Annotated in this window: 104 protein-coding genes and 1 pseudogene (1 of these 105 running past the window's edge); 43 read left to right on the plus strand and 62 right to left on the minus strand. The window is 64.8% G+C overall.

The features are described 5' to 3' along the window. Window positions 1-502: transposase (locus tag E4K64_RS27190; protein ID WP_135166229.1), on the minus strand; the 502-nt coding region annotated here is incomplete at its 3' end. A 139-nt stretch (window positions 503-641) separates the two neighbouring features. On the opposite strand from E4K64_RS27190, the gene E4K64_RS27195 reads away from it, so the two are divergent. Then, window positions 642-1847: a DUF418 domain-containing protein gene (locus E4K64_RS27195; protein WP_135166230.1), complete on the plus strand. Its 1206-nt coding sequence runs from the start codon at window positions 642-644 to the stop codon at window positions 1845-1847. Between the two features lie 279 nt (window positions 1848-2126). On the opposite strand, the gene E4K64_RS27200 is transcribed toward E4K64_RS27195, so the two are convergent. From E4K64_RS27200 to E4K64_RS27210, 3 genes are read right to left on the minus strand one after another with little or no spacing between them, the layout of a single operon-like run. Beyond that, window positions 2127-3629 carry an ATP-binding protein gene (locus E4K64_RS27200; RefSeq protein WP_135166231.1) on the minus strand — a complete coding sequence of 501 codons (1503 nt, stop codon included), beginning with the start codon at window positions 3627-3629 and terminating at the stop codon, window positions 2127-2129. Continuing rightward, entirely contained in the window at window positions 3626-4081 is a 456-nt protein-coding gene (locus E4K64_RS27205; RefSeq protein ID WP_135166232.1) for a response regulator, read from the minus strand. Before E4K64_RS27205 ends, E4K64_RS27200 begins: the two co-directional genes overlap by 4 nt. After that, complete coding sequence (locus tag E4K64_RS27210) at window positions 4050-5315, minus strand: PAS domain-containing sensor histidine kinase (protein WP_167772287.1); 1266 nt, start codon at window positions 5313-5315, stop codon at window positions 4050-4052. The genes E4K64_RS27205 and E4K64_RS27210 overlap by 32 nt, the downstream gene beginning before the upstream one ends. A 775-nt stretch (window positions 5316-6090) precedes the next feature. Between E4K64_RS27210 and E4K64_RS27215 the strand changes: the two genes are divergently transcribed. After that, window positions 6091-7095, plus strand: a complete 1005-nt coding sequence (locus E4K64_RS27215; protein ID WP_235884794.1) for a hypothetical protein — start codon at window positions 6091-6093, stop codon at window positions 7093-7095. A 554-nt stretch (window positions 7096-7649) separates the two neighbouring features. On the opposite strand, the gene E4K64_RS27220 is transcribed toward E4K64_RS27215, so the two are convergent. From E4K64_RS27220 to E4K64_RS27240, 5 genes are read right to left on the minus strand one after another with little or no spacing between them, the layout of a single operon-like run. Next, the gene (locus tag E4K64_RS27220) at window positions 7650-8420 is read right to left on the minus strand and encodes a sulfite exporter TauE/SafE family protein (protein ID WP_135166235.1); all 771 of its coding nucleotides are present in this window, start codon (window positions 8418-8420) and stop codon (window positions 7650-7652) included. Continuing rightward, complete coding sequence (locus E4K64_RS27225; protein ID WP_135166236.1) at window positions 8417-9685, minus strand: CCA tRNA nucleotidyltransferase; 1269 nt, start codon at window positions 9683-9685, stop codon at window positions 8417-8419. The genes E4K64_RS27220 and E4K64_RS27225 overlap by 4 nt, the downstream gene beginning before the upstream one ends. Before the next feature lie 10 nt (window positions 9686-9695). Further along, window positions 9696-9959: a DUF6111 family protein gene (locus E4K64_RS27230; RefSeq protein ID WP_135166237.1), complete on the minus strand. Its 264-nt coding sequence runs from the start codon at window positions 9957-9959 to the stop codon at window positions 9696-9698. Further along, complete coding sequence (locus E4K64_RS27235) at window positions 9956-10627, minus strand: CoA pyrophosphatase (RefSeq protein WP_135166238.1); 672 nt, start codon at window positions 10625-10627, stop codon at window positions 9956-9958. Before E4K64_RS27235 ends, E4K64_RS27230 begins: the two co-directional genes overlap by 4 nt. Beyond that, a complete protein-coding gene (locus E4K64_RS27240; protein WP_126260475.1) occupies window positions 10624-11235 on the minus strand; it encodes a DUF1285 domain-containing protein in 612 nt (203 codons plus the stop codon). The genes E4K64_RS27235 and E4K64_RS27240 overlap by 4 nt, the downstream gene beginning before the upstream one ends. A 256-nt stretch (window positions 11236-11491) precedes the next feature. Here E4K64_RS27240 and E4K64_RS27245 point away from each other — a divergent pair, with 256 nt between their 5' ends. The 7 genes from E4K64_RS27245 to E4K64_RS27270 all read left to right on the plus strand — a co-directional run bounded on the left by E4K64_RS27245 (window position 11492) and on the right by E4K64_RS27270 (window position 21561). After that, a complete protein-coding gene (locus tag E4K64_RS27245; protein WP_135166239.1) occupies window positions 11492-12490 on the plus strand; it encodes an AAA family ATPase in 999 nt (332 codons plus the stop codon). Next, window positions 12490-13434 carry a DUF58 domain-containing protein gene (locus tag E4K64_RS27250; protein WP_135166240.1) on the plus strand — a complete coding sequence of 315 codons (945 nt, stop codon included), beginning with the start codon at window positions 12490-12492 and terminating at the stop codon, window positions 13432-13434. The genes E4K64_RS27245 and E4K64_RS27250 overlap by 1 nt, the downstream gene beginning before the upstream one ends. Next, the gene (locus E4K64_RS27255; RefSeq protein WP_135166241.1) at window positions 13431-16235 is read left to right on the plus strand and encodes a DUF4159 domain-containing protein; all 2805 of its coding nucleotides are present in this window, start codon (window positions 13431-13433) and stop codon (window positions 16233-16235) included. The genes E4K64_RS27250 and E4K64_RS27255 overlap by 4 nt, the downstream gene beginning before the upstream one ends. A 41-nt stretch (window positions 16236-16276) precedes the next feature. After that, a complete protein-coding gene (locus E4K64_RS40590) occupies window positions 16277-16414 on the plus strand; it encodes a hypothetical protein (RefSeq protein WP_167772288.1) in 138 nt (45 codons plus the stop codon). Continuing rightward, window positions 16411-18474: a hypothetical protein gene (locus tag E4K64_RS27260; protein WP_135166242.1), complete on the plus strand. Its 2064-nt coding sequence runs from the start codon at window positions 16411-16413 to the stop codon at window positions 18472-18474. Before E4K64_RS40590 ends, E4K64_RS27260 begins: the two co-directional genes overlap by 4 nt. Before the next feature lie 154 nt (window positions 18475-18628). Further along, window positions 18629-19045, plus strand: a complete 417-nt coding sequence (locus E4K64_RS27265; RefSeq protein WP_135166243.1) for a DUF2946 family protein — start codon at window positions 18629-18631, stop codon at window positions 19043-19045. A 146-nt stretch (window positions 19046-19191) separates the two neighbouring features. Then, window positions 19192-21561: a TonB-dependent receptor gene (locus E4K64_RS27270; RefSeq protein WP_135166244.1), complete on the plus strand. Its 2370-nt coding sequence runs from the start codon at window positions 19192-19194 to the stop codon at window positions 21559-21561. A gap of 144 nt (window positions 21562-21705) precedes the next feature. On the opposite strand, the gene E4K64_RS27275 is transcribed toward E4K64_RS27270, so the two are convergent. The 4 genes from E4K64_RS27275 to E4K64_RS27290 form a co-directional block, all read right to left on the minus strand. After that, window positions 21706-22611 carry a LysR family transcriptional regulator gene (locus tag E4K64_RS27275; RefSeq protein WP_135166245.1) on the minus strand — a complete coding sequence of 302 codons (906 nt, stop codon included), beginning with the start codon at window positions 22609-22611 and terminating at the stop codon, window positions 21706-21708. A gap of 69 nt (window positions 22612-22680) precedes the next feature. Further along, complete coding sequence (locus E4K64_RS27280) at window positions 22681-23370, minus strand: alpha/beta fold hydrolase (RefSeq protein WP_135166246.1); 690 nt, start codon at window positions 23368-23370, stop codon at window positions 22681-22683. Between the two features lie 482 nt (window positions 23371-23852). Next, entirely contained in the window at window positions 23853-24368 is a 516-nt protein-coding gene (locus tag E4K64_RS27285; protein WP_135166247.1) for a GNAT family N-acetyltransferase, read from the minus strand. A 150-nt stretch (window positions 24369-24518) separates the two neighbouring features. Continuing rightward, complete coding sequence (locus E4K64_RS27290; protein WP_135166248.1) at window positions 24519-25010, minus strand: NUDIX domain-containing protein; 492 nt, start codon at window positions 25008-25010, stop codon at window positions 24519-24521. A 107-nt stretch (window positions 25011-25117) separates the two neighbouring features. Here E4K64_RS27290 and E4K64_RS27295 point away from each other — a divergent pair, with 107 nt between their 5' ends. Further along, the gene (locus E4K64_RS27295) at window positions 25118-25999 is read left to right on the plus strand and encodes a metallophosphoesterase family protein (protein WP_135166363.1); all 882 of its coding nucleotides are present in this window, start codon (window positions 25118-25120) and stop codon (window positions 25997-25999) included. 119 nt (window positions 26000-26118) lie between these two features. On the opposite strand, the gene E4K64_RS27305 is transcribed toward E4K64_RS27295, so the two are convergent. The 3 genes from E4K64_RS27305 to E4K64_RS27315 form a co-directional block, all read right to left on the minus strand. Further along, on the minus strand, window positions 26119-26673 hold the full coding sequence (locus E4K64_RS27305) for a hypothetical protein (RefSeq protein ID WP_135166249.1): 555 nt from the start codon (window positions 26671-26673) through the stop codon (window positions 26119-26121). Between the two features lie 182 nt (window positions 26674-26855). Beyond that, a complete protein-coding gene (locus E4K64_RS27310; RefSeq protein ID WP_028134831.1) occupies window positions 26856-27065 on the minus strand; it encodes a DUF4170 domain-containing protein in 210 nt (69 codons plus the stop codon). Window positions 27066-27095: 30 nt separating this feature from the next. Continuing rightward, a complete protein-coding gene (locus tag E4K64_RS27315; RefSeq protein WP_135166250.1) occupies window positions 27096-28730 on the minus strand; it encodes an isocitrate lyase in 1635 nt (544 codons plus the stop codon). Window positions 28731-29132: 402 nt separating this feature from the next. On the opposite strand from E4K64_RS27315, the gene E4K64_RS27320 reads away from it, so the two are divergent. Next, window positions 29133-30578 carry a helix-turn-helix domain-containing protein gene (locus E4K64_RS27320; RefSeq protein ID WP_135166251.1) on the plus strand — a complete coding sequence of 482 codons (1446 nt, stop codon included), beginning with the start codon at window positions 29133-29135 and terminating at the stop codon, window positions 30576-30578. Window positions 30579-30741: 163 nt separating this feature from the next. Here E4K64_RS27320 and E4K64_RS40595 read toward each other — a convergent pair whose 3' ends face one another. Beyond that, the gene (locus E4K64_RS40595; RefSeq protein WP_164988405.1) at window positions 30742-31035 is read right to left on the minus strand and encodes an antibiotic biosynthesis monooxygenase; all 294 of its coding nucleotides are present in this window, start codon (window positions 31033-31035) and stop codon (window positions 30742-30744) included. A gap of 409 nt (window positions 31036-31444) precedes the next feature. Here E4K64_RS40595 and E4K64_RS27335 point away from each other — a divergent pair, with 409 nt between their 5' ends. Together E4K64_RS27335 and E4K64_RS27340 are read left to right on the plus strand one after the other, a co-directional pair. Further along, on the plus strand, window positions 31445-32245 hold the full coding sequence (locus E4K64_RS27335) for a hypothetical protein (protein ID WP_126260487.1): 801 nt from the start codon (window positions 31445-31447) through the stop codon (window positions 32243-32245). Between the two features lie 164 nt (window positions 32246-32409). Further along, window positions 32410-32748 (plus strand): hypothetical protein, encoded by a 339-nt coding sequence (locus tag E4K64_RS27340; protein ID WP_135166253.1) that lies wholly within the window; start codon window positions 32410-32412, stop codon window positions 32746-32748. A gap of 235 nt (window positions 32749-32983) precedes the next feature. On the opposite strand, the gene E4K64_RS27345 is transcribed toward E4K64_RS27340, so the two are convergent. The 3 genes from E4K64_RS27345 to htpX all read right to left on the minus strand — a co-directional run bounded on the left by E4K64_RS27345 (window position 32984) and on the right by htpX (window position 35312). After that, window positions 32984-33376 carry a DUF3551 domain-containing protein gene (locus tag E4K64_RS27345; RefSeq protein WP_135166254.1) on the minus strand — a complete coding sequence of 131 codons (393 nt, stop codon included), beginning with the start codon at window positions 33374-33376 and terminating at the stop codon, window positions 32984-32986. Between the two features lie 210 nt (window positions 33377-33586). Next, entirely contained in the window at window positions 33587-34228 is a 642-nt protein-coding gene (locus E4K64_RS27350; RefSeq protein WP_209311993.1) for a tetratricopeptide repeat protein, read from the minus strand. A 136-nt stretch (window positions 34229-34364) separates the two neighbouring features. Beyond that, window positions 34365-35312, minus strand: coding sequence for a zinc metalloprotease HtpX (gene htpX, locus E4K64_RS27355; protein WP_135166256.1), 948 nt, complete (start codon window positions 35310-35312; stop codon window positions 34365-34367). A gap of 286 nt (window positions 35313-35598) precedes the next feature. Between htpX and E4K64_RS27360 the strand changes: the two genes are divergently transcribed. The 5 genes from E4K64_RS27360 to E4K64_RS27380 all read left to right on the plus strand — a co-directional run bounded on the left by E4K64_RS27360 (window position 35599) and on the right by E4K64_RS27380 (window position 42182). Further along, window positions 35599-36942, plus strand: a complete 1344-nt coding sequence (locus tag E4K64_RS27360; protein WP_135166257.1) for an HlyD family secretion protein — start codon at window positions 35599-35601, stop codon at window positions 36940-36942. Further along, a complete protein-coding gene (locus E4K64_RS27365) occupies window positions 36939-38879 on the plus strand; it encodes a glycosyltransferase (RefSeq protein ID WP_135166258.1) in 1941 nt (646 codons plus the stop codon). The genes E4K64_RS27360 and E4K64_RS27365 overlap by 4 nt, the downstream gene beginning before the upstream one ends. Window positions 38880-38999: 120 nt before the next feature. Continuing rightward, window positions 39000-40295 carry a lytic murein transglycosylase gene (locus E4K64_RS27370; RefSeq protein WP_135166259.1) on the plus strand — a complete coding sequence of 432 codons (1296 nt, stop codon included), beginning with the start codon at window positions 39000-39002 and terminating at the stop codon, window positions 40293-40295. Between the two features lie 108 nt (window positions 40296-40403). Then, window positions 40404-40907, plus strand: a complete 504-nt coding sequence (locus E4K64_RS27375) for a DUF1993 domain-containing protein (RefSeq protein WP_135166260.1) — start codon at window positions 40404-40406, stop codon at window positions 40905-40907. Between the two features lie 174 nt (window positions 40908-41081). Beyond that, complete coding sequence (locus E4K64_RS27380; protein ID WP_135166261.1) at window positions 41082-42182, plus strand: alkene reductase; 1101 nt, start codon at window positions 41082-41084, stop codon at window positions 42180-42182. A 229-nt stretch (window positions 42183-42411) separates the two neighbouring features. Here E4K64_RS27380 and E4K64_RS27385 read toward each other — a convergent pair whose 3' ends face one another. The 7 genes from E4K64_RS27385 to glpD all read right to left on the minus strand — a co-directional run bounded on the left by E4K64_RS27385 (window position 42412) and on the right by glpD (window position 50126). Further along, window positions 42412-44154, minus strand: a complete 1743-nt coding sequence (locus tag E4K64_RS27385; protein WP_167772299.1) for an ABC transporter substrate-binding protein — start codon at window positions 44152-44154, stop codon at window positions 42412-42414. Between the two features lie 131 nt (window positions 44155-44285). Continuing rightward, entirely contained in the window at window positions 44286-44615 is a 330-nt protein-coding gene (locus tag E4K64_RS27390) for a DUF2160 domain-containing protein (RefSeq protein ID WP_018323269.1), read from the minus strand. Window positions 44616-44625: 10 nt separating this feature from the next. Further along, window positions 44626-45432 carry a carbohydrate ABC transporter permease gene (locus tag E4K64_RS27395; RefSeq protein WP_135166263.1) on the minus strand — a complete coding sequence of 269 codons (807 nt, stop codon included), beginning with the start codon at window positions 45430-45432 and terminating at the stop codon, window positions 44626-44628. Then, window positions 45432-46406: a carbohydrate ABC transporter permease gene (locus tag E4K64_RS27400; RefSeq protein ID WP_135166264.1), complete on the minus strand. Its 975-nt coding sequence runs from the start codon at window positions 46404-46406 to the stop codon at window positions 45432-45434. Before E4K64_RS27400 ends, E4K64_RS27395 begins: the two co-directional genes overlap by 1 nt. Beyond that, window positions 46406-47491 carry an ABC transporter ATP-binding protein gene (locus E4K64_RS27405; RefSeq protein ID WP_135166265.1) on the minus strand — a complete coding sequence of 362 codons (1086 nt, stop codon included), beginning with the start codon at window positions 47489-47491 and terminating at the stop codon, window positions 46406-46408. Before E4K64_RS27405 ends, E4K64_RS27400 begins: the two co-directional genes overlap by 1 nt. A gap of 11 nt (window positions 47492-47502) precedes the next feature. After that, window positions 47503-48579 carry an ABC transporter ATP-binding protein gene (locus E4K64_RS27410; protein ID WP_135166266.1) on the minus strand — a complete coding sequence of 359 codons (1077 nt, stop codon included), beginning with the start codon at window positions 48577-48579 and terminating at the stop codon, window positions 47503-47505. Next, window positions 48576-50126 (minus strand): glycerol-3-phosphate dehydrogenase, encoded by a 1551-nt coding sequence (gene glpD / locus E4K64_RS27415; protein WP_135166267.1) that lies wholly within the window; start codon window positions 50124-50126, stop codon window positions 48576-48578. The genes E4K64_RS27410 and glpD overlap by 4 nt, the downstream gene beginning before the upstream one ends. Before the next feature lie 232 nt (window positions 50127-50358). On the opposite strand from glpD, the gene E4K64_RS27420 reads away from it, so the two are divergent. Beyond that, window positions 50359-50643, plus strand: a complete 285-nt coding sequence (locus E4K64_RS27420; RefSeq protein WP_135166268.1) for a type II toxin-antitoxin system Phd/YefM family antitoxin — start codon at window positions 50359-50361, stop codon at window positions 50641-50643. Further along, the gene (locus tag E4K64_RS27425) at window positions 50640-51065 is read left to right on the plus strand and encodes a type II toxin-antitoxin system VapC family toxin (RefSeq protein ID WP_135166269.1); all 426 of its coding nucleotides are present in this window, start codon (window positions 50640-50642) and stop codon (window positions 51063-51065) included. The genes E4K64_RS27420 and E4K64_RS27425 overlap by 4 nt, the downstream gene beginning before the upstream one ends. A 3-nt stretch (window positions 51066-51068) precedes the next feature. On the opposite strand, the gene E4K64_RS27430 is transcribed toward E4K64_RS27425, so the two are convergent. Continuing rightward, complete coding sequence (locus E4K64_RS27430) at window positions 51069-51914, minus strand: DeoR/GlpR family DNA-binding transcription regulator (protein WP_126260507.1); 846 nt, start codon at window positions 51912-51914, stop codon at window positions 51069-51071. A gap of 105 nt (window positions 51915-52019) precedes the next feature. After that, on the minus strand, window positions 52020-52694 hold the full coding sequence (locus E4K64_RS27435) for an HAD family hydrolase (RefSeq protein ID WP_135166270.1): 675 nt from the start codon (window positions 52692-52694) through the stop codon (window positions 52020-52022). Between the two features lie 154 nt (window positions 52695-52848). Between E4K64_RS27435 and E4K64_RS27440 the strand changes: the two genes are divergently transcribed. Further along, a complete protein-coding gene (locus tag E4K64_RS27440; RefSeq protein WP_135166271.1) occupies window positions 52849-53298 on the plus strand; it encodes a nuclear transport factor 2 family protein in 450 nt (149 codons plus the stop codon). 122 nt (window positions 53299-53420) lie between these two features. Here E4K64_RS27440 and E4K64_RS27445 read toward each other — a convergent pair whose 3' ends face one another. The 9 genes and pseudogenes from E4K64_RS27445 to E4K64_RS27485 all read right to left on the minus strand — a co-directional run bounded on the left by E4K64_RS27445 (window position 53421) and on the right by E4K64_RS27485 (window position 65382). After that, window positions 53421-53612, minus strand: coding sequence for a hypothetical protein (locus E4K64_RS27445; RefSeq protein ID WP_028134810.1), 192 nt, complete (start codon window positions 53610-53612; stop codon window positions 53421-53423). Between the two features lie 233 nt (window positions 53613-53845). Further along, complete coding sequence (locus E4K64_RS27450; protein WP_135166272.1) at window positions 53846-54256, minus strand: acyl-CoA thioesterase; 411 nt, start codon at window positions 54254-54256, stop codon at window positions 53846-53848. A 7-nt stretch (window positions 54257-54263) separates the two neighbouring features. Then, window positions 54264-56360, minus strand: coding sequence for a 3-hydroxyacyl-CoA dehydrogenase NAD-binding domain-containing protein (locus E4K64_RS27455; RefSeq protein ID WP_167772289.1), 2097 nt, complete (start codon window positions 56358-56360; stop codon window positions 54264-54266). A 2-nt stretch (window positions 56361-56362) separates the two neighbouring features. After that, a complete protein-coding gene (locus E4K64_RS27460; protein ID WP_135166274.1) occupies window positions 56363-57646 on the minus strand; it encodes an acetyl-CoA C-acetyltransferase in 1284 nt (427 codons plus the stop codon). Next, window positions 57646-59269, minus strand: a pseudogene (locus E4K64_RS27465) (acyl-CoA dehydrogenase domain-containing protein). Before E4K64_RS27465 ends, E4K64_RS27460 begins: the two are co-directional and overlap by 1 nt. 293 nt (window positions 59270-59562) lie before the next feature. After that, window positions 59563-60186 (minus strand): flavin reductase family protein, encoded by a 624-nt coding sequence (locus E4K64_RS27470; protein WP_167772290.1) that lies wholly within the window; start codon window positions 60184-60186, stop codon window positions 59563-59565. A 135-nt stretch (window positions 60187-60321) separates the two neighbouring features. Beyond that, complete coding sequence (locus E4K64_RS27475) at window positions 60322-60921, minus strand: TetR/AcrR family transcriptional regulator (RefSeq protein ID WP_135166276.1); 600 nt, start codon at window positions 60919-60921, stop codon at window positions 60322-60324. 34 nt (window positions 60922-60955) lie between these two features. Then, the gene (locus E4K64_RS27480; RefSeq protein WP_135166277.1) at window positions 60956-64093 is read right to left on the minus strand and encodes an efflux RND transporter permease subunit; all 3138 of its coding nucleotides are present in this window, start codon (window positions 64091-64093) and stop codon (window positions 60956-60958) included. A 182-nt stretch (window positions 64094-64275) separates the two neighbouring features. Continuing rightward, window positions 64276-65382 (minus strand): efflux RND transporter periplasmic adaptor subunit, encoded by a 1107-nt coding sequence (locus tag E4K64_RS27485; protein WP_135166278.1) that lies wholly within the window; start codon window positions 65380-65382, stop codon window positions 64276-64278. 220 nt (window positions 65383-65602) lie between these two features. Between E4K64_RS27485 and E4K64_RS27490 the strand changes: the two genes are divergently transcribed. Further along, window positions 65603-65794, plus strand: coding sequence for an antitoxin MazE family protein (locus tag E4K64_RS27490; RefSeq protein ID WP_347338632.1), 192 nt, complete (start codon window positions 65603-65605; stop codon window positions 65792-65794). Continuing rightward, window positions 65791-66144: a type II toxin-antitoxin system PemK/MazF family toxin gene (locus E4K64_RS27495; protein ID WP_135166280.1), complete on the plus strand. Its 354-nt coding sequence runs from the start codon at window positions 65791-65793 to the stop codon at window positions 66142-66144. The genes E4K64_RS27490 and E4K64_RS27495 overlap by 4 nt, the downstream gene beginning before the upstream one ends. A gap of 57 nt (window positions 66145-66201) precedes the next feature. Here the strand turns inward: E4K64_RS27495 and E4K64_RS27500 are convergent, their stop codons facing one another. Continuing rightward, window positions 66202-67542, minus strand: a complete 1341-nt coding sequence (locus E4K64_RS27500; RefSeq protein ID WP_135166281.1) for an MFS transporter — start codon at window positions 67540-67542, stop codon at window positions 66202-66204. A 78-nt stretch (window positions 67543-67620) separates the two neighbouring features. On the opposite strand from E4K64_RS27500, the gene E4K64_RS27505 reads away from it, so the two are divergent. After that, the gene (locus tag E4K64_RS27505; RefSeq protein WP_167772291.1) at window positions 67621-68100 is read left to right on the plus strand and encodes a ribosomal maturation YjgA family protein; all 480 of its coding nucleotides are present in this window, start codon (window positions 67621-67623) and stop codon (window positions 68098-68100) included. A gap of 36 nt (window positions 68101-68136) precedes the next feature. On the opposite strand, the gene E4K64_RS27510 is transcribed toward E4K64_RS27505, so the two are convergent. Both E4K64_RS27510 and E4K64_RS27515 read right to left on the minus strand, forming a co-directional pair. Further along, complete coding sequence (locus E4K64_RS27510) at window positions 68137-69303, minus strand: winged helix-turn-helix domain-containing protein (protein WP_135166283.1); 1167 nt, start codon at window positions 69301-69303, stop codon at window positions 68137-68139. A 102-nt stretch (window positions 69304-69405) separates the two neighbouring features. Then, on the minus strand, window positions 69406-69651 hold the full coding sequence (locus E4K64_RS27515) for a hypothetical protein (RefSeq protein ID WP_135166284.1): 246 nt from the start codon (window positions 69649-69651) through the stop codon (window positions 69406-69408). 350 nt (window positions 69652-70001) lie between these two features. Between E4K64_RS27515 and E4K64_RS27520 the strand changes: the two genes are divergently transcribed. After that, window positions 70002-70643, plus strand: coding sequence for an OmpA family protein (locus tag E4K64_RS27520; RefSeq protein WP_135166285.1), 642 nt, complete (start codon window positions 70002-70004; stop codon window positions 70641-70643). Between the two features lie 54 nt (window positions 70644-70697). Here the strand turns inward: E4K64_RS27520 and E4K64_RS27525 are convergent, their stop codons facing one another. Then, on the minus strand, window positions 70698-72128 hold the full coding sequence (locus tag E4K64_RS27525) for a phospholipid carrier-dependent glycosyltransferase (protein WP_135166286.1): 1431 nt from the start codon (window positions 72126-72128) through the stop codon (window positions 70698-70700). A 51-nt stretch (window positions 72129-72179) separates the two neighbouring features. Between E4K64_RS27525 and E4K64_RS27530 the strand changes: the two genes are divergently transcribed. Beyond that, on the plus strand, window positions 72180-72881 hold the full coding sequence (locus E4K64_RS27530) for a FecR family protein (protein WP_167772292.1): 702 nt from the start codon (window positions 72180-72182) through the stop codon (window positions 72879-72881). Between the two features lie 2 nt (window positions 72882-72883). Next, the gene (locus tag E4K64_RS27535) at window positions 72884-74038 is read left to right on the plus strand and encodes a hypothetical protein (protein ID WP_167772293.1); all 1155 of its coding nucleotides are present in this window, start codon (window positions 72884-72886) and stop codon (window positions 74036-74038) included. 123 nt (window positions 74039-74161) lie between these two features. Here E4K64_RS27535 and E4K64_RS27540 read toward each other — a convergent pair whose 3' ends face one another. From E4K64_RS27540 to E4K64_RS27550, 3 genes are all read right to left on the minus strand, one after another. Then, window positions 74162-74650, minus strand: a complete 489-nt coding sequence (locus tag E4K64_RS27540; protein ID WP_135166289.1) for a VOC family protein — start codon at window positions 74648-74650, stop codon at window positions 74162-74164. Between the two features lie 41 nt (window positions 74651-74691). Then, window positions 74692-75120 (minus strand): VOC family protein, encoded by a 429-nt coding sequence (locus E4K64_RS27545; RefSeq protein WP_167772294.1) that lies wholly within the window; start codon window positions 75118-75120, stop codon window positions 74692-74694. A 128-nt stretch (window positions 75121-75248) separates the two neighbouring features. Then, a complete protein-coding gene (locus E4K64_RS27550; RefSeq protein WP_080137629.1) occupies window positions 75249-75761 on the minus strand; it encodes a cupin domain-containing protein in 513 nt (170 codons plus the stop codon). A gap of 129 nt (window positions 75762-75890) precedes the next feature. Here E4K64_RS27550 and E4K64_RS27555 point away from each other — a divergent pair, with 129 nt between their 5' ends. Further along, on the plus strand, window positions 75891-76109 hold the full coding sequence (locus tag E4K64_RS27555) for a CsbD family protein (RefSeq protein ID WP_135166291.1): 219 nt from the start codon (window positions 75891-75893) through the stop codon (window positions 76107-76109). An 87-nt stretch (window positions 76110-76196) separates the two neighbouring features. Here the strand turns inward: E4K64_RS27555 and E4K64_RS27560 are convergent, their stop codons facing one another. From E4K64_RS27560 to ggt, 5 genes are all read right to left on the minus strand, one after another. After that, window positions 76197-76661, minus strand: a complete 465-nt coding sequence (locus E4K64_RS27560; RefSeq protein ID WP_018323238.1) for an FKBP-type peptidyl-prolyl cis-trans isomerase — start codon at window positions 76659-76661, stop codon at window positions 76197-76199. 60 nt (window positions 76662-76721) lie between these two features. Then, complete coding sequence (locus tag E4K64_RS27565) at window positions 76722-79013, minus strand: xanthine dehydrogenase family protein molybdopterin-binding subunit (protein WP_135166292.1); 2292 nt, start codon at window positions 79011-79013, stop codon at window positions 76722-76724. Between the two features lie 2 nt (window positions 79014-79015). Then, entirely contained in the window at window positions 79016-80032 is a 1017-nt protein-coding gene (locus tag E4K64_RS27570) for an FAD binding domain-containing protein (RefSeq protein ID WP_135166293.1), read from the minus strand. 4 nt (window positions 80033-80036) lie between these two features. Next, complete coding sequence (locus E4K64_RS27575) at window positions 80037-80600, minus strand: (2Fe-2S)-binding protein (protein WP_135166364.1); 564 nt, start codon at window positions 80598-80600, stop codon at window positions 80037-80039. A 217-nt stretch (window positions 80601-80817) separates the two neighbouring features. Next, window positions 80818-82404: a gamma-glutamyltransferase gene (gene ggt / locus E4K64_RS27580; protein ID WP_135166294.1), complete on the minus strand. Its 1587-nt coding sequence runs from the start codon at window positions 82402-82404 to the stop codon at window positions 80818-80820. A 196-nt stretch (window positions 82405-82600) separates the two neighbouring features. On the opposite strand from ggt, the gene trhO reads away from it, so the two are divergent. Both trhO and E4K64_RS27590 read left to right on the plus strand, forming a co-directional pair. Further along, on the plus strand, window positions 82601-83368 hold the full coding sequence (gene trhO, locus E4K64_RS27585; protein ID WP_135166295.1) for an oxygen-dependent tRNA uridine(34) hydroxylase TrhO: 768 nt from the start codon (window positions 82601-82603) through the stop codon (window positions 83366-83368). Next, window positions 83358-83576 carry a SlyX family protein gene (locus tag E4K64_RS27590; protein WP_135166296.1) on the plus strand — a complete coding sequence of 73 codons (219 nt, stop codon included), beginning with the start codon at window positions 83358-83360 and terminating at the stop codon, window positions 83574-83576. Before trhO ends, E4K64_RS27590 begins: the two co-directional genes overlap by 11 nt. Window positions 83577-83581: 5 nt before the next feature. Here E4K64_RS27590 and E4K64_RS27595 read toward each other — a convergent pair whose 3' ends face one another. Further along, on the minus strand, window positions 83582-85486 hold the full coding sequence (locus E4K64_RS27595) for a diguanylate cyclase (RefSeq protein WP_135166297.1): 1905 nt from the start codon (window positions 85484-85486) through the stop codon (window positions 83582-83584). 175 nt (window positions 85487-85661) lie between these two features. Beyond that, on the minus strand, window positions 85662-85877 hold the full coding sequence (locus E4K64_RS27600; protein WP_135166298.1) for a hypothetical protein: 216 nt from the start codon (window positions 85875-85877) through the stop codon (window positions 85662-85664). A gap of 107 nt (window positions 85878-85984) precedes the next feature. Between E4K64_RS27600 and hemE the strand changes: the two genes are divergently transcribed. Further along, window positions 85985-87019 carry a uroporphyrinogen decarboxylase gene (gene hemE / locus E4K64_RS27605; RefSeq protein WP_135166299.1) on the plus strand — a complete coding sequence of 345 codons (1035 nt, stop codon included), beginning with the start codon at window positions 85985-85987 and terminating at the stop codon, window positions 87017-87019. A gap of 256 nt (window positions 87020-87275) precedes the next feature. On the opposite strand, the gene hemC is transcribed toward hemE, so the two are convergent. The 3 genes from hemC to E4K64_RS27620 are packed head-to-tail and all read right to left on the minus strand — an operon-like array spanning window position 87276 to window position 90549. Further along, on the minus strand, window positions 87276-88256 hold the full coding sequence (hemC, locus tag E4K64_RS27610) for a hydroxymethylbilane synthase (protein WP_135166300.1): 981 nt from the start codon (window positions 88254-88256) through the stop codon (window positions 87276-87278). A gap of 24 nt (window positions 88257-88280) precedes the next feature. Then, complete coding sequence (locus E4K64_RS27615) at window positions 88281-89906, minus strand: GMC family oxidoreductase (protein WP_135166301.1); 1626 nt, start codon at window positions 89904-89906, stop codon at window positions 88281-88283. A 52-nt stretch (window positions 89907-89958) separates the two neighbouring features. Further along, complete coding sequence (locus E4K64_RS27620; protein WP_135166302.1) at window positions 89959-90549, minus strand: TetR/AcrR family transcriptional regulator; 591 nt, start codon at window positions 90547-90549, stop codon at window positions 89959-89961. A gap of 99 nt (window positions 90550-90648) precedes the next feature. On the opposite strand from E4K64_RS27620, the gene E4K64_RS27625 reads away from it, so the two are divergent. Beyond that, on the plus strand, window positions 90649-91014 hold the full coding sequence (locus E4K64_RS27625) for a nuclear transport factor 2 family protein (RefSeq protein WP_135166303.1): 366 nt from the start codon (window positions 90649-90651) through the stop codon (window positions 91012-91014). A gap of 19 nt (window positions 91015-91033) precedes the next feature. On the opposite strand, the gene E4K64_RS27630 is transcribed toward E4K64_RS27625, so the two are convergent. Beyond that, on the minus strand, window positions 91034-91933 hold the full coding sequence (locus tag E4K64_RS27630; RefSeq protein WP_135166304.1) for a hypothetical protein: 900 nt from the start codon (window positions 91931-91933) through the stop codon (window positions 91034-91036). 480 nt (window positions 91934-92413) lie between these two features. On the opposite strand from E4K64_RS27630, the gene E4K64_RS27635 reads away from it, so the two are divergent. Further along, a complete protein-coding gene (locus tag E4K64_RS27635; RefSeq protein ID WP_135166305.1) occupies window positions 92414-94375 on the plus strand; it encodes a putative bifunctional diguanylate cyclase/phosphodiesterase in 1962 nt (653 codons plus the stop codon). 202 nt (window positions 94376-94577) lie between these two features. Here E4K64_RS27635 and E4K64_RS27640 read toward each other — a convergent pair whose 3' ends face one another. From E4K64_RS27640 to pgm, 4 genes are all read right to left on the minus strand, one after another. Next, window positions 94578-95558, minus strand: a complete 981-nt coding sequence (locus E4K64_RS27640) for a PDR/VanB family oxidoreductase (protein ID WP_135166306.1) — start codon at window positions 95556-95558, stop codon at window positions 94578-94580. Window positions 95559-95569: 11 nt separating this feature from the next. Beyond that, entirely contained in the window at window positions 95570-96322 is a 753-nt protein-coding gene (locus tag E4K64_RS27645; protein ID WP_126260543.1) for a GntR family transcriptional regulator, read from the minus strand. Window positions 96323-96325: 3 nt separating this feature from the next. Then, entirely contained in the window at window positions 96326-97375 is a 1050-nt protein-coding gene (locus E4K64_RS27650) for an aromatic ring-hydroxylating dioxygenase subunit alpha (RefSeq protein ID WP_135166307.1), read from the minus strand. Window positions 97376-97646: 271 nt separating this feature from the next. Further along, on the minus strand, window positions 97647-99293 hold the full coding sequence (gene pgm, locus E4K64_RS27655) for a phosphoglucomutase (alpha-D-glucose-1,6-bisphosphate-dependent) (protein WP_135166308.1): 1647 nt from the start codon (window positions 99291-99293) through the stop codon (window positions 97647-97649). A gap of 220 nt (window positions 99294-99513) precedes the next feature. On the opposite strand from pgm, the gene E4K64_RS27660 reads away from it, so the two are divergent. Next, a complete protein-coding gene (locus E4K64_RS27660; protein ID WP_135166309.1) occupies window positions 99514-100650 on the plus strand; it encodes an alpha/beta hydrolase family protein in 1137 nt (378 codons plus the stop codon). 49 nt (window positions 100651-100699) lie between these two features. Continuing rightward, window positions 100700-101464: a transglycosylase SLT domain-containing protein gene (locus E4K64_RS27665; protein ID WP_135166310.1), complete on the plus strand. Its 765-nt coding sequence runs from the start codon at window positions 100700-100702 to the stop codon at window positions 101462-101464. Between the two features lie 9 nt (window positions 101465-101473). On the opposite strand, the gene E4K64_RS27670 is transcribed toward E4K64_RS27665, so the two are convergent. Continuing rightward, window positions 101474-102181 carry a winged helix-turn-helix domain-containing protein gene (locus tag E4K64_RS27670; protein ID WP_209311995.1) on the minus strand — a complete coding sequence of 236 codons (708 nt, stop codon included), beginning with the start codon at window positions 102179-102181 and terminating at the stop codon, window positions 101474-101476. A 425-nt stretch (window positions 102182-102606) separates the two neighbouring features. Between E4K64_RS27670 and E4K64_RS27675 the strand changes: the two genes are divergently transcribed. Next, window positions 102607-103767: an acyltransferase family protein gene (locus E4K64_RS27675; protein WP_135166312.1), complete on the plus strand. Its 1161-nt coding sequence runs from the start codon at window positions 102607-102609 to the stop codon at window positions 103765-103767. A 93-nt stretch (window positions 103768-103860) separates the two neighbouring features. Next, window positions 103861-104709 (plus strand): MBL fold metallo-hydrolase, encoded by an 849-nt coding sequence (locus tag E4K64_RS27680; protein WP_135166313.1) that lies wholly within the window; start codon window positions 103861-103863, stop codon window positions 104707-104709. Between the two features lie 49 nt (window positions 104710-104758). Here E4K64_RS27680 and E4K64_RS27685 read toward each other — a convergent pair whose 3' ends face one another. Further along, a complete protein-coding gene (locus E4K64_RS27685; RefSeq protein WP_135166314.1) occupies window positions 104759-105634 on the minus strand; it encodes an aldose 1-epimerase family protein in 876 nt (291 codons plus the stop codon). A 164-nt stretch (window positions 105635-105798) separates the two neighbouring features. On the opposite strand from E4K64_RS27685, the gene E4K64_RS27690 reads away from it, so the two are divergent. The 6 genes from E4K64_RS27690 to E4K64_RS27715 all read left to right on the plus strand — a co-directional run. Next, window positions 105799-106902 (plus strand): glycosyltransferase family 4 protein, encoded by a 1104-nt coding sequence (locus tag E4K64_RS27690; protein ID WP_135166315.1) that lies wholly within the window; start codon window positions 105799-105801, stop codon window positions 106900-106902. A gap of 221 nt (window positions 106903-107123) precedes the next feature. Then, window positions 107124-108302 (plus strand): glycosyltransferase, encoded by a 1179-nt coding sequence (locus E4K64_RS27695; RefSeq protein ID WP_235884795.1) that lies wholly within the window; start codon window positions 107124-107126, stop codon window positions 108300-108302. Beyond that, window positions 108302-109639: a hypothetical protein gene (locus E4K64_RS27700; protein ID WP_135166316.1), complete on the plus strand. Its 1338-nt coding sequence runs from the start codon at window positions 108302-108304 to the stop codon at window positions 109637-109639. Before E4K64_RS27695 ends, E4K64_RS27700 begins: the two co-directional genes overlap by 1 nt. A gap of 29 nt (window positions 109640-109668) precedes the next feature. Beyond that, the gene (locus E4K64_RS27705; RefSeq protein WP_135166317.1) at window positions 109669-110943 is read left to right on the plus strand and encodes a glycosyltransferase family 4 protein; all 1275 of its coding nucleotides are present in this window, start codon (window positions 109669-109671) and stop codon (window positions 110941-110943) included. Further along, window positions 110940-112331, plus strand: a complete 1392-nt coding sequence (locus E4K64_RS27710) for a hypothetical protein (RefSeq protein ID WP_135166318.1) — start codon at window positions 110940-110942, stop codon at window positions 112329-112331. Before E4K64_RS27705 ends, E4K64_RS27710 begins: the two co-directional genes overlap by 4 nt. Before the next feature lie 508 nt (window positions 112332-112839). Beyond that, window positions 112840-115343 carry the 5' portion of an RHS repeat domain-containing protein gene (locus E4K64_RS27715; protein WP_135166319.1) on the plus strand. 1405 nt of this gene lie beyond the right edge of the window, so 2504 of the gene's 3909 nt are visible here — the first part of the coding sequence; the start codon lies at window positions 112840-112842; the stop codon falls past the right edge of the window.

A 115343-nucleotide genomic window follows, 5' to 3' on the forward strand; every position in this document is an offset into this window, starting at 1 on the left:
CCCTGCGCCAGTCCTGACCTGCGATCGAGCGCTGCTTGTTCGCGTCGGCCGCAATCAGGCTCGCATCGACTGCAAATCCTTCGCCACCAACCAGACCGGCGGCAATGCATGTCTCGACAACCCGTTCGAACACCCGGCGGAGAACATCTCCACCGCGGAAGCGCTCGTTGCGGGCCCGCGAGAACGCCGAATGATCCGGGACAGCGTCCTCGATACCGAGCTTGCAGAACCAGCGATAGGCGAGGTTCACCTGCACTTCACGGCAGATCAGCCGTTCCGAGCGGATCGCAAAGACATATCCCACGACCAGCATCCGGATCATCAGTTCCGGATCAATCGACGGGCGCCCCAGCGACGAATAGTGAGATGCTAGTTCACCGCGAAGCCAGGATAGATCGAGAGCAGCATCGATCTTCCGCACCAGATGATCTTCAGGAATAGCGTCGCCAAGACGAAACTCGTAGAACAGTTGACCTTGGTCACTATTCAGACGGCCCATCATGGATCGACCTCGCCGAGATTCGCGTCAACACAACGGAATCACGCTTCGTGACTTGTCTCAACCGACTTTTGCAACAAAATCGGCCACTTGCGGAATTGGGGAGTGACTGAAGCCCTCCCACAATCTATAGTCTTGGTGCATGGCCGCCACAATCGATGAGAGCAGTTATAGTCCCATCAATCCATCCGAAAGAATCGGAAGCATCGATGCGCTTCGTGGCGTGGCGTTGCTCGGCGTCCTAGCAATCAATCTGGTCACCGAATTTCGTATTTCCATTTTCGAGCAGTTCCTGCCCGCTGCAAGGCCCGCAGCTCCGCTGGACCGGGCCGTCGAGACCATCTTGATGCTGGCGGTCGACATGAAGGCGTTTGCGCTCTTCTCGTTGCTGTTCGGAGTCGGCCTTGCAATTCAGTTCGAGCACCTTTCGACGAACCCGCATCGCGCACTTCTTTTGTTTCGCCGTCTGATCGTATTGCTGGCATTCGGATTGATTCACCTTTGCCTCATTTGGAACGGTGACATTCTCACCGAATATGCAATCGCCGGTCTCATCTTTCTACCATTCCTGTTTGGCCCCCGCTGGCTCTTGGCCAGCGGCGCGGCGACGTTCCTAGGATTGTATCTGGCTCTGCAGGTATGGTCACCGCCTGGATTATTTCCGAGCTTTGCTGCAATCCAGCGCGACGTGCAGGAGGCCAATCACGTCTATGCCGACGGCAGCTTATGGGAGGTGCTGGCATTCCGGCTTCGCGAAATCCCCCTGATCGTTCCTCTACACGTCTACGTTTTCCCCCGCACAATAGGGCTATTCTTCCTTGGTGCGTTCACCTGGCGGAGTGAGGTTCTCCGAAAGCCAGATCGGAAGCTCTTGTTCTCAACAACGGCCGCATTCGTTGGTCTGGGCGCCGCGTTGATCTTTCTGAAAGTCAACGGCGCTTCAGCGAGCCTCGGTCTTGACGCAGTGGCCACTCCGGCCGGCACGATCCTGCTCGCTCTCGGCTATGGTGCAGCGTTCGTCGCCGTTGCCGAACTGTCGAGCGGAAGAATGCTGCTGGGTTGGGCTGTGCCATTGGGTCGGATGGCATTCACAAACTATCTTGCCCAGTCGGTGGTCTTTGGTTGGATTTTTTATGGATACGGCCTGGGCCTATTCGGGCACCTCGGCGCGGCCGAGGCGCTGGCCATCGGGCTTGCCGTGTACGTCTGCCAGGTATTCTTCAGCGCTTGGTGGCTAAGGCACTATCGATATGGCCCGGTCGAATGGTTGTGGCGAACGCTCATGTACGGCACGCAGCAGCGGATGTCTTTGAAAGGATTCGCTCGCGCGGAAAACCGCCTCGCCTAGGTCTGCAATGGGTCAATCGTGCCCGTTTCGGCTGAGAGCAGTCAGGTCCGGTCTAGCATCAACTTTGGAATTGGCCAAACGCTCAGACGGTCGCGAAGGGCCAGGAGGAGACATCGCGCAGCCCCCATCATTTGACAGAAAAGCCTGATGACGACGCGGAGGCCCGTACCGCTATATTTGCGCGTCGCGGCCGACGAAATTTGAAAAGATTCCGGGAATAGTTCATTGCCTACCTAGCTGCCACCGCGCAGAGCGCACAAAGGCACGTCGTCAAACGATCTAAGGCAGGGTCGGCGGCAGCACGAACTGAAAAGTCGCGCCCGGTCCTGCGTTGGGGCTCGCCCACAAACGTCCGCCATGCGACGCGATGATTCGCCGACTGATCGACAGTCCCATGCCGGTGCCCTGCGGTTTGGTGGTGAAGAATGCTTCAAAAATGCGATCGGGTCCGTCGACCGGAAGCCCCACGCCGGAATCACTCACTGAAATCAATATATGGCCATCTTCGATTCTCTTCGATGCGACTCTCAGTTCACCGCCCGTCGCTTGCATTGCTTCGATGCCGTTGAGCATGAGGTTCATCATGATTTGCTGCAGCTGTACGCGATCGGCTACGGCCGTCGGTAGGCTGACGTCGAACTCTGTGCGGATTGTAACCGAGTTGCGATGCGCTGCATCGTTCAGCAAAACGATCATCTCTCGAATGATTTCGTTCAGGTCAACCTGCTCATGGTTCGGCGTCCCTCGCGCGTAGAGCGAGTGAACTCGGTCGATGATCTCCGCGGCGCGTGTCACGTCCTCGATCGTTGCCGAGGCGGCCTGACCAGCTTTTACGACGTCGGGCCTGTGGCGACAAAGCCATCGCGCGCAGACGCTGGCGTTCATGGCGGCGGCCGCGATCGGCTGCTTGATTTCGTGAGCCAGCGATGCCGCCAGCTCTCCCATGGTCATTACCCGGCTCATATAGGCCAAGTCCGCTTCCAGTTGCCGCAGCCTCGCGCGCTCTTGTTCTGCCCGCTTGCGATCTTCAATGTCCGTCAAAGTTCCATACCATTTGCGGATCTTGCCCTGCTCATTGCGCAGCGGCACAGCTCGCACCAAGAACCAGCGGTATTCGCCGTTCGCACTGCGATGCCGTGCCTCGTTCTCGAAAGGCTCACCGCTGGCCAGCGACTGCTGCCACTTGGTCACGTGTCGATCGAGGTCATCCGGATGAAGCGTCGCCTGCCAACGGGACCCTGAAGTCTCGTCCAATCCAGAATATTCCGCCCAGCGTCGATTTACCCATGCGCTGCCTCCGTCCGGCAAGGTAGTGAATGCCATGATCGGGATCGCCTCGATCACGTCGAGTAGCTCTTTTTCACTGCGGCGAGCGACCTCCTCAGCCTTCTCGCGTTCGGCTCGTTCTCGGGCTTCGCGCAGCGCGCGACGCACCGACGGCCCCAGCCTCGACAGTCGCGTCTTCAGAACATAGTCGGTGGCTCCGACTTTGAGGGCCTCAATCGCCACGTCTTCACCGAGCGTGCCGGAAACGAAGATGAAAGGCAGATCGGGCCGGGCACTCAACGCAAGCTTCAATGCGGAAAGACCGTCGAACGAAGGAAGGCTGTAGTCCGCGAGGATCAGTTCGATTCCAGAGTCCTCCAGACCGGCCAAGAACTCGGCTCGGGTTTGAACGCGGGTTATTTCACAGAGGAAATGATCGGCTTCGAGGAGTTCGTGAATGAGCTCCGCGTCACGGGCGTCGTCCTCCAGCAACAGAATGCGGAGAGGAGTATTCACGGTAGCTTCTTCATGCTGCCCGGCGGCGGTTCGTTGACGACCGCCCAGAAGATGCCGAGCTCCTTGACCGCATTGACGAACTCGTGGAAATCGACGGGCTTTACGACATACGCGTTCACCCCGAATTTGTAGCTTCTCATCTTGTCTTTCTCCTCGTGGGATGATGTCAGCACCACCACTGGGATCATCCTCAGGCTCTCGTCCGTCTTGATCTGCTGCAAGACTTCCAATCCATCGACCCTCGGGAGTTTTAGATCGAGCAGCATGACCGCTGGGTTCTCGTTCGAGCGAGTGTGGAATTCACCCCGACAATACAGGTAGTCCAGAGCTTGTTGACCGTCGCGGGTAACCACGACCTCATTTGCCAGGTGGTATTCGCCCAGCGCTATGAGCGTGAGCTCCACGTCATTCGGATCATCCTCAACGACCAAAATGCGTCCCAGTGTGGTCATGGCGTATCCTTTCCACCGCGTCCTGTGCGTTTGGGAGCGAGAAATAGAAGGTAGCGCCTTGATCTACCGCTCCCTCGGCCCGGACTTTTCCTCCGTGGCGATGGATGATGCGCTGAACGGTAGCCAGTCCTATTCCATTGCCTTCAAACTGTTCAGCAAGATGCAGGCGTTGAAACACGCCGAACAGTTTATCCACGTACTGCATATCGAAGCCAGCGCCATTATCCCGCACGAACATCTCTGCTTCATGGTTATTTTTTCCGTCCACACAGCCAATCTCGATTTCGGCCCGAGCCCGCATGCGCGTGAATTTGACCGCATTGGAAACAAGATTGGCAAGAACCAGCTTCAGCATGGAACGGTCGCCGTAACAGGCCGGAAGCGCGCCGACCTTCCAGGCAATTTCCCGACCGTTCGTCTCCTCCCTGAGCTCCGCGACCACCTCTTTGACCAGCTGCTCGAGACTCACCAGACTGTTTTGGGTCTCAGCCCGTCCCACCCTGGAAAACGCCAGCAGATCGTCGATCAGGTTACCCATTCTTTTTGCTGACTGTAGAATCGTTTGCATGTACCGACGACTCTTGTCGTCGAGCGAAGAAGACGCTTCCTTTTGTAACAGCTCCGAGTACCCAACCAGATGGCGAAGCGGCGCGCGCAGGTCGTGCGACACCGAGTAGGCGAACGATTCCAAATCCTTGTTAGTCGCCTCGAGGTCCGTAGCCCGCTTCGCAAGCTCTCGGTTGAGGCGCCTGATCTCATCTTCGCGTTGAGCACGATGTTCCACCTCGGTCTGCAGACGGTCGCGGGCTAGACGAAGACCCGCCTCGATTCGGCGTGAAACGGTGCTGAACCAGGCAACAAGGGCCCCCCATGCGAGGAAAGTGATAAAGTAGGGCAGATCCTTCGTGGAAACAGCGAAGGAGTGGATCGGCTCTATAAAAAAGTAATTGAAGGACATCGTGCTAAGCAGGATCGCCAGCACGGAAGGTCCAATTCCCGCGTGCCAGGTCACGATGGCGATAGCCAGGCACAGTACGGGTAGTTCCACATCGCGAAACTGGTAATGTTGCAATGCAAGAGCCAGCCCAAGGGCAAGAGCGACGCAAGCAACGGACAAGCTGTAGCGCAGGATCGGTGAGTGGATCCTTTGCAATTGTTGGTTCCAGCGCGCCAGGGCTCGCTTCATTCCAACACCCGATTCCAACACCCGGGGTGGCTCCTCAAGGTCACTCATGGTGACACTTTTCTTCTCACTGTTCTCGGTGCGAGCAAACCCAACCTGCTTGCCAACGTGATCGGGGCCCCTCTCGCCCCTTGCCGTCACCGAGCCGCTAATCGCGCCGCCGCATGGGTCCCTCGGACCAATCGCCGTCTGCAGCATACCTTCGCCATTGCCACTTGTGTGAAATAACGCACGGCTGCCATCAAACGCTGATCAAGGTCGACGTCCGAAAAGGGTCAATTGCGTCGACTTTGCCGATACGCGATCAGGTCCGCTTGACCCATGGCAGCCGACAGGCGAACGAACCCCGAGTCTTGTCGGCATGGGTCAACAGCTGCCGCGGACAGTCTCGAGCGGAATGTGTTTCGGTTGAGTCGATGCGTACCGAGAACTCGGATCACCTCTCCCGTAGGGCGAGGTCGGATCGCATCGAAGATGCGGCCAGCGACGTGTCACTTCGGTCTCCCTCGATCAGCAGACCATTTCTGAGGCCAACCGAACTTCGCCCTCGGGCCACTTCCAGACATCGCCGACGGTATATAGGATCATCGTCCACCCCGGAGAACAGCAAGTGGGCCGAATAGAAACCTTCGTATGGATCGTAATGACTTTCATAGTCATTATGGCCGCCACTCCACCACGGGCTTTAGCAACACCAGAAGCGTCTGCATGCGGGTACCTCGCGGGTCTAATCGATAAGGCACCGCCTGGGCCGTTGTTCTTGCCCAGCTATCCAACCGTGGAATCGGGGCCTCTCCATAGCGCCGCATACCTTTATGACAATGCGGTGGCCGCCATCGCATTGGTCGGTTGCGGTGAGCGAGACAAAGCACGTCGGATCGGCGCGGCGATTCTCTGGGCCATCGATAACGACCGGACCTGGCACGATGGACGACTCCGGAACGCTTACGCCGCGGGTGTGGTGGCGAGTGGCTCCGCCAAACTTCCGGGTTGGTGGGACAATACTCAAAACAAGTGGTTAGAAGATCGATATCAGGTGGGCAGCGATAGTGGCAACGTTGCATGGGCAATGTTGGCTTTGCTGTCGATTGATGATGTGAGCGCCAGCTCTCGGTTCCGCGATGGTGCGGCACGGCTTGGCACCTGGGTCGCGCAATGGGCCGACACGCGCGGTACTGGCGGTTTCACGGGCGGTACGTTTGGGCACGAACCGACGCCGGAAGTGCGGACGTGGAAATCGACTGAACATAATACTGACCTCGCCGCCGCGTTTGGCCTTCTTGCGATCCGTACAGGGGATTCGCGCTGGCGTGATAAGGCGACGGCCGCTGAGCACTTCGCAAATACGATGTGGAATCCGGCATGCGCCTGTTTCGCTGCAGGGACCGCTGAAGACGGCGTCACCCACAATCCGATTTTGGCTCTCGATGCTCAGGTCTGGCCTTTAATGGCGCTCCACGGAGCGGTCGAGAAATTTGCATCGGCAATTACGACCGCCGAACAGCGAATGAGTGTCGACGAGGGCTTTTCTTACGGTGAAGACCGAGATGGTGTGTGGACCGAAGGGACGGGCCAAATGGCTCTCTTAATGAAATTGCTCGGCAGGACTGGGAGGGCAAACTCGTTGATCGCTGTAATCGAATCCCAGAGGTCGCCGGATGGTGGGTTCTATGCCACAACTGTCCGCGAGTTACCGACCGGATTCGTGTTGGACACCGATCCGACCAAGCCACGACTCTATTTCCGATTGTCACATCTTGGCGCAGCTTCGTGGGCTGCCCTCGCGGAACGTGGGTTCAAACCCTTTACGGTGACAAAAGGACTTCCGTAGTTGAGCCGCGGTGCCTCTCGTCTCGGCCTCCCTTTTGGTCTTTTTTGATTTCGATATGTCCGCAAAGGGTCAATTGCGTCGACTTTGCCGATACGCGATCAGGTCCGCTTGAGCCATGGCAGCCGACAGGCGAACGAACCCCGAGTCTTGTCGGCATGGGTCAACAGCTGCCGCGGACAGTCTCGAGCGGAATGTGTTTCGGTTGAGTCGATGCGTACGGAGAACTCGGATCATCTCCCGTAGGGCGACAGGGTAATCGCATGTGAATGACACGGGGACTGTCTGCAGGCTTGCTCCGCCTCTCCCGCTTGCGGGAGAGGCCGACGCGCTCGCAGAGCGCGGCGGGTGAGGGCTCTCGCCGCGCAGGGACGTCCTCAGTTGTTCTCAAGAATCCCTGCGCGGAGACACCCTCTCCCCAACCCTCTCAGCGCGAGCGAAGCTCGTCGCGCCCCGCAAGCGGGGAAGGGAGCCCACTGCCGATGCATCCTGCACATCATATGCGATTGCTCTGCATAGGGAGAGGTAAGTTGCGAATGGCCAGTTGGCCCGCTCGTCTACGCGACCAGCTGCCTCGCCGCCGCCGAGATCATCACCAGTCCGCCGGTGATGACAGCCACATCGAGAATGGCGGTGTGGATGTGCAGCGGCATCCGCTCGACGAAAGCCTTCGCCAGGAACGCGCCGGGGATCGCGATCGCGCCGATCAGGAGCGCGAAGGCGAGCACCTGCGCGGTGACGGCGCCGGCGAGGCCGAACACGGAGATCTTGATGAGGCCGGTGCCGAGCGAGATCATCGCATCGGTCGCGATCACGGCGGCGCCCTCCAGGCCGGCGGCCATCAGGAGCGACAGCAGGATCACGCCGGAGCCGGAGGTGCCGCCGACCAGGACGCCGTAGCCGACCGAGCCGGCGGCAAGGCCACCATCGCCGATCCGCACGCTTCGGCGGCGGAGCACGCGGCGCAGCGGCACGCTCAGGATCAGCATGGTGCCGATCACGAGCGCCGCGCCCGCATTGGTCAGCCGCGTGTAGCCGTAGGCGCCAAGCGCGGTGGTCAGCGCGGCGCAGGCGAGCACGATCAGCGCGCGGCGGCGGTCGGCATAGCGCAGGTAAGCGACCGCGCGGCTGCAATTGGTGAAGATGGCGGAGATCGCGATGATCGGCACCACGGACTCGGCGCCGACCAGCGGCACCAGCACCAGCGGCATCAGGGCGCCGGTGCCGTAGCCGGCGAGACCGCCGATGATCGAAGCAAACAACGCCATCAACGCGACCAGCAGCAGCTGAACAATCGAGATGTCGGCGAAGGCTGAGACGATGGTCACGTTCTCTCGTCGCGGCTGATGCGGGCCGCAGCTTGATCGGCGATGGCAGCGAGTGCGGCTTCCTCTAGGGGAAAATCCGCCGCAAGCCAAGCGTCCTCGGCGAGCGTCAACACATGTCCGAGCGCCGGTCCTTCAGGCAGTCCGCGGGCGATGAAGTCGGCGGCCTTCAGCGGAAATTTCGGCGCAGTCCAGCGCTGCGGCAGCTCGGCGAGCGCGCGCCAGCGCGGGGAGGCGACATCGCCGCCGCTCCGCGCCCAGCCCAGCAACACGCGATCGTGATAGCGCTCGGCACCGAGCCGGTAGAGCAGCCGCCGCGCATTGGCGTCGTCCTTGGTGGCGAGGCGCCACCAGCGGTGTCCCATCGAATCCAGCGCCTTGGTCTCGGCATTGGACAGCCGCAGGCGCGCGGCGACGCGCTTGGCATCCTCGGTCACGGCGACGGTCAGCGCAGCGAGGCGCCGCGTGCTGCCGGCGGCGAGGCCGAGCTCGCGCTCGATCGCGATCATCGTCGCCAGCGGCCCGGTGTAGACGACGCCGCCGGCCAGCGTCTGCAGGAGGCCGCCCTCGGCCATAGCCAGCGCGGCCGCGGCTGCGCCCGATGCCACCAGGAGCTTCAGCATCTCCATCCGCACCCGCTCGGCCGAGAGGCTGGCAAGGCCGGCGCGGCCGCGGATGCAGGCGAGATAGCCCTCGCGGTCGGGATCGCCCGCGCCGAAAGCGGCGTGGATGCGGAAGAAGCGCAGGATGCGCAAATAGTCCTCGGCGATGCGCTGGTCGGGATCGCCGATGAAGCGCACGCGGCGCGCTTTGGCATCCGCAATGCCGCCGACATAATCGTAGACGACGCCCTTTGCGTCGGCCGACAGGCCGTTCATGGTGAAGTCGCGCCGCTCGGCGTCCTTGACCCAGTCGCGGCCGAACGCGACCTTGGCCTTGCGGCCGAAGGTCTCGGTGTCCTCGCGCAGCGTCGTGACTTCATAGGGATGGCTGTCGATGACCAGCGTGACGGTGCCGTGATCGATGCCGGTCGGCACGCCCTTGATGCCGGCAGCCTTGGCGCGCCGGATCACCTCCTCCGGCCGCGCCGTGGTCGCGATGTCGATGTCGCCGGGCTTGAGGCCGAGCAGCGCGTTGCGCACCGCGCCGCCGACCACCCGCGCCTCCTCACCGTCGGCATTGAGCAATTGCAGGACGCGCGCGGTCCCGCCGGAGATCAGCCAGGGCGCATCGGCAAGGACCGGCGCGAGTAACGGCTCCGCGCTCATCGTGCTGCCCCTATTTTTCCACGCCCGGCACCAGCCGACCGTTCTCGATATGGGCGGGAATGTAGGTCGAATCCGGCGGCGCGCCAGAGAAGTGCGCCAGTCCGATCAGGCCGGCGATGACCAGCACGATCGCCGCCAGCGCAAGCCGCGCGACGATCGCGACCGGCCAGGACGAGCGAGCGAACAGGCCGGAGCGCGTGGCGGCCAGGAACAGCGCATAGACGGCAAAGGGAATGAGGAAGATTCCGATCTCGGTCAGAACCGGCCGGATCATGATGAATAGATCCGCTCATACAGCACACGCAGCATTCCGGCCGTGGCCCCCCAGATGTAGCGCTCCGCGAACGGCATCGCGTAATAGGACCGCTCTATGCCGCGGAATTCCTTGCTGTGCACCTGATGGTTCACCGGGTTCATCAGAAAGGATAGCGGCACCTCGAAGGCGTCATCAACCTCGGAATGGTTGATGGTGAGCGAAAAGCCCGGCCGGACCTTGGCGACCGTCGGCAGGATCCGGAAGCCGAACGCGGTGCCGTAGAGATCGAGATAGCCGAGCGGCTCGACGAAGTCCCTGGACAGCCCGATCTCCTCCTCGGCCTCACGCAGGGCCGCGTCCAGCGGCGAGGCATCGGTCGCGTCGATCTTGCCGCCGGGAAAGGCAACCTGGCCGGCATGGTCGTTGAGATGCGCCGCGCGCTGCGTCAGCAGAATGGTCGGCTCGGGATGATCGACCACGGCGATCAGCACCGCCGCGGGGCGCACCGGCTGCTCGCGCGCGATGATCTCCAGCATCTTGTCGGTGCCGGGATCGCCCGAGGTGGGAATGATGTTGGGATCGTAGAGGCCGGCCGGCACGTCGAAGCCGAGCTTCGCCTTGGAGCGCGCGAAGAAATCCGCCGCACCGAGCGCAACCTGGTCGCTTTTCAGAATGGGCTTGTTCAAAGCGCGGCCCTCACCTGCTCCGCATCGGCCATGGCGAAGAATTCGCCCGCCGATTCGACCCCGAACATCGGCTGGCCATCGACCATCCGCTCCTCGCCCATGTCAACCAGATCGTAATAGAGCGCCCTCGTGACCTTGGCCCAGAGATCGGCACGGACATGCAAGTAAGGCGTCAGCCCGCCGTCCGCCGCCTGCTCGAAGCGCAGCCGGTGCGCGGCATCGCAGCTGACCCAGTCGTCGACATTGGTGCGGAAGCGCAGCACGCGATGGCCGCTCTCGCCGTCCTTCTGCATCTCGACCGCCATGAACGGCGCATCGTCGACGCGGATGCCGACCTTCTCCACCGGCGTGACCAGGAAATGTTTGTCGCCCTCGCGCTTGAGGATGGTCGAGAACAGCCGCACCAGCGCGGGACGCCCGATTGGCGTACCCAAGTAGAACCAAGTACCATCGGAGGCGATTCGGATGTCGAGATCGCCGCAAAACGGCGGATTCCACAGGTGCACCGGCGGCAGGCCCTTCTTGCCGCCTTCGGCATTGGCAGCGTTCTTGGCGGCGGCAGTCAGCCCCTCGAGGCCGCGATCGGCGCTCTGCCCTTGGTTCGCCATGGTTTGCCCTGACTTTGTCCTTGGCACGATTGGTGCAGGTCTACGTTGTACTCGGGTGCACGGTTCCATCCGGAATGTCCCGGTGTGGAGGTCGCCACTTCGTGATGCCGTACATAACCCGAAGCCGATAAGGTGGGGATAGGTTAATTCAACGAATACATGGCCTTCCTGCAAGCCTAGCATGGGCCCATGATTTGACGCGATGCGATGCCATGACGGCCCAGGCGAGCCGCCTGGCGGCTGAAGGAGCGAGCGGATGGCGGAGAGTGTCGAGAAACTCGAGGACGGGATCGTTCGCTCGGCCGAGCAGGTGTCGAGCCAGATTCGCGCCGCGAAGGATGCGATCGCGTCCGTCATCTTCGGCCAGGATCGCGTGATCGAAAACACGCTGGTCACCATCCTCTCCGGCGGCCATGCGCTCTTGATCGGCGTGCCCGGCCTTGCCAAGACCAAGCTGGTCGAGACGCTCGGCATCACGCTCGGCCTCGATGCCAAGCGCATCCAGTTCACGCCCGATCTGATGCCGTCGGACATTCTCGGCGCCGAGGTGCTGGACGAGAGCACCACGGGCAAGCGCGCCTTCCGCTTCATTTCGGGTCCGGTGTTCGCGCAGCTCCTGATGGCCGACGAGATCAACCGCGCCAGCCCGCGCACGCAGTCGGCGCTGCTGCAGGCGATGCAGGAGCAGCACATCACCGTCGCCGGCGCGCGCCACGACCTGCCAAAACCCTTCCACGTGCTGGCGACGCAAAACCCGCTGGAGCAGGAAGGCACCTATCCGCTGCCCGAAGCGCAGCTCGACCGCTTCCTGATGGAGATCGACGTCGACTATCCCGACCGTGACGCCGAACGCCGCATCCTGTTCGAGACCACCGGCGCCGAGGAAACGCTGGCGAGGGGATCGATGACCGCGGACGCGCTGATCACCGCGCAGCGGCTGATCCGGCGCCTGCCGGTCGGCGATTCCGTCGTGGAGGCGATCCTGTCGCTGGTGCGCGCGGCCCGTCCGGGTCCGGACGCCGGCGAAGCCGGCAAGTTCATCGCCTGGGGCCCCGGCCCGCGCGCCAGCCAATCCCTGATGCTGGCGGTGCGCGCGCGTGCGCTGATCGACGGCCGTCTGGCGCCGTCGGTCGACGACGTGCTCGATCTCGCCGAGCCCGTGCTGAAGCACCGCATGGCGCTGACGTTCCAGGCACGCGCCGAAGGTCGCACGATTCCGGACGTGATCCGGCAATTGAAGACACGGATCGGTTGATGGCAGCGGAGAACGGGCACACGGCCAGGGAGGTCCTCGCGATCCGACGTGCCGATGGCGAAAGCCGCACGCTCGCAGCTTCCTTGCCGCGCCTCGTGCTTGAAGCCCGCCGTATCGCCGCCAACGTCATCCACGGCCTGCACGGCAGGCGCCGCGCCGGCTCCGGCGAAAATTTCTGGCAATACCGCCGTTTCGTCTCCGGCGAGCCGTCGCAGAATGTCGACTGGCGGCGCTCGGCGCGCGACGACCATCTCTATGTCCGCGAGCTCGAATGGGAAGCCTCGCACACGGTCTGGATCTGGCCCGACCGCTCGCCCTCGATGGCGTTCGCCTCGAAGACCGCGCGCGAGTCCAAGCTCGAACGGACGCTGATCGTCGCCTTCGCGCTGGCCGAGCTCCTGGTCTCCGGCGGCGAACGCGTCGGGATTCCCGGGCTGATGGCGCCGACGGCGAGCCGCAGCGTCATCGACAAGATGGCGCAGGCGATGCTGCATGACGATGCCGATCGGCTCAGCCTGCCGCCGTCCTTCGTGCCTGCCGCGCTCGCCGAGACGATCGTGCTGTCGGATTTCTGGTCGCCGATCGCCGAGATCAGGACGACACTCGCGGGGCTGTCCGGCTCCGGGGCGCACGGCACGCTGGTGCAGGTCGTCGATCCCGCCGAAGAATCGTTCCCCTATTCCGGCCGGGTCGAGTTCGTCGAGCCCGAAGGGTTCGGCGTGATCACCGCCGGCCGCGCCGAGAGCTGGGCGCAGGATTACACCACGCGGCTCGCGCTGCACCGCGACCAGATCCGCGCCGAGACCAAGAAGCTCGACTGGCTGTTCACGACGCACGCCACCGACCGCTCCGCCGCCGAGCTCTTGCTGTTCCTGCATGCCGGCATGCAGGTGAGCAAGTCGGGCGCCCGCACCACGACCATCAAGGCGGGGCCGGCCGCATGATGGGACTGCCGCTCGCCTTCACCGAACCGCTGCTCCTGATCGGCCTCGTCAGCCTTCCGGTGCTGTGGTGGCTGCTGCGCGTGATGCCGCCGCGGCCGCGCCGCATCGAGTTTCCGCCGACCCGCCTGTTGTTCGACATCGCCCCGCGCGAGGAGACACCCTCGCGGACGCCATGGTGGCTGACCGCGCTGCGGCTGCTTGCGGCAGCGCTGGTGATCTTCGCCGCCGCCGGCCCGATCTGGAATCCGCAAACCGGCCTCGCCGGCAGCAAGGCGCCGCTGATGATCATGTTCGACGACGGCTGGAGCGCCGCATCGCACTGGGATGTCAGGATCAGGGCCGCCGACGAGCTGATCGCCAATGCCGACAACGACCGCCGCGCCATCGCGCTGGTGCCGCTGTCCGAGCCGAACCGCGACATCACCTTGATGCCGGCGGGCGCCGCGCGCGTCGCGCTGCGCCAGCTCGCGCCAAAGCCCTATTCGATCGACCGCGTCGACACGCTCGCCGCGGTCGACCGCTTCCTGAAAGCCACCGGCGATTGCGAGATCGCCTGGCTGTCGGATGGCGTCGACACCGGCCGCGGCGAGGAATTCGTGGCCGACCTCGGCAAGACCATCGGCGAGCGCAGCCTGACCATCTTCGAAGGCGGCACCTCCTCGCCGCTGGCGCTGGTCGCGGCCGAGAACGCCGCCGCGAAGATGACGGTGAAGGTGCTGCGCACCGACAGCGGCATCGCGGTCGGCACCGTGCGCGCGCTCGACCAGAAAGCCTCGCCGATCGGCGAAGCGCGGTTCTCGTTCGGCCCGCAGGACAAGGAGACCGACGCCGCGTTCGATCTGCCGGTCGAGCTGCGCAACGACATCAATCGCCTCGAGATCTCGGGCGAGCGCTCCGCCGGCGCGGTGCAGCTGCTCGACAAGCGCTGGCGCCGCCGCGCCATCGGCATCGTCTCGGGCTCGACCAGCGAGACCGCGCAGCCGCTGCTGGCGCCGACCTTCTACCTCACCCGCGCGCTGGCGCCGTTCGCCGACGTCAGGCTCGCCGACAAGGGCTCGCCGCAGCAGGGCATCACACAATTCTTGGACCAGAAGCTGCCGATGATCATCCTCGCCGATGTCGGCACCATCGCGCCGGAGCTGCGCGAGCGCATCAACGCCTGGATCGACCAGGGCGGCGTCTTGGTGCGGTTCGCAGGTCCAAGGCTGGCGCAGGCCGAGGACGACCTCGTGCCGGTCAAGCTGCGCAAGGGCGGCCGCACGCTCGGCGGCAGCCTGACCTGGGAGAAACCGCAGCATCTTGCGACCTTCGCGGCCGATGGCCCGTTTGCCGGCGTCGCGGTGCCGAAGGACGTCACCGTCAGCCGCCAGGTGCTGGCCGAGCCCGACGCGGTGCTCGCCACCAGGAGCTGGGCCTCGCTCGAAGACGGCACGCCGCTGGTCACCGGCGAGCATCGCGGCAAGGGGCTGGTCAGCCTGTTCCACGTCAGCGCCGACATGCGCTGGTCGGACTTGCCGATGTCGGGCACTTTCGTCGAAATGCTGCGGCGGGTGGTCGACATGTCCGGCTACACGTCCAAGCCCGGCGCCGGAATTGCCGGCGAAGCGACCACCGAGACGGTGGCGCCGCTGCACATCCTCGACGGCTTCGGCGCCTTCGGCCCGCCGCCGGCGACCGCAAAGCCGCTGCCCGCGGATTACCGCGACCGCGCCACATCAGATCATCCGCCGGGCTTCTACGGCCCGGCCGAAGGACCGCTCGCCGTGAACACGCTTGCTAGCGCCGACCGCATCGCGGCCCTCAACACCGCGAGCCTGCGCGCCCGGCACGCCGCCTACACCAATGCCGAGCCGCGCGACCTGCGCGGCTGGCTGCTGTCGACGGCGCTCGCGCTGTTCCTGATCGACGCCCTCATCGTCGCGGTGCTCGGCGGCGGGATCGCCGCGCTGCTGCGCCGCCGCGCCGCGCCCGCCATGATCGTCCTCGGCCTGCTGCTCACTTCGCTCGCGCCGACGCCATCACGCGCCGACGGCGCCACGGACGATTTCGCGATGAAAGCGACGGCGCAAACCCGCCTCGCCTATGTCGTCACAGGCAATGCCGACGTCGATTCCATCGTCAAGGCGGGGATGAACGGGCTGACGCTGTTCCTGGCCCAGCGCACCGCGCTCGAGGCCGGCGATCCCGTCGGCATCGATCCCGCGCGCGACGAGCTCGCTTTCTTCCCGCTGATCTACTGGCCGATCGTGCCGGGCGCGCGCAAGCCGCCGCAGGATGCCATCAATAAGATCGACGCCTATATGAAGCAGGGCGGCACCGTGCTGTTCGACACCCGCGACGCGATCGAAGCGCCGCCCGGCGCGAACGGCGCGGCGCAGACCCCCGCCATGCAGACGCTGCGCGAGATCCTGTCCTCGCTCGACGTGCCCGAGCTCGAGCCGGTGCCGCGCGAGCACGTGCTGACCAAGACCTTCTATCTGCTGCGCGACTTCCCCGGCCGCTTCGTCACCGGCCAGACCTGGGTCGAGACCCTGCCGCGCGACGAGGACGAGGACAGCGCGCAGCGACCGGCGCGCGGCGGCGACGGTGTCTCGCCGATCATCATCACCTCGAACGACCTTGCCGGCGCCTGGGCGGTGCGGCCCGACGGCCAAGCCATGCTGCCGGTGGCGGGCGGCGACACCCGCCAGCGCGAATTCGCCTACCGCGCCGGCGCCAACATCGTGATGTACACCCTGACCGGCAACTACAAGGCCGACCAGGTGCACGCACCGGCCCTGATCGAACGGTTGGGGCAGTGATGCGGTTCTTGAAACCCGACACCTGCCAAAACGAAGCCGTCATGGCCGGGCATAGCCGCCCGAAGGACGGCGTCGCTTCGCTCGCCTACGTCCCGGCCATCCACGCCTCGCCACGAGGCGCGAAGAACGTGGATGCCCGGGTCAAGCCCGGGCATGACGAGGATAGGCTTGCGCCATGAATTACGGCATCGCCTTCACGCCACTTGTTCCCGCGATCGTGCTGTGGCTCGCGCTGGCCGCGATCGTCATCGTCGCACTGGTGCTGCTGGTTGCGCGCGCGCGCGGCGCTGCCGTGCGTGTGGCCGCGCTGGCGCTGTTCCTGCTCGCGCTCGCCAATCCCTCCTTCACCCGCGAGGACCGCGAGCCCCTCACCTCGGTCGCCGCAATCGTCGTCGACAAGAGCCCGAGCCAGAATTTCGGCAACCGCAATCGCGAGGCCGCGCAAGCGCAGGAGGCGCTGGTCGACAGCCTGAAGAAGATCAAGGGGCTGGAGGTGCGCGTCGTCGATGCCGGACAGGCCGACGGCGAGACCGACGGCACCAGGCTGTTCGGCGCCCTCGCCTCGGCCTTGTCGGACGTGCCGGTCGACCGCGTCGCCGGCGCGTTCCTGATCACCGACGGCCGCGTCCACGACATTCCGGCGAACGCCGCCGCGCTCGGCTTCCAGGCGCCGGTGCATGCGCTTGTCACCGGCCAGAAGGACGAGCGCGACCGCCGCATCGCGATCACGGCCGCGCCGCGCTTCGGCATCGTCGGACAGACCCAGACCATCAGCTACCGCCTCGACGACCAGGGCGTCACCGGCGAACGCGCCAGGGTCACGGTCCGCCGCGACGGCGAGGTCATCAACGAGCGCACGCTGGGAAGCGGCCAGGCCGCGAGCGTCGACGTCGACATCAAGCATGCCGGTCCGAACATCGTCGAGATCGAGGCCTCCCCGCTCGAGCGCGAGCTGACGCCGGTCAACAACCGCGCCGTCGTCGCCATCGACGGCGTGCGCGACAAGCTGCGCGTGCTCCTGGTCTCCGGCGAGCCGCATTCCGGCGAGCGCACCTGGCGCAACCTCTTGAAGTCCGACGCCAGCGTCGATCTCGTGCACTTCACCATCCTGCGTCCGCCGGAGAAGCAGGACGGCACGCCGATCAACGAATTGTCGCTGATCGCGTTTCCGACCCGCGAATTGTTCCAGCAGAAGATCAACGAATTCCAGCTGATCATCTTCGACCGCTACGCCCGTCAGGGCGTGCTGCCGATCGCCTATTTCGACAACATCGCGCGCTATGTCCGCGCGGGCGGCGCGGTGCTGGTCTCGGCCGGCCCCGACTACGCCTCCAACACCAGCATCTGGCGTACGCCGCTGGATACGGTGCTGCCGGCCGAGCCGGTCGGCGTGACGGAAAAGCCGTTTTATGCGCATCTGTCCGACCTCGGCAAGCGCCACCCCGTCACGCGCGCCCTGGAGGGCTCGGCCTCCGAGCCGCCGCGCTGGAGCCGTTTCTTCCGCACCGTTGACACCCGCAATTCCGTCAACCCGCCGGTGATGACGGGCGCCGACGGCAAGCCGCTTCTGTTCCTGTCGCGCTTCGGCGAGGGCCGCGTCGCGCTGCTGCTCTCCGACCACATCTGGCTGTGGGCGCGCGGCTATGAGGGCGGCGGCCCGCATCTGGACCTGCTCCGGCGGATGTCGCACTGGCTGATGAAGCAGCCCGACCTCGACGAGGAGGCGCTGCGCCTTCAGGTGCAGGGCAAGAATCTGGTGGTGGTGCGCCAGACCATGGCGGACAGCGTCCAGCCGGTGAGCGTGACCTCGCCGTCGGGCGTGTCGCAGGATTTGACGCTGAGCCTAGGGGAGCCCGGCGAATGGCGCGCCAGCCTGCCGGCGAGCGAGCTCGGCCTGTGGCAGGCCACCGACGGCACGCTGAAGGCGCTGATCAATGTCGGCCCGACCAATCCGAAAGAGTTTTCGGAAGTCACCTCCACGGTCGAGACCTTGAAGCCGCTGACGCAGGCGACCGGCGGCAACGCCGTCCGCTTGGCGAATGGCGCCAGCGTCGAGCTGCCGCGCATCCTGCCCGTGCGTTCGGCCAGCGTCTTTGCCGGCGACGGCTGGATGGGGGTGCGGATGCGCGATGCCAGCGTCGTCAAGGGCGTCGGCGTGCTGCCGATCTTTGCCGGCCTGATCGGCCTGTTGCTGCTGCTCGGCGCGTTTGCGGCGACGTGGGTGCGCGAGGGCCGCTGAACGCTCCGTTGCTCGAACGCCACATCGGCCTGCCACGCGTGCTGGGCGGGTTGGAGTGCCGTTGACATCCGCTGACGATTAGAGCGATGTTATATTGTAACATCGCGACGCCCTAGGGACTTGGCGCCTCGCGGTGTTGGGGGTGGCATTTCCGATGAAGTGGTTCCGGTCGAATATCAGGCACGGTGCCCGGCTCGCGTTGCTCGCGATGCTGGTGCAGTTCGCGCTGACGTTTGGCCACAGTCATTGGTTTGCCCAGGCCGCACCGTTGGCCCAGGCCACGCTCCACCAGACCGACGGCCCCAAAGACAGTGCCAAGGACCAAGCTGCGGGCGACCGCGCGGCGGTTCACAAGCAATCGCCCTCAAGCCCCGATCGCGAGCAGCCGGGCGAGGACAATTGCGCGATCTGCGCCGTGGTCGCGATGGCAGGCACGATCCTGTTCGCGACGCCGCCTCTGTTGCAGCTGCCGCAGGCGATCGACCTGCTCTACCGCACCACCGATGCCGAATTCCTCCATCTGAAATCGGCCGCCACGGCGTTCCAGCCGCGCGCCCCTCCCGCGTCCTGACTCCCGACACCACTTGATCACGCCGCCCCTCGCCGCTTTCAGGCGATCGGCCGGAAAAAGTTGAAGTCGAATTCCGTCGCACCGCGACGGCAGGCCGCCTCCGATAGCAAACCATCATGCGGACGGGCCTGACTGGAATCAGGACAATGTCATTCAAATCGCGACACGCGCAGCGTCTTGGCGGAGCAAGCCTGCTCCTGCTCGGTGCCGCCGCCACCCCCGCTTTCGCCCAAACGCCTGCACAGGACAAATCGTCGACCGAGATTCCCGCCGTCACCGTGACGGCACCAAGCCCGATCGTGCGCAGAGCGGTGGTGCCGTCTCGCAACGCAGGCCGCGGTACACGGACCGCACGGGTGCGCAGCCGCGAGCAAGCGGCGGAAGCAACGCCGGCAGCCACCGCGCCCGCCGCGCCGCAGCAGGGTGTGCTGCCTATTGTGACCAACCAGTTCGCCACCGTCACGGTGGTGCCGAACGAGGAGATCCGCCGCGAGGGCGGCGGCCAGCTTGGCGACCTGCTGTTCTCCAAACCCGGAATCACCGGATCGAGCTTCGCGCCCGGCGCCTCCAGCCGGCCGATCATCAGGGGTCTGGACGTCAACCGCGTCGGCATCGTCGAGAACGGCACCAATGGCGGCGGCGCCTCCGATCTCGGCGAAGATCATTTCGTCCCGATCGATCCGCTCGCGACCAACCAGGTCGAAGTCGTGCGCGGGCCGGCCGCGCTGCGCTACGGCTCGACCTCGATTGGCGGTGTCGTGAGCGCCACCAACAACCGGATTCCGGATGCGCTGCCTGCTTGCGCGCCGTCGTTCCAGGCTTACGGCCTGCCGACCAAGGCGCCGCTCGCAAGCGCCGCGACCTCGCCTTGCGTCACAGCCGAGACACGCACCGCCTTCAGCTCGGTCGATCGCGGTGTCGAGAGCGGCGTGCTGCTCGACACCGGCGGCGGCAATTTTGCATTCCATGCCGACGCCTATGGCCGCACGACCTCGGATTATTACATCCCGAGCTATCCCTATCTCAACGATCAATCGCGCCCGGTGAACGGGCGTCAGCCCAACTCGGCAACGCGCTCGGACGGCGCCTCGATCGGCGGCTCCTACTTCTTCCAGGGCGGCTATATCGGCGCGTCGATCACGCAGAACGACTCGCTCTACCACATCCCCGGCATCGACGGCGCCGACCACAACACGCGGATCGACGGCCACCAGACCAAGATCAACGTCAAGGGCGAGTACCATCCCGACGCGGCAGCGATCGACACGGTCCGCTTCTGGGCCGCCGCGACCGACTACCGGCATAACGAGATCGGCCTTGCCGATCCGGCCGACCTCGCCAGCGACGGCATCAGGCAGACCTTCACCAACAAGGAGCAGGAGATCCGCACCGAGGTGCAGCTGATGCCATTCAACGCGCGCTTCGCCGAGGTGACGACCGCGCTGGGCTTCCAGGTCGGGCATCAGGAATTGAGCGCGCCGAGCCCGGACAATCCCGGCACGCTGTTCAATGGCCTGTGGGATCCGAACAACAGCAACCGCGTTGCCGGTTACACCTTCAACGAGTTCAAGTTCACGGAGGCGACGCGAGCGCAGATCGCCGGCCGCATCGAGCATGTCGAGCTGCACGGCACGACGCCGGACTTCCCGGCCGATTATCTGCCCGACGGCACGCCGCAGGCGGCGATCTCGCGCAATCCGTCCTTCACGCCGAAGAGCGGCAGCATCGGCCTGTTGCAGGACCTGCCCGGCGGCATGGTCGGCAGCATCACCGCGCAATATGTCGAGCGCGCGCCGAAGGCGGCCGAATTGTTCTCGCGCGGCGGCCACGACGCGACCGCGACATTCGACATCGGCAATCCGAACCTCACCATCGAGACCGCGAAATCGGTCGAGCTCGGCGTGCGCAGGGCGACGGGACCGTTTCGCTTCGAGGCGACGGTCTACTACACGCATTTCGACAATTTCATCTATCGCCGCCTCACCGGCGTATCCTGCGACGACGACTTTGCATCCTGCGGCACGCCGGGCGCCGAGCTGAACCAGGCGGTTTACTCACAGCGCAACGCGAATTTCCGCGGCGGCGAATTCCAGTCGCAGCTCGACGTCGGCGCCTTCCAGGGCGGCATCTGGGGTATCGAGAACCAGCTCGACTTCGTCCGCGCCACCTTCAGCGACGGCACCAACGTGCCGCGCATTCCGCCCTTGCGGATAGGCGGCGGCGTGTTCTGGCGCGACGACAACTGGCTGATGCGCGTCAACCTGTTGCACGCCTTCGCGCAGAACAACGTCGCCGCGATCGCGGAGACGCCGACGGCGGGCTACAACCTGTTGAAGGCCGAGGTCAGCTACAAGACCAAGCTCGACCGCAACTGGTTCGGCGCACGCGAGATGATGGCCGGCATCGTCGGCAACAATCTCCTCAACGAGAACATCCGCAACCATGTGTCCTACACCAAGGACGAGGTGTTGATGCCGGGCATTGGCGTCCGGGCGTTCGCGAACTTCAAGTTCTAGGCTTGCTCCAGTCGGGGCCCAAAAGGCCCCGGCTGGCTTCGCCAGCAGCGGGCTGTAGCCCGGATGGAGCGCAGCGCAATCCGCGATAGCGAAGCTGCGGCGGCGGTTTCCCGGATTGCGCTACGCTCCATCCGGACTACGAGACTATCGGCCCTGCGCATTTGCCGCCGAGCCGGCATCCAGGGCGCCCGCGCGCATCGCGGTCAGAAAGCGTCCGATCAGCGCGCCCGCGGCCTCGCGCGGCCAGGCCAGGCTGAATTCGACCTGCGCATTCGCCTCGTCGACCGCCCTGAACACGACGCCGGGAAAGCTGACCTCGGCCTGGCTCTGCTGCGCGAGCGTGACACCGAAGCCCGCGGCGACGAGGCTGAAGACGGTCTGCTTGCCCGACGGCTGGGCCTGAAACGGCACGCCGATCCCGATCATGGAGGCATAGAACTCGCGCATGGCGTGGCTGTTCGGCCATTCCTGCACGTAGATCGTCTCGCTGCGCAGATCCGACCATCGCAGGATGTCGCGCGAGGCGAGAGCATGATCCCACGGCACGGCCGCCACCATCCGTTCGCGATAGAGCGGCTCCATCACGATCCGCGGCCATGGCGCAAAACTCGGCACCAGCGCCACGTCGATCCGGCGCGCGGTGAGCTCAGCATAGATGTCGTGGTCGGATAGTTCGTGGATGATGAGCCGAACGCCCGGATGATCCCGGCGCCAGCGCGCCAGCATGCTGCGCAGAGGCTCGCCGAGGGGCGGAGAACGCACGCCAAGCCTGAGCTCTCCGGTCGTGCCGCGCGCCGCCCCGTCGGCGGCTTCCGTCACCGCCGCAAGGCTGGCGAGCATCCGCCTGGTTTCAGCGAGCACCGATGCGGCCCCCGGCGTCAGCACGACGCCGCGCCGGCTGCGTTCGAACAGAGTCAGTCCGAGATCGTCCTCCAGCGTGTCGACGCTTCGCGTCAGGGTTGACGGTGTGACGCCCAAACGCTCGGCGGCAGCGTTGAAGCTGCCGTGATCCGCCACCGCGACGAAGTATTTCAGCGCAACGAGCTGCATGGGCCGATCATCGGGAAGAGCCCTGACATTGACGAGACCGCGTGCGTCGCGGGATCCGCGGTGACGCGACTATCCCTCAGCGGACGCAGCGGCACTTGCGATGAATTCCGCGACGGCCTCGGGCTGCGAGAGCATGGGCACGTGCGAGCTCTGGAGCACGAGCGTCTCCGCACCCATACGACTTGCCGAGTCGCGCTGCACATCAGGCGGAATGGTCTCGTCGCGCGCCGCTACAACGTACCATGACTTCTTCGAGCGCCAGGCCGCCTTCGAGATCGTATCGCCGAAGCACCTCACCGCAAGCGGGCCTTGCGTTGCATGGACGATGTCGGCTTCGTCGGTCGGAATATCCTGGACGAAGTGCTTGCGCACGCCTTCCTGCGTCAACGCCACATAACCTTCGCCGTAGGGCCTGATCTCGGCCGCACCAGGGGCCGGCTTGTAGGGCTTCCACCAGGCGTCGAACGACTGACCGCTGTCCGGCGCGCCGGCGGCGACATAGACGAGGGCTTTGACCTTGGGATGATTGCCGGCCTCGGTAATGACGGCTCCGCCCCAGGAGTGTCCGACCATGAGCACCGGACCGTCCTGCATTTCGACGACTCGGTGGGCAGCCACAACGTCGTCGGCGAGGGAGCTGAGAGGGTTCTGGACGGCAATGGCCTTCAACCCCCGCCTGGTGAGGAGAGGAATGACCTTGGCCCAGCAAGAGCCGTCCGCAAACGCTCCGTGCACGAGCACGACGGTTCCGATTGCCATGGTTGCATCTCCTTTTTCTTCGCATTGGATGAGCCGGACGCAGCGTCCTTGGCGGAGCCACGCGGCAACGCTCATCGTCAGGTCTTATTGCGCGGTCGTCATCCCCGTCAGTGAAGCAACACGTGTTGCCTGTGAGGCAATATCGTTTGAGCCTTGTTGGCGAAGCGATGCAAGCGGACCGCGAAGCTTTTTCGTGCGAAGAGACAAAAGGATTGGAAGAATGAACGGCCCCGTCACAGCGCCGTAGACCGGATGGCGATCTTCACACCGTCATTGCGAGCGGAGCGAAGCAAGCCAGACCGTCACCGCGGAAAGATTCTGGATTGCTTCGCTCCGCTCGCAATGACGGAGTTTGAGGAGCCGCTCTCGTACTCATGATGCACGGCGTCGTAGCCCGGATGAGCACAGCGATATCCGGGGACAATGCATCTGCGGTGACGAGTCTCCCGGATGTCGCTGCGCCACAGCGACATCACGAGCCCCTATCCCCGCGCCTTGCTCCAGTCAGGCCCCACCGCTCCCGACACGCCCTCGAAGGCGCCGTCGACGAGCTCGAATACCAGGATACGGGCGGCGTCGACCGGGCCCGGCATGGTGACTCGTCCCTTCGGCACCTGCTTGAAGCCAACGCGGCTGTAATAGGGCTCGTCGCCGACCAGCAGCACGATGGCGTGGCCCTTTGCTTTCGCGTCCTTGAGCGCGCGCTCCATCAACAGCCGTCCGATGCCGCGATTGCGGAACGGCGGCTCGACGGTAAGCGGCCCGAGCAGCAGTGCCGGCGTCTCGCCGATCAGGATCGGCAATTGCCGGACCGAGCCGACCAGCAGCGTCCCGATGCGGGCGGTGAAGGACAATTCGAGCAGATGGTCGACGTGCTCGCGAATCCGGTAGGCGCTGAGCACGAAACGGCCTGGACCGAAGGTGCGTTCATGCAGCCGCTCGATCGACTGGGCGTCGCCGGCGGCCTCGGGAAGGACGGTGAGTGAAAGGTCGGTCATGTCAATCGCGGGATAGCATTGGAACGCGGCGCGGTCCATTGGGCAGCGAAGCCGCTCAGGTCCATTTTTGGGCGCCGATCCGACAGGTGTTCCGAGACCTCGGCTTGCTCGTGTCGAATGACGATCCTCAGGCGCCAGCACAGCCCGCCCTCACCGCCACGTCGCAATCAGGGGCCGGCCGTCGAGCACTTCGGCGATCCGCAGCCGCGTACCGGGCGTGGTCCCTTCGGGCAGCGCGTTGATCGCGAAGAACCCGCATTCCACGATCTCGCGGTTGGGCGCAGGCAGCCGGTCCAGGCTGAATCGCCTGACCACGTAGACGGCGACGTGGTCGCGGCGGGAGACGTGACTGTTGAGGAAGATGCCATGCAGCTCGGCAGCACCGGTGAGGTCGATATCGCCCTCCTCCTTGAGCTCGCGCCGCATCGCCTGTTCCAGAGTCTCGCCGTGGTCGACGCCGCCGCCGGGCAGGTACCAGCCGCTGACGTAGCTGTGCCTGACCAGGAACACCCGGTTGTCGGCATCCAGCACCACGGCGCGGACGCCAAGCGTCATGCCGCGGACAATCAGGAAATAGGCGTGGAAGATTCGCCGCAGCAGCGGCTCGCATGCCCGTCGGATCCGGTTCAGACGTTCTCCCATCAGGCTTCCTCGACGCCGCGGCCCAGGCTGTGCTTGCGCGTTCCTTGCGAGCTTGCCATTACAGCGGAGCAATAGCGAGGCAATCGCGCCCCATGACTCCCAACAGGCTGGCTCCCTTCACGCTCGCCCATCTGTCCGATCCGCATCTCGCGCCCCTGCCGAAGCCGCGGCTGATCGAACTCGCGGGCAAGCGCGCGTTCGGCTACGTCAACTGGACGCGCAACCGCCACAAGTACCAGCGCCGCGAGGTGCTCGACGCGCTGGTCGCCGACATGAAGGCGCAGGCACCCGACCACATCGCGGTGACCGGCGACCTCGTCAACCTCGCGCTGGAGGCCGAGTTCGCGCCTGCCCGCGCCTGGCTCGACGATGTCGGTCCGCCCGACCGCGTCACAACGATTCCCGGCAATCACGACGCCTATGTCCGCGCCACCTCGCACCGCTTCGGCGACACCTTTGCACCCTATCTTACGGGCGACGACGGCCGCATCGGTTTTCCCTCGGTGCGCCGCCGCGGGCCGCTCGCGCTGATCAGCCTGTCGACGGCGGTGCCGACGCCGCCGCTGATGGCAACGGGCACGCTCGGACGCGATCAGCTCGCCTCGCTCGAAGGGGTGCTCGAACGGCTCGCGACCGAGGACGTCTTCCGCGTGCTGCTGGTGCATCATCCACTGAAATCCGACGCTCGTCAGAAGCGGATGACCGACGCAGCCGCGCTGCTGACGCTGCTCAAGCGCCACGGCGTCGAGCTGATCCTGCACGGGCACGACCACGTTCATTCGACCGTGTGGGTCGAGGGTCCCAACGGCGACATTCCCGCCCTCGGCGTACCCTCGGCCTCCGCGCTTGCGCACGGACGCTATCCGGCGGCGGCGTATAATCTGTTCAGTATCGAGAAGGACAATGCCGGCTGGCGCTGCGAGCAGACGGTGCGAAGCCTGGGGGCGGGTTTTCAAGTCGGGCAGATCAAGCATGTGAGGTTGATTTAGACGCTGTCATTCCGGGGCATGCGAAGCATGAACCCGGAATCTATCGGGCCGCAGCACGTGACGATGAATGGATTCCGGGTTCGCGCTTCGCGCGCCCCGGAATGACGGCGGAGGATGCTTCACCAGCTTCGCAAGGCCGCCACTACGGCAACCCCGAACAGCGCGGCCGCACCCAGCACGAAGCCGAACACGAACGGCCAGAAGCGCGAGCGGCGCGGCGGCGCGATGACCGGTGCCTGCGGTTCCGGAGGAACGACCATGGCACGCTCGCGCTCGACCATGCGGCGCGCGACATAATCGGTGACAGCCTCGACGATTGCCGCGGTGTCGTGCGATTCGGCGAGCACGATGCGGCCGAAACGGGTGTCCTGCACGAAGCGGTACATCCGCTTGTCGCGCCCCATCACGATGTGGGCGACGACGTCGATCCAGAGCCTCGGCGTATCGCCCTGGCTGACGCCGCGGTCGAACAGGTCGATCTGATCAGGCACCTGCGCGAACAGGGGATCGAGCGCATCATTGAGGATCTCGAGCCGCGCCACCTCGGCGTCCCTGAGATCGACGACGACGCCGGTCCGGTCGGCGGCCTCGATCCGCGCACGCAGCAGCGCATCGCGCAGCCGCACCGGGCGCGGCTGGCCGGGATGGGTCCCGCTGGTCTCGGGCTCTGACATTGTCGGCCTCGTCCTCGACTTTCCGCCATTAACCTATCAGCAACCAAACCCTCCGCAAAGGCCTACAATTCCAGATACTTACGGCGCCCACAGCCCTTTCACCTGTGCCAAAACAGACGATCCCACCCAGGCGAGCCTGGATGGGACCGTCCGTCCTTGGACGTCTTCTTAAGTGAGGGCGATCAGGCCGAGACCCGCGAGGGCTCTTCCACGATCGAGAAGCGGACGCCGGCCTTGTGGCGGCTCTCTTCCGAGACTTCCTTCCAGCAGTCCTCGGCTTCCTTGCGGGTCTTGAACGGACCCTTGACCTGGGCGGAGCCTTCCACGAGCTTGTGGAAGTTCATCGACCCGAACTCGCCGCCGATCACCCAGAAATTGCTGCCTTTGGTCATTGTCAGTCTCCTGTCGAATGGCGTGATGCGTTAGCCGAACTGGTTCATCGTGTTGTGGGCACCGCCCGCCTTCAGGGCGGCTTCACCCGCGAAGTACTCCTTGTGGTCGTCGCCGATGTCGGAGCCGGCCATGTTCTGGTGCTTCACGCAGGCGATGCCCTGACGGATCTCGGCGCGCTGGACGTTCTTGACGTAGCCCAGCATGCCCTGCTCGCCGAAATACTCGCGAGCGAGATTGTCGGTGGAGAGCGCCGCCGTGTGATAGGTCGGCAACGTGATCAGGTGGTGGAAGATGCCGGCGCGCTTGGCCGAATCCGCCTGGAAGGTACGGATGCGCTCGTCGGCTTCCTGCGCCAGCGGCGTCTCGTCGTATTCCGCCTTCATCAGCTCGGCACGGTTGTACTTGCTGACGTCCTTGCCGGCGTCCTTCCAGGCGTCATAGACCTGCCAGCGGAAGTTGAGGGTCCAGTTGAAGGACGGCGAGTTGTTGTAGGCGAGCTTGGCGTTCGGGACCACCTTGCGGATGCGGTCGACCATGCTGGCGATCTGCTCGATATGCGGCTTCTCGGTCTCGATCCAGAGCAGGTCGGCGCCGTTCTGCAGCGAGGTGATGCAGTCGAGCACGCAGCGGTCCGCGCCGGTACCGGGGCGGAACTGGTAGAGGTTCGAGGGCAGCCGCTTCGGACGCATCATCTTGCCGTTGCGGTTGATGATGACGTCGCCGTTGCGGGCGTTCTCCGGCGTCACTTCCTCGCAATCCAGGAAGCTGTTGTACTGGTCGCCGATATCACCGGGCTTGTGGCTGACGGCGATCTGCTGCGTCAGGCCGGCGCCGAGCGAGTCGGTGCGGGTCACGATGATGCCGTCTTCGACGCCGAGCTCGAGGAAGGCATGGCGGCAGGCGCGGATCTTCGCGAGGAAGACCTCGTGCGGCACGGTGACCTTGCCGTCCTGGTGACCGCACTGCTTCTCGTCCGAGACCTGGTTCTCGATCTGCAGGGCGCAGGCGCCCGCCTCGATCATCTTCTTGGCGAGCAGATAGGTCGCTTCCGCGTTGCCGAAGCCGGCATCGATGTCGGCGATGACGGGGACGACATGGGTCTGGAAGTTGTCGATCTTCGCGATCAGCTCCTGCTCGCGGGTCTTGTCGCCTTCCTTGCGCGCCTTGTCGAGCAGACGGAAGATGTCGTTGAGCTCACGGGAGTCCGCCTGACGCAGGAAGGTGTAGAGCTCCTCGATCAGCGCCGGCACCGAGGTCTTCTCGTGCATCGACTGGTCGGGCAGCGGGCCGAACTCGGAGCGCAGCGCCGCGATCATCCAGCCCGAGAGGTACAGATAGGTGCGATCGGTCTTGCCGCCGAAGTGCTTCTTGACCGAGATCAGCTTCTGCTGGGCGATGAAGCCGTGCCAGCAGCCCAGCGACTGGGTGTACTTGGTCGGGTCCTTGTCATAGGCCGCCATGTCGGCCCGCATCAGCGCCGCGGTGTAGCGGGCGACGTCGAGGCCGGTCTTGAAGCGGTTCTGCAGGCGCATGCGGGCGACGGCCTCGGCCGTCACGCCGTTCCAGGTCGGCTGGGTCTCGAGGAGCGCCTGGGCCGCCTTGACCTCGTCCTGATACGAGGACGGGCTCTGGAGGGAGCTGATGCCGCGCGGCTGATAGTTCATGTGCCTGATCCTTTCGCTGACGATGGCGATGGCGAGCCATCGACATTCTTGACACTGCATTGCGAGATACGTGTCAGGAGCTAAACGCGAAAACGGAAACTTCGTACAGGTGTCTTGTTTCTTATTGGTGATGTCATGTAACATCAGAACATGTAATAGATGTTATTTTGTAAAATTTGTAAATAATAGGTCAGTGAGACTGTCCTGATGGAGATCGAAAGACATGGCCGCCGAAACCGACTTTTTCTCCCTCTCCCCGTCCTTACGGGGAGAGGGTCGGGGTGAGGGGCTCTCTCCTCGACTTCGGCTCTCACCTCCCCTGCGGAGGCTCCCCCTCACCCGCCACGCTTCGCGTGTCGGCCTCTCCCCGCAAGCGGGGAGAGGCGAAGAGAGGAGCCGCTGATGGCCGCCGAGTCCGGGAAGAAACTGTTCGTCGGCCCGCGTTTCCGGAGAATCCGGCAGCAATTGGGGCTGTCGCAGACCCAGATCGCCGAAGGGCTCGGAATCTCGCCGAGCTATGTCAACCTGATCGAGCGCAACCAGCGCCCGGTGACGGCGCAGATCCTGCTGCGGCTGGCCGAGACCTATGACCTCGATCTGCGCGATCTCGCCACCGCGGACGAGGACCGCTTCTTCGCCGAGCTCAACGAGATCTTCTCCGATCCCCTGTTCCGCCAGATCGACGTGCCCAAGCAGGAGCTGCGCGACCTCGCCGAGCTCTGCCCCGGCGTCACCCATGCGCTGCAGCGGCTCTACGCGGCCTATACCGAGGCGCGCCAGGGCGAGACGATGGCCGCGGCCCAGATGGCCGACCGCGACGTCGGCACACGCTATGAGGCCAATCCGGTCGAGCGCGTGCGCGAGCTGATCGAGGCCAATCGCAACTATTTTCCGGAGCTGGAGCAGGCCGCGGAGAATCTCCGCGACGAGCTGAACGTGCCGGCCGAAGGGCTCTATGCGGCGCTGGCCGCCCGGCTGCGGGAAAAGCATTCGATCCAGACCCGCATCATGCCTGTCGACGTGATGCGCGAGACGCTCCGGCGTTTCGATCGCCACCGCCGCCAATTGCTGATCTCAGAGCTGGTCGACCCGCCGGGTCGCGCCTTCCAGCTCGCCTTCCAGCTTGGCTTGGGCGAATGCGCGCAGGCCCTGGAGACCATCATCGGCCGTGCCGGACCGCTCGACGATACGCCGCGCCGCCTGTTCCGCATCACGCTCGGCAATTACTTTGCAGCGGCGGTGATGATGCCCTACCCCGCTTTTCTCGCCGCGGCCGAAGCGCTCAATTACGACATCCACGTGCTGGCGCAGCGCTTCAATTCCGGGTTCGAGCAGGTCTGCCATCGCCTCACCACTTTGCAGCGGCCGAACGCGCGCGGCATTCCGTTCTTCCTGCTGCGCGTCGACAATGCCGGCAACGTCTCCAAGCGCTTCTCCTCCGGCACTTTCCCGTTCTCGAAGTTCGGCGGCACCTGCCCGCTGTGGAACGTGCATTCGACCTTCGACACGCCGGACCGCCTGCTCAAGCAGGTGATCGAGCTGTCCGACGGCACGCGCTATTTCTCGATCGCACAGATGGTGCGCCGCCCGGTCGCGCCGCACCCGCTGCCGCAACCGCGCTTCGCCATCGGCCTCGGCTGCGAGATCCGTCACGCCGCGCGCCTGACCTATGCCGCCGGCATGGACCTCGAGAAGGCCGAAGGCACGCCGATCGGCGTCAATTGCCGCCTGTGCGAGCGCGAAAACTGCGCCCAGCGCGCCGAGCCGCCGATCACGCGCACGCTGATCCTGGACGAGACGACGAGAAGGGTGTCGAGCTTTGCGTTCTCGAATGCACGGGAGCTGTGACGCTTGACGGAAGGCACATGCCACTCGTTCCGCTGTCATGCTCCGCGAAAGCGGAGCATCCAGTACGCCGCGGCCTATCGGCTCCATCACTGCCTCCACGGAGTACTGGATCGCCCGGTCAAGCCGGGCGATGACAGTTGAATGCGTGGCGACAGCCAGCGCCTCACGCCAGCGTATGCACGATCACCGGACCCGCAGCGGCGCTTGCATGTCCGGCGAGCAGCGAGCCGAGATTCTTCTCGATCCAGGCGATGGCGCGCCGGTTCGCCTCCTCGGCCTGCTCGAACTTGTCGAAGATCGAGATCGCGGTGACGGTGTCGTCGCCGGCATAGACGACGTAGTAGGCGCGAAAACCATCGACGTCGCTGATGATCGGAACGGCGCCGTCCTTGATGCGGCGCGCCAGCTCCTCCGCGCTCCCGCTCTTCGCCTTGGCCTGACGGATGGCGGCATACATGGCATCCTCCCTTCCGACTCTCTGAAGCTTTGGTGCTGCGAGCTTACACCTGACAGCAAACCCCGTCATCCTGAGGCATTCACTATGGGGGCGCAAAGCGCCCGCATAGTGAACCTCGAAGGATGGAGGGCCCGGATGCCGCAGCCGGGCCGTGCATCCTTCGAGGCTCGGCTGGCGATGCATCCGCATCGTCAGCCTCACACCTCAGGATGACGGGGAAGCAGTGCTGGCCTCCCCAATGGCCATTTCGAGCCGACCCTCCGTGGTTAACCCGGCCCTAATCCGCGCGCACGATCTGCAACCAGCGGTTAAGCACGCCTCAACATCGGCGCCTTAGTCTTGCCCCACTCACTTTTCGCAAACAACGGTGGCCTATTCTGCCGGGCGAAGTGACATCAGGGGGTTCATCATGCGCATTGCGTTGCTGCTGACCGCAACCATCGTCGGCGCGCTCTTCGCCAGTCCATCCGGTGCCGGATCGCTCGATGCCGACGCGGCGCAGCCGCTGCCGCCGGGCTTCCAGAGCTATCGCGGCTACATGTTCGACCTCTCGGAGAATTCCGAGCGCAAGGACGTCGACAAGCTCACCGACAATCTGAAGCAGCAGATCGACCTCGTCGAAGGCGCCGGCCTGTCGCCGCGCGTGTTGCGCTTCTTCCATACCGTGCCGATCGTCGCGAGCGAGCTGGCCTGCCTCGACGAAGGCGCCGCGACCGCGTGCTACGGCCGGGTCACGCCGGACATCCGCCGCACCGCGCCGCGGACCCTCACGGTGTGGGATCCGGACAAGCAGCGCTGGACCAATCCGAACGCCGTCGACCTCGCGGTCGATTCGGGGCTCGGCGTGATCATGCTGCGCCCGGACATGATGCGCTACGAAAAGGAGGCCGTGCTGCTGCACGAGCTGCTGCACGCCTATCATGCGCGGCTGCTGCCGGACGGCTATGCCAACAAGGGCGTGATCGCCTATTACGCCCTTGCCAAGTCCAAGGATCTGTTGCCCAAGGACAGCTATGCGATGAAGAATCCCATGGAGTTCTTTGCGGTGACCGCCAGCATCTTCCTGGCCGGAAAGAGCGAATTCCACGACCCGAAGTCGCGCGAGACGCTCAAGGAGAAGATGCCGGACTATTACAAATACCTGGTTGGCGTGTTCGGATTCGACCCCGAGCCGGCGGCGGCGAACGGTCCGGTTGCCTCGCTGAAGTGAGGCGCCTCGCCGAGACGTTCAAAAAGCCGCGCGACATGCGCGGCTTTTTCAGTTTTGGCCTGCTGGAAGCTGCGGATGACGCACAGCCGGGAATTGCCAAGGCGGGGTCCGATCTGCATAGTCCGGCCCGCATCGATAGCGTTTTTCGAAGGGGATAAGAGAACATGGCGGACGCCGACCTGGATGTCGTGATCCGGCAACTGGCCAGACAGCTGCATACGGGCCTGATGACCCGCGCCAAGGAGCGGCGGGATCGCTTCAACGGCCTGGCGGCCAAGGCCAAGAGCAGGGAGACCGCCGACCGCTTCAAGATGATGGCCAAGGCCACCCTTGAGCAGGCCACCGCCGCCGCCAAGCGCCTCCAGATGTCCGCCGACAACGTCGCCGACAGCTACGCGCGATCGATGCGGCTCGCCGCCAGCACGCCGGTGGCGGTGAAGGTGGCGAAGGAAAAGCCGGAGAAGAAGGCCGCGAAGAAAGCCAAAGCGAAGAAGACGAAGTAGCCGTTGCTCGTCCCCGCGCCCGCTGCTCGTCGTCCGGGAGAACTCGTCCGGTTTGTCTGGTCATCTCCGGCGTAATCGGCTCGCGGGCCTCCACCGCAGCAACGTTCGCGTTCGATTTTGCCATCCGGGCGACGTGCTCTCGAAGTGCGATAGGGTCGGCCAAGACGTACGAAGCGGCAGCCCCATCCCCGGGGCTGGCACACGTGCGTTAATAACGTGGTCGATTCCTCATCCGTCACATGTAGCGCCGCACACTTTCGAGAAACCGTTCTTTCTCGCCCGGCGCGTAGCCTTGGGACGCTCCATAGTACGGTTCATTGAACTGATTGTACGGTGAGGCCCGGTAGTGGACCGGCGGTCGAGGTGGCACGAAGGTTTGACGGTGCTGATGCCGTTTGTTTCCTCTGGCCGCCGCAGCATTGTAGTAAGGATTGAGGACGCACATCTGACCGTTCGCCGACGCCCTGCATTGGTCCATCGTCATGTAGTTGCATCGGTAGTAAGGGGTCGCTCCGAAAGAAACGACGTTCAGGCAAACCGGAAAAGCCGGGTCGTATCTTTGGGCCCGGGCGTGCCCCGCTGTCAGGGCGAGACTCAACGTCAAGATCGTTAAGGCCAATTTCCGCATTGGAACCTCCTCTAAGTCCGCACGACACCGGTGCACTCTGACCGCGGTCGGCGTTGATCCAAATCAATTCCGGGAGATTGGTTCGAAAGCGCGCCGTGAGTGGCCGCGACATTATTGATCGGCGGCCGTATCAGTCACAATTCTACGGCGAGCCACCTCTCTCAGACACGGAGCGGGAAGGTGCGGTCGGCGACCGCTGCTCCAGACCCGTCACCTTCTCGACGCGGCAATCGGTGCCGGCTCGGCGCTCGCGAGTTCGGCGAGCTTGGCGCGCGCGGCTTCGCGCGCGCGATTGTCCTTCCCGGGGGGCAGCGCCAGCGCCGCCTCGAAATCGGCGCGCGCGTCGTCGGCCTGGCCACGGGCGAGGAACGCCAGGCCACGGTCGAGACGGGCCTCGGCATCCCTGGGATCGAGGCGGACCGCCGTGTTGTAGCTCAGGATGGCGCGATCGAGATCGCCGGTGGCGGCGAGCGCGAGACCGCGCTGGTGATAGGGCGCAGCGAGCTTGGGATCATGCGCGATCGCCTCGTCATAATCGGCGATGGCGAGCTCGAAGTCGCCGTTCAGGCGGCGTGCGAGCGCACGGTCGCGATAGAGCGCAGCGCGGTTGGGATTGAGGTGAAGGGCTTCGTTGAAATCGGCGATCGCCCGCCTGAAGTCGCCATGGCGTAGCGCGATCCGTCCGCGCCCTTCATAGGCAAAGGCGATCAGCGAGCCGCGCAGCGGCGAGAAGCCGATCACGGCCGAGCAGATGTCGGAATCGTCCTCGTCACCGCAATTGACGACCATGTGCGTGGACAGGCCGACGAGCACAGCCAGGACGATCAGCAATGGCACGGCAGTTCTGGTCATCTTCGACGGCGGCCGGCACTGGGCCAGCCACGCATCCCCTTTCGAAGAAAGCATCATCCGCGCGTGTTTAGCACCGGCTCTGGCGATCCTGTGTGCGCCAGGTCACAAAGCCGGTCTCGAATCCTGGCCGGTTCCGTCAGCCCCAAGGACCAGGAGAAGGGCGGCGCGGGGATGAGCGCCCCCACGGGCTGCGAGCGGGATAATTCTCGTTGGCGCCGACCGACGGCGCGGCCCGCGTGCCAAGCTCGGCCGCCAGCTGCTGAAGCGCGGCGATGCGGTTCTGCGTCGACGGATGGGTGGCGAACAGATTGTCCACGCCATGGCCCGACAGCGGATTGATGATGAACATGTGCGCGGTCGCGGGGTTTCGCTCGGCCTCGTAGTTCGGGACCTGGTGCGCGGCGCCCTCGATCTTCACCAGCGCGGAGGCCAGCCACATCGGTTGTCCCGCGATGCGCGCACCGAGATTGTCCGCGGCGTACTCACGCGTGCGGCTGATTGCCATCTGCACCAGCATGGCGCCGAGCGGGGCCAGGATCATCATCAGGATCGAGCCAACGACGCCGAGACCATTGTTGTTGTCGCGGTTGCCGCCGAAGAACATGCCGAACTGCGCCAGCATCGAGATCGCGCCGGCGATGGTCGCGGTGATCGTCATCAGCAGCGTGTCGTGATTCTTGATATGGGCGAGCTCGTGCGCGATCACGCCGGCGAGCTCCTCGCGGCTGAGCTGGCGCATCAGGCCGGTGGTAACGGCGACCGCGGCATTTTCCGGGTTGCGGCCGGTCGCAAACGCGTTGGGCTGCGGCTCATCCATCAGGAAGACCCGCGGCATCGGCAGGCCCGCACGGCCGGCAAGCTCGGCGACGAGACCGACCAGCTCCGGCGCGGTCGAACGGTCGACCTCATGGGCGCCGTACATCGACAGCACCATGCGGTCGGAGTTCCAGTAGGTGAAGAGGTTGGTTGCGGCGGCAATGACGAGCGCGATCATGGCGCCCGAGGCGCCGCCGATCAGATAGCCCACGCCCATGAACAGGGCGGTGAGACCTGCGAGCAGCATTGCGGTACGAAAATAGTTCATGGCCGTCTCCCAGAGCCGGCCGCGGGCGAACCTCCGGCCGGCGTCCACGAGGTATGAATGCGGCGGGAGACTGCAAGGTTCGTGCGTCGCCCCGCCGCACGCCTCTGGCGAAGGGCCAGTCTTTCGGCCCTCGCTAAAGCTTAACGGGGATTTGCGCGAAAACATGCGCGAAAGCTTAGCAACCTGGAAAGCGCAATTTCGGATTGAACCATAGCAACCCGGCACGCAGCACAGTTCCGGCGCATTGACCCCCTCTCGTCGGCATTTCGTCCGCAAGGTGACCGTCATGATGGACCGCTCGCGCGCCGCCTCCGTCGATCCCGCACCTGCCCCCTCCCCTGACCAGAAGACTGATGCGAAAGGCTTGCAGGAGGCGCTGCATGAGCAGCTGTTCGCCAATGACGAGCCCAGCCATGCGCCGGACGGGCAGACGGCGCCGGAATCCGGACGTCGCTGGTCGTATCTGCGGCGCGGTGCCAAGATCGCCATCGGGCTCGCCATCGTCGCCGTGTTCGGCTGGCTGCCGCTGCGCGCGATCTGGGAGAATTCGAGCGTCGAGGCGGTACTGAATTCCCGCCTCGTTACCTTGCGCACGCCCATCGGTGGGCGCGTCGCGGCCGCCCAGCGCGTCACCGACCAGACCGAGCTGGATGCCGGAACCGTCGTCCTGCGCGTCGTCAACTCGCGCGGCGATCGCACCCTGCTCGACAATCTCCGGCGGCAGAAATCGCGCCTGGAGAACGAGCGGCCGAGTCTTGCCGCCAAGCTTGCCTCGGCGCAAGCCGCGCAAAAGGACCTGGCGCGGCAGGCCGCGCAATTCCGCGACGGACGCGTGCTCCAGCTCGAGGCCCGCATCGCCGAGATCCAGACCTCGATAGAAGCGGCGGCGGCGCGGCGCGAGGAGGCCAGCGCCGCCGTCGAACGCGCCTCGTCGCTGGCCAAATCCGGCAATGTCTCGACCGTCGAGCTGTCGCGGCTGACGCGCGAGCTCTCCGTGTCGCAGCAGACCGAGCTCGGCACGCGCAAGCGGCTGGATGCCGCCAAGGTCGAGCTCGCCGCGGCGCAGAACGGCTCGTTCCTCGGCGACAGCTATAACGACCGGCCGAGTTCGGTGCAGCGCGAAGAGGAGATGCGTCAGCGCGCCGGCGACCTCGAAGCCGATCTCGCCCGCACCGACACCGACATCGCCTGGCTTGCCAACGAGATCATCGTCGAGGAGGTCCGCTTCGCCGATCTGTCCGAAGCCAACATCACGACACCCGTCGCGGGGCGCGTCTGGGAGATGATGACCTCGCCCGGCGAGGACGTACAGGCCGGCCAGCCCCTGCTCAAGGTGCTCGATTGCAGCGGCACCGTCATCACCGCCAACGTCACCGAGGCCGTCTACAACCGCCTGCAGCTCGGCGATCGCGCGACCTTCGAGCCGAATGACGGCGGCGAGCCGATCTTCGGCACCGTGGTCAATCTGACCGGCGCTGCCGGCGCACCCGCCAATCTCGCCATCAATCCGGATGCACTGAGCAAGGAGCCCTATCGCGTGACCGTGGCATCGCGCGATGCCGCGGCCCGCGCCTGCACCGTGGGACGCACCGGCCGCGTCGTATTTGCCCGGCATGAGACAGCGCCGTGATTGTGGCGCTGACGCCCGGCCTGATTGCCCTCGGCGCCTTCATGGCGATCGTGCCGCTGCTCAGGCGCGACAGCACGATGGCGCGCTCGTTCCTGACCATCGTGTCGGTGGCCCTGCTGCTGCGTTATCTCTATTGGCGTGTCACGTCGACGCTGCCGCCGCCGCATCTGACCCTCGATGCCATGGCCGGCTACCCGTTCCTGCTGCTGGAAGCGGCCTCGCTCGTCGGGGTCGCGTTGTCCCTACTGTTCCTGAGCCGGACGCTCGACCGCACCGGCACAGCGAGGGTCGACGGTCGTGCCACCGATCCGCGTGCGCCGTTGATCGACGTCTTCATCTGCACCTACAACGAGGAACGGTCGATTCTCGAGCGCACCATCATCGGCGCGACCGGCATGGCCTACGGCCACTACCGCGTCTGGGTCCTGGACGACGGACGGCGGCCCTGGCTGCGGCGCCTTTCGGGCGAGCTCGGCTGCCATTATCTCACGCGGCCCGACAACCTGCACGCCAAGGCCGGCAACATCAACCATGCACTCAGGCATGTCGGCGCGCTGCCGGAGCGGCCGGAATTCGTCGCCATTCTCGATGCGGACTTCGTGCCGCGGCCCGATTTCCTTGCGCGTACCATCTCGCTCATGGACGACGAGTCGATCGGCGTGGTGCAGACGCCGCAGCACTTCATCAATCCAGATCCGATCCAGACCAACCTTGCCGCGACCGATGTCTGGCCCGACGAGCAGCGCTTCTTCTTCGACATCCTGCTGCCGGCCAAGGACGCCTGGGGCGTCGCGTTTTGCTGCGGCACCTCGTCTCTCATTCGCTATGCCGGGCTGATGCAGATCGGCGGGTTTCCGACCGATTCGGTGACCGAGGACTACCTGGTCACGCTGCGCCTCAAGGAATGCGGCCTCAACACGATCTATCTCAACGAGCGCCTGACGATCGGGCTCGCGCCGGAGGGGCTGAAGGAATACATCACCCAGCGCGCCCGCTGGTGCCTCGGCTTGATGCAGATCGTGCGCGGTCGCAGCGGACCGCTGTCGCGGGACTCGAAGCTGTCCTTCATCGACCGGCTCTCGCTGACCGACGCCTTCACGAGCTGGTCGGCGGTGTACGCGTCGAAGGTGGCGGGCCTCGTCGTGCCCTGGTTGTTCCTGCTGTTCGGCATCAAGGCGGTTCAGGCCGACCTCACCGAGCTGTTGCGCTTCTTTCTGCCCTTCTATGTCTGGCATAGTCTCAGCATGGCCTGGCTGTCGCGCGGCCGCTCGCTCGCGATGATGACGGACGTCTCGCAGCTCATCGCGGCGCCTGCGGTGCTCCAGGCGGTGGCGGCCGGCCTGTTGAATCCGACAGGACACAAGTTCAAGGTCACCGCGAAAGGCGGCGACCGCAACAGCCGATTCGTCGAATGGCCGCTGCTGCGGCTCTATGGCGGCGCGCTCGTCATCACGCTCGCAGCCATCGCCTATGCCTTCATCCTGCACCTGCGCGGCGAGAACATCGCCTATGGCGGACTGGCCCTGGCCTGGAGCCTCTACAACGCGGTCATCCTCACCGTGGTCTGCTTCGTCTGCATCGAGCAGCCGCGCAAGCGAAAGGCGGAGCGGTTCAGCCGCAATGAGACCGTCCTGCTGCGCCACGACGGCAGGTCACATCTCGCGCGGCTCGCCGACATCTCCATCACGGGCGCGCGCCTGATCGACCCCGATCCGCCGGCGCCGGGCAGCACAATCGAATGCCGCATCTACGGCCGCCCGATCGCGGCCATCGTGGTGCGGCGGACCGCGGACGGATTCGCCGTGCGGTTCGAAGAAGGCATGGACACGCGCGTGCACGCGATCAGGGCATTCTATGCCGGCGAGTATGTTCGCGCCTTTCAGGGAGTGAGGGCGCTCCCGGTCGGCAAAGCGCTGCTGATGCGGCTGTTCGGCTAGGCCGACGCAGCATCACCCGCATTCCCTCTGCTGGCGGAGCATCGAAAGGATGGCTTGAGGCCGTCACTTCACCTAAACTTCGGGCGAATCCACGCCCGTCCTTTCCCCGCCGGAACTCCCATGGTCCAGACCCGATTTCTGATCGCGGCCGTCACGCTTTTCGCGTGCACCGCCACCGCTTCCGCCCAGATGCTTCCACCTCCCGCCAGGCCCGCAGCGCCCAAGGCGCCCTCGCCACGCGCGGCCTCGTGCCACAATGGCGCGAGCTTCGATCGCTTCCTGGCCGAGGTGAAGCAACAGGCGGTGGCGGCCGGCGTGTCGCAGCGGACGATCGCGGAGGCCTCGCCCTACCTCGTCTACGACCAGGGCATCGTCAACCGCGACCGCGGCCAGCGCGTGTTCGGCCAGCTCTTCACCGAATTCGCCGGCCGCATGGCCGCGCCCTATCGGATGCAGAACGGCCAGCAGCACATCAAGCAATACGCACCTGCATTCGCGCGCGCGGAGAAGGAATATGGCGTGCCGCCGGCGGTGACCGCCGCGTTCTGGGGGCTGGAGAGTGACTTCGGCGCCAACATGGGCAATCTGCCGACGCTGAAATCGCTGGTGTCGCTCGCCTATGACTGCCGCCGCTCCGAGATGTTCGTGGGCGAGACCATCGCCGCGTTGAAGATCATCGATCGCGGCGATCTGCATCCCGACGAAATGATCGGCTCCTGGGCCGGCGAGCTCGGGCAGACCCAGTTCCTGCCCGTGCATTACGTCAACTACGCCGTCGACTATGACGGCGACGGACGACGCGACCTGTTGCGCTCACCAGCCGACGTGATCGGCTCGACCGCGAACTACATCGCCAACGGCTTGAAGTGGCGGCGCGGCGAGCCGTGGCTGGAGGAGATCAGGGTGCCGCCAAACCTGCCGTGGGAGAAGACCGATCTCACGGTGCGAGAGCCACGCTCGACTTGGGCGCAGCTGGGGGTGACCTATCCCGACGGCCGTCCCTTGCCGAACGACAATCTGCCGGCCTCCGTGCTGCTGCCGATGGGGCGCTTTGGCCCGGCCTTCATGGCCTATGCGAATTTCGCCGCCTACACCGAGTGGAACAACTCGCTGATCTATTCGACCACGGCGGGCTATCTCGCCTCGCGCATTGCGGGCGCCGCCCCCATGCGCAAGCCGGCCCAACCGGTGCCGCAGCTGCCGTTCAACGAGCTGAAGGAATTGCAGCAGCTCCTGGTGCGCGCCGGCTTCAATGTCGGCAAGGTCGATGGCGTGCTGGGCCAGCAGAGCCGAACTGCGGTGAAGGCGATGCAGATCAAGTTCGGCCTGCCGGCCGATTCCTGGCCGACCGCCGAGCTGCTCGCCCGCATGCGCGGCGGCACGGCTCAGGCGCAGCCGGCGAGCATGGTGCGATAGAATTTTCGCATCGCACAAGCCGCTTTCGCGATTGAAGTTTTCCACGAGGCTCCCATGTGAGTGGCTCAGGTTTTCTCCTGAGATTTCCCATTCACAAGCGAGCATCACATGTCCTTCTACGACGCGGTCGTCCCCGCCTATCTGCAAATGCTGAACAGCGTGACCGGGCTGCTGACCAAAGCCGAGGCGCATTGCGCGGCCAAGAAGATCGACCCCAGCGTCCTGCTCGGCTCGCGCCTCTTTCCGGACATGCTGCCGCTGTCGAAGCAGGTCCAGCTCGTCAGCGATTTCGCCGCCAAGGGCTGTGCCCGGCTGACCCATAGCGAGGTCCCCTCAACGCCCGACACCGAGACGAGCTTTGCGGAGTTGAAGCAGCGGCTGGCGAAGACGATCGACTACGTGAAGTCGTTCAAGCCCGAGCAATTTGAGGGCGCCGATGCCAAGGAGGTCACCTTCCCGACCGGGCCCGACAAGACCACGACCTTGAAGGGCCAGCAATTCCTCAGCGCGTTCTCGCTGCCGAACTTCTATTTCCACTGCGCGACCGCCCACGGCATCCTGCGTCACAACGGCGTCGAGATCGGCAAGCGCGATTTCATGGGCTTGAGCTGACTTGGCAATCGCACGCGGCAGTCGAAGTCTGCTGCCGCGGCCGGAATTGCACATGAATTATGCTACGCGGGACTTGCCGCGTAGCTCGCCTGCACTTTCCGTATGGCTCGTCTCTTGCGCATGATGCCGCGATGCACAAGTGTTCCTGACCTTTCACTGTCTGGAACATCCCAAATGAGCCGTTCGACCAAATTGTTTGAGACCTACAAGCTCGGCCCGATCACGCTTGCGAACCGTTTCGTGATGGCGCCGCTGACGCGCAACCGCGCCGTTCCCGGCACGTTCGTCCCCGGCGCGCTCGCCGCCGAGTATTACAGCCAGCGCGCCTCCGCCGGCCTTCTGATCACCGAAGCAAGCCAGGTCTCGCAACAAGGCCAAGGCTATCAGGACACTCCCGGCATCTACAGCAAGGACCAGGTCGCGGGCTGGCGCAAGGTCACCGACAAGGTGCACGAGCGCGGCGGCAAGATCTTCATCCAGCTCTGGCATGTCGGCCGCATCTCGCACGTCGATCTGCAGGCAGGTGGCGCAGCGCCGGTGGCGCCGAGCGCGATCCGCGCCAAGGGCAAGACCTTCGTGAACGGCGGCTTCGCCGACGTCTCCGAGCCGCGCGCGCTCGAGCTTTCCGAAATTCCAGGCATCATCGACGATTTCAAGCGCGCCGCAAAGAATGCGCTCGAAGCGGGCTTCGACGGCGTCGAGATTCACGGCGCCAATGGCTACCTGCTCGACCAGTTCGCCAAGGACGGCGCCAACAAGCGCAGCGATGCCTATGGCGGCTCGATCGAGAACCGCGCGCGGTTGATGCTGGAAGTGTCCAAGGCCGTCGCCGCCGAGGCCGGCGCGGACCGCACCGGCATCCGCATCTCGCCAGTGACGCCGGCCAACGACATCTCCGACAGCAACCCGCAGCCGCTGTTCGATCACATCGTCGACGGGCTCAACGCGCTCAAGCTGGTCTATCTCCACGTCGTCGAAGGCGCCACCGGCGGGCCGCGCGACATCGCGCCGTTCGACTATGCGTCCTTGCGCAAGCGCTTCTCCGGCGCCTACGTCGCCAACAACGGCTATGATTTCGAGCTTGCGACCAAGGTGCTGGACGCGAACGCGGCCGATCTCATCGCCTTCGGCAAGCCGTTCATCTCCAACCCCGACCTCGTCGAACGGCTGAAGCAGGGCGCGCCTCTGAACGACTGGGACAAGAACACCTTCTACGGCGGCGGCGCCAAGGGCTATACGGACTACCCGACGCTGGCGGCCGAGCCGGCGGAGTGAGGGACCATCCACCCACGACGCTGTCATGCTCCGCGAAAGCGGGGCATCCAGTACGCCGCGGCCCCTCGTTCAATCACGACCGCCTCTAGAATACTGGATTGCCCGCCTTCGCGGGCAATGACACCGGGTATGTGGGACGCGCGTCCCCACAAGCTCGTCACCACAAGCACCAAAGGAAAAGGCCGGGATCACTCCCGGCCTTTCGTGCTTGTGACTCTCTAAGCGCCGCTTACTTCGCTTCCGCGCGCTTGGGCGGGGTGGCCGGCCACGACTTGATCAGGGTGTCGTAGTCCACCGTCTCGCCCTTCGGCTTCTCGTTGGCGAGCTTGCGCTGGGGCGCGATGGTGCCGTCCTTCTCGGCCTTCGCGAACCAGTATTCCGGCTTCTCCTTCTTGTGCAGCTTCGGACCGCAGGCGCCCTGCACGCCGGACTTCTCCAGGCGCTCCATGACGGAGTCCTGAGCGGCCGCGAGGGCATCCATCGCCTGTTGCGGCGTCTTCGCACCGGACGACGCATCGCCGATGTTCTGCCACCACAGCTGCGCGAGCTTCGGATAGTCGGGCACGTTGTTGCCTGTCGGGGTCCACTGCACGCGGGCGGGCGAGCGGTAGAACTCGACCAGGCCGCCGAGCTTCGGCGCACGTTCCGTGAACGACTTGTCCCAGATGTCGGATTCACGGACGAAGGTGAGACCGACATGGCTCTTCTTCAGCGACACCGACTTGGAGACGATGAACTGGAGATACAGCCACGCTGCCTTGCGACGATCCGGCGGGGTGGACTTCAGCAGCGTGAGTGAGCCCGCGTCCTGATAGCCGAGCTTCATGCCTTCCTTCCAGTACGAGCCGTGCGGCGACGGAGCCATACGCCATTTCGGCGTACCGTCCGCGTTCATCACGGCGATGCCCGGCTTCACCATGTCGGCGGTGAAGGCGGTGTACCAGAACATCTGCTGGGCGATGTTGCCCTGCGCCGGCACAGGACCGGACTCGGAGAAGGTCATGCCCTGGGCCTGCGGAGGCGCGTACTTCTTCATCCACTCGAGATATTTGGTGATCGAGTAGACCGCCGCCGGACCGTTGGTGTCGCCACCACGCTCGACGGAAGAGCCGACCGGACGGCAGCCCTCCATGCGGATGCCCCATTCGTCGACCGGCAGACCGTTCGGAATGCCCTTGTCGCCATTGCCGGCCATCGACAGCCAGGCGTCGGTGAAGCGCCAGCCGAGCGAGGGGTCTTTCTTGCCATAGTCCATATGGCCATAGACCTTGACGCCGTTGATCTCCTTGACGTCGTTGGTGAAGAACTCGGCGATGTCCTCATAGGCGGACCAGTTCACGGGCACGCCGAGCTCGTAGCCGTACTTGGCCTTGAACTTGGCCTTGTAGTCGGGGTTGGTGAACCAGTCGTAGCGGAACCAATAGAGGTTCGCGAACTGCTGGTCGGGCAGCTGGTACAGCTTGCCGTCCGGCCCGGTGCCGAACGACTTGCCGATGAAGTCGTTCACGTCGAGCATGGGATCGGTGACGTCCTTGCCCTCGCCGGTCATGTAGTCCGACAGCGCGATGGTCTGGCCGTAGCGGAAGTGGGTACCGATCAGGTCGGAATCGTTGATCCAGCCGTCATAGACGTTCTTCCCGGACTGCATCTGGGTCTGCAGCTTCTCGACGACGTCACCTTCCTGGATGAGGTCGTGCTTGAGCTTGATGCCGGTGAGCTCGGAGAACGCCTTGGCCAGCGTCTGCGCTTCGTATTCGTGGGTGGTGATGGTCTCGGAGACGACGTTGATCTCCATACCCTTGAACGGCTCGGCCGCCTTGGCGAACCACTCCAGCTCCTTCTTCTGGTCTTCCTTCGACAGCGTCGAGGGCTGGAATTCCGCGATCCACTTCTGGATCACAGCCTCGTCGGCGGCGCGAACCGGCGCCGAGACGGCGAGCGACACCGCGATGATGGCGGCGGCGCTCGACATGGTCAGAAAATTGCTCTTGGTCAATGGACCTTTCCTTCTCCTAAACTGTCGCATGTTGTTCCTCCGTTGCAGCGACAAACTTTTATACAGGCCCGGGTTGCCTCCCGGATCTGGCCGTCCCTTCGCGAGCTTCAGACCGTGCGGAAAATGAGCACGGCCGTCACCAGCGAAATTCCACTTGCGAGCCACAGGCGCGAGATCTCGACGCCCTCCTCGCCGATCGGCAACGTTGCGATCGCATCGGTGCCGAAGAATCCGATCCAGAGCAGATGGATGACCGCCGCCGATATCAGCGAAATGAACAGGCGATCGCCGCGCGTGGTCGGGATGCGCAGCACACCGACACGCTCGGCTTCGGGATAGACCGCCGCGAGCCAAGTCATCACGGCAAGCGTGCAGGCGAGCGCGGCGAAGAAGATCGCCGTCGGCAGCGTCCAGGCCATCCATGCGATGGATTCCATTGATGCCTCCCTACACGCGACCGAGCGCGAAACCGCTCGCGATGTAATTGCGGACGAACCAGATCACGAGCGCGCCCGGGATGATGGTGAGCACGCCGGCGGCTGCCAGGAGGCCCCAGTCCATGCCCGAAGCCGACACCGTCCGCGTCATGATCGCCGCGATCGGCTTGGCATGCACCGACGTCAGCGTGCGCGCGAGCAGGAGCTCGACCCAGGAGAACATGAAGCAGAAGAAGGCGGCAACACCGATGCCGCTCGCGATCAGCGGCACCAGGATCTTGATGAAGAAGCGTGGGAAGGAATAGCCGTCGAGGAAGGCGGTCTCGTCGATCTCGCGCGGCACGCCGGAGACGAAGCCTTCGAGGATCCACACCGCCAGCGGCACGTTGAAGATGCAGTGCGCGAGCGCAACGGCCCACGGCGTATCGAACAGGCCGATCGCCGAATAGAGGTTGAAGAACGGCAGCGCATAGACCGCGGCCGGCGCCATGCGGTTCGACAGCAGCCAGAAGAACAGGTGCTTGTCGCCGAGGAAGCGGTAGCGCGAGAAGGCGTAGGCCGCGGGCAGCGCCACCGAGATCGAGATGACGGTGTTGAGGATGACGTATTGGAGCGAGTTGATGTAGCCGGAATACCAGCTCTCGTCGGTGAAGATGCGCTTGTAGTGCTGCAGCGTCGGGGTGTGCGGCCACAGCGTCATCGTCGAGACGATCTCGCTGTTGGTCTTGAAGCTCATGTTGACGAGCCAGTAGATCGGCAGCAGCAGGAAGATCAGGAACAGCCCCATGATGAGGCGGCGGCCGGGGATCGAATGCATCAGGCCACTCCTTCCTTTGGCTTGAGCGCGGGCACGGGCTTGAGCGCGGCCGCAGGCTTCGGCTCCGCCGCCGGTTCACTTTCCGCCTGAACCTTCCGTTCGACACCGGCATTGGTCATGACGGTGTAGAAAATCCAGCAGACGATCAGGATGATCAGATTGTAGACCAGCGACAGCGCCGCCGCCTTGCCGAGGTCGAACTGGCCGAGCGCGATCTTGACCAGCTCGATCGACACGAAGGTCGTGGAGTTGCCGGGTCCGCCGCCGGTGACGACGAACGGCTCGGTGTAGATCATGAAGCTGTCCATGAAGCGCAGCAGCACCGCAATCAGCAGCACGCGGTTCATCTTCGGCAGCTGGATCGCCTTGAACACGGCCCAGCGCGAGGCGCCGTCGATCTGGGCGGCCTGGTAATAGGCTTCGGGAATCGACTTCAGACCGGCGTAGCAGAGCAGCGCGACGAGGCTGGTCCAGTGCCAGACGTCCATCACGATGACGGTGACCCAGGCATCGATGTCGTTGGAGACGTAATTGTAGTCGATGCCCGCGGCGTTGAGGACGTAGCCGAGCAGCCCGATGTCGGGACGTCCGAAGATCTGCCAGATCGTGCCGACCACGTTCCACGGAATCAGCAGCGGCAGCGCGAGGATGACGAGGCAGGCCGCTACGGTCCAGCCCTCGCGCGGCATCGACAGCGCGACGACGATCCCAAGCGGCACCTCGATCGCGAGGATCACCAGCGAGAAGAACAGGTTGCGGCCGAGCGAGGCGAGGAAACGACCGCCGAGATCGGTCGAGGGATCGAGCAATTCCTTGAACCAGCCGACGCCGTTCCAGAAGAACTGGTTGTTGCCGAAGGTGTCCTGCATCGAATAGTTCACCACCGTCATCAGCGGCAGCACCGCCGAGAAGGCGACCACCAGGAACACCGGCAGCACCAGGAACCAGGCTTTTTGGTTGATGGTCTTGTCCATCAGGCGGCTCCCTCCACCAGAAGGCTGTCGGCATAGACGTGGACGTGCGACGGATCGAATTTCAGTCCGGCCATGCCGTCTGAGCTGGCGAATCCGGCGGGGGCGCGCGCGGCGAGCTTGGCGTCGCCGAAGCGCGCGCGCGCAAAACGGATGCGGCCGAGATCGTCGAGGCGCTCGATCTTCGCCGTGAGCAGTCCGGGCGCAGGCGCGACGACCTCGACGAATTCGGGCCGGACGCCGATCTCGATCTTCGCACCGGCCGGCAGGTTGTCGTAGGCGCGGTTGAGCGCGATGACGTTGCCGCCGACCCGCGCCTCCCGCCCCCTCACCTCGGCCGGCAGGATGTTCATGCCGGGCGAGCCGATGAAATAGCCGACGAAGGTATGCGCCGGCTTGTCGAACAGCTCGGCCGGCGTGCCGCTCTGCACCACGCGGCCGTCATGCATGACGACGACGGTGTCGGCAAAGGTCAGCGCCTCGGTCTGGTCGTGGGTGACGTAGATCATGGTGAGGTCGAGTTCGCGATGCAGCGCCTTCAGCTTGGAGCGGAGCTGCCATTTCAGCTCGGGATCGATCACCGTCAGCGGCTCGTCGAACAGCACGGCGGCGACGTCGGAACGGACGAGGCCGCGGCCGAGCGAGATCTTCTGCTTGGCGTCGGCGGTCAGCCGCGTCGCCTTGCGGTTCAGATAGGGCTCGAGGTCGAGCAGGCGGCCGATCTCGGCCACGCGCTTGTCGATCTCGGCCTTCGGCACGCCGCGGTTCTTCAGCGGAAACGCCAGGTTCTGCCCCACCGTCATGGTGTCGTAGATCACCGGAAACTGGAACACCTGGGCGATGTTGCGCTTCTGGGTTGACAGCGGTGTGATGTCCTTGCCGTCGAACAGGATTTTCCCCCGCGACGGGGTGATGATGCCGGAGATGACGTTGAGCAGCGTGGTCTTGCCGCAGCCGGATGGCCCGAGCAGCGCATAGGCGCCGCCCTGCCGCCAGGTCATGGTCACCGGCTTCAGCGCGAAAGTCTCCTGCGGCGCGTTGTTGCCACCGTAGGAATGGGCGAGATCGACGAGGTCAATGCGGGCCATGGCGCATCTCCTCAGGAGCTCGGTGCTGCGACGAGGCGATCCGCCGCGTCGAACACGAAGACATCGTTGGGATCGAGCACGGCGTCGAGCGTCTGGCCGGGCTCGAACTCGTGCACGCCATGCAGCACCGCCACCCAGTTCGATCCGTCGCGGGTCAGATGCACGAAACTCTCCGAACCGGTGATCTCGGTCACCGTGACAGTGGCGTGGAACGCATGGCGGTCGGCCTCGCCATTGGCGAGTGTGAGCTGATGCGCGCGGAAGCCGACGCGATAGGCCCCGTCGGCGAGGCCTGAATAAAGACCGGAGGCCGGCGAAGCCGTGCCGCCGGCATATTGCACGGAGCCGTTCTTCTTCTCGATGCCGACGAGATTGAGCGGCGGATCGGAAAACACCTGCGCGACGCGCAGCGTCTGCGGTCGGCGATAGACACTGGTCGTCTCGCCCATCTGCAGCGCCTGGCCTTCCCACATGCAGACCGTTTTGCCGCCGAGCAGCAGCGCCTCGGTCGGCTCGGTGGTGGCATAGACGAAGATCGCGCCCGAGGCCTCGAAGATGCGCGGCAGCTCGGCGCGCAGCTCCTCGCGGAGCTTGTAGTCGAGATTGGCGAGCGGTTCGTCGAGCAGCACGAGATCGGCGCCCTTGACCAGGGCGCGCGCGATCGCGGTGCGCTGCTGCTGGCCGCCGGAAAGTTGCAGCGGGGTGCGCTTCAGGAACGGCTCGAGCCGCAGCAGCTTTGCGGCCTCCGCCACCCGCGCCTCGATCTCGCCGCGGGGCTTGCCCTGCACGCGCAGGGGCGAAGCGATGTTCTCATAGACCGAGAGCGAGGGGTAATTGATGAACTGCTGGTAGACCATGGCGACCGAACGCTGACGCACGTCGGCGCCGGTGACGTCCTTGCCGTTCACCACCACCTTGCCCGTGGTCGGCCTGTCGAGACCGGCGAGCAACCGCATGATCGAGGTCTTGCCCGATAGCGTCGGCCCGAGCAGCACGTTCAGCGAGCCGCTCTCGAACGTCAGCGAGACATCGCGGATGTGGGGAATTCCATCGACGGTCCGGGTCACGTGGTCGAGTGTCACGGTCATGAGCGTCCTCCCGCTTCCAGCAGGGGACTTTGCGGCACGGCGTGGGTCCTGATCCAGTCGTCAAGCGCGGCGATCTCGTCGGCAGATAGTCGCAGGCCGAGCTTGGAACGGCGCCAGACCACGTCCTCGGCGGTCACGGCCCATTCATTGGCCATGAGGTAGCGAACCTCGCGCTCGGTCAGCGTCGCGCCAAAGGACTGGCCGAGATCGGCCGGCGATTTCGCGTCGCCGAGCAGCTTGACGGCCCTCGTGCCATAGGCGCGCGCGAGCCGCCGCGCATGCTCGGGGCTGAGGAAGGGATAGCCACGCTGGAGCTCGGCGATCAGCCCGTCGATATCGGACACGTTCATGTCACCGCCGGGCAGCGGCCATTTGCCGGTCCAGCCCTCGCGCGCCTTCGCGCTGCGCAAGTAAGGCGCGAGCCGCTCCAGCGCCTCTTCGGCGAGGCGGCGATAGGTCGTGATCTTGCCGCCGTAGATCGACAGCAGCGGCACCCCGCCGGGCGTGTCGAGCTCGAACACATAGTCGCGCGTCGCGGCCTTGGCTTCGCTGGCGCCGTCGTCATAGAGCGGGCGCACGCCGGAATAGGTCCAGACCACGTCATCCGGCCTTACCGGCTTGGCCAGATATTCGCTCGCCGCCGTGCAGAGATACTGAATCTCCTCAGTCGTCGCCTTCACCTTGGCGGGATCGCCGTCATAGTCGCGGTCTGTGGTGCCGATCAGCGTGAAATCATCCTGATACGGAATCACGAAGATGATGCGGCCGTCGGCATTCTGGAACATGTAGGCGCGGTCGTGGTCGTAGAGCTTCCTGACCACGATGTGCGAGCCTTGCACCAGGCGTACCTTGGCCTTGGCATTGACGCCGGCGCCGCGGCCGAGCACGTCCTCGACCCAGGGGCCGCCGGCATTGATCAGCGCCTTGGCCTGGATCTGCGAGCGCTCGCCGGTCAGCGTGTTGACCATGCCGACGGTCCAGAGGCCGCCGGACTGGCGGATCTCGGTGGCGCGGGTGCGGGTGCGAATCTCGGCGCCCTTGTCGGCAGCATCGCGCGCATTGAGCACGACGAGACGGGCGTCATCGACAAAGCAATCCGAATATTCGAAGGCGCGGCTGTAGCGATTCGGGATCAGCGGCTTGCCGACCTCGTCACGCCCGAGATCGACCGAGCGGGTCGCCGGCAACAGATGGCGGCCGCCGATGTGGTCGTAGAGGAAGAGACCGAGGCGCAGCAGCCAGGCCGGCCGCAGGCCGGCATGATGCGGCAGAACGAAACGTAGCGGGCGGATGATGTGGGGGGCGATGCCCCAGAGAACCTCGCGCTCGATCAGCGCCTCTCGGACCAGGCGAAACTCGTAATATTCGAGATAGCGCAGGCCGCCGTGCACAAGCTTGGTCGACCAGGACGATGTCCCGCTCGCCAAATCGTTCATTTCGCACAGGAAAACGGTATTGCCGCGGCCTACCGCGTCGCGCGCGATGCCGCAGCCGTTAACACCGCCTCCAATGATGGCGAGATCGAAAATACGCTCCAACAGACGCATCCCCCGGCGACCGCCCGTTCCTTCGAGCGGTTACTTTCGCTTTAGATTAGATCATACCGGAAAACGAAAGCAAGATGAAAGAGAAGCGAAAGGAAGCGAAAGCCGAACTTTTCGATGGGCAATGGGCTGAAGAAATCAGCAATCTCGAAGCCAATTCCCGAGGCAGCGCCGCCCTTGATTGGTCGGCATCACAGAACTATAGTCATAATAGTCATATTGGTTCTCTCGCGCCATGGCCGACCGAAACACTGCACCCGATACGCTTCCGGCTGACGACATCTGGACACTCGCCAACGCCAAGGCACGGCTGTCCGAGGTGGTCGACCGCGCTCAAGCTGGCCCTCAGATCATCACCCGGCACGGCAAGCCAAATGCAGTCGTCGTTTCCGCCGAGGAATGGGCACGGAAGACCGCACGCAAAGGCACGCTCGCTGACTTCCTGCTGGCTTCGCCGTTGCGCGGCACTGACCTCGAGCTTGAACGCATGCGGGATGAACCGCGCGACGAGATGCCGTGAACCTGCTCCTCGACACCAATGTGCTGTCGGAGGTTCGTCGGCCGGCGCCTTCCCCGAAAGTCCTGGCGTGGCTCGATACAATCGATGAGGACCGCGCGTTCATCAGCGTCGCCTCGATTGCCGAGCTCCGCCGCTGCATCGCTCTGCTGGACGACGGCCGGCGGCGCACGGCCTTAGCAGCTTGGCTCGCCCATGATCTGCCAGCGCGATTTGCAGGGCGCATCCTGCCGATCGACCATGCCGTGGCTGAACGATGGGGCGACCTGATGGCGCAGAGCCGCCGCACTGGTGTTGCACTGTCCGTCATGGACGGCTTCTTTGCAGCCAGCGCGCTCGTTAGCAACCTCACGCTCGTCACAAGCAACGTGAAGGATTTTACGGCCTTCGGCGTCCCGCTGCACAATCCGTGGGGCGACGCCTAGGCGCTATCGCAGCCGCACCACCGGCGCGGCTTCAGGCACCGCATCCTGGGCGTCGGCCGGCGCATCGTCGATGTCCGCGTCCTTCGGCATCGCCGCGACCACTTCGATGCCCTTGCTGTGGCAGATGGTGGCGAGGCGTTCGGGAAGCTCCTGGTCGGTGACGAAGGTCTGGATCTGCGTGATATGAGCGATGCGCACCGGCGCGCTGCGACGCAGCTTGGTGGAATCGGCAACCAGCATGACGCTGCGGGCGTTGGCGATGATGGCCTGTGCGACCTGGACCTCGCGATAGTCGAAGTCGAGCAGCGCCCCCTCCTCGTCGATCGCGGACGCGCCGATGATGGCGTAGTCGACCTTGAACTGGCCGATCAGCTGCGTCGCGGTCGAGCCGACCACGGCGCCGTCGGCGCGCCGCACCGTGCCGCCGGCCACGACCACCTCGATGCGGGGATGGCGGTAGAGCAGCATCGCGACATTGAGATTGTTGGTGATGACGAGGAGATCCTCGTGCGAGGTCAACGCGCTCGCGACCTCTTCCGTCGTGGTGCCGATATTGATGAAGAGCGAGCAGCCATTCGGGATCAGCGAGGCGGCTGCAGCTCCGATCGCCTTCTTCTCGTCGGCGGCGACGAAGCGCCGCGCCTCATAGGCGAGGTTTTCGACGCCGGAGGCGATGATGGCGCCGCCATGGATGCGGGTGAGCGATCTCCGCTCGCAGAGATCGTTGAGATCCTTCCGGATGGTCTGCGCCGAGACCTCGAAGCGGCGCGCGAGCTCCTCCACCATGACGCGGCCCGAGGCGCGCGCGATGTTGAGGATTTCGGCTTGGCGATGGGTCAGTCCGGTCACGGCAAGGGCCTCAAATCAGGAAGCTGCATGGTGCGGCGGTTCGCAGCTGCGGTCAATGCGCGCGCCAATCACGGTTAACGGATGAGGCGGAGCTCACCATGCCATTCACCATGCCATGGCGGCGGCAAGGCGCGCGAGCAGATCCGGGTCGTCGAAGGCGCTTGCAGAGGCAACGGCGCCGGCACCGACAAGATCGTCATGGCTGAGGCTGGTCCGGATTCCGATCGTCGGAATGCCGGCGGCGGCGGCCGATTGCACGCCGGAGCGGGAATCCTCGAACGCAATCGAGGACGCGGCACTGCCCCCGACGAAGCGCAGCCCTTCCTGATAAGGCAGCGGATGCGGTTTGCCGTAGGGCAGCTCGTCGCCGATCACGACCGCCTTGAACCGCTCGGCGATGCCGAGGCCCGACAGCAGCAGCTCGGCGTTGAGACGCGGCGCATTGGTCACGGCAACCATGGGAACGCCGGCCGCGTCCGCGCGGTCGAGCAGCGCCAACAGCCCCGGCAACGGTTCGACCTGTCCGGCCACGAGCGTGCGGAAGATCTCTTCTTTCTCGGCGAGAATCGCGGCGCGCCGCGCCGGCGTTTCGTCGGGCAGAAAGCGGTCGCCGATCGACACATTGGCGAAACCCTGCAGCTCCCTAGAGAATCGCGCGTGGTCGAACACATGGCCGCGCGGCCCCAGCACCTGGTTGAAGGCCTTGAGATGCAGCGGGTCGGTGTTGGCGAGCGTACCGTCGATGTCGAACAACAATGCCCTGCCGATTGCCTCGATCATTTCCCTACTTTCCCAAATCCGCGACGCATCAATGCGGAAGACGTATCAATACGGGTTCGAACGCGCAATGACGCATCGACATGACGACAATGCACCACTCGACAAAGCCGGGCGCGGCTGCAACACTCCTTGCAAGATCAAAAAGGAGGAAACGATGATCAACCGACGCGACCTTGCTCTTTCGACTCTCGCGGTCTCCGCGCTTGCGTTCACGGCACCGGCGCTCGCCGCCTCGGCAGACGAAGAGGCGGTGGCGAAAAAGGTCGAGGCCTTCCGTCTCGCCCAGATCGCGGCCGACCCGAAGGCGCTCGCGGGGCTGTGCTGGGACGATCTCAGTTACAGCCATTCCAGCGGCAAGGTCGAGGACAAGGCAACCTTCATCGCCAACGCGACCGACGGCAAGTCGAAGTTCCTCTCGATCGAATACAAGGACCCCACCATCAAGGTCGTCGGCCCCGCCGCCATCGTGCGCTTCCATTGGCTGGGGGAACAGGAAATGGCGGCCGATGGGAAGAAAGTGTCGACCAATCTTCACATCCTGATGAACTGGCAGAAGCAGGGCGACGAGTGGAAGCTTCTGTCGCGGGCCGCGACGAAGTTGTGACCAACAACGTCATTCCGGGACGCGCCGAAAGGCGCGGGCCCGGAATCCATTGGTCGGCAATTTCTGCAGCGAGATAGATTCCGGGCTCGCGCGGCGCGCGCCCGGGATCGACCGGCAGCCGCTTATGCGGCTTCCTTCACGTCGCCGTTCACCAGCTTGCGCGCAGCGCGCTCGGCTTCGCGGGCGTTGCGAAAGAGCTGGCCTTCGAGACGGTTGAAGCGGTGCGATGAGGCGAAGAAACAGTAGCCTCCCTGAGAACGAACGACGATACCTGCGGTCTGCGAATCGACTTCGATAATGTAGCTGTCCGGCATGGTCCGTGGATTCCTCAGTGCGGGCAAATAACGGTGCTCCTGCCCAATGGTTCCCGGGCATTTGAGGCCGTTTCCACCCCGAATCGACACGCAACTGAGTACGCCGGGACCTCATCCGTTTTATGACTGGTTCTTGACTGGTTCTTGGCGAAGCCGCGACGAAGATGACCTGCTGGCGCCGCGTTTGGCGGCGGGACACACATTCGCGAGATGAGGCAGCGCGTCGCGCGCGATTAAGTCGCGATCGTCGTGTCGGTCGCGCGGACCGCTTGCGGACGGCCGTGCTCGTCGATCGAGACATAGGTAAAATTGCCGTCTGTGACGAGAAACGGATGCTCCTCGCCGCGACGCAGCGCCCAGGCTTCCAGATGCACGGTGAGCGAGGTCCGTCCGACGCGGACGAGATTGGCATAGACCGAGACGAGATCGCCGACATAGACCGCCTTGCGAAAATTCATCGCCTCGATCGCGACTGTCACGGTACGCGACTTCGCGACCTTCGAGGCAAACACGCCGCCGCCGACGTCCATCTGGCTCAGCAGCCAGCCGCCGAAGATATCGCCGTTGGCATTGGTGTCGGCCGGCATCGCCAACGTGCGGATGCAGAGATCGCCGCGCGGCACCGTATTCGCCTGTTCGTTCATGTCTCTCTCACTTGAAATTGTCCCAGCCCGGATCGGGCGCGAACCGTTCGCCGAACCTCTCGGCGAGCCCGCGCAAGGTGGATACGACATTCTCCACACCACGCGTGCGCGCATGGTTCAGCGGGCCGCCACGAAACGGTGCATAACCCGTGCCGAAGATCATGGCGCCGTCGACCGCGTCAGGATCGTTGACGATGCCTTCGCGCAGCGCGGCAACGCAGACGTTGGACATCGGCAGCACCAGGCGGTCGATCATCTGGTCGGTGACGCGCGGACCGGTCTCGGGGAGCGGCGCCTTTTCCGCCTTGCCGTCCTTCCAGGTGTAGAAGCCCTTGCCGGTCTTACGGCCGAGCTCGCCTCTGGCGACCTTGTCGCGCAGCCAGGCCGGCGTCGGCGGCAAGAGATCGCCGAACTTGGTGCGCAGCATGTCGCCGACGTCGAGACAGATGTCGAGCCCGACCTGGTCGGCGAGCTCGATCGGCCCCATCGGCATGCCGAACTGCTCGGCCGCGGCGTCGATCAGGCGCTGGTCGATCTTCTCGTCCAGCATCACCATGGCTTCCAGCATGTAAGGCGTCAGCGCCCGGTTGACGAGGAAGCCGGGCGAGCTCTTCACAGAGAGCGGCAGGCGGTCGATCGCACCGACGAAGGCGAGCGCGTCCTTCAATACCTGCGCGTCGTTGCCGTCGTGACTGACGACTTCGACCAATTGCAGCCGCGACACCGGATTGAAGAAGTGCAAGCCGACCAGCCGCTCCGGCCGCGCCAGTGTGGTGCGCAGGTCCTGAAGCGGAATGCTCGACGTGTTGGTGGCAAGGATCGCGCCCGGCTTCATCCGCGGCTCGAGCCCGGCATAGACCCTCTGCTTGAGCTCGAGCTTTTCCGGGACCGCCTCGATGATGAGATCGGCGTTGCGCACGCCCTCCCCGTCCATGTCGGGGATGAGGCGATCGAGTGCGTCGCGTACCTCGGTCGGCTTGCGGATGATCTTGCCGTAAAGCTCGGCGGCGCGCTTCACCGCGCCCGCGATCGGCTCGGCCTTCATGTCGGCGAGCGAGACGCGCAGCCCCTGCCCGGCTACCCAAGCCGCGATATCGCCGCCCATGGCGCCGGCGCCGATGACGTGGACATGCTTGATGGTGTTGCCGGAGCCTGCCGCCTTCTTCATCTGCTCGCGCAGGAAGAACACGCGGATCAGGTTCTGCGCGGTCGGCGTCACCATCAGCCTGGCGAAAGACGCCTGCTCCGCCTTCAGCATCGCGGCCTTGCTGCCGCCATGAGTCTCCCAGAGGTCGATCAGCGCGTAAGGCGCGGGATAGTGCTCGCGGGACGCGGCCTTTGCCGCCTCGGAGCGCATGCGTTTTGCCAGGAGCCCGCGCACTGGGCCGAAATTGGCGGCGCGCGCCAGAAGACCCGGACGCGCCCGCTTCAGGCGGCCGAACAGCGCATCCTTCACCGCGCCCCTGACATGACGCTCCTGCGTGACGGCGTCGACGAGGCCGAGCGACTTGGCGCGGCGCGCATCGATGGTGCGGCCGGTCAGCATCAAGGCCATTGATTGGGTCGGATTGACCAGCGCGGTGAACCGCGCGGTGCCGCCGAGGCCGGGGTGCAGACCGAGCATCACCTCCGGGAAGCCGAAGCGCGCGCCGTCGATCGCGATGCGCGATTGGCAGGCCAGCGCAACCTCGAGCCCACCGCCGAGGCAGAAGCCGTGGATCACCGCGACCGTCGGCAGCTTCAACGCCACCAGATGATCGACCACGGCGTGCGCGGCGCGGATACGGCTCTCGACCATGCCGGGGTCGGAGGCACCGCGGAATTCGTTGACGTCGGCGCCGGCAATGAAGCCCGACGGTTTTGCGGAGCGGATCACGAGGCCGGCCGGACGCTCGGTCTCGATCGCCGCGAGCACCGCGTCGAACTCCTCCATCACGTCGGAGGACAGCGTGTTGGCACTTGCGTCAGTGCGGTCGAACAGCAGCCAGGCGACGCCGTCGGCGTCGCGCGTCAGCTTGAAGTGCTTGTACGGGCTGTCCGGCGCGGGCTGGGGCCCGAGCGTCAGGACGCGACCCGCGAGCGCGGTCATGATCTTGGAATCCATGGTCACACCGCCTCGATCAGCATGGCCCCGCCGAGCCCGCCACCGATGCATTCGGTGGCGACGCCGCGCCGCGTACCAAGCCGCTTCATCGCGTTGACGAGATGCAGCACGATGCGGTTGCCGGACGTGCCGACGGGATGCCCGAGCGAGATCGCCCCGCCATCGACGTTGAGCTTGTCGCGGTCGATCTCACCGGCCGCGCCGTCGAGTCCGAGGATCTCGCGGCAGAATTTATCGTCGTTCCAGGCCGCGAGACAGCCGAGCACCTGGGTGGCGAAGGCCTCGTTGAGCTCCCAGGTCTCGACATCCTTGATGGTGAGGCCGTTGCGTTGCAGCAGCGGCGTCACTGACATCACCGGACCGAGCCCCATGATGCCAGGATCGAGCGCCGCCCAATGGCTGTCGACGATCGCAGCTTTCGGCGTGAGCTTGTACTTAGCCACGGCCGCGTCGGAGGCGAGGATCACCCAGGAGGCGCCGTCAGTGATCTGCGAGGAATTGCCGGCCGTGACCTGGCCCCACGGCCGCTCGAACACCGGCCGGAGTTTCGCGAGCGTCTCCGTCGTGGAGTCCGGCCGCACGCCATCGTCATGGTCGTAGAACTTGCCGTCGCGCGCGAACGCTGTCTCGACCTCGCCCTTGAGAAACCCAGCACCTTGCGCATGCGCGAGCCGGCGATGGCTCTCGGCTGCGTAGGCATCGGATTGCGCGCGCGCAATGCCGAAGAGATGGCCGACGACCTCGGCGGTCTGGCCCATGTTCAGATCGGTGATAGGATCGGTCAGTCCGCGCTCCAGGCCGATGATCGGCTTGAGATCGCGCGGGCGGAGCTTGAAGGCCGCGGCGAGCTTCGCGGCCACGCCCCTGGCGGTGGCAAGGCCGGCGAACCAGCGCACACCGGAATTGGGCCAGACCAGCGGGGCGTGGCTCAGCGCCTCGGTCCCGCCAGCGAGGATCATGTCGGCATGGCCTTCGCGAATGTAGCGGTAGGCGGTGTCGATCGACTGCATGCCCGAGCCGCAATTGATCTGCACGGTGAAGGCGACCATGTCCTCGCCCATGCCGAGCCGGAGTGCCGCGACGCGCGCCGGGTTCATCTCGTCCGCGATGACGTTGACGCAGCCGAGAATGACCTGGTCGAAGCTATCGGGCGCAAACGGCTGACGCGCCAGCAGCGGCCGGCCGCATTGCACGGCGAGATCGACCGGCGTGAACGGCCCGGGCCCCGAGCGCGCCTTCAGAAACGGCGTCCGGCTGCCGTCGACGATGAATACCGGTCGTGCCATCAGCTCGCCGCCCGCTGTTCACCGAGTTCCTGGAAGAACTGATGCACATTGACGGTTTTCTTGTAAATCGGCGACAGCACCTCCGGCGCAAAATCGTCGACTTCGATCACTTTTGTGACGGCTTCATCAGCAGCGGCCAGTTGCTCGCCCTCGGCCTGCGTGATCACGCCCTTGGCGACGGCATCCTTCCAGTCGCGGATACGCGCGGCGCGCATGCGCTTGGCGATAGCCTCAGTGCCGGTGACCAATTTGAAAGCACGCTCCAGCCGGGCAAAGCCGCCGTCGTCATCGACATAAGCCAGATCCGGCGTGAGGCGCTCGCGCGCGGCAGAGGGCTCCAGCACGATGCTTGCGCACTGATGCACGACGCGGTCGGACGGGCCGAGCACGCGGGCGCCGAACGGCTGGACCACGAGCTTAAGAAACATTGCGACGAAGCGGTTGGGCAGATTGGCGAGGATTTCGGCGAGCCGGTTCTCGATCGTCCTGAAGCCGCTCGCCATGCACCATTCCAGCGCGGCAAAGTCCTCCTTCTGCCGGCCCTCGTCCTGCCAGCGCTTCAGCGCCGCGGAGAGCAGATACAGCTCGGACAGGATATCCCCGAAACGCGCCGACAACATCTCCTTGCGCTTGAGCGCGCCGCCGAGCGTCAGCAGCGCCATGTCGGCGCAGAGCGCAAACGCCGCCGAATAGCGCGAGAGCTGCCGATAGAACGGCGTGGCGTCGCCCGCATCCGGCGCAAGCGCGAAGGCGCCAAACGTCCAGCTCCGGCCGAAGGCACGAAACAGTGTCTGAAAACTGTGGCCGACATGCTTCCAGAAGGCGCTGGCCGATCTCGACGCCGGGCAGATCGGTCGGGATCAGCGCGACGGTGATGCCGAGCTCTTCCTGAGGGCCGACGAGATGATCGGGATCATAGGCCTTGAAGGCAAGGCCGAGCAGCGTCGCGACGGGGCCGAGTGTGATGTAGCGCTTATGCCAGTTGAGCCTGAGCCCGACGACCTCGCGGCCCTCGAACTCGCCCCTGCAGATGATACCGCTGTCGACCATCGAGGCGGCATCGGAGCCCGCTTCCGGACTGGTGAGGCCGAAGCAGGGAATGTCGCGGCCGTCGGCGAGCCGCGGCAGCCAGCGCTCCTGCTGCTCTGTGGTACCGAAGCGCATCAGGAGCTCGCCGGGGCCGAGCGAGTTCGGCACCATCACCGTGACCGCGGCTGCGATCGAGCGGGTCGAGATCTTGCGCACCACCTCGGAATGGGCATAGGGGGAGAAGCCGAGGCCGCCGAACTCCTTCGGGATGATCATGCCGAAGAATTTCTCGCGCTTGACGAAGTGCCAGACGTCCTGCGGCAGGTCGCGCCACTCCCAGAAGATCTTCCACTCGTCGAGCATGGCGCAGAGCTCGTCGACGGGTCCGTTGAGAAAGGCCCGCTCCTCCTCAGTCAATTTGGCTGGCGCAATTTTCAGCAGCTTCGACCAATCGGGATCGCCGGTGAAGAGATCGGCATCCCACCAGACGTCGCCCGCCTCCAGCGCCTCGCGCTCGGTGTCGGACATCGCCGGCAGCACGCCGCGCGCCCAGGAGAAGATCGGCTTTGTCAGAGTGTCGCGGCGGAAGCTCATGGCTGACCTCATGCATCGGCGCGGTTATCGGGCATTTTAGCGGAAACTGGCTGGCAGAGGCGAACACTTCGCCTGCAAAATTGACGCGGCCGGGCGGCCGCCCCCACGGACCATAACGGCCGGGGCGTGGGGGCAGTTCCGGGAGGGGCAACGGAGAGGTGTCGCCACATCGTCATTCCGGGGCGCGCCTTCAGGCGCGAGCCCGGAATCCATACTCCCGATCGTGGTTATGGATTCCGGGCTCGACGCTACGCGTCGCCCCGGAATGACGGTGGGTTAGAGTTTGGGCCGGCCTAATCCGGCCGCACCATCTCAAACATGTTTTCCGGCTTGATCTCGAAGTAATCGCCGCGGCGGCCGGCGCGGACGATCGGGCGGGCGGCGGCGGTCTGGTAGACGCCGTCCTTGATCATGGCCTTGTCGATGTGCACGGCGACGACCTCCCCTAACGTCAGCCAGGCGTCGGCCTCTTTGCCATCGGCACCCTTAAGGCGGACGATGTCGGACACCTTGCATTCGAAGGCGACCGGACTTTCGCCGACGCGCGGCACGTTGACGAGCTTGCCGGGCACGGCGGTGAGCCCCGCAAGCTTGAACTCGTCGACCTCGGGCGCGACATGCGCGGCGGTCGCGTTCATGTGCTTGGCGAGGTCCATCGTGGTGAGATTCCAGACGAACTCGCGGGTCTGCTCCATGTTCGACACCGTGTCCTTCCAGTTGGTGGAGGAGAAGCCGATGATCGGCGGCACGTAGCAGAAGGCGTTGAAGAAGCTGTAGGGCGCGAGGTTGACGTGGCCCTTGCTATCGCGAGAGGAGATCCAGCCGATCGGCCGCGGCGCGATGATGGCGTTGAAGGGATCGTGCTTGAGGCCGTGGCCCTTGGAGGGCTCGTAGAAATAAAGGTCTTTGTCGGTCACGCGGGTGCTTCTCCAATGCCCGTCATTCCGGGGCGATGCGAAGCATCGAACCCGGAATCTCGAGATTCCGGGTTCGGTCCTACGGACCGCCCCGGAATGACGGCAAGGACGTTATAGGAGAAACTTCCCGCCTCGTCAGTGGCGCGGCGACAGACCCGCGATGACGAAATCGATCATCTGGTCGATGGTCGGGCTCGGCTTGGTGGCGCACTGGGCGATCATCTGGGGGTGGAAGAACCGCATCATCGCGGTGCAGGCGCACAGCGACGCCAACTGGAGGTCGGGAGCCTCGAACTCGCCGGAGGCGACGCCTTGCGCGATCATCTGGCCGATCACGCCGGCGATACACTCCATATGGTTGACGCAGACCTGCCAATCCTCCTGCATCGCGATCTCGACCATCTCGTGCAGCTTGTTGTCGCCGACATAGCGCTCGGTGTTCATGCGATGGATGGTGGTGAGCAGCTCGCGGAAGCGCTCCGGCACCGGGCCCGGCCTTGCCACGATCCGCTGCGCCTCGAGCTCGACCTCGCCCATGAGCGAGCGGGCCACCGCCTGATGGATCGCCTTCTTCGATTCGAAGAAGCGATACACGTTGGCGGGGCTCATCCTGAGCTCCTTGGCGATGTCGCCGACCGTGGTCTTCTGGTAGCCGATCTGGCGGAACAGCCGCTCGGCCACCTCGAGGATACGATCCCGGGTGTCGCCTTCGATATGTTCCGAAATAAGGGCCATCAGTCAGGACTCATCGATCAGCACTTCATCTCACTTATTCAGCCGCTTCAGCAAGCGGAATTGCTGGATGGTCATCGCTGCCATGCTGCGGCGCGGCAGGCTGCTCGGGGTTACCCGCCTCGTCCAGGCTCTTCCTGAACCACAGCGCATAGAGGCCCGGCAGGTACAAGAGGGTGAGGAAGGTCGCGACGAACAGGCCGCCCATGATGGTGATCGCCATCGGACCCCAGAACGCCGAGCGCGACAGCGGGATCATGGCGAGGATGGCGGCGAGCGCCGTCAGCACCACCGGACGGGCGCGGCGGACGGTGGCCTCCACGATCGCCTCTCGCCGGGTCAGGCCGTGGGAGACGTCGGTCTCGATCTGGTCGACCAGGATCACCGTGTTGCGCATGATCATGCCGGCGAGCGCGATCAGGCCGAGCAGCGCCACAAAGCCGAACGGGGCATTGGCGACGTTGAGCCCGAGCGAGGCGCCGACGATGCCGAGCGGCGCGGTCAGGAACACCAGGATCAGGCGCGAGAAGCTCTGCAGCTGGATCATCAGCAGCGTCAGCATCACCATGACCATCACCGGGAAGAGGATGAAGATCGAGGCGTTGCCCTTGGCGGATTCCTCGAACGCGCCGCCCGCCTCGATGCGGTAGGCCGGCTCGAGGTGGTCCTTGATCGCCTTCAGCTTCGGCGTGATCTGGTTGGTGACATCAGGGGCCTGCACGCCGTCGACGACGTCGGAGCGCACGGTGATCGCCATGTCGCGGTTGCGCCGCCACATGATCGGCTCCTCGTGGGCGTACTCGATCTTGGCGATCTGCTGCAGCGGCACGGCAACGCCATTGCGCGAGGTGATGGTGAGGTCGCCGACACCGCCGAGGTCGAGCCGCTCGGACGGGACCGCACGGGCGACCACGGCGACCTTCTCGATGCCGTCGCGCACGGTGGTGACCTGCGAGCCCGAGATCAGCATCGCGAGCGCCTGTGAGACGTCCTGCGGCGTCAGGCCCATGGCACGGGCGCGATCCTGATCGACGACGAGCTTGAGGTAAGGCGATTGCTCGTTCCAGTCGAGCTGGACGTCCTTGACGCTCTTGTTCTGCCGCATGACGTCGCGGACCTGGTAGGCGATCTCGCGCACCGTGTTGGCGTCGGGGCCGATCACGCGGAACTGGACGGGGAAGCCGACCGGAGGACCGAAATTGAAGCGGTCGACGCGAACGCGCGCCTCGGACAGGAAGCCCTCGGCAGCCGCGTTCTCGATCTTGGCCTTGATGCGCTCGCGCGCCTCGACGCCCTTGGCGACGATGACGATCTCGGCAAAGGCCTCGTTCGGCAGCTGCGGATTGAGGCCGAGCCAGAAACGCGGCGAGCCCTGGCCGACATAGGACGTATAGGTCTCGATGTCCTTGTCGTCCTTCAGCAGCGTTTCGGCCTTCTTCACCGCTTTTTCGGTGACGTTGAAGGCGGTGCCCTCGGGCAGGCGCAGCTGGAGGAACAGCTCGGGCCGCTCCGACAGCGGGAAGAATTGCTGCTGGACCTGGCCGAACCCGACGATCGAGGCGATGAAGACGCCGACGGTCGCGGCCACCACGGTGATGCGATGGTTGACGCACCATTGCACGATGGCGCGCAGGCCGCGGTACATGCGGGTCTCGTAGACCGCGTGCGGATCGTGGTTGTGGTGCGCCTTCATGTCAGGCAGCAGCTTGACGCCGATATAGGGCGTGAAGATCACCGCCACGAACCAGGAGGCGACCAGCGCGATCGCCACGATCCAGAAGATGCTGCCGGCATATTCGCCGACCGCGGAATTGGCAAAGCCGATGGGGAGGAAGCCAGCGGCCGTGACCAGCGTTCCCGTGAGCATCGGAAACGCAGTCGATTCCCAGGCAAAGGAGGCCGCACGCATGCGGTCCCAGCCCTGCTCCATCTTCACCACCATCATCTCGACCGCGATGATGGCGTCGTCGACGAGCAGGCCGAGCGCGATGATCAGCGCGCCGAGCGTGATGCGATGCAGGTCGAGCGACATCGTGTTCATGACGATGAAGACGATGCCGAGCACCAAGGGCACCGACAGCGCGACAACGATGCCGGTGCGCCAGCCGAGTGCCAGGAACGAGACGAACAGCACGATGACGAGCGCTTCCATGAAAGAGTGCACGAACTCGCCGACGGCATGCTCGACCACCTTGGGCTGGTCGGCGATCAGCTTGACGTCGATGCCCTGCGGCACCGCCTTCATGAAGTCAGCCGTCGCCTTCTCGACCTCCTTGCCGAGCTCGAGGATGTTGGCGCCCTTGGCGGTGACGACGCCGACGCCGATCGCCGCCTTGCCTTCCTGGCGGACGACGAAGCTCGGCGGATCGACATAGCCGTGGGTCACGGTGGCGATGTCCCCTAGGCGGAACACACGGCCGTTGCTCTCGACCGGCGTCTCCGCGACAGCCTGGGCACCGTCGAGCGCGCCGGTGACGCGCAGCGGCACGCGCTGCGAGGAGGTCTCGACCGTGCCGGCAGGGGTGACGTTGTTCTGCTTGGCGAGCGAATCGAACAGCGCCTGCGGCGTGATGCCGAGGGTGGCGAGCTTGGCATGGCTGAACTCGACGAAGATGCGCTCGTCCTGGTTGCCGTAGACGTCGACCTTGGTCACTCCAGGCACCTTGAGCAGGCGCTGACGGAAGCCCTCCGAAACCTTCTTGAGCTGGGCGTAGTCCGCCCCGTCGCCGGTCATCATGTAGAGGATGGAATCGACGTCGGAAAACTCGTCGTTGACGACAGGTCCCAGAATGCCCGACGGCAGCTGGCCCTGCACGTCGACCAGCTTCTTGCGCAGCAGATAGAAGAGATAAGGCACTTCCTTCGGGGGCGTGTTGTCGCGGAAGGTGACCTGGAGCGCGGTGAAGGCGGGCTTGGAATAGGTCTGCACCTTCTCGAAATAGGGCAGCTCCTGGATCTTCTTCTCGATGGGATCGGCGACCTGCGTCTGCATCTCCTGCGCGGTCGCGCCCGGCCAGATCACGGAGACGTTGACCACCTTCACCGTGAAGAACGGATCCTCGGCGCGTCCGAGCTTCTCATAGGAGAAGAAGCCGGCAACGCCGAGAATGATCATCAGGAACAGAACCAGCGTCGGATGGCTGACGGCCCAGGCCGAAAGGTTGAAGCGCTTCATCGCTCTCTCCGAAAAGACGATCCAATTGCCAAAGACACGACAGCCACTCTGTACAACCCATCGTCGCGAGGCAGCGAAGCAATCCAGGGGGCTGGGCAGGTTCTGGATCGCTTCGCCGCTTCAGCCCAAGCATTTGCGCCGGGGCCGAAACTCGCCTTGCAACGAGGAACTCGTAAACGAACTTAGAAAGACAGTGACGACACGACCCGCACCCTCTGGCCCGGATCGAGCTTCTGCACACCGAGGGCAACGATCTTGGCGCCCTCTTCCACGCCGCCAGTGATGACGACGTCGTTGCTCTCGTAGGACTTCACCGTCACCGGCTTCAAGGTGAGCGCGCCGTTGTCGTCGACGACGTAAAAGGACGGCTTGCCGCCTTCGTTGAACAGCGCCGACAGCGGCAGTCGCGCGACGCGCTCGGTCGCGGCATCCGACAACGTCAGCGTCGCGGTCATGCCGAGCGAGACCTTGTCGTCGGCCTCGGGCAGTGAGAATTTCGCAAGATAGGTGCGCGTGGCCGGATCGGCCGTCGGCGCGATCTCGCGCAGCTTGGCCGCATATTTCTTGCCCGGCTCGGACCAAAGAGTGACGCTGGCGACGCCCGACTTGGCACGTCCAACCAGCGTCTCAGGGATCGCGACGACCGCTTCCTTCTCGGCAAAGCGGGCGACACGGATCGAAGCCTGACCCGCGGCGACCACCTGGCCGGGCTCGATCAGCGTCGCGGTGACGACGCCACGGGCATCGGCATTGAGCGTCGCGTAGGAAAGGGAGTTCTTGCTCAATTCGAGCGCGCGCTCGGCGCGGTTCAGGCGGGCGCGGGCTTCGTCCGCAGCGGCGCGGCTCGAATCCATCTGCGCATCCGTGGTCCAGCCCTTGGCCTTCAGATCCTTGGCGCGCTGCTCGGCGGCGGCGGCCTGGGCCAGCACGCCGGTCGCGGCGGTCTGCTCGGCCAGCGCCTGCTCGGCCTGGAGCTTCAAATCGACCTCGTCGAGGGTGGCGAGCGGCTGGCCGATTTCGACGGTCTGGCCGACCTCCACGAGGCGCTTGGCAACCTTGCCGGCAACGCGGAAGCCGAGATCGCTCTCGATCCGCGGCCTGACGGTGCCGACGAAACTGCGCTCCGGAGTCTCGGCATCATAATGCGCGGTTGCGACCAGAACCGGCCGCGGCGGCTCGGCTTTCTCGGCGACGGTGTCATTGCACCCGGCCAGGCTCGCGGCCATCAGGGCCAACGACACGCCTGCCAACAGCCTGGAATAGCTCGATAAAACCGACCAGACGAACATCGAAGAACACTCCTGCATCTCGAATGAGAGGAATGTCGACTAATCACTGATGAAAGTCAATAATCGTCAGTCATCAGAAATGCGTGATCGTTAAGAGGTGGTGAGGAGCCCTAGGTCCATGTGCCCTGGTCACGCACGACATATCCTGATAGGTTACATGTAACCGGTCAGAACACGCATGAGCCCCTCAAAGCCCAAGTCGTCTCGCAAGTCGTCTCGTATGAAGGTTCAGGCGCACCGCGATCGATTGCGTGCGCAAGGTCTGCGGCCGATCCAGATATGGGTGCCGGACATCCGATCGCCGTCCTTCCGGTCAGAAGCCCATCGCCAATCGCTCGCGGTCGCAACCAGCACACATGCATCCGAAGACCAAGCCTTCATCGACGCCATATCAGATTGGACCGACGAATGAAGCGGGGCGAGGTCTGGACCGTGGCAGGCGGCAAGGACTATGTGGGCAAGCCGCGCCCCATTGTCGTCGTGCAGGACGACAGCTTCGACGCGACGAGCTCGATCACGGTCTGCGCTTTCACAACCGACGAAACTGAGGCTCCTCTCTTCCGGCTGAAGGTTGAGCCGAACGAACGCAACGGCCTGGGTGCGCCGTCCCGGCTGATGGTCGATAAGATTGCCACCGTGCCGAAAGCTAAGGTCGGAACGCTGGTGGGACGCCTAGATGATGACGACCTGTTGCGTCTCAACCGCGCTATGTTGGTGTTTCTGGGATTGGCTGGCTCCCAGAGAAGTGGCGAAGCAGGTTAGCCCGTACCCCGGATGGAGCTTGCGCTTCATCCGGGGTACGCACGGCTAGCTGCAGCTCTACCGCCCCTGCCCGGCGAACTCGTGCTTGCTGTCGTGGCCGCCGACGAAGACCAAAATACCGGCAAGCAGCGGCAGCACGGCGAGCACAAGCAGGCCGGTCGAGGTCTGGCCCGTGGCTTCCTTGACCCAGCCGATCAGATACGGCCCGCCGAAGCCGGCAAGGTTGCCGATCGAGTTGATCAGGGCGATGGCGCCGGCGGCCGCGGTGCCGGAGAGCCAGGCGGTCGGCAGGGTCCAGAACACGCCGAAGCAGCAGAACACGCCAATGGCCGCGATCGTCAGCACCACCATCGTCAGGGCGGAATCGGTGAGAGAGGAGGACACACCGAGTGCGACCGCCGTCAGCAGCAGCGGCGCGCCGACATGCATGACGCGTTCGCGCGTCGCATCGGAGTGCCGCGCCCACAGGATCATGGCGATGGTGCCGAACAGATACGGGATCGCAGTGACGAAGCCGGTCTGGGCGTTGGTCAGCCCGAACGCCTTGACGATCTGCGGCAGCCAGAACTGCATGCCGTAGAGCGCCCCGACGAAGCCGAAATAGATCAGGCTGAGCGCAATCACCTTGGGCGAGGACAGCGCTTCGCCGAGCGAGACATGCTTCACCGCCTGCTTGGCAGCAATCTCCGAATCGAGCTTCGCCTTGAGCCAGGCCTTCTGCTCGGCCGAGAGCCAGTCCGCCTTCTCCGGCCTGTCGGTGAGATAGAACCAGGTGACGATGCCGAGCAGCACGGAGGGGATGCCCTCGATGATGAACAGCCACTGCCAGCCCTTCAGGCCCATCAAGCCGTCGAGCCCGAGCAGCAGGCCTGAGATCGGCGCACCGATCACGGTCGAGACCGGCACCGCGACCGCGAAGGCCGCCAGGAAGCGGGCGCGATATTCGGCCGGATACCAGTAGGTGAGGTAGAGGATGATGCCGGGGAAGAAGCCGGCCTCGGCGACGCCGAGCAGGAAGCGCAGGACGTAGAAGCTGGTCACGCCGCTGACCATCGCCATCAGCGCGGAGATGATGCCCCAGGTCACCATGATGCGGGCAATCCAGCGGCTGGCGCCGAATTTCTCCAGCGCCAGATTGCTCGGCACCTCGAAGATGAAATAGCCGATGAAGAAGATGCCGGCGCCCCAGGAGAAGATCAACGGCGTGAACTTCAGCTCGGCATTCATGGTCAGAGCGGCGAAGCCGAGATTGACGCGGTCGAGATAGGAGAAGAAGTAGGCCAGCACCAGGAAGGGAATCAGGCGCCAGGAGATGGCGCGGATCGTCGACGTTTCGATTTCGCTCTTGGCCTCCTTGGCTCCGCCGGCGGATCCGGCATAGATCGTGGTCTGGCTCATGGCTTCCCCCTGGTTGTTGCTCTTGTGGGTCGATGGGCGGTTTTCAGCATCACGGGCAAAGAGTCAATGGAGCGAGCAATGCACGGGACGCAGCCGGATCAAGCCATTGCGCCGATGCAGAAGGCGATGATCCGCGCCGCTCTCGCCCTGATCGTCATCGCCTGCGGGCTTTCCTTGCGCTGGTACGGCTTTCCGCTCGGGCTCCCCGCTTTCGTGGTGAAGTATGGCGGCTCGCTGCTATGGGCGACCATGGTACTTCTGCTGGTCGGAGCTTTGCTGCCACGGCTGACGCGTGCGCAGATCGCAGCCGCCGCGGCGATCATCGCAGTCGTCGTGGAATTCTCCCGGCTGGTGCACACGCCATGGCTCGATGCGTTCCGGCTGACGACGGCCGGCGCGCTGCTCTTGGGACGAATCTTCTCGCTGTGGAATCTACTGGCTTACGCGGTCGGGATTGCGTTCGGCATCTGGATCGATCGGCTCGCCGCGACGCACGCTCTCGTAGGGTGGGCAAAGCGAAGCGTGCCCACCACAAGCAGATGGTGGGCACGGCGCTAACGCGCCTTTGTCACCCTACGAGACCGATGCCAAGCCTCACTCCGCGAGCTGAAACCGCTCGAAGCGATCGAGCTCCTGCTCGATCCCCTGCTTCAACTCCTTGCGGCCCGCGGTCTTCCTCCCCTGCCCGACCCAGGTCCATTTCTGCATCAAGAGCTTCTTGGCCTGCCGGTCGGTCTTCAGATCGAGCGCGGCGACGATCTCGTCGCCGACCAGCACGGGCAGCGCGAAATAGCCGAGCTTGCGCTTGGCCTTCGGCACATAGGCCTCGAACAGATGGTTGTAGCCGAAGAAGAGATTGGTGCGCTTGCGCTGGATGATCAGCGGATCGAACGGCGAGAGGATGTGGACCAGATCGGGCGAGACCGCCTCACTGTTCGGCTCGAGCACGGCGGGCGCGGCCCAATGTTCCTGCTTGCCGGAGCCCTCGATCGCGACGGGCACGAGCTCGCCGCGGCGGACGCGCGAGGCTATCAGGCGCGCGACCGGCTTCCTGCTCGGCGCGTCGAGATGGCAGATCGAATCGAGACTGACCACGCCCTGCGAGCGCAGCGCGCGGTCGAGCAGATAGGTCGTGATCTCCCTTGCCGAGGCCGGCCCCGGCAGCCTGTCCCAGCCGAAATGGCGCGTCATCAACTCGTAGGTCTTGAGCATGCCCTGCCGTTCGCTGACGGTGACGGCGCCGGTATAGAAGGCCAGCTGCAACGCCCGCTTGGAGGGCTTGCGGCTCTGCCACAGGTGTTCCTTCTCGACGAGCACGTCATCCTCGATGTCGCGGATCGTCAGCGGACCGGCCCGCAGCAGCCGCATCACCTTGCGCATGTCGGCGGGCTTCACCGAGGCGAACCATCTGTGCCCCTCGCGCCGATGCTCGCGCATCGCCGGCAGGAACATGCGGAAGTCGCCGGTCGGCACGTAGGAGAGCGCATGGGTCCAATACTCGAACACGCTTTTGTCGATGCTCTGGGCATGACGCAGATCGGCCCGGCGATAGGACGGGATCCGGCTGAACAGGATGTGATGATGGCAGCGTTCGACGACGTGGATGGTGTCGATCTGCACATAGCCGAGATGAGCGACCGCATCCGCGACGGCCTGTGCACCCTCGCCGAACGGGGTGCGCTGATCCAGCCGCTGGGCATGCAGCCAGATCTGCCGGGCCTGTCTCGTGGTGAGGGGATGGGGTTTGGGCGTGCGTGACATTGCAGAATGCAATGTAGCGAGATTCGCGCCAAGGCAAACAAGAGAGGCAAAGAAAACCGCGCTACCGTCTCCTGGCAGCGCGGCCGGTCAACGAACGCTCAACTATTTCGCGCTCATCTTCTGCGCCTTCATGTAGTGCTTGCAGGCGCCGCGCATATTGGCTTTGCTCATCTCGGAGTTGGCCGAAGCCATTTCCTTCGCCATCGCCTGCTTGGCCGGCGAATCCACGGTTCCCATCGCGGTAATCGACTTGCCCATCGCTTCGCCCGTGCAGGGCTGCATTTTTGCTGCGAAAGCCGGCGATGCCGAAAACGCGGCGAGCAGAACGGCCGAAAGCAAGATCTTCATCGAATGTCTCCTCCCTCGAGCGAAACCGGCGCCATGCCGGCCAACACGACAGCCATTCTTCAGCGACAAGTTTTCAGGGAGAAGACATTTTCGTTGCTGCGCCGCAGCGCCAGCCCACTGTTAGCGTGCGGCTTTTGGGCGCTCCCCGAGGCTGCCAGTGGCGACCTCCGGCTCGCACAGGGCCTCGCCGCGAAACGCGCCGGTTTTCGCCGTCCGAAACGTTGGAATTGCGCTAGGACGGGCCTGGAAGCGACTGTAGCCAGCGTGACCAAGATCACATCAGGGCCTTTGAACCTGTCCTATGCTCGCAGCATCAAACCGCTATCAGGCGTAACAGCGAGGATTCGACAATGACCCGTTTTGATAAGTTCTTTGGACTGAAGACAATTGCCCTCTCCGCCGCGCTGTCGATGACGGCGGGGCTGGCTCTGGCCGGCGACAACAACGTCTCCACTGGCCAGATCCTGGATGCACTGAAGCCGAAGCCGGCAACCCGCGGCCTGTCCGTCGGTCCGCAGACCGATACGACCGCACAGGCCAAGGAAGCGACCTTCCTGAATACCGTGCGCAATCGCTCGACCCGGTCGCTCTCGACGGGCGAGCGCGAGCAGATCGCCGAGCTCGCGGCGACCAAGCCGAAGATCGATCTGGAAATCCAGTTCGACTACAACTCGGCCGATATCGCCAAGACCTCGATGCCCTCGGTGCAGGCGCTCGGCAAGGCGCTGTCCGATCCGGCGCTCAAGGGCTCGACCTTCGTGGTCGCCGGCCACACCGACGCGACCGGCGGCGAAGCATACAATCAAGGCCTCTCCGAACGGCGCGCCGACACCATCAAGAAGTACCTGGTGCAGAACTACGGCCTCAACGGCAACGATCTCGTCACGGTCGGCTACGGCGAGACCAAACTGAAGGACGCAGCCAACGGCGCCGACCCGGTCAACCGCCGCGTCCAGGTCGTGAACATGGACACCAAGACCGCGTCGAAATAACCCGCCATCATCGCGCGAAACACGCCGCCAGCCGCAACCCGGCAGGCGGCGATGTCATATCCAGCTCTGGAACAGCATCAGCCGGTTGAAGCTCCGCATCGAGGTGCCGATAAAGGCCGCCGAGATCGGCAGCATGACCGCAAAGCCGATCGCCGCAACGCCGACATAGGCCCAGAGCAGCCAGCGCGGCAGGCCGTCCCGGCGCAGCACATAGACCAGCGCGAGCGAGGCCGCGGTGGCGGCCGGCAGATAATAGTAGATGAAGCCCAGCGTGCGCGGCAGCAACGCCCAGGCGAGCCAGGGACCGAAATAGAACGCGGCGATCAGAAACGCATCCCAGCGGCGCTCGACGACGAAATCGCGCAGCACGAGCGCGAGCGCGAGAAGCGCCGGCCACAATACCAGGGGATTGCCGAGGAAGACGACCGCGGAGACGTTGTCCTCCGCGGTCTTGTCGAACAGGAACCACACCGGCCGCGCGAGCAGCGGCCAGGACGGCCATGAACTCATGTAGGTGTGCCCGGCAATCGCGGTCGTGGTGTTGTCGGCGAAGATCCGGCGCTGCGCCTCGACCAGCTCCGGCACCGACACCCCATGGAGCGGAACGAAAGCGGCGAGATAAGCCACGGCTGGCAAGATGGCGAAGCACAGCGCGACATGATGCAACCGAAGGCCGGGCCAAAGGTCCGGCCGATACCAGTCGTCCGGCTTCGCGTCGGCGAACAGCGTGCGCCAGCCCTGCATCAGACGGACCACGGCAACGATGACGATGCAGACGCCGAGCGGAAACAGGCCGCTCCATTTGCTGGCAGCAGCACAGCCGAACAGGCTGCCCGCGAGCGCGAACAACGCCTGCGGCCGGTCTCGCCGATACCCATGCATGAACGCGGCGGTCGCGAGCAGACCGAACCCGAGCGCAAAGATGTCGAGCATGGCGATGCGCGCCTGCACGTACAGCATCTGGTTCAGCCCCGCGATCAGCGCCGCGGCGATCGCGGGGCCTTGCGCCGAGAACAGCGCGAGGCCGCATAGATAGATCGCGACGATCGCCAATGCGCCAAACAACGTCGCGGGATAGCGCCAGCCAAGCGCGTTGTCGCCGAAGGCCACCATCGAGATCGCGATCAGCTCCTTGGCCAGCGGCGGATGCATCGGATTGAGCATCGGCTGCGACATCGCGGGGGCCAGCATCTGCCGCGCCGCCGGCACGTAATGCAGTTCGTCGAAGACGAACTTTTCCGGCGTCGTCAGTCCGATCAACAGCGCGAGATGCGCGACCAGGAAAATCGCGACAGCAATGACTGCGCTCCGCGACACCTTTGGAACTGCGGATGATCGAAGCGGCTGCTGAGGGGCTGTTTTGCGTGGCAAATTTGCGTCACCGCGGACAAAAGTGGAAGCTTCGTTTTTCATTGAACGCATTCTGCCGCAACTGTCACTAAGCATGACGCACGTCCCGCGCCGCTTGTGATAATTCCGCCACATCACAAGCAAGCGCGATCCGGTACGATCAGGGACAAATCGATCGGTTGCGAAATGAATTTGCGTTTCTGGCTTTTCCCCATTCTGCTGTCGGCCGCATTGTGCGCAGGTCCTTGCGCGCTGGCACAGACGCGCGTCGGCGAAGCCGTCGTGATCCAGAACGAGGTGGTGCGCGTCGCTGCGACCACCACGCCGATCAATATCGGCGACAGCATGCTGCGCGACGAGACCGTGCGCACCGGCGCCGACAGCGCGGCGCGCTTCGTGATGGCCGACAGCACCAATCTGTCGCTCGGCCCCAGCGCCACGTTGAAGCTCGACCGCACCGTCTTCAACGGCGAGCACAGCTATCGCGACGTCGCGATCCGCATGACCACGGGTGCATTCCGTTTCGTCACCGGACATTCCGACAAGACCGCCTACAAGATCACGACGCCGCTTGCGACCATCGGCGTGCGCGGCACCACGCTCGACATCCTCTCACAGCGCGGACGCTCCGTCGTCGTGCTTCAGGACGGCGCAGCCAGCGTCTGCACGACCCGCTCCCGGTGCGTGCAGCTCACCCAGCCCGGCGACACCGCAATCGTCACATCGACCGGCGGCAAGGTCAGCATCACCAAGTCCAACACGCCGCCCTGGACCTTCGCCGCCAACTGCGCCGCAAGTGCCGGGCTATGCGCGGTGAACCAATATGCCGGCGCCTCGCCGACCATCACGCCCGCCGTCCATGACGACGGCATGCTGTGCGGGCGCTGACCATGGCGCAGCTCCGCTTGAAGCGCTTGGTTCTCGCCGGCATGCTGGGCATGGTCGCTGCCCTTGCGTTTGTCGCGCTCGATGTTCGCCCGGTCGCAGCTCAGGCGACCTGCGGAATCGAATGCGGCGAGCCGACGCCCTACCCGACCTATTCACCGTCCCCGACGCCGACCTATTCTCCCTCGCCCGTACCCTCCCCTTCGCCGAGCCCCTATCCCTCGCCCTCGCCGAGTCCAGATCCGGCACCGAGCCCGACGCCGACCGGCGCGGATTCCAGCGGCAATTCGATCGGCGGTCTCGCCAATCAGCGCTTCAACCAGATGATCACCAACCGGGTGCTCGGCACGGTGCTGCTCGGCATCAACGAGCAGGTCAATTGCAGCGATTGCATCAGCGCATTCGGCTCGGCCGGCTCGTTCTCGGCCGGCATCCACGGCCGCAAGGAGCTCACCAACAATCTGTCACTGCTCGCCGGCATCGCCTACACGCATTACAACGAGGGCGGCTACAAGATCACGAGCGCACCGATCGGCGCCTTCGCGCTGCGCTATGACTTCACCGACTGGGGCTCCTCGCGCCCGTTCTTCGACGTCGGCACGATCCTGACGCCGTGGGAGAAAGCGCGCTACACCCGCAGCTACGACACCAGCCTCGGCCCGGTGAGCGTGACGAGCTCGACCAACGCCTCGAACTACGCGGTCTACGGCCGCGCCGGCTGGATGAGCCGCGTGTCGCCGCGCGACGAAGTCGCAGCCTCGATCGAGGTGTGGCAGCTCTGGCAGCGCGTGTCCGGCTACAGCGACAATGCGGTGGCATTCAATCCGTTCGACGCCACCATCGCGACCGGCACTGACCGCACCAGCCTGGTCAAGATCGGCGGCCAGTGGACGCATCTGTTCGGCAGCAACGTCGAGACCAACATCAATGGCGGCTGGGTGCAGTCGTTTGCAAGTCACAGCGGCATCGTGGCAACCGTGACCGGCCAGGGCACCGTGGTGCCGACCATGGGCAACCAGGGCTGGTTCGAATATGGTGGCCGCCTCGGCTTCCGCGTGCAGAAGGGCTGGATCGTCGACCTGTTCGCCAACGGCACGCTCGGCCCGCAGCCGGTGGGCAACACCATCCACGGCGGCGTTGGGCTAAGGATAAATTACTAGCGGCAGGCACGGTCTCGTAGGGTGGGCAAAGCGAAAGCGTGCCCACCAGCTCTCTCAACCGGAGACAGATGGTGGGCACGGCGCAAGAGCGCCTTTGCCCACCCTACCGCACCGGCGCTGATGTCACGCCGCCGACTTGCCCTCGAACGCGCGGCGCAACGCGTCGACATCCAGCTTCACCATCTTCATCATCGCCTGCATCGCGCGCGCGGCGGCGGCCTTGTCGGGGCTCGACAGGAACTCGAACATCACCTTCGGCACCACCTGCCAGGCCACGCCCCAGCGATCCCTGAGCCAGCCGCACTGCTCTGCCTTGCCGCCATGAGCGAGAAAGGCATCCCAGACGCCGTCGACCTGGGCCTGGTCGTCGCAATGGATCATCAGCGAGATGGCGTGGGTGTACTCCATCTTCATGCCGCCGTTGAGCGCGACCAGGGGCTGCCCGGCCACCGTGAACTCGACGACCAGCACGGAGCCCTCCTTGCCGGAGGGACCATCCAAGACGTTGCGCTGAACGTGCGTGATTGCCGAATTCGGCACCAGTGAGGTGTAGAACTTCGCGGCTTCCTCGGCATCGCCGTTGAACCACATGCAGGGTACGACCTTGGACATCGTGAATGCTCCTCTGGGATTTGGCGTTCGGGGCACGGCGATCAGGCATTCGCCATGGCGGGCTGCGGAGGGACAGCCGCCATATCCAGCCAGTTCACACCCCACATATGGCCGTCCGGATCCTCGAAGCTGCGGCCGTACATGAAGCTGTATTCGTCCTTGGGGCTGGGATCGGCCACCCCGCCGGCGGCCTCGGCCCTGCCGACGATATCGTCGACCTCGTTGCGGGTGTCGGCGGACAGGCAGAACAGAGCCTGGTTCGAGGTCTTTGCATCGGCAATCGGCTTGGGCGTGAACTGACGGAATTTGTCGTGAGTCGTCAGCATCGCGTAGATGGTCTCGGAGAAGACCATGCAGCTCGCCGTGTCGTCACTGAATTGCGGGTTCCGGGTCGCACCGATCGCCTCATAAAAGGCGGTCGCACGCTTGAGGTCGGTCACGGGCAGATTGAGGAAAATCATCCTGGGCATCGGAAGCTCCTTGGGCGGGGTTCTGCCCAAGGACGGATGGGCCGACAGCCATCCGACAGCACTTCCGGATATTTTTTTAAGGCCCCCTGCCGCGTCTGCGCATCGAACCGGCAGGCGGCCCGTCAGGCTTATTTCTTCTCGTTCGGATCCCGATGCACCGGATCGATCCACAGCACGGTCTCGGGCTTCTCGACGGGCTCGATGTCGAGGTTGATCGCCACGGCCTCGCCGTCGCTGCGCACCAGCACGCATTCCAGCACCTCGTCCGGGCTGGCATTGATCTCCTGATGCGGCACGTAAGGCGGGACGAAGATGAAATCGCCGGGACCGGCCTCCGCGGTGAATTGCAGGCTCTCGCCCCAGCGCATCCGCGCCTTGCCCTTCACGACGTAGATCACGCTTTCAAGATGGCCGTGGTGATGCGCGCCGGTCTTGGCATCGGGCTTGATGCTGACCGTGCCCGCCCACAATTTCTGCGCGCCGACGCGCGCGAAATTGATCGCGGCCGCACGATCCATGCCGGCCGTGGACGGCACGTTGGTATCGAGCTGGTTGCCGGGAATGACACGCACGCCGTCATGTTTCCAGCGATCGTCATGATCGTGATCATGGTGGGAATGCGAGTGGTCATGGCCGGTCATTGGGCTTGCTTTCTGTTGGTTCCGTGCGCGGCAAACTAACCCGAAGCCGCGCCCGCGAGCCATACTAAAATCGGAACCCTCGTAGCCGCGGGACGTTGTCCTTGCGAGCAAAATGAAAAGGAGAGTTTCATGGGCAGCACCACCGACAAGATCAAAGGTAACGCCAACGAGGCAATCGGCAAGGCCAAGCAGGGCATCGGCGAAGCCACCGGTTCCGACCGCCTGAAGGGCGAAGGCGTGGTCCAGGAAGTGAAGGGCAAGGGCCAGCAGGCCATGGGCGATGCCAAGGACGCCGCCAAGGATGCGATCGATCGCGCCGCGTCAGCCGCAAAGCGCGCGGCCGAGTGACGGCCCGGCAATCTGAATGCGAAAAGACCGGCCGAAAGGCCGGTCTTTTTGTTTCGACTGCTCTCTACGTGACGTCCTGCTACGCCGTCACTTCACCGCGAGCAATTCCACATCGAACATCAGCGTCGCATTCGGCGGGATCACGCCACCGGCGCCGCGCGCGCCGTAGCCGAGCTGCGGAGGGATGATCAGCGTGCGCTTGCCGCCGACCTTCATGGAGGCGACGCCCTCGTCCCAGCCGGCGATGACGCGGCCCTTGCCGATCGGGAATTCGAACGGCTCCTTGCGGTCGACGGAGCTGTCGAATTTCTTGCCCTTCTGGCCGTTCTCATAGAGCCAGCCGGTATAGTGCATCACGCAGATCTGGCCGGGCTGCGGCGAGGCGCCGGTGCCGACGGTGGAATCGATGATCTGCAAGCCTGAAGCTGTGGTCATGGTCTTTCCTGCGGTCTGGGCCGAGGCCGTGGTGGAAACGAAATGCGACACGCCGGCGATCACGGTGATCGCGAGTGCCGACATCAGGGTGAGGAGCGCGCGCTGGAAACGCTGCATAAGGCACCTTCCGTTTGAGGCGGAAGGTGTCTAGCGCAACGCGGGTGGGGTTTCCACCCCTCACACCTCGATATTTTCCAGCCGGACCGGGAGCTTGCGGATGCGCTGGCCCGTAGCGTGGTAGATCGCATTGCAGATCGCCGCATTGGTGCCGACATTGGCGAGCTCGCCGACGCCCTTCACGCCGACGGGATTGATGCGGTCGTCCTGCTCGGACAGCAGAATGACCTCGACGTTTGCGACGTCCGCATTCACGGGCACGAGGTAGTCGGCGAGATTGTCATTGACGTAGCGCGCATTGCGTTCGTCGATCTCGGTCGCCTCCAACAGAGCCGAGGACATGCCCCAGATCAGTCCGCCCATCAGCTGGCTGCGCGCAGTGCGCGGGTTCATGATGCGGCCCGCGGCGAAGGCGCCGACCAGGCGGGGGCAGCGGATCTCATGCGTGAAGCGATTGACGCGGACCTCGACGAACTCCGCGCCGAACGCATAGGCGATCTGGTCCTTCATCTGGTCACCGCCCACGAGCCGCACCTGCCCGCTATGCATGGCGCGGAAGGAATCCAGCGGCGCGCCTTCCGGCTTCCACTCGCCATATTCCTCGACCACGCCGACCCCGAGCGCGTCAAACGCCTTCTCCAAATCCAGCGGCCGGTCGCCCTTCGCTGCCTGCGTGGCCGGCGTCTGGCCGATGCCAACGGTCGCCTTGGCCTTGTCCGTCAGGCTTTGGCCCGGCATCACCGCCTTGAACAGGCGCTGCCGGATCTGGTCGCACACCATCGTCACCACGGAGCAGGTGCTGGCCGTGGAGTTCGAGCCTCCGGCAACGGGGGCCGGCGGCAAATCGCTATCGCCGATGAAGACCGCGACCTTCTCGAGCGGCACGCCGAGCCTTTCGGCCGCAGTCTGGGCAATGACGGTGTAAGCGCCGGTCCCGATCTCGTGGCCGGCGATCTCGACCCTTGTGCGGCCGTCGCGCTGCAGCCGTACGCGTGCTGCGGCAGGTCCCATCTGCGTCGGATAGCAGGTTGCGGCACAGCCATAGCCGATCAGCCAGTCCCCGTCCGACATCGATTTCGGCTGAGGCGAGCGCTGCGCCCAGCCGAAAGCTTTGGCGGCCTCATCGAAACAGGCCATCAGCGAGCGCGAGGTGTAGGGCTTGCCGCCGATGGGCTCGTTGGTGGTGTCGTTGATGCGGCGCAGCTCGACCGGATCCAAGTTCAGCTTGACCGCGAGCTCGTCCATCGCGCTTTCCAACGCGAACAGATACGGCACTTCCGGTGGCGAGCGCATGAAGCCGGGCGTGTTGCGGTCGGCCCGCACGATCGAGACGAGGCTGTCGACATTCGGACAGGCATAGAGTCGCGTCGTCGTCTTGGTGCCGCCGACGCAATAGGCGTCGGGGCGCGACGACACCTCGGCGCCCTCATGTCTGAGCGCGACCAGCTTGCCGTCAGGGCGCGCGCCAAGCTTGATCTCGTGGCGGGTCTCGGCACGGTGAGTGGTGATGGTAAAGCCCTGGTCGCGGGTCGGGACCAGCTTGACCGGCCGGTTCAGGCGCTTGGCAATAGCCGCGATGATGGCGGTGCGCGGCGTCATCGAGCCGCGCGAGCCGAAGCCGCCGCCGACATAGGGGTTGACCACGCGCACCTTGTCGGCGTCGATGCCGAGCTGCTCGGCAACGCCGTGCTTCAGGCCGTGGACGAACTGGCTCGGCTCGTAGATGACGAGCTCGTCGCCCATCCAGGCGCAGCTCGTCGAGAACAGCTCCATCGGATTGTGATGCTGCGTCGGCGTCTCGTAGGAGGCGGTCAGCTTGACCTCGGCCTCGTCGAACGCCTTGGCGAAATCGCCGACTTTCGGGTCTTCCTTGAACTGGGCATTCTGCCCCTTCGCAGCCGCAATGGTCGTCCCGGGCGAGTCGAAGGTCGCGCTTGGCGTGGTAGCGGTGTAGCTGACCTTGACGCGGTTGGCGGCATCGCGCGCGGACTCGTAGGTCTCGGCAACGACAACCGCGATGATCTGGCCGTCATGGGCGATATCGGCCGATTTCAGCGGCTGGATCGTCGTGCCCGCATAGCCGCCGTTGCTGAAGAGCTTGGAGTCCTTCAGCCTCGGTGCGTTCTCGTGGGTGACGATATCGATCACGCCGCGGACACGCCTGGCCTCATCGAGATCGAGGCTGTCGATCCGCCCCTTGGCGATGGCGCTGGTGACGAGGAAGGCATAGGCGGGGTCGGAGAGCGGCATGTCAGACGCATAGGTTGCGCGTCCCGTCACCTTTACGACCGCGTCATAGCGCGGCACAGGCTGGCCCATGTTCATCTTCGGGTCGGGAGCAGCAGCAGTCATGATCAGATCTCCATCGTTACGGCCTGCTGGAGCGCACGTGCCACGACGCGCTTGCCGAGCGCGATCTTGAAGCTGTTGTGCCGCCGCCCCTTGGCGTCCGCGAAGGCGGCATCGGCAACACGCTGCGCCAGGCCGTCATCGAATCTCTGTCCCTTCAATAGCGCCTCAGCCTCGCGCGCCCGCCAGGGCACGGTGGCGACACCGCCAAGCGCGACGCGTGCATCGCGGATCGTGCCGTTCTGCACGTCGAGCGCGACCGCAGCCGAGGACAGCGCAAACTCGTAGGACTGCCGGTCGCGCGCCTTGAGATACACCGAACGGGGCCAGCGTCCGGAAATGAAGAACGCCGAGATCAGCTCACCCGGTTGCAGCGTGGTCTCGATATCGGGTGTGTTACCGGGCGCCTTGTGAAGCTGGGCAAACGGCAGGCTACGGGCACCGGATTTGCCGGTGATTTCGACAGTTGCATCCAGGGCGATCAGCGCCTGCGCGAAATCGCCGGGATAGGTCGCGATGCACTGGTCGGAGACGCCGAGCACCGCGTGCATGCGGTTGACGCCGTCCATGGCGGCGCAGCCGGAGCCGGGATTGCGCTTGTTGCAATTCTCGTAGGACACGTCGCGGAAATAGCTGCAACGCGTTCGCTGCATCACGTTGCCGCCGAGCGTCGCCATGTTGCGCAGCTGGGCGCTGGCCGCGAGCTTCAGCGAATTGGCGATCACCGGATAGCTGCGCTGGATTTCGTCATGCGCGGCAACATCCGACATCTTCGCCAGCGCGCCGAGGCGCACACCATCGCCCTTGGGCTCGATTGCAGACCAGTGGCTTGCGAGCGGATTGATGTCGACGATCGCGGCGGGCCGCATCACGTCGAGCTTCATCAAATCGATCAGTGTGGTGCCTCCGGCGAGCGGCTGCGCGCGGGCATGGGTCAGCGGATTGTTCGCGGCCGCAGCGGCGCCGAGCGCCCGCACGGCCGTATCAGGGTCTGTTGCCCTTTGGTACGAAAACGGTCGCATGCGCCTAGCCTTTCATGATCTCGGGCGCGGCCTGCTTCACGGCGGCGACGATGTTGGGATAGGCGGCGCAGCGGCAGATGTTTCCACTCATATATTCGCGGATGTCGGCCTCGCTGCCCGCATGCCCCTCCTTGACGCAGGCAATTGCGGACATGATCTGGCCGGGCGTGCAATAGCCGCACTGGAACGCGTCGTTGTCGATGAAGGCCTGCTGCATCGGATGCAGGCGATCGTCGGTGGCGAGGCCCTCGATCGTCGTGATCTCCTGCCCCTCGGCCGCGAGCGCGAGCGTCAGGCACGATACCACCCGCCGGTCGTCGATCAGCACCGTGCAGGCGCCGCATTGGCCGTGATCGCAGCCCTTCTTGCTGCCGGTGAGCTTGAGATGATCGCGCAGCGCGTCGAGCACCGTGGTTCGCGCATCGATGTGCAGGCGCTTGTCCTTGCCGTTGACCCGCAGCGTGACGTCGACGGGAAGTGCCGGATCCTGAGCCGCCGGGACCCTGGCCTCCTCTGCGGCCGCGCGCGCCGTGATCGGGACGAGCGCGCTGCCGGCCGCGCCGACCATGAAGGCGCGCCGATCGAATGCTGATTGTCTGGAACTTGGTGTGTCGGACATCGACGCCTCCGCCGCTGATCTCTCAAAGCAGCGCACGCCTGCACCGCTCATCGCCCCTTAACCTGAAGCAATGAGCTCCGTTCCGAACGGGAAAGGGCGATGCGGCAAATGCCGCATCGCCCTTCGTCAACTTTTCCTGATGTCGCGCGGGGAACTCGCGCTGCGATCAATAACCCAGCGCGCAGCCGTCCTTACGCGGATCGGAACCGCCGGTGAGCGTGCCCTTGTCCCAGTCGATCCAGATCGCTTGCGCGCCGCCGAGCGGACCGACCACGCTGGTGGTCTTGTGGCCGAGCTTCTTCAGGCCCTCGACGATTGCGGCCGGCACGCTGTCCTCGAGCTGATACTGGCCCTCGTAGTGCAGGCCGCGCGGCATGTCGATCGCCTCCTGCACGTCGCAGCCATAGTCGAGGATGTTGGTCAAGACATGGGTCTGGCCGGTCGGCTGATACTGTCCGCCCATCACGGCGAACGGCATCACGGAGCGTCCGCCCTTGGTGAGCAGGCCCGGCATGATCGTGTGCAGCGGGCGCTTGCCGCCTTCGATGCAGTTGGGATGGCCCGGCTGGATGCGGAAACCGCCGGCGCGGTTCTGGAACAACACGCCGGTCTTGTTCGAGACGATCGCCGAGCCGAAGGAATGCGCGACCGAGTTGATGAACGAGCAGACGTTGCGGTCCTTGTCCACGACCGTGATGTAGATGGTCGAGGGGTTCATCGGCGGCGCGACATTCGGCAGGTCGAGCATGCCGTCCATGCGGATCTTGCTGATGTGCTCGTCGGCAAAGCCCTTCTCGAGCATCTCGGCGACGTTGATCTTCATGTGCTCGGGAGAGGCGACATGCATCTCGCGGTTCATGTAGGCGATGCGGGCGGCTTCCGCCTCGAGATGGAAACGCTCGACGCTGACGGGCGCGTACTTGGTCAGGTCGAAGCGCGACAGGATGTTGAGCATCAGGAGCGCGGTGACGCCCGGGCCGTTCGGCGGGCACTGCCAGAAATCATAGCCCTTGTACATGATGCCGATCGGCGTCGTCGTCTCGGTGGTGTGCGCGGCGAAATCGTCGAGCGTGTGCAGGCCGCCGATTGCCCTGAGGGTCTCGACCATGTCTTCCGCGATCGGGCCCTTGTAGAAGGCGTCGCGGCCGTCCTTGGCGATCGCCCGCAGGGTCTTGCCGAGCTCCACCTGGCGGATGACGTCGCCGACCACCGGCGGCTTGCCGCCCGGCAACAGGTAGCGAACGGTGTTGGTGCCGGCCTTCAGCTTCTCGAACTGGTTCTTCCAGTCGAAGGCGATGCGGGGCGCGACCACGTAGCCCTCCTCGGCCGCCTTGATCGCGGGCTGGAGCAGCCGGTCGAAGCCGAACTTGCCGTGATCGCGCAAGACGGTGGCGAAGGCATCGACCACGCCGGGGATCGAGACCGCATGGGCCGAGGTCAGCGGCACGGAGTGGATCTTGCGTTCGAGATACCAGTCGGCATTCGCCGCCTTCGGCGCGCGGCCGGAGCCGTTATAGGCGATGATCTTGCCTTCGCCGCGCGGCTGGACCAGCGCGAAACAGTCGCCGCCGATACCGGTCGATTGCGGCTCGATCACGCCAAGCACGGCCGAGCCCGCCACGGCCGCGTCCACCGCGGTGCCGCCCTCGCGCAGCACCTCGATCGCCGCGAGCGAGGCCTGCGGATGCGAGGTCGCAACCATCGCGTTGGTGGCGTGGACCGTGGACCTGCCGGGGAAATGGAAGTTTCTCATCGAATTTCTTGCTCTCTTGGCCGTGGGCGCAGGTGGCGCGCCATCTCGGAAAACCGGGTCTACATGGCACATTCCCGCGGCCCTCGGCAATGCTGGCATGCCAGCGAAATGGCTGCCATCCGCTGGACGTATAGAGCTTCGAGGCCGGCAGCCATGTGGGTTTTCCGAGCGGCGGACGCCTGCTAAACGAGCCGCCATGTCTGATCCGCATTCGGTCACCAAGGTCGCCGCCTTCTACCAATTCGCCGCCCTCCCGGATTACCGCGAGCTGCGCGAGCCCCTGCGCGCGTTCTGCGCCGGCCTGAAGCTGAAGGGCAGCGTGCTGCTGGCGCGGGAGGGCATCAACGGCACGCTCGCCGGCGCGCCGGACGCGATCGACGCCCTCGCCCATGAGCTGGCGCACGGCGACATGTTCGACGGCAGGCTCGACAATCTCGAATTGAAATTCTCGACCGCCGGGGCGATGCCGTTCGGGCGGCTCAAGGTGCGGCTGAAGAAGGAGATCGTCACCCTTGGCGATGCGGCCGCCGATCCGACCCGCCAGGTCGGCACCTATGTCGATGCGAGCGAATGGAACGCGCTGATCTGCGCGCCCGACACGCTGCTGCTCGACACCCGCAACGCCTTCGAGGTGGCGATGGGAACGTTCGAGGGCGCGATCGACCCCGGCATCAGAAGCTTCGGCCAGTTCAAGGATTTTGCCGCCGAGCGGCTCGATCCGGCAAAGCATCGCAGGATCGCGATGTTCTGCACCGGCGGCATCCGCTGCGAAAAGGCGAGCGCGCATCTGCTCGCGCGCGGCTTCGCCGAGGTCTATCACCTCAAGGGCGGCATCCTCAGATATCTGGAAGAGGTGCCGGAGGCGCAGAGCCGCTGGCGCGGCGAATGCTTCGTGTTCGACGAGCGCGTCGCGCTCGGCCACGGTCTGCGCGAACGGAATAAGGACGCAACGCGTGACGAATGAGATCAGGACGCTGAGCGAGCGCATCGACACGCTGGAGACGCGGCTCGCCTATCAGGACGACACGATCGAGACGCTGAACCAGACCATCACCGCGCAGTGGAAGCAGATCGACGTGCTGACGCGGAAGATCGCGGAGCTCGGCCAGCGGCTGCAGGAGGCCGAGGCCAATGCGCCTGGACCTGCCAACGAGCCTCCGCCGCATTATTGAGCCGTCTACTGGCCGGACGCCCTGGGCATCAGATTCATGAGCTCGCCGGACATCATCAGGCGGTTGCGGCCTGCGTCCTTGGCGGCGTAGAGCGCGCGGTCGGCCGCTTCGACCAGCGAGCTCACGCCCGCCGTGCGCTCCAGCGCGGGCCGGCAGGTCGCGCCGCCGACCGAGGCGGTGACGCATCCGGCGGCCTTATTGCTGCCATGAACAAGGCCGGCCTCGCGAATGGCCTTGAGGATCCGTTCGCCGAACTGGGCGCAGCCGGCGGCATCGGTGCTCGGCAGCAGCATGGCGAACTCCTCGCCGCCATAGCGCGCCGCCAGATCGCCGGCGCGCTGCGTCTCGGCCGCGATGATCTGCGCGACCAGGCGCAGGCAGGCATCGCCCGCGGGGTGGCCGTATTCGTCGTTATAGGCCTTGAAGTGATCGACATCGATCATCAGCAAAGCGAGGCTGGAGCGGTCGCGATAGGCGCGCGCCCATTCCTCCTTCAGCCGCTCGTCGAAGCGGCGGCGATTGGCAAGGCCGGTGAGGCTGTCCTCGATCGCCAGCGTCTCGAGCCTGGTTTCCAGCTTCTTGTGCTCGGAGATGTCGCGGGAGATCGCGACCACGCCGTCAACGCGGCCATTGTCCTTGCGCGTCACCCGCATGGTCGATTCCAGCCAGACTTCGCCGTTCTGCCGGTGCGAGTTGCGGTAGGTGAGGCGCGCCTCCTCCCGCTCGCCACGCTTCATGGCGTCGACGATGGCCTGGACCGCCGGCAGATCCTCCGGATTGATGCCCGCCAGTGCCGGCGTGCCGATCAATTGATTGGGGCGCCATCCGACGACGCGCACGGACGAGGGCGAGACATAGCGCAGGCGCTCGTCGAGCCCGATGCGGGTCACCATGTCGCTGGAGCCTTCGGCGAGCAGGCGGAAATGCGCTTCCTTCTCGACCAGCGCTGCGGCCATGCGCTGGCCGCGCTGCAGCTGCCGCACCAGCACGGCGCCGATGACCGCGATCAGCATCACCAGCGCGACGACGTAGAGCATGCGGGAGATTGCCGCGGCACGCCAGGGTGCGAGCAACTCGTCCTTGTCGACGGTCGCAAGCAGAAGCAGCGGGAAGCGGCTGCTGCGCTTGAAGAAGCTGACGCGCTCGGCACCGTCCAGCGGCGACTTGAAATGATAGGCGCCGCTCGGCCGTTGCAGGCTGGCGTCGCGGAACAACGGCGTGTCGGAAACGCTGCGTCCGACAAACGCCTCGTTGCTGGGATTGCGCGCGATCATCAGGCCGTCGCCATGCGTGAGCGACACCGAGCTGTTGCGGCCGATCTCGAACTGCTCGTAGAAATGCGAGAGATACCTTGAGCTGATGGTCGCGAGCACCACGCCGCCGAAGCTGCCGTCCGGCTTGTTGAAGCGGCGCGACAGCGTGACCACCCATTCTCCGTCCAAGAGGCTCTTTACGGGACGGCCGACATGGGGCTCTCGCTTCGGAGAGAGCTGATGATAGCGGAAGAACGCATCATCGCTGAGCGTTGACCCGATCGTACCGGGCGAGGTCAGCCAGTTGCCCTGATCGTCGATGATGGCGAGGCTGTGAATGCGCTCGATTGCCTTCTTGCGCGCTTCCAACAGGGTGCGCAGCTTCGCGATCGTGACCGGTGCGGTGCCGTCCATCTCGAGCCGGCTGACGACGCCGACAACGCCGGAATCCAGGAGATCGAGGCTGTCCTCGGCATGCTGGGTCAGCGACCGGGCGACGTTCGCCATTTCGGCTTCGGCCTCCCTGAGCACCGCCTCCCGCGCGGCCCATTCACGCCAGCCGCTGACGCCAAGGATGGCCACGCAGGTCAGCGCGACGAAAGCCGCCGCACGCAACGGCAGGTAGCTCCATCCGGTTCGTTGGGTCGCAAGGCTCATGCGGCAGAATTCTCCGATGTTTCGGAACCTCTGCCGCTTCTATTAGTGAACTCTGAAATCGCTACGAAAATACGCGGCGATCTGCCCGTTTCCCGGTAGTCTTACGGACGCCGCAATCAGCGCATCGCTAACAACATATTAGCGAGCCTATCGGAATCCGGCGTGCCTCCGCCCGCTAGCTGAAGATCGCCTTGACCTTGTCCCAGAGTGAGGGACTGTCGGCCTCAGCATCGGCCTTCGAGGGCGTCGGCTGCGCCGCGCTCACGGGATCGGACGCGGGGAAGGTGTCCTTCAGCCCGGCGTCGAGCTTGGATTGCTGATCGGCGGCCAGCGCCTCATGCAGATCGTCGGCATGCTTGTCGTGCGGCGCGGGATTGAATGTCTCAGCCATGATGTCCTCCGTCGGCTGGGTCAACGCGGCCCTGTTGCGCTGGTTCCCCTGTTCCGCTGAGGGCCGAGGCGGTGTATCAGGGGCGATAACCCCGTTCAGGACCGTTCGTGCCCCAATCTGCAAAAAAGCCCTTCATCGACGTGCTCTCCGGCCAGCGCCAGAGCGTCCCGCCCATGTGGATGATGCGGCAGGCCGGCCGCTATCTGCCGGAATATCGCGAGGTGCGTGCCAAGGCCGGCGGCTTCCTTGACCTCTGCTTCAACCCGGAGCTTGCGGCCGAGGTGACGCTGCAGCCGATTCGACGGTTCGGTTTCGACGCCGCGATCATCTTCTCGGACATTCTCGTCATCCCCTACGCGCTCGGGCGCTCGGTGCGGTTCGAGGTCGGCGAAGGCCCGCGGCTGGATCCGCTGGATGATCCCGCCAAGGTCGCAACGCTGGCGCCGCGCGCCGATTTCGGCAAGCTCCAGCCGGTGTTCGATGCGCTCAGGCTCGTGCGCGGCGCGCTGGACCCGAAGGTCGCCCTGATCGGCTTCTGCGGCGCGCCGTGGACGGTCGCGACCTACATGGTCGCCGGCCAGGGCACACCCGACCAGGCGCCCGCACGGATGATGGCCTATCGGCATCCGGAGGCGTTCGCGAAAATCATCGACGTGCTGGTCGAGAATTCGGTTCAATATCTGCTGGCGCAGCTCGAAGCCGGCGCCAGTGCCTTGCAGATCTTCGACACCTGGGCGGGTGTGCTGCCGCCGGCCGAATTCGCGCGCTGGTCGGTCGAGCCGACGCGGCGCATCGTCGAGGGCGTGCGGGCCAAGGTGCCGGATGCCAAGATCATCGGCTTTCCCCGCGGCGCCGGCGCGCTGCTGCCCGCTTATGTCGAGGCGACCGGCGTCAATGCGGTCAGCATCGACTGGACTGCGGAGCCGGCCTTCATCCGCGAACGCGTGCAGAGCAAGGTCGCCGTGCAGGGCAATCTCGATCCGCTGGTGTTGATCGCGGGCGGCGCCGCGCTCGACCGCGCGGTCGACAACGTGCTGGCCAATTTTGCGCAAGGGCGCCTGATCTTCAATCTCGGCCACGGCATCCAACCGGAAACGCCGATCGCCCATGTCGAGCAGATGATCAAGCGCGTGCGGGGATGATCGGCGAGCAGTCTCTCCGCATCGTCATGCCCGGGCTCGCCCCGGCCATCCACGCCTTGCCACGCTGCACGAAGAACGTGGATGCCCGGGACGAGCCCGGGCATGACGACCTGTTGTGGTCGGCTCAAACATAAAAACGCGAAAACAACCCCATGCACAGTAGACAAGTCATTGATAAAGCTGGGCCGGCATGACGCGGCGCAGACGCGCATTTGACGCGTCGGGCAAAACAGGCGCGGTGCTTTCGCATTGAGGCTCAGCGCGGTCGGCTGCGCTCGATGATCTCGCCGGCGCCCTTGATCAGCAGATCCAGACCAACCGCACGGCCGAGCTCGCGCGGGCGATCGGCGGGGCCTTCGCGCGAAGCCTCGATGATGGTGTTGCCGGAGAGGTCGAGCACGGATGCGGTGAGCGACATCCGATCGCCCGCGATGGTCGAGAAGCCCGCCACCGGCGAATTGCAGTGACCGTTCAGCACCCACAGCACCTCGCGCTCGGCATCGGCAGCGGCGTGCGCGGCGGGATCGTCGATCGACGACAGGATTTTTCGCGTTTGCCAGTCCTGCGCCGCGCATTCGACGGCGACGATGCCTTGCCCCGCCGCGGGCAGCATTTCGGCCGCGGTGAACTCATAGGCGATGCGATGAGACAGGCCGACGCGGTCAAGGCCGGAGCGTGCCATGATCAGCGCGTCCGCCGGCCCCACCTCGCCACCATCGGGCAGACGCTGCTTCGTCTTGTTATCGAGCTTGCGCACGCGCGTGTCGGCCGCACCGCGAAAATGAATGATATCGGCCTCCGGAAAGAGCCGGCGCGCATAGGCTGCGCGCCGCACGGCATTGGTGCCGATCTTGAAACCTCGGCCGCGCGCTTGCCGGAACGCCTCCAGCGTCACGCCCTCGCGCAGCACCAGCGCATCGCCGGGCGGATCGCGCGACAAGGTGGCGCCGATGACGAGGCCGGGCGTATCTTCGTTGCCCGGCATGTCCTTCAGCGAATGCATCGCCGCCTGGAGCTCGCCGGACCGCACGGCGGCCCGGATCTGCGCCACGAAGGCGCCGCCCTTGCCGCCATGCGGCAATAGCTTGCTGGTCTGGTCGAGATCGCCCGTGGTGTCGAACTTGACGATCTCGACGTCGAGACCGGGCACGGCGGCGGTCAGGCGGCGCGCGATCTCTTCCGTCTGTGCCAGCGCCATCGCGCTCTTGCGGGTACCGATCTTCAGTCGCGTAACCAAGCCGTTGTCCTTTCGAGCCGCGAATTAACGCGCATCCTCCAATATCATGTCGGAGGCCTTTTCGGCGATCATGATGATCGGCGCATTGGTGTTCCCCGACACGAGGTCCGGCATGATCGAGCCGTCGACGATGCGGATGCCTTCGAGCCCTCTCACCTTCAGCCGCTGATCGACCACCGCGAGCGGGTCGTTGCCCATACGACAGGTCGAGGTCGGATGGTAGATGGTGCTGCCGCGCTCGCGGCAATAATCCAATATTTCGGCATCCGTAGATACCTTCGCCCCGGGATCGTATTCACTGACCACGAACGGCTTCAGCGCCGGCGCGTTCAGGATCTTGCGCAAAATCTTGATGCCTTCGACGTTGGTGGTGCGGTCGGTCTCGGTCGACATGTAGTTGATGCGGATTTCCGGCGGCACGGTCGGGTCCGCGCTCTTGATGCGCAGGGAACCTCGACTCTCGGGGCGAAGCTGGCATACCGACGCCGTAAAGCCGGAGAAGTCGTGCAGCTTCTCGCCCATCTTGTCGGTCGAGAACGGCAGGAAATGCACCTGGATGTCGGGCGAGGCGAGCCGCGGGCTGGTCTTGAAGAACGCACCCGCGGTGCCGGCCGCAATCGTCAGCCATCCCTTCCGGAACAGCGCATAGCGCGCGCCGGCCATGGTGCGGCGAAGCGGATGATTGATGGTATCGTTGAGCGTGATCTTCTGCGAGCAGCGCATCACGATGCGGACCTGCATGTGGTCCTGGAGGTCGTGACCGACGCCCGGCGCATCAAGCACGACATCGATGCCGTGCTGGCGCAGGAGATCGGCGGGACCGACGCCGGAGAGCTGGAGCAGCTGCGGCGAGTTGTAGGCGCCGCTCGACAGCACGATCTCTCTTCGCGCGCGGGCCCGGCGGATTTGCGCGCCTTGCCGATATTCGACGCCGACGGCGCGGCGGCCCTCGAACAGCACGCGCTGGCCGAGCGCGCCAGTTTCGATCTTGAGATTGCTGCGCGCCTTGGCCGGGCCGAGATAGGCCACCGAGGTCGAGGCGCGGCGGCCGTTGCGCGTCGTGGTCTGGAACAGCCCGACCCCCTCCTGCGTGGCACCGTTGAAATCAGGGTTGTAAGGTAGACCGCTCTCGACCGCGGCGTCGATGAAGGCCTTTGACAGCGGGTCGGTGACGACCATGTTGGAGACCGGCAGCGGTCCGCCCGTGCCGTGATATTGATCGGCGCCGCGCGACTGGTTCTCGGCCTTCTTGAAATAGGGCAGCACGTCGTCATAGCCCCAGCCGGTATTGCCGAGCTGGCGCCAGCGATCGTAATCCTCGTGCTGGCCGCGGACATAAAGCAGGCCGTTGATCGAGCTCGAGCCGCCCAACGTCTTGCCGCGCGGCTGGAACACCTGGCGGCCCTTCAGCTCGGGCTCCGGCTCGGTCTGGTACATCCAGTTGACGCTCTTCTCCTTGAACAGCTTGCCGTAGCCCAGCGGCACATGGATCCAGATGTTGGAATCCCTTGGCCCGGCCTCGAGCAGCAGCACGGTGTGCTGACCGTTCGCCGACAGCCTGTTGGCCAGCACGCAGCCGGCCGAGCCTGCGCCGACGATGATGTAATCGAATTCGGGATCGGACGGCATAAGGGCGGAGTTTGCGTTCATGCGCTGCTGTTCTTCTTGTTGGAGCGGGCGTTCCGGTTCGTCACTAGCACGATCATGCCCTGGCACGCAGCGCCTCGATCAGCGACTTGAACGCACGGGCATATTCCGCGCCGGCCCTTGCGATATCGGCGCGCCCGGCGCAGGCGACGGCGGCCTCGGTCACCGCGCCAAGCAGCAGCCGCGCCAAGGGCTCGACCGGCTGCCGCGCGATCAGGCCCGCGTCCATCGCCGCCGACAGTGCGCGCGGCAGCTTGCCGCCAAAATGCCTCGCGTCGATCTCGCGCCAGCGTTCCCAGCCGAGTACGGCCGGGCCGTCGCGCAGGATGATCTGGCCGGTCGGACCCTTCGCGGTCGCGGCAAAGTAATGCTGGGTGCCGGCGACCATCGCGGCGAGCACGTCCTTCTCCGCGCGCGCGGCCCCATCGATCTCCACGACGAGGTCGCGCGAGACCTGGTCGAACACGGCCTCGAACACCGCCTCCTTGGTCTTGAAGTGATGATAGACCGCGCCCTTGGCGATGCGGGCCGCCTCCGCGATCTCGTCCATGGTGGTGGCGGCAAAGCCTTGCGTCCCGAACAGGCGGCGCGCCGCCGTCAGGATCGCTTCCGATGTCGCCGCCCGCCGCTCCGCCTGTTTCGCCATGGCTCTCGTCTAATCCAATCATCTGCCGGCCGCCAGTTGACTTTTCGACCGTCGGTCGGTATTTACCGACTAACAGTCGGTTTATCCTTGAGGTGCATCATGCCGAGCCGTGAGATCGTCGAAGCTTTCGCAAAGAGGCTGGAGGATGGCGACTTCGTCGGAGCGATCCTCGACTACTACACGCCGGATGCCGCGACCTACGAGAATCTCGCCGCGCCGGTGGTCGGGCGCGACAAGCTCGCGGACAAGGAGCGTGGCGTGCTGGCGGCGTTCAAGACAGTCACTGCCGTGCGCATCGGCCCAAGCCTGATCGATGGCGACATTGTCGCCAGCCGTTGGAAATTCTCCTTCACCAACACTGAGGGCGTGACGCGGACGCTGGAGGAGATCGCCTGGCAGACCTGGCGAGGCAATGAGATCATCGAGGAGCGCTTCTTCTACGATCCCAAGCAGCTCGGACGCTGAGTGCTTCCGCGGATGGCCGTCATCGGTACAGCATAACCACGGCCATGCCGATCAGAGGCGCAAGAAACCAGACGGCCTGCCGCGCAGAGCCGTTGATCGACCACCGTCCATAGACGATGGTGCTGCCGTTCCGGGATGACGACTCGGGTTGATCCCGGAATGCTTTCCATCGCGCCTCGGCAGGCCCGAGAAAATCTTCCGGCTTGGCCATCATGTCGGCGCTGTTAAGCACCACCTGCATCATCTCGCCTTTCGGCTGGAACATGGCTTCAGACCCTGGTGGCGCGAAGAAGCTGCGCTTCGGAGCGATATGCTGCTCATAGAAGTCCTGACCGACCGTGACGGCCGCAGCATATGGACTGACGAACGGCACCCCCGAGATGCCGGGAACGCCAAGATGGCCCACCCCGCGCACCTCATGCCAGGGAATGAAGAGACCCTTGAGCCAGGGCCTGTGAAACCGGATGCCCGCGGCAGACATGGAGACCACCGCCCGATCCGCGTAGAAGTGCCGGTAAGTCGAAAACGCGATCCATCCCAAACCCAGATAGAGCAACATCCAGCCGAAGACATTCAGCGATGGATTCACCAGGTGGCTCCAATAGAGACTGCCCGCGGCGCCGACGTAGCTGGAGCGGCCGCTTGGCCCGCCGACCAACACGCTGATCACACCGATCACGCCGGAGACGATGATCAGGACAAGGACGCCGATCAACAATTCCAGAAGCAATGGCAGCCCTGACCGTCCAATCAGGGTCGTCAGTGCATAGCCTGCGAACGCCAGACCCAGGAGAGCCAGATAGACAGCGGCCAAGGCCGCTCCGCTCTGGCCGCGGCTGTCGGCGTGAAGCGCGATCGCAAGGCCGGCGACGCAAGCCCACATCGCCCAGGGAAGGCGATCCATCCGCCATTTGTCCATCGTGTATTCGACCGTTGCCGAAACATCGGCTGAAGGCTGCTCATGGACAGGCCCTTAGGAGCGCAAACGTATCCGTTGCCGACGCGGCGCACGCGTGGCCTGGTCGGTCCACGAAACCTATCACGCAAACGAGGAAAACGTCTCGATGCGGCCGGGGGTGCGGCAAAAAGCCGATCGAGGGGCGACTCTATGACGAACCGCACGCGCACCGGGGTGAGGCGATCCTTCCAGGGACGATTTTGATTCCTCCACAGACCACGGCGTACGGAGGCCCCGCTTTCGCGGAACGTGCCAGCGGAGTTGAACGCCAGCATTGCTCAGCCATCTCGCATTTGTATCGATTTTGTTATCGATACTCCCGCATGAACACGCAGAAGTGGTCGCGCCGGACCCCGCAGCCAGGGATAATTCATAGTTCGTCAAAGGTTTGCGGCGAATTCTCCGCACTGAGCCGGACCAACGGCGCATGCAGGCTCTGGAATGCGGACTCAACTGACCACCTATTTCGCGCGGCTGTTTGCCGGCGATCTGTCGGCGTTCGGCGGTCCCGTGACGGACGAAGCCGTGGCCGGTCATATCCGCGCCGAGCAGATGGCGCTGGTGCTCGGCTATTCGGTCGGCATCATGCTCGGCAATGCCTGCAACGCCATCGTGCTCGCCATCGCGCTTTGGCAGTCGCCGGACCGCAGCTCCGCCCTGGTCTGGGCCGCCGCTGTGGCCAGCGCGGCGATCGCGTTCGGCCTGCAATCCCGCGCCGCGCGCCGTATCACCAAGCCGCAATTCGTCTCGCGCCGCGCCATGCACCGGCTGGTGCGAAATGCCTTCGTCCTCGGCGCCGCCTGGGGCATCGTCCCCGTCGCCTTCTTTGCCGACGCCTCGGCCGGCGGCCAGCTCGTCATCACCTGCCTGTGCTCGGGCATGCTGGCCGGCGGCGCGCTCGCCTTCGCCACCATCCCGATAGCAGCCATCGCCTTCACGGCCCCGATCTTCGTCGGGATCGCCATCTGCCTCGGCAGGAACGGCGATCTGGCCTTTGTCCTGATCGCCTTCCTCGTCGTGGTCTACGGCAGCGTGCTGTTGCGCGGCGTGTTCGTCAATTCGTTCTCGTTCGCGCGGCGCGTCACGCGGCAGATCGAGGCAGAGCGCACGGTGCGGCTGGATCCCCTGACCCGCCTGCCCAACCGCGTCGCCTTTAACGAGACGCTCGAGGCTGCGCTCAAGCGACTGGCGCTGTCCGGCGAGGAATTTGCAGTGCTCCTGCTCGATCTCGATCGTTTCAAGGAGGTCAACGACAAGTTCGGCCATCCCGCCGGCGACGAATTCCTGGTCCAGGTCGCAAGCCGCCTGCAACGCTGCACACGCGCCGCCGAGCATGTCGCACGCATCGGCGGCGACGAGTTCGCGCTGGTGATGGCCAATCTGGCGCGCCCGGAAGACGCCCTCGAGATCGCCGAGCGCTTCGTCGCGGCCTTCGACGAGCCGTTCCGCATCGAGGGCCGCCAGATCGTGGGCGCCACCAGCGTCGGCATCGTGCTGGCGCCACGCGACGGCAGTGCGCCGCTCGACATCATGAAGAATGCCGATACAGCGCTCTACCGCGCCAAGAAGGCGGGCCCCGGCACGATCCGCTTCTTCGAGGCCAACGACGACAAGGTGTCACGCGATCGCAAGGCGCTGCAATCGGACCTCGAGGGCGCGATCGCGCGAAACGAGCTGTTCCTCGTGTTCCAGCCGTTCCTCGACCTCGATCAAAGCCGGATCACCGGCTTCGAGGCGCTGCTGCGCTGGCAACATCCCGAGCGCGGACTGATACCGCCGAGCGAATTCATCCCGATCGCGGAGGAGACCGGGCTGATCCACGAGATCGGCGAGTGGGTCATCCGCCGCGCCTGCGCGACGGTCGCCAAATGGCCTGACGAGATCAGGGTCGCCGTGAACTTCTCCGCGGCACAGTTTCACAACGCCGGCATCCTCCAGATCATCGTGCAGGCGCTCCGCGAGGCGAAGATCGCCCCGCACCGGCTCGAGATCGAGATCACGGAATCGATGCTGCTGTCGAAATACGGCTTGGCCGAGCCGGTCCTGAACGCGCTGCTGCAGCTCGGCGTCACCGTGGCGCTGGACGATTTCGGGACGGGGTTCTCCTCCCTCACCTATCTGCGCAAGCTGCCGTTCAGCCGTATCAAGGTCGACCAGTCCTTCATCCGCGACATGCTGGTGCAGCGCGACTGCGCGGCAATCGTGAAATCGGTGATCGGCCTTGCGCGCGACCTCGACATCGGCGTGGTCGCCGAAGGCGTCGAGACCGCCGACCAGCTGGAATATCTCACGCAGATCGGCTGCGACGAGATTCAGGGCTACCTGATCAGCCGCCCGGTGTCGGCGGACGGCGTGCTGGCGCTGCTCGAGAGGGGTAAGCTTCGGGCGACCTTCGCGGCGTAGGTGAATTATGTGGCCCGTGTGCAGCAAGGCGGGAGGTGCGCTCCCTCCCCCGCTTGCGGGGGAGGGTTGGGGAGAGGGTGCCTCCAGAGTGGGGCTCCCCCAGAGGAGAGAGCCCTCACCCGCGCCTTCGGCGCGACCTCTCCCGCAAGCGGGAGAGGCTAGGAGCCCGCGGCGCCGTCCATTTCTTGCAACAAGCTCTCGCTCAAACCGCGTCCGCCCGTAGCAGCGTGTCCACGGTGATGGTCCCTCGCGCGCGGGAGACGCAGGCGCAGATCTTCTGGTTGCTCTCTTTCTGATGGTCGCTGAAGAAGACGTCGCGATGGTCGATCTCGCCGTCGACCTCGACCACGTCGATGGCGCAGAGGCCGCATTCGCCGCGCTTGCAGTCGTACATCACGTCGTGGCCGCTGGCGTTGAGCACGTCCAGCATCGAACGCTCGCGCGGGATTTCCAGCTCGACATTCGAGCCCTTCAAGCGCACACGGAACGCCTCGGTCGGGAGCGTGCCGCTGGAGCCGAAGGTCTCGTAGCGCAGGTCGGGCAGCGGATGGCCGGCGCCGATCCAGGCATGGCGCGCGGCATCGAGCAGCCGCATCGGGCCGCAGAACAGGGCCAGCGTTGCTTGCGGCAATGAGGCGAACAGCGCGTCGAGATCGAGCCGCCTGCCTTCGTCGCTCGCATGAACGACGAGGCGATCACCAAGCATCGCGGCGAGCTCGTCGAGATAGGCGGCCTCGCGGCGCGAGCGCACCGCATAGTGCAGTCTGACGTCGACCCCGCGGCGCGCCAGCGCCTGCGCCGCGCCGAGGATCGGGGTGATGCCGATGCCGCCGGCGATCAGGCAATAGTTCTGCCGCGTCCAGTCCACGGCGAGCAGCGAGGCGGGTTGCGTGATGTCGAGCCGCGCGCCCGGCTGCAACGACCACATGTAGCGGGAGCCGCCGCGGGAATCCTCGGCGCGGCGCACCGCAATTCTGAATCCATGCGACGAGGCCTCGCCGACCAGCGAATAGGACCGCGTCTCCGGCTGGCCGTCAATGGTGACGCTGACATTGATGTGGCTGCCGACCGGATAGGCCGTGACGTCGAGCTGATCCGGCCTGATCAGGAATTCGCGGATGCCGGGCGCAAGGTCGCGGGTCGAGACGAGCGTTGCAGGAATCCAGGTTTCGATGAAGCGCATGGTGACTGCCCTCAATCGGTTGCGGTCTTGATCAGCGCGAGCGCCGGCAAGAGGTCGAGATGGGTCCGGTTGCGCAGCGCGAGCCGCAGGTTTCGCACCGCGAGCCGCGCATGCTCGCGCATGACGGCCTCGGCGCGCGCGCCTTCGCGATTCTCGATGGCGTCGATCACGACGCGATGGTGCTCCTGCCCGATGATCAGGATCTGCTGCGCCTCAGGCAGCGCCGACTGCGCCATCACGAAGCCGCTGGGGGATGCGAACGGCAGCGCCGAGGCGCGGTCGATCTGGCGGATCAAGGGCGGGCTGCGCGACAATTCGGTGAGCAGCGCGTGGAAGCGCGCGTTCAGCGTGACATAGGACGAAAACGCTTCGATCGAGATCGGCACCTGGCGCAGCAATTCGTCGATCGCGGCCAGGCACTCCTTCAGCGGCTCGAGCTCGCGCGCGGAGACGCCGCGCTCGGCCGAGAAGCGCGCGGCGAGACCTTCGAGCGTGCCGCGCAGCTCGATGGAATCGGAGATGTCGCGTTCGGAGAACGCCTTCACCATGAAGCCGCCGGAGGGAATCGCCTCCAGGAGGCCCTCCTCTTCCAGCCGCACCAGCGCCATGCGCACCGGGGTGCGCGAGGCGCCGGTGGTCTCCACCGCCTGCAGCTCGGAGATGCGCTCGCCCGGACGCAAGGCGCCGGACAGGATCTGGTCGCGCAGCGCAAGCTGCGCCTTCACGGTCTGCGAAACGGAGCGGTCGACCTCGCGCTCGGCCATGACCTACTCCGCGGCCTGAAGGCGCTGCGGCGGGCTTTCCTTCGCCACCATCTTGTCGATCAGCTTGCGCGACCACATCGCGCCGGCGTCGATGTTGAGGTTGTAGAAGATGCGGTCCGGGTTCTCGTCCATGGCGCGCTGCTGCGCTTCGAGGATCAATTCGTCCTCGCGGAAGATGCCGGAGACGCCCTCGCGGATCTCGGACGTGATGCGCTGCTCACCGAGCTGGTAGTTGCGCACGAAGGCCCAGAAATAGTGGCAGGTCTTCTCGGTCTCCGGTGTGATGGTGTTGAGCACGAAGCCGTTGACGCCCTGCGAGCGGTCGCCTTCCGGCGCGCCGGTGCCGGCGGGCGCCACGCCGACGTCGATCGCGATGGTGCACGGCGCCTCGAAACGGATGATCTGCCAGCGGTCGACGAGGCCGGGCTTGCCGAGTTGCTTGGCCCAGAACGGCGGTGGCTCGATGTTCCGCATCCAGCGGGTCACCGTGACGGTCTTCTCGCCATGGGTGACGTCGAACGGCGCCTCGGCGACCGCCTCGTTGCCGATCGATGAGCCGTGCACGAAGGTCTCGTGGGTGAGATCCATCAGATTGTCGAGCACGAGGCGGTAGTCGCATTTGACGTGGATGGTTTTGCCGTCGCCGGCCCAGGCCGGATCGTGATTCCAGTGCATGTCGGGCACCAGCGCGGGATCGGCCAGCGCGGGATCGCCCATCCAGAGCCAGATGTAGCGGTGACGCTCGACCACGGGATAGGCGCGCACGCAGGCCGACGGGTTGATGGTCTCCTGCGAAGGCATGAAGGTGCAGCGCCCCTGCGCATTGTACTTCAGGCCGTGATAGCCGCAGACGACGGTGTCGCCTTCGAGCCGGCCCTTGGACAGCGGCACCAGGCGATGCCAGCAGGCGTCCTCCAGCGCGGCGACCGAGCCGTCGGCCTTGCGATACATCACGACATGCTTGCCGCAGATCGTCCGCGGCAACAGCGCCGGCTTCACCTCCGCATCCCAGGCAGCGGCGTACCAGGCGTTCATCGGGAAGGGCTTTGTCATTGGTCTCACTCCCACGGCTTATGTATGCGTTATGTATACATTAACGGAGGATGAGAATCGTTCAAGGGTAAAATGACCCTACCATAATACCAAAATTTAACATGATGTATACAGATAGCGATGTCGTTCCCCGCGAAAGCAGGAATCCAGTACGCCGCGGCGGTCATTGGTTCAGACAATTTCCATCGCGGCGTATTGTGCGGGCGATGACACCTTTTGGTAGGTGAGGCCGTACCTTGGTCGGAACGCGGCACGGCGTTTCGGCTGGGCCTTAACCCACGAACACCTTCGCCAGCCCCGCCTGTGCCTCCTCCTGAATCCGCTTCAAATGCTCGGGACTGCGGAAACTCTCGGCATAGATCTTGTAGACGTCCTCGGTGCCTGACGGTCGAGCCGCAAACCAGCCGAAATCGGTCTCGACCTTGATGCCACCGAAGGGCTGGCCGTTGCCGGGCGCCTTGCTCAAGGTGGCGCGGACGGGATCGCCGGCGAGGTCCTTGAGACCGAGCTGCTCGGGCGTGACGGACTTCAGGATGGTCTTCTGCGGCCCCGTCGCGGCGACGTCGATGCGGGCGTAATGCGGCACGCCGAACTCGGCGGTGAGGTCGCCGAACAGCTGGCTGGGATCGCGGCCGGTCTTGGCCATGATCTCGGCAGCGAGCAGGCCGAGGATGACGCCGTCCTTGTCGGTGCTCCACACCGTGCCGTCGCGGCGCAGGAACGAGGCGCCCGCACTCTCCTCGCCGCCGAAGCCGAAGCCGCCGGTGAGCAGGCCGTCGACGAACCATTTGAAGCCGACCGGCGTCTCGACCAGCTTGCGGCCGAGCTTCCTGGCGACGCGGTCGATGATCGAGCTCGACACCACGGTCTTGCCGATCGCGGCGTCCCTGCTCCAGTTCGGACGGTGCGCGAACAGGTAGGAGATCGCGGTGGCCAGATAATGGTTCGGATTCATCAGGCCGCCGGATCGGGTCACGATGCCGTGGCGGTCGGCATCGGTGTCGTTGGCAAAGGCGACGTCGAAGCGGTCGCGCATCCCGATCAGGCTCGCCATCGCGTAAGGAGAGGAGCAGTCCATGCGGATCTTGCCGTCCCAATCCACCGTCATGAAGCGGAAGGTTGGATCGATCGCCTCGTTCACCACGATGGCCTTCAGGCCGTAGCGCTCGATGATCGGATGCCAATAGTGCACGGCGGCGCCGCCGAGTGGGTCGATGCCGATCTTGATGCCGGCGGATTTGACGAGCTCGAGATCGACGACGTTGCCGAGATCGGCGACATAGGGTGTGATGAAGTCGGTGGCGCGGACGTTCGATGATTTCAGCGCCTTGGCATAGTCCATGCGCTTGACGCCCTTGAGAGCGTCGGCGAGATAGGCATTGGCGCGCTTCTCGACCACGCCCGTGACATCGGTATCGGCCGGGCCGCCATGCGGCGGATTGTATTTGTAGCCGCCATCGTCCGGCGGGTTGTGCGAGGGCGTAATGACGACGCCGTCGGCAAGGCCGCCGGTGCGGCCCTTGTTGTAGGTCAGGATCGCGTGCGAGATCACCGGCGTCGGCGTGTAGCCGCCGTCCTTGTCGATCATGACGTCGACGCCGTTGGCGGCGAACACCTCGACGGCGCTGACCAGCGCCGGCTCGGCCAGGGCGTGGGTGTCAATGCCGATGAAGAGCGGGCCGGTCAGCCCCTTTTCCTTTCGATAGTCGCAGATCGCCTGCGTGGTCGCGAGGATGTGGCCTTCGTTGAAAGTGTTCTTGAACGAGGTGCCGCGATGGCCGGAGGTGCCGAACGCCACGCGCTGCGCGGGATCGGAGGCATCGGGCTTGCCGGCGAAGTAGGCCGTCACCAGCCGCGGAATATTAGTGAGTGCGTCCGGCGAAGCCTGCTTGCCCGCCGCGGGATGAACATCAGCCACTGGAAGATCCTCGTTCTGTCGCAACAGAGATAGCGGAGCACCATAACCGGGCTCGCGCCGAGGGCACAACACGCGCGACGGGGCAGGCGTTCCCAGCGGCTTACCGGAGCCGGCATGAGCGGAGCGATATGCGGGACCGTCTGCCCCGGATGTCGCGTCGCTGATCCGCGCTACGGGATCGTGCTATGCTCCACGGCAACGAAGCCCGTCGAATCGTTCCATGGCTCTCCTGCGCAAGCTGCTTCTGCTGATCGCCGGCCTCGTCGCGGCGGTGGCGCCGGCGCGCGCCGCGGAGTTCTACACCGAGGACCTGCGCATCCCCATGGCCGAGGCGGGGCCGCAGGGGCTCGAGGCCTTTCTGGTCCGTCCGGCGGGAGCGAAGCGCTATCCGCTGGCGCTGCTGAGCCACGGCTCGCCGCGCAGCTTCGACGACCGCGCGACGATGTCCGCGCACAAATATTACGGCATCGCGCTGGAATATGCCCGGCGCGGCTTTGCGGCGCTGATCGTGATGCGGCGCGGCTACGGCACCTCGCCCGGCGGACGCGTCGACAGCGTCGGCGGTTGCGCGAAGGCCGCTTACTTGCCCGCAGCCACGGTCGCGGTTGCCGATCTGCGCGCCGCGATCGATGCGATGGCGCGCCGGGCTGATGTGACGACGTCGGGCATGATCGCGGCCGGCCATTCCGCCGGCGGGCTCGCAACCATCGCGCTCACCGCGCAGGCCCCGCCCGGTCTCGTCGCCGCGATCAACTTCGCCGGCGGCCGCGGCTCGCGCGACGACGACGACGTCTGCAATCCGAACGGGCTGGTGCAGGCTTTCACCGCCTTCGGCAAGACCTCGCGCGTGCCGACGCTCTGGGTCTATGCGGCGAACGATTCCTACTTCGGCCCCGAGCTCGCGCGCCGCCTCCATGACGGGTTTCGCGCCGGTGGCGGCAACGCGACATTCGTCGCGGCGCCGGCTTACGGCGACGACGGTCACTATCTCTATTCGGTGGCGGGCCGTCCGCAATGGACGCCCTATGTCGACGCCTTCCTGCGCGAGCGCGCCCTCGTTGGCCGCGACGTCCTGAGCCCGCCCGATTCCTTGCCGCCGCCGCGCCAGCTCAACGAGACCGCGCGGGCCGAGTTCGCGCGCTATCTCGCCAACATGCAGCCGCACAAGGCTTTCGCGGTGTCGCCGAACGGCGGCTACGGCTGGCGCGCGGGACGCAGCACGGCCGACGAGGCCCAGCGCGACTCGCTCGCCGCCTGCCTGAAATGGTCGCCTACCTGCACGCTCTATGCGATCGACGACCACTTGGCCGACCCGTCGCAGACGACCCCCACGGATCAGAGCGCCCGCGCGCGCTAGTCGCCGCGCGGGAGCCGGTTTGTTAACTCCGGCGCTCTATGACGGAGCGATGTTGTGGCATCGGGCAGGCTTACATCTTTGCGCGACGTGGCGAACCGTGGCGGTCGCCCTGCTGGTGTCGGCCCCGCTCTGCGCGCACGCCGCAGACGGCAACACGGAGCTCGGCGCAGGCGAAACGCCGTCATCCCGGGCCCTGATCCGGAAGATCATCGAGAGAGAGACCGCAAGCACCAATTTGCCGGCCGATATCGCCGAAGCGGTCGTCTTCGTCGAAAGCGGCTACAATTCGGCCGTCATCGGCAGCGTCGGCGAGATCGGCCTGATGCAGGTCCGGCCCGAGACGGCGGCGATGCTGGGATTTCGGGGCAGCGAGGCGGAACTCGCCGAACCCGACATCAACATCCATTATGGGGTGCTTTATCTCAGCCAGGCCTGGCGTCTGGCCGGCGGGGACATCTGCCGCGCTCTCATGAAATACCGGGCCGGCCATGGCGAGGAAGCGATGACGCCGCGGTCGCAGGTCTATTGCAACCGGGCTCGCAACCGCCTTGCCGCCATGAATTCGACCTTGGCCGGAGCCGAAGCGACGGCTGTTCCGGATCCGGCGCCCCCGATCGCGGCTGCGGCTGCGGCTGTGGCTCCGGCAAAGCCGGCGAGCCGCCCGAAGGTGTCGGTGCAACCCAAAGCTGTCTATGCCCGCTATCGACAAGGCACCGCGGCCGCCAGCCGCGCCTATTGGGCGGCCCACGAGGCCAAGGTCAGCCAGATCAAGGCTCGCATCGCGGCGAAATGGAAGCGCGTCGCATCACGTTGAAGCGATGCCCTACAGCCGCTCGCTGAGCGCGAGCCTGTAGCCGACGCCGGTCACGGTCGCGATCACGGGCGTGCCGCTGCCGATGAGCTTGCGGCGCAGCCGCGCCACCAGCGCGTCGACCGTGCGGATGTCGACCTCGGCCTGGCGGTTGCTGACGACTTCGATCAGATAGTCGCGACTGAGCGGCCGTCCGTCGGCGCCGACGAGCGCGGCGAGCAGATCGAACTCGGCGCGCGTCAGCGCCACCGGCTTACCGTCGCTGCCGAGCAATTCGCGCCGGGTCAGGTCGATGATCCAGTCGCCGAAGGCGATCGAATTGTGGTTGCGCGCCGCCTTGCGGTCGAGCGAGCGCCGCCGCAGCACGCTGCGGGCGCGCGCGAGCAGATCGCGCAGATTGATCGGCTTGGTGACGTAATGGTCGCCGGCGATCTCGAGGCCGAGGATGCGATCGACGTCGGTGTCGCGGCGCGTCACGAAGATGATGCCGGCGTTGCTGGTCGCCTGGATCTCCTTGGCGAGCTCGAAGCCGTCGCCGTCGGGCAGCTGCACGTCGAGGAAGATGAGATCGGTGCGACCGCGCAGCGCCTGCCGGCATTCCGCGCAGGAGCCGGCGCCGACGACGTCGAAATTGTTGTCGCTGAAATAGCCGACCAGCATGGTCCGCGTCACCGGATCGTCCTCGACGACGATCAGCCGCTCGCGGCCGGCCGGACGCAATTCCCGAGGTGCGGAATCAACCGCGGTCTTGGGTGTCCGGTCTGCTTGCGGCCCGCCTTGGATGGCCTGCGGCCCGACCTGGATGGCCTGCGGCCGGCCTTGGAAATTCAAGCCGCCGCGCAATGCGCTGTCATGTGAACGAACAGTCACGACTTGCTCGAGCCTCCCGAAATTAACCGCCTGAGTATTAGGCGCCTTGCGACGCGCAAACAATATTGGTCATGGTCTTGACGCATTAAGTATGAATTGGCCCACAATTCTCATTCGGCGCATCAAAGCGCAGGAGAGCCGCTGCCGTGGCGAGCGGTCCCGCACTTTCGCCGCAGGACCCCCGCCGGTTAACGTAAAGAAAGCCTTCGGCTTCGGAAAGCCCTCCTGCGCCTCTATTGTCTGGCCTGCACAATGAGAACCACGGAGCAGGCGTGATGCAGGAGCAGACCCGATTGGCTGCCGGCCGAACCGAACTGGGCACCCTGCCAGTCGCTCGGTCGCACACGCTCGACCTGCTGCGCGGCTTCGCCATCGCCGGCGTGATGGCGATCCACGTCTCGCAGGCATTTCCGTCGAACATCCGCCCCGTCGATTTCGCCTTCATGTGCGGCTGGACCGGCGTCAACGTGTTCTACTTCGTCAGCGCCATGACGATGTGCTTGATGTGGACGCAGCGCAGCGGCGAGACGAATCCGACCCGCAAGTTCTATATCCGGCGCTTCCTTCGCATCGCGCCGCTGTTCTGGCTCGCGATCCCGATCTACCTCGCCATCAACGGCACCGGGCCGAGCGACAATGCGCCTGGCGGCATCGGGCCGGTTCAAGTGATCCTGACCGCGACGTTCCTGCACGGCTTCTGGCCGGACAGCGTCAACAGCGTGGTGCCCGGCGACTGGTCGATCGCGGCGGAGATGACCTTCTATCTCGTCTTCCCGCTTCTGATCACCGCGTTCGGGTCGCGCCGTCATCTCTATCTCGCGCTGGCGATCGTGCTGCATCTCGTCAATGTCTGCCTGTTCAAACCGTGGGCCTTCGCGCTGTTCTCGGCCTATTACGGTCCCGGCCACGAGGGGTTCGTCTGGACCACGCTGCATCTCAGCTTTTTGAACCAGCTTCCGGTGTTCCTGATCGGATGCGCGCTGTTCTTCTCGCTGCGCGACGGCTTCACCAGATCCGACGCCGCGATCTTCGCCGTCTTCATCGCGCTGTCCTTCGTCGCCGACCGCGCCACCGGCTCGCATGAACTCAACTATCTCATGATCAATCTCGTGCTCGCCGCGCTGGTGACAGGTTGCATCAAGCTTGCCGTCCGCTTCCAGCCGCTCGAAGCGCTCGGCCGCAATTCCTATTCGATGTACCTGTCGCACTTCGCGGTGATCGATGGCCTGCGTCAGCTCTGGCCGCTCGCGGACGGGCTGATCTCACTGCTCATCGCCTATGCCGTCACCGCCACGCTGAGCTATCTCGTCGCCCGCGCGACATGGCATCTGGTCGAACGGCGCGCGCAGGACCTGGCGCATCGCCTGACAATGGCGCGGTCGGACCGGTCAAGCCTCCGGCCAGCCATCGCCGCCACTGCGGCCGGCATAGGCTGAACGACCAGCGCCCGTCCCTGCCGGCCCGGTGCGGCTTGCTTCATGGCCGCCTTCGTATCTACTGTGAAGAATCTTCACGCTGGAGTGGGCACCATGGAGGTCATACTGCTCGGCACCGGCGGCCCGCGACCGGACCCGCGCCGCATGGCGACGACCACGCTGATCAGGCTCGGTGACGAGAATATCCTGTTCGACGCTGGCCGCGGCGTCGTGCTGCAGCTCAGCAAGGCCGGCGTTCCCCTCGGTGCTATCAACACGGTCTTTCTCACGCACCATCACTTCGACCACATCGGCGACCTCTACGATGTGATGCTGAATTCATGGATGCACGGACGCAAGGACGCGCTGCGCGTTTATGGACCGCCGGATACCGAGCGGCTCGTCAACACGCTGATCACGCAGGTCTACGACAAGGACATCGCCTGGCGGGATCAGGGCGAGCCGACCCTTGGCGGCTGGAAACCCGTCGTCGCGACGGACATCATACCGGGTCCCGTTCTCGACACCGGACGCTGGAAGATCAGCGCCGAGCTGGTCTCGCATGGCGATGGTCTCGACATGCAGCCGGCCTTCCTGGCGCGATGGATGTGTCTCGGCTACCGCTTCGAAGCGGAGGGCAAGGTCATTGCAGTTTCCGGCGACACGGTCCCCTGCCCCGGGCTCGAGCGGCTGGCACAGGGTGCCGACCTGCTCGTCCAGTGCTGTTTCCTCGCAACGCCGGAGATCAACAACGAGCACCTTCGCCGCCTTGCGAAATTCACGATCGCCTGCGGCGACACCGTCGGCAAGGTGGCGGCCAAGGCCGGCGTCAAGAAGCTCGCGCTGACCCATCACCGGCCGCGCACCAACGATGCCATGCTGAACGCGCTGCTCGAAGATGTCAGGCAGGACTATTCGGGCCCTGTCGTGCTCGGCGAGGATCTCACGCGGATCGAAGTCTGAGGGCCCGTCGCTCGATCCGCAACGGGATGCGCGCGGCCGCCTTCCGGCATCAGGACGATCCGACCTCGATCCGGAACGACAATTGCTCTTCGGCACCTGGTGCGATGTGCATCAGGCCGGGCTTGTCGCTGAACTCGCCGTCGAATCCGGCCGGACTGGCATAACCGCGCCAGGGCTCGATGCAGAGGAACGGCGCGCCAGATGGTTTCGACCAGACCCCAAGCTCGCGAAAGCCGCGCCAGGACATTTTGAGCCAGGGGCCGGTGGGCGCGGCATAGCGGACCGCGTTGCTCTCGATCCGGTCGAAAATGACGGCGTCGTCGATGAACAGGGCTTCGGACAAAGGGAGCACCGCACCTTTGACCGGGCTCGGCTCCGTTGCCACGCGCAGCAATCCGCCATCGAGGCGGCGGACGGGAGACGATTCCGCGCTCGCAAAGGTCAGCGAATAGCTCTCCTTGGCAAGTCCCGGCTGGAGCGGCCAGTTGAACGCGGGGTGACCGCCGATCGAAGCCGGCAATGTCTCCTTGCCGGTGTTGGCGATCGTGAGCGTCAGATCAAGGCCGGCGCCGTCGAGCGTATAGGTTGCGGTCAACCGGAACGCGAACGGATAGAGCGCACGCGTCGTCTCGCTGTCTTCGAGCACCAGCGCGCAGCGGCTCTCGCCGCGTTCCGTCCACGCAAAGCGGCTGTCGCGCGCAAAGCCGTGCTGGGTCATCCGGTAGGTCCTGCCCCGATGCCGCAATTCGTCCTTGGCGAGGCGCCCGACGATCGGAAACAGCAATGGCGCATGGCGCAGCCATTCCGGTCCCGCCTGCCAGACGAATTCGGTGGTGGCGTCCTTCAACGAGCAAAGCTCGGCGCCGTGCGCCTTGATGGTGGTGGTAAGTCCGCCGCTGCGGAGAGTGTGGGTATCGTCACTCATGGCCGACATCTACACCGCGCCCACACACGCAGCAAGGCGGCGCCCCTCGTGCAATCGAAGCGTTTTGGCACCGGGCGGAGCGCAGCGTCATATTTCCGTACCTAACGATTGCTCCTGTGGGGCCCGTCCACCACCCGAAAGCCGATGAACCCCATGGTAGCCAATTGAAGTTCTTCATCAACGGCCGGTTTCTGGCGCAAAAGCTCACTGGCGTTCAGCGTTATGCCGCTGAAATGGTCAAGGCGATCGACGCGCTCCTGGCGTCGGAGCAAACTGCTGCCTCGCTGCGGAACGCGGATTGGCAATTGCTCACACCGGCGGATGCAAGCGAGGGCCTCGATCTCCACCGAATCAAGATCCGCACCGTCGGCCGCTTGCATGGTCATGCCTGGGACCAAATCGATCTGGCGCGCGCCGCGGCAGGGGGCCGTCTGATCAGTCTGGCCAATTCCGGCCCCGTCCTCCATCGCGACCACATTGTCGTGATTCACGACGCTCAGGTCTTTCGCAGGCCGGATTTCTTCAACTGGCGCTATTTGACCGTCCATCGGACAATGGGTCGACTGCTCGCCCGCAACGCAGCCATCGCAACAGTGTCGGCCTTTTCCCGCCGAGAGCTTGCCCAAGTGCTGAACTTATCGGCATCGCGCATTCCGGTATTTCCCAACAGCGCCGAACACTTCGCGGCGACGAAGCCCGATCCCGGGATTCTCGCCAGACTGGGCGTTCAACCGCAGAAGTTCTTCCTCTTCGTCGGCTCGAAGACCAAAAACAAGAATCTGTCCGTGGCGATCCGCGCTGTTCAGCTGCTCGATCGGGAAGACGTTCCGCTGGTCATCGTCGGAGGAGATAACAGCAAGGTCTTTCAGGATAATTCGGCTGACGGGGTTTCCGGGCTGCTGCTGGCCGGACGACTGACGGACAGCGAGATTGCCGCGCTCTATGCGCATGCATCGGCATTCGTGTTTCCCTCGCTCTATGAGGGTTTTGGCGTGCCGCCACTCGAGGCCATGATCTTCGGTTGCCCGGTCATCGCCTCGACGGCTGATGCGGTTGTGGAGACGTGCGGCGATGCGGCTGCGTATTTTGACGCCAATGATGCCGAAGCGTTGAAGCAACTCATGCTCGAAAGATTGGCAGCCGGCGCAATCTCGGACCAGGAACGGCGACGGCAGCAGGAACGTGTCGCGTTTTATTCGTGGCAAAAGTCGGCCAAGTCTCTGCTCGACCATCTGGCACCACCGGCTAGCGTTGCCAGTGCTGCTTGAAGTTCAATGCACTTCACCTATCGCGCGCATCGGTTTTCGCACAAACGGTTTGCAACTGGCTGCAACGCGGACGCCCTCGCGTTGTTCCACGAAAAGTTTCATTCCCGTGACAATCGCGCGCGCAATGGGCTTGGCGCAACATCACCACATCGCTGCCCCAATATCGCTACGTATTCGAGGAACTGTGTTTCGCACTAGCGAACACAGAACAGGGATACACGATGTCCGGCTCTCCGACGCAGCCCTATGCAAGGCAACCGATGAAAGTGCTGCACGTCGCCGAGACGATTCGGGGCGGGATTGCGAGCTATCTGAACGAGTTGCATCCGCAGCAACAGGCAAGCTTCGGCGCGGACAACGTGCATTACGTCGTGCCTTCGGATCATCGTCACGATCTCCCTGGGATCGACGACAACCAGATTACGACGTTCGAGCGATCCGGCCGTAGCATCGCCGGACTATTCCAGATGTTTCGTGCGAGCATGCAGGCCCTGGATGCCTTCCGCCCTGATGTCGTGCACCTGCATTCCTCGTTCGCGGGCCTCGTGCTCCGCCCCGCGCTTGCAGCCCGCTCGGACGGACCACGCGTCGTCTATTGCCCGCACGGCTGGGCGTTTTCGCGCGAGACCGGCCGCCTCAGCCATGTGGTGACGAAGGCGGCAGAGAACCTTCTCGCGCGAACGTCGGACCGGATCATCTGCATCTCTGGCGACGAGTTCAACGAAGCCGTCCGCGCCGGAATTCCCGCCGACCGCCTCACCCTCGTCCATAACGGCATCTCGAAGACGCGCTCGCCGCAGCCCGTCGCGGCAGACTGGACTTCCAAGAAGGTCAAGGTTCTGTTCATCGGACGCCTCGACCGTCAGAAGGGCTTTGATCTCCTGATCGAGGCGGCACGCGCGCTCGAAGACGTGGTTGATATCCGCATGATCGGCGCCTCCGTCGTCAACAAGTACGAAGGCCCGAGCGTCCCGCCCAACGTGTCCCTGCTCGGCTGGCTCGACCGCCCGACCATCGAGACCCAGCTCGAGGCCGCCGATCTCGTCGTGATCCCGTCACGATGGGAAGCCTTCGGCCTCGTTGCCCTGGAAGCGATGCGCGCAGCAAAACCCATCCTGGCGTTCCGCAGCGGAGCGCTGCCCGAGATCGTGGTCGACGGCGTCACCGGCGTGCTTTGCGAGCCTGTCGCCGTTCAACCGCTCGTGGACGGCTTTCGGCGGGCGCTCGATTTCGATCTCAAGGTGCTAGGGCAGCGCGGCTACGACCGGTTCAAGCAGCTGTATGACGTTCAGAAGACACATGGGCAGTTGCAGCAGGTCTATCTCGACCTGCTGCAGAACGACCAGACACCGGTCGAAGCGAAGGCGGCGCTGCAATCGGATCTCTCCAAGAATTTCTGATGGCTCCACTAGTCCCACGCACCTTGGTTCGCGACAGTCTCCGCCTCGCCAGCCTCATCGCATCGGTCCTTCTGCCGGTCTCGGTCTGCGCCCAGCAGGCGCAACCGCTCGATGCCCGATTCCTGCTGGGGGTCGGCACGCATCAGGGCCTGGGTGGCCCGGTGAGCACGCGCGGATACGTGCCTTCGGAGAACGTCGGCCAGATCAAGCAGCTTGGCCTCAACGCCTTCCGCGATGATTTTCCCTGGTCCGATTTCGAGGTGGGAGGACGCCGGATGGGGTTCACGCCCAGGCTCGGCAGGCTGGAATCGCAAGTCAGGTCCGGCGTCGCGCGCCCCCTTCTGATCCTTGCGTTCGGCCATCATCTGGTTCCGAATTCCTCGCCGCCGACGACCGATGAGGCGCGGCAGCGGTTCGCCGATTATGCCGCCGCGGCGGCGCAATCGGTCTTGCCGCAGCATCCGCTCTTCGAACTCTGGAACGAATGGAACCTGGCGGCGAAGAAAGATGCCGCGTTCTCGCCGGAGAATTATCTGGCGCTCGCGCAAGTCGCGCGGCCGGCGGTCAAGCGGGTTGCACCGAATGCGCCTTTCCTGGTCGGCGCGCTCGGCGATGATCCGGGCTGGACATGGACGGAGAAGATGCTGCGAACCGGCATCCTTCAATATGCCGACGGCGCTTCGATCCATCTCTACAATTTCTGCATGGGCCCGAGCAAGCGCACCTCGGCCGAGATCATCGACCGACTCACGGCGTTTCACCGCCTCGTCGGCCAGGCGAGCGGAAACCCCGACTTCCCGATCTATGTCACCGAGACGGGCTGGACCACCGCCACCAACAAATGCGGCGTCAGTGAGCAGGCCCAGGCCGACAATACGGCGCAGTTGATCCTGTGGGCGTCGACCGCGGCCCGCTGGCTCAAGGGCATGTGGCTCTACGAGCTCAAGGACAGTGGCAAGAACCCATCGGAGCTGGAGGACAATTTCGGACTCTATCGCTTCGACAATTCGCCAAAGCCGGTCGCCTGCGCGGCTCAGGGCGCCTGGGCTTTCATTCGCTCCAGCCTGAGTGCCGAGCGCCGCGAGCTCGCCAGCGGCGTCGTGTCGATCAATGCATCAACGACGTCGGGCGGGAAAATTGCGGTCTGGTCCGAGGCTCCGGACCGACGCTACGAAATCCGGCTCAAGGGTGATCCGCAAGGGGCAAGCTTTGCGACGCCGTGCGACCAGGCGGCAAAGCCTGCGTCCGGGGCCTGGATTCCCGTCTCGAGCACACCGATCCTGATTGCAGCCAATGACAGTGCCGTTCCCGCCCTGGAGATCAGGCCGGCGCGGTAGAGCCTATTTGCAGACATGAGGTTGACGCGATGAAAGTTCTTTTGACGTCCACGCTTTATCCGACGCCTCAGGCACCCAAGATCGTCGGCGGCGCCGAGATCTTCGCCCGCCGCTTCGCCGAAGGTCTGATGCAACGCGGTGACGAGGTGGAAGTGATCCGGGCCGCGTCTAAGCCCGGGCAGGCCCCGGAAACCTGCGAAGGCATCAACGTCTACTCCGCGCCGGTTCAGAACATCTATCTGCCCTTCTCCGAGCAGAAGAACGTCGCGCTGCGCAGCATCTGGCACGCGGTCGACGACTGGCAGATGCAGGCACCCCTGATCGCGGAACGCATCCGGGCCTTCAAGCCGGACGTGCTGCACTCCAACAATTTGTCGGGCCTCACGACCGCGATCTGGCGCGTTGCCGCCCAGCTCGGCGTTCCCGTGCTTCATACGCTTCACGACTATTATCTGACCTGCCCGCGCTGCTCCCGCTTCGACAACGGACGGTCGTGCGAGCACACCTGCACGAGCTGCGCAATTCTGACCTTTCATCGCAAACGCGCCACGCACTGGCTCAGTGCCGTGGTCGGCGTCAGCGAGCGCGTCCTGTCCATTCATACCGACATGGGCATGTTCGCGGAGACGCCGATCCGCACCGTGATCCGCAACGCCTCGACCGAGCCGCCGCAGGCGCCCTATCCCCGCCCGGTCTGCACCACAGAGGTGACGTTCGGATTCATCGGCCGCCTCACGGAGGAAAAAGGCATCGACAACCTCATGCACGCTCTGGCGCTGCTGCCCCGGGATCGCATCCGCATGATGATCGCCGGCCGGGTCAGCGACGAGGAGCAGCGACGTCTCAGGTCGCTCGCGCCGGATGCACGTATCGAGTTCATGGGCTTCGTGGCGCCGGACGATTTCTACAGGCAGGTTGACGTTGTGGTCGCGCCCTCCATCTGGCACGACCCCGGTCCGCTGGTCGTCGCAGACGCCAAGGCGGCCGGCAGGCCACTGCTCGGAACGCCGTTCGGCGGCATGCCCGAAGTCATCGAGCACGGCGTGACCGGCTGGCTGACCGAAGCCGATCCGCAATCCCTGGCCAGCAGCATGCTCGCGATCGCTGCCGATCCGCACAAGATCGACGAGATCAGCCGGCGCCTGATCGCGGATACCAGCAAGTGGATCTTTGCCGACGTGCTGTCTTCATACAAGAACCTGTATGAGCAATTGCGCGAACAGCGGATGTCGCGCATGCGCGCTGCAACGAGCGAAGCGCCACAGGGACGGGCCGTCGGCAAGGAGCGCCTCATTCCGCGATGACGCGCCTCTTCGCGATGGCGGGCTACGTCTATCAGAGCGCCGCGGCGATCATCCTGATCTTCGCGATCAGCCATCTGTTGCCCGCCGCCGACTACACCAACTTTTCCCTCGCGCTGGCCTCGAGCCAACTGCTCTGCGTCCTGATGTTCGAGTGGCTGCAGCTGGCGGGACTGCGCTTTCTGGCGGCAGCCAAGGAGAACGAGGCGGCTCGGCTGAGGTGGTCGCTGCTTGCAGCCGGCCTGTCGAGCGCGGCCGCGCTCGTCGTGGTCGGGAGCTGCGCGTCTCTGGCCAGCGTTCTCCCGAGAGGGATCATCGCGTTGGGTCTTGGCATCTCCGTCCTTCAGGGCCTGACGGACCTCTATTTCCTGTCGGTCCGCCTGTCCGACCGGCTCGGCATCGCCTCCTTCCTTCTTGCGCTGCGTGCCACCGCCCTTCTGGCCGGTGCCGCCGCGGGAGGCGTGATCTCGGGAACGGCCGAAGCGGCGCTGCTCGGCATCGCGTCGGGGCACGCCCTGGGCCTCCTCGCCGGCCTGGTCGCATATCGCACGCCGATGGAACGCGTGTCCTTGCAGAGGATGCTGGCCGACTGGAAGGATTTCTCCCGCTACGGCATGCTTGCGGCAGGCGCGTCCGTGATCCATCTGTCGGTGCCGGTGCTGCTCCGTGTCATCGTCCTCGGCCGGCTCGGCGCGACGGGAGCCGGCGCCGGATTTTCGATTGCGCTCGACCTCCTGCAGCGTCCGTTCTGGGTCCTCAATGCGGCGATCCACACCGTGAGCTATCCCGAAGTGGTCGACGATTTCGAACACGGAGGCAGGGCAAAATCGGTGCAGTCGGCGCGGCGGATGTTCGAATTCATGATCTGCACGACCCTGGTGCTGCTCGGCGGACTGATTGGATTCATTCCAGATGCAGCCCGTATCCTGGTGCCGCAGGCGAGCCTGGCCGGCTTTCTCGAGACGGCGCCAATGGTCGCCGCCTTCTATTTCCTGCACACCCATTTGCAGGCGACCATCGCGGTCGTCCCCCACCTCGAGAAGCTGGCGACCAGGCTCGTCCTCGTCGCGGCCGGCCAGCTCGCTCTTGTCGTCGCCGTCGCGCTGGTCGCGACCTCAGCCGGCGTGTCGCCGCGAGGGGCAGTCGGCTGCGCAGCGGTCGCCACGCTCGCGACGATCCTGGTCGCACTCGGTCCGACCCTGCGGTTTGAGGCGTTCCCGCGCTGGCCACTGGTCATGCAGGCCTTGGTGGCCGCGCTCCTGATCGGATCGCTCGCCTCGATGCCGACCGAGCCCGCGACGTGGCTTGCCGGCAAGATCGTGATCGCGGCGATTGCAACGGCGCTCGTCGGATGGCGCGGGGACTTTTTGATGCTGGCCCGCCGCGGCTGATTTTCGCACCGGCCGTGTGCGATGCACGCCGGGTTCCGACACGGAACCGGTGTCACCAGCAAGAACGTCTGCACCATCTCTGAGCAAGCACAACCCTTGCGAGCATATTATATAATTTAACCGCCCATGGAAGCGGCATCTGCGAACTTCCCGTGCAGGAAAAAGATTGAGCTGCGCGAAAGGCACGAGACCAAGATACTCGGAACGGCGGACAGACAAGCCGCGTCGGCCCCCTGCCAACACCCGTTGCGTGAAAGCTTTCGCGCCGCGTGCGCATACATTCAGCAGTGCAAGTCGCGAAAATCTTGAAAGCGCCTTCCTCACGCCACGCTGAGCCGGCATCGCATCAATTATTCTGCTGTAACCGAGCAAGTCTGTTCCTGCACAAGGAACCTCGTTTCGCTCGCGATTTGCAGCTTTCATTTTTATCTGAAATTCACACTCCACAGAGAAGCTTGAACGCAAATCCCTGCGAGCATTTCTGCTTGCGCTGAAACTCGAGTGTGCAATGTCCGATCAAACCGTCCTGTCCGCCAGCGGCTTCATCAACTCCATCGGCGTCAACACGCACGCCGGCTTCGGGTGGACCGGCTACAACAATCTCGCCCTGATGGTCGATGACCTCGAATATCTCGGCGTCACCCATCTCCGCGACGCGATGGGGACCAGCCCGGCAGCGCAACCCGTCGTCGATGGCCTGGCCGCTGCCGGCTACAAATTCGACTTCCTGGTGTCGTCCGCCCTGCCCCAGACGGGGACGACCGGACTGCAGAACTACATCGCCTCGCTCGAGAAGTTCGTGTCGAGCCATCCGGGCAGCATCAGCGCCATCGAAGGGCTCAACGAGGCCAATCACCAGCCGTTCAGCTACAACGGCAGCTCGAGCCTTACCGCCGCGGCGCAGTTCCAGAGCGCGCTCTATCAGGCCGTCAATGCCAACGCCACGCTCGGCAGCATTCCCATCTACAATCTGTCATTGGCCTACAACGATCCGCAAGGCTACAACCAGCTCGGCGACATGTCGGGCTCGGTCGACTACGCCAACGCCCATGCCTATGTCAGCACCAGCCTGACGACTAGCAGCTCCATCGCGGCAACGCTGAGCGCCGTCATGACCGCGGCACCGGGCAAGCCCGTCGTCATCACCGAGACCGGCTACACCACGCAAGCCAACACCCAATATCTCGGCGTCAACGAGACGGTGCAGGCCAAATCGATCCTGAACACCCTGGCCGATGCCTATAAGGCCGGCGTGAGCGCGACCTACCTCTACGAGCTGTTCGATCGCGACTCGTCCGCCGGCAATACCAATCCCGAAGCCAACTTCGGACTGTTCAATTCCGACGGGACGCCGAAGCTCGCCGCCACGGCCATTCACAATTTGACGACCATTCTGGCCGACGACGGCAAGGGCGGCCTGCAGCCGACTGATCCGTTGAACTACACCCTGAGCAACATGCCGGCCACCGGCAACAGCATGGTGCTCGGCAAGAGCAACGGCGCCTACGAACTGGTCGTGTGGGCGGAGCCGAAGCTCTGGAACGATCCCACCGATACCGAGGTGACCAATGCGGCCCAGACGGTCACTGTGAATCTCGGCGGCGTGCATCATTCGGTGAAGGTGTACGACACCCTGACGGGAACCACGGCGATCGCCAGCTACACCGACGTCAGCTCGATCACGATTCCGGTCAGCGACCACCCGCTGATCATCGAGATCGACGCGCCCCCGTCCACTTCGACTCCGCCGGACACAAGGACCAGCGTCAGCGGGACGGCGGCCGAAATCGTGCCTGAACTGTCCGACCTGAGCGAGTCGACGGCGCTGCAGACCATCACGCTGACCGATTCGCACGTCCTGCCGGTCGCCTCGAAGGCAACCATGGACTACATCATTGCCCATTACGGCAGCGCCCTCTCCAAGATCCAGGGCGGCTACTCGTTCTCGGTGACGAACTCGACCGCGACCTGGAGCAGCACGAAGACCTATAACGCCAGCGGAACGCTTCTGTCGAAGTCGGATACCGGCCTGAATTCGAGCGGGCAGCCGACCTCGACCACCGTGGCTTACACCGACGGTTCCAAGGACCTGATCAGCTACACAGGCGGCGTGAAGACGAAATTCGTCCACGTCGGCACCGACGGAACCAGGACCACCGACACCTACAACACGGCCGGAACCCTTCTGAGCGAGGTCGTCCAGAAGTCCGGCGGCTATTACTCCACCACGCTCTACACGGGCGGCGTGAAGACGGCCGCCTATGTCAAGAATGCCGACGGCTCGCAGGACAATTACACCTACGGCATCACGGGCAAGAGCTTCACCACTCAGGTTCAGCATCTCGACGCCTCGGGGAAGGTCACCTCGGTGACCCGCAGCCATGCCGACGGCTCGCTGGACTCGACGCAGGTCTACAACAGCGACGGCAGCAGCGTGATCACCACCTATAGCGCCACCGGCGTCAAGCTGGTCGAGACCGCCTATCATGCCGATCACAGCAAGGACGTCTGGACCTACAACATCAAGGGCCAGAACTACACGACCGAGCACGACGCCTACAACACCACCGGTTTCCTCACCAGCCTGACGCGCCTGCACAGCGACGGCAGTCTCGCCTTCAAGCTCACTCAGACCACCGACGGCACCAAGACGACCGACTGGTACAATGCCGCCGGCAGCCTCACCAACGAGGTGGTCCAGAAGGCCGACGGCACTACCTCGACCACGGTCTACAGCAACGGCGTCAAGACCAATACCTATGTGAAGAACGCCGACGGCAGCCAGGACAATTACGCCTTCGGCATCACCGGCCAGAGCTACACCACGCTGATCCAGCACGTCGATCCCTCAGGCAAGGTCACGGCCGTGACCCGCAAGCATGCCGACGGCACGCTCGACTACACCCAGGTCATCAACGCCGACGGCAGCAGCGTCGTCACCAACTACGACGCCGCCGGAACGCGGACCAAGGAAACCGACTATCACGCCGATGGCAGCAAGGACGTTTTCCT

The organism is Bradyrhizobium frederickii, from assembly GCF_004570865.1.
GTDB lineage: Bacteria > Pseudomonadota > Alphaproteobacteria > Rhizobiales > Xanthobacteraceae > Bradyrhizobium > Bradyrhizobium frederickii.

Coding starts and splice junctions, on each gene's coding strand:
- glpD (WP_135166267.1), bottom strand. CDS start 50,126: ATGCGTCTGTTGGAGCGTATTTTCGATCTCGCCATCATTGGAGGCGGT.
- E4K64_RS27255 (WP_135166241.1), top strand. CDS start 13,431: ATGATGGGACTGCCGCTCGCCTTCACCGAACCGCTGCTCCTGATCGGC.
- E4K64_RS27360 (WP_135166257.1), top strand. CDS start 35,599: ATGATGGACCGCTCGCGCGCCGCCTCCGTCGATCCCGCACCTGCCCCC.
- E4K64_RS27675 (WP_135166312.1), top strand. CDS start 102,607: ATGCAGGAGCAGACCCGATTGGCTGCCGGCCGAACCGAACTGGGCACC.
- E4K64_RS27695 (WP_235884795.1), top strand. CDS start 107,124: ATGTCCGGCTCTCCGACGCAGCCCTATGCAAGGCAACCGATGAAAGTG.
- E4K64_RS27275 (WP_135166245.1), bottom strand. CDS start 22,611: ATGCAGCTCGTTGCGCTGAAATACTTCGTCGCGGTGGCGGATCACGGC.
- E4K64_RS27515 (WP_135166284.1), bottom strand. CDS start 69,651: ATGAAGATCTTGCTTTCGGCCGTTCTGCTCGCCGCGTTTTCGGCATCG.
- E4K64_RS27380 (WP_135166261.1), top strand. CDS start 41,082: ATGAGCCGTTCGACCAAATTGTTTGAGACCTACAAGCTCGGCCCGATC.
- E4K64_RS27400 (WP_135166264.1), bottom strand. CDS start 46,406: ATGGACAAGACCATCAACCAAAAAGCCTGGTTCCTGGTGCTGCCGGTG.
- E4K64_RS27705 (WP_135166317.1), top strand. CDS start 109,669: ATGAAAGTTCTTTTGACGTCCACGCTTTATCCGACGCCTCAGGCACCC.
- E4K64_RS27445 (WP_028134810.1), bottom strand. CDS start 53,612: ATGCCGGACAGCTACATTATCGAAGTCGATTCGCAGACCGCAGGTATC.
- E4K64_RS27525 (WP_135166286.1), bottom strand. CDS start 72,128: ATGTGGCGGAATTATCACAAGCGGCGCGGGACGTGCGTCATGCTTAGT.
- E4K64_RS27455 (WP_167772289.1), bottom strand. CDS start 56,360: ATGGATTCCAAGATCATGACCGCGCTCGCGGGTCGCGTCCTGACGCTC.
- E4K64_RS27495 (WP_135166280.1), top strand. CDS start 65,791: ATGAAGCGGGGCGAGGTCTGGACCGTGGCAGGCGGCAAGGACTATGTG.
- E4K64_RS27535 (WP_167772293.1), top strand. CDS start 72,884: ATGGCGCAGCTCCGCTTGAAGCGCTTGGTTCTCGCCGGCATGCTGGGC.
- E4K64_RS27635 (WP_135166305.1), top strand. CDS start 92,414: ATGCGGACTCAACTGACCACCTATTTCGCGCGGCTGTTTGCCGGCGAT.
- E4K64_RS27405 (WP_135166265.1), bottom strand. CDS start 47,491: ATGGCCCGCATTGACCTCGTCGATCTCGCCCATTCCTACGGTGGCAAC.
- E4K64_RS27240 (WP_126260475.1), bottom strand. CDS start 11,235: ATGGCGAACCAAGGGCAGAGCGCCGATCGCGGCCTCGAGGGGCTGACT.
- E4K64_RS27245 (WP_135166239.1), top strand. CDS start 11,492: ATGGCGGAGAGTGTCGAGAAACTCGAGGACGGGATCGTTCGCTCGGCC.
- E4K64_RS27205 (WP_135166232.1), bottom strand. CDS start 4,081: ATGACCACACTGGGACGCATTTTGGTCGTTGAGGATGATCCGAATGAC.
- E4K64_RS27210 (WP_167772287.1), bottom strand. CDS start 5,315: ATGAGTGACCTTGAGGAGCCACCCCGGGTGTTGGAATCGGGTGTTGGA.
- E4K64_RS27685 (WP_135166314.1), bottom strand. CDS start 105,634: ATGAGTGACGATACCCACACTCTCCGCAGCGGCGGACTTACCACCACC.
- E4K64_RS40590 (WP_167772288.1), top strand. CDS start 16,277: ATGGCCGGGCATAGCCGCCCGAAGGACGGCGTCGCTTCGCTCGCCTAC.
- E4K64_RS27375 (WP_135166260.1), top strand. CDS start 40,404: ATGTCCTTCTACGACGCGGTCGTCCCCGCCTATCTGCAAATGCTGAAC.
- E4K64_RS27530 (WP_167772292.1), top strand. CDS start 72,180: ATGAATTTGCGTTTCTGGCTTTTCCCCATTCTGCTGTCGGCCGCATTG.
- E4K64_RS27510 (WP_135166283.1), bottom strand. CDS start 69,303: ATGTCACGCACGCCCAAACCCCATCCCCTCACCACGAGACAGGCCCGG.
- E4K64_RS27230 (WP_135166237.1), bottom strand. CDS start 9,959: ATGATCCGGCCGGTTCTGACCGAGATCGGAATCTTCCTCATTCCCTTT.
- E4K64_RS27485 (WP_135166278.1), bottom strand. CDS start 65,382: ATGTTCGTCTGGTCGGTTTTATCGAGCTATTCCAGGCTGTTGGCAGGC.
- E4K64_RS27555 (WP_135166291.1), top strand. CDS start 75,891: ATGGGCAGCACCACCGACAAGATCAAAGGTAACGCCAACGAGGCAATC.
- htpX (WP_135166256.1), bottom strand. CDS start 35,312: ATGAACTATTTTCGTACCGCAATGCTGCTCGCAGGTCTCACCGCCCTG.
- E4K64_RS27435 (WP_135166270.1), bottom strand. CDS start 52,694: ATGATCGAGGCAATCGGCAGGGCATTGTTGTTCGACATCGACGGTACG.
- E4K64_RS27320 (WP_135166251.1), top strand. CDS start 29,133: ATGGCCGCCGAGTCCGGGAAGAAACTGTTCGTCGGCCCGCGTTTCCGG.
- E4K64_RS27490 (WP_347338632.1), top strand. CDS start 65,603: ATGAAGGTTCAGGCGCACCGCGATCGATTGCGTGCGCAAGGTCTGCGG.
- E4K64_RS27370 (WP_135166259.1), top strand. CDS start 39,000: ATGGTCCAGACCCGATTTCTGATCGCGGCCGTCACGCTTTTCGCGTGC.
- E4K64_RS27460 (WP_135166274.1), bottom strand. CDS start 57,646: ATGGCACGACCGGTATTCATCGTCGACGGCAGCCGGACGCCGTTTCTG.
- E4K64_RS27680 (WP_135166313.1), top strand. CDS start 103,861: ATGGAGGTCATACTGCTCGGCACCGGCGGCCCGCGACCGGACCCGCGC.
- E4K64_RS27710 (WP_135166318.1), top strand. CDS start 110,940: ATGACGCGCCTCTTCGCGATGGCGGGCTACGTCTATCAGAGCGCCGCG.
- E4K64_RS27315 (WP_135166250.1), bottom strand. CDS start 28,730: ATGAACTATCAGCCGCGCGGCATCAGCTCCCTCCAGAGCCCGTCCTCG.
- E4K64_RS27700 (WP_135166316.1), top strand. CDS start 108,302: ATGGCTCCACTAGTCCCACGCACCTTGGTTCGCGACAGTCTCCGCCTC.
- E4K64_RS27250 (WP_135166240.1), top strand. CDS start 12,490: ATGGCAGCGGAGAACGGGCACACGGCCAGGGAGGTCCTCGCGATCCGA.
- E4K64_RS27450 (WP_135166272.1), bottom strand. CDS start 54,256: ATGAACGAACAGGCGAATACGGTGCCGCGCGGCGATCTCTGCATCCGC.
- E4K64_RS27505 (WP_167772291.1), top strand. CDS start 67,621: ATGCACGGGACGCAGCCGGATCAAGCCATTGCGCCGATGCAGAAGGCG.
- E4K64_RS27520 (WP_135166285.1), top strand. CDS start 70,002: ATGACCCGTTTTGATAAGTTCTTTGGACTGAAGACAATTGCCCTCTCC.
- E4K64_RS27550 (WP_080137629.1), bottom strand. CDS start 75,761: ATGACCGGCCATGACCACTCGCATTCCCACCATGATCACGATCATGAC.
- E4K64_RS27475 (WP_135166276.1), bottom strand. CDS start 60,921: ATGGCCCTTATTTCGGAACATATCGAAGGCGACACCCGGGATCGTATC.
- trhO (WP_135166295.1), top strand. CDS start 82,601: ATGTCTGATCCGCATTCGGTCACCAAGGTCGCCGCCTTCTACCAATTC.
- E4K64_RS27265 (WP_135166243.1), top strand. CDS start 18,629: ATGAAGTGGTTCCGGTCGAATATCAGGCACGGTGCCCGGCTCGCGTTG.
- E4K64_RS27545 (WP_167772294.1), bottom strand. CDS start 75,120: ATGCCCAGGATGATTTTCCTCAATCTGCCCGTGACCGACCTCAAGCGT.
- E4K64_RS27350 (WP_209311993.1), bottom strand. CDS start 34,228: ATGACCAGAACTGCCGTGCCATTGCTGATCGTCCTGGCTGTGCTCGTC.
- E4K64_RS27640 (WP_135166306.1), bottom strand. CDS start 95,558: ATGCGCTTCATCGAAACCTGGATTCCTGCAACGCTCGTCTCGACCCGC.
- E4K64_RS27390 (WP_018323269.1), bottom strand. CDS start 44,615: ATGGAATCCATCGCATGGATGGCCTGGACGCTGCCGACGGCGATCTTC.
- E4K64_RS27290 (WP_135166248.1), bottom strand. CDS start 25,010: ATGGGAGAACGTCTGAACCGGATCCGACGGGCATGCGAGCCGCTGCTG.
- E4K64_RS27395 (WP_135166263.1), bottom strand. CDS start 45,432: ATGCATTCGATCCCCGGCCGCCGCCTCATCATGGGGCTGTTCCTGATC.
- E4K64_RS27560 (WP_018323238.1), bottom strand. CDS start 76,661: ATGCAGCGTTTCCAGCGCGCGCTCCTCACCCTGATGTCGGCACTCGCG.
- E4K64_RS27575 (WP_135166364.1), bottom strand. CDS start 80,600: ATGGTCGGCGCGGCCGGCAGCGCGCTCGTCCCGATCACGGCGCGCGCG.
- E4K64_RS27660 (WP_135166309.1), top strand. CDS start 99,514: ATGGCTCTCCTGCGCAAGCTGCTTCTGCTGATCGCCGGCCTCGTCGCG.
- E4K64_RS27500 (WP_135166281.1), bottom strand. CDS start 67,542: ATGAGCCAGACCACGATCTATGCCGGATCCGCCGGCGGAGCCAAGGAG.
- E4K64_RS27340 (WP_135166253.1), top strand. CDS start 32,410: ATGGCGGACGCCGACCTGGATGTCGTGATCCGGCAACTGGCCAGACAG.
- E4K64_RS27665 (WP_135166310.1), top strand. CDS start 100,700: ATGTTGTGGCATCGGGCAGGCTTACATCTTTGCGCGACGTGGCGAACC.
- E4K64_RS27310 (WP_028134831.1), bottom strand. CDS start 27,065: ATGACCAAAGGCAGCAATTTCTGGGTGATCGGCGGCGAGTTCGGGTCG.
- E4K64_RS27225 (WP_135166236.1), bottom strand. CDS start 9,685: ATGAGCGCGGAGCCGTTACTCGCGCCGGTCCTTGCCGATGCGCCCTGG.
- E4K64_RS27630 (WP_135166304.1), bottom strand. CDS start 91,933: ATGGACAAATGGCGGATGGATCGCCTTCCCTGGGCGATGTGGGCTTGC.
- E4K64_RS27410 (WP_135166266.1), bottom strand. CDS start 48,579: ATGACCGTGACACTCGACCACGTGACCCGGACCGTCGATGGAATTCCC.
- E4K64_RS27565 (WP_135166292.1), bottom strand. CDS start 79,013: ATGACTGCTGCTGCTCCCGACCCGAAGATGAACATGGGCCAGCCTGTG.
- E4K64_RS27285 (WP_135166247.1), bottom strand. CDS start 24,368: ATGACCGACCTTTCACTCACCGTCCTTCCCGAGGCCGCCGGCGACGCC.
- E4K64_RS27305 (WP_135166249.1), bottom strand. CDS start 26,673: ATGTCAGAGCCCGAGACCAGCGGGACCCATCCCGGCCAGCCGCGCCCG.
- E4K64_RS27650 (WP_135166307.1), bottom strand. CDS start 97,375: ATGACAAAGCCCTTCCCGATGAACGCCTGGTACGCCGCTGCCTGGGAT.
- E4K64_RS27600 (WP_135166298.1), bottom strand. CDS start 85,877: ATGGCTGAGACATTCAATCCCGCGCCGCACGACAAGCATGCCGACGAT.
- E4K64_RS27270 (WP_135166244.1), top strand. CDS start 19,192: ATGTCATTCAAATCGCGACACGCGCAGCGTCTTGGCGGAGCAAGCCTG.
- E4K64_RS27260 (WP_135166242.1), top strand. CDS start 16,411: ATGAATTACGGCATCGCCTTCACGCCACTTGTTCCCGCGATCGTGCTG.
- E4K64_RS27620 (WP_135166302.1), bottom strand. CDS start 90,549: ATGGCGAAACAGGCGGAGCGGCGGGCGGCGACATCGGAAGCGATCCTG.
- E4K64_RS27335 (WP_126260487.1), top strand. CDS start 31,445: ATGCGCATTGCGTTGCTGCTGACCGCAACCATCGTCGGCGCGCTCTTC.
- E4K64_RS27440 (WP_135166271.1), top strand. CDS start 52,849: ATGATCAACCGACGCGACCTTGCTCTTTCGACTCTCGCGGTCTCCGCG.
- E4K64_RS27570 (WP_135166293.1), bottom strand. CDS start 80,032: ATGCGACCGTTTTCGTACCAAAGGGCAACAGACCCTGATACGGCCGTG.
- E4K64_RS27540 (WP_135166289.1), bottom strand. CDS start 74,650: ATGTCCAAGGTCGTACCCTGCATGTGGTTCAACGGCGATGCCGAGGAA.
- E4K64_RS27615 (WP_135166301.1), bottom strand. CDS start 89,906: ATGAACGCAAACTCCGCCCTTATGCCGTCCGATCCCGAATTCGATTAC.
- E4K64_RS27345 (WP_135166254.1), bottom strand. CDS start 33,376: ATGCGGAAATTGGCCTTAACGATCTTGACGTTGAGTCTCGCCCTGACA.
- E4K64_RS27645 (WP_126260543.1), bottom strand. CDS start 96,322: ATGGCCGAGCGCGAGGTCGACCGCTCCGTTTCGCAGACCGTGAAGGCG.
- E4K64_RS27280 (WP_135166246.1), bottom strand. CDS start 23,370: ATGGCAATCGGAACCGTCGTGCTCGTGCACGGAGCGTTTGCGGACGGC.
- E4K64_RS27595 (WP_135166297.1), bottom strand. CDS start 85,486: ATGAGCCTTGCGACCCAACGAACCGGATGGAGCTACCTGCCGTTGCGT.
- E4K64_RS27195 (WP_135166230.1), top strand. CDS start 642: ATGGCCGCCACAATCGATGAGAGCAGTTATAGTCCCATCAATCCATCC.
- E4K64_RS27420 (WP_135166268.1), top strand. CDS start 50,359: ATGGCCGACCGAAACACTGCACCCGATACGCTTCCGGCTGACGACATC.
- E4K64_RS27385 (WP_167772299.1), bottom strand. CDS start 44,154: ATGTCGAGCGCCGCCGCCATCATCGCGGTGTCGCTCGCCGTCTCGGCG.
- ggt (WP_135166294.1), bottom strand. CDS start 82,404: ATGAGAAACTTCCATTTCCCCGGCAGGTCCACGGTCCACGCCACCAAC.
- E4K64_RS27480 (WP_135166277.1), bottom strand. CDS start 64,093: ATGAAGCGCTTCAACCTTTCGGCCTGGGCCGTCAGCCATCCGACGCTG.
- E4K64_RS27625 (WP_135166303.1), top strand. CDS start 90,649: ATGCCGAGCCGTGAGATCGTCGAAGCTTTCGCAAAGAGGCTGGAGGAT.
- E4K64_RS40595 (WP_164988405.1), bottom strand. CDS start 31,035: ATGTATGCCGCCATCCGTCAGGCCAAGGCGAAGAGCGGGAGCGCGGAG.